General features: G+C 59.7%; 99 protein-coding genes, 2 tRNA genes and 1 pseudogene (2 of these 102 only partly in view). 49 read left to right on the plus strand and 53 right to left on the minus strand.

The annotated features are described in order from the left end of the window. The 3 genes from GSQ77_RS19705 to GSQ77_RS19715 form a co-directional block, all read left to right on the plus strand. Window positions 1-392, plus strand: the final stretch of a protein-coding gene (locus GSQ77_RS19705) for a tripartite tricarboxylate transporter permease (RefSeq protein WP_158904462.1). 1,162 nt of this gene lie to the left of the window's left edge; only the last 392 of its 1,554 coding nucleotides appear in the window; its start codon lies off the left edge, out of view; it ends in the stop codon at window positions 390-392. A 133-nt stretch (window positions 393-525) separates the two neighbouring features. Then, window positions 526-1,440, plus strand: coding sequence for an alpha/beta hydrolase (locus tag GSQ77_RS19710; RefSeq protein ID WP_158904463.1), 915 nt, complete (start codon window positions 526-528; stop codon window positions 1,438-1,440). Window positions 1,441-1,756: 316 nt separating this feature from the next. Then, window positions 1,757-2,635 carry a tripartite tricarboxylate transporter substrate binding protein gene (locus tag GSQ77_RS19715; protein WP_254067711.1) on the plus strand — a complete coding sequence of 293 codons (879 nt, stop codon included), beginning with the start codon at window positions 1,757-1,759 and terminating at the stop codon, window positions 2,633-2,635. A 90-nt stretch (window positions 2,636-2,725) separates the two neighbouring features. Here the strand turns inward: GSQ77_RS19715 and GSQ77_RS19720 are convergent, their stop codons facing one another. Together GSQ77_RS19720 and GSQ77_RS19725 are read right to left on the minus strand one after the other, a co-directional pair. After that, window positions 2,726-3,421: a substrate-binding domain-containing protein gene (locus GSQ77_RS19720; RefSeq protein WP_254067712.1), complete on the minus strand. Its 696-nt coding sequence runs from the start codon at window positions 3,419-3,421 to the stop codon at window positions 2,726-2,728. Window positions 3,422-3,558: 137 nt separating this feature from the next. Then, the gene (locus GSQ77_RS19725) at window positions 3,559-4,569 is read right to left on the minus strand and encodes a tripartite tricarboxylate transporter substrate binding protein (protein WP_158904464.1); all 1,011 of its coding nucleotides are present in this window, start codon (window positions 4,567-4,569) and stop codon (window positions 3,559-3,561) included. A 497-nt stretch (window positions 4,570-5,066) separates the two neighbouring features. Between GSQ77_RS19725 and GSQ77_RS19730 the strand changes: the two genes are divergently transcribed. The 6 genes and pseudogenes from GSQ77_RS19730 to GSQ77_RS19755 all read left to right on the plus strand — a co-directional run. After that, window positions 5,067-5,933 (plus strand): STAS domain-containing protein, encoded by an 867-nt coding sequence (locus GSQ77_RS19730; protein WP_158904465.1) that lies wholly within the window; start codon window positions 5,067-5,069, stop codon window positions 5,931-5,933. Between the two features lie 6 nt (window positions 5,934-5,939). Beyond that, window positions 5,940-6,299: an STAS domain-containing protein gene (locus GSQ77_RS19735; protein WP_158904466.1), complete on the plus strand. Its 360-nt coding sequence runs from the start codon at window positions 5,940-5,942 to the stop codon at window positions 6,297-6,299. Between the two features lie 159 nt (window positions 6,300-6,458). Next, window positions 6,459-6,890 (plus strand): anti-sigma regulatory factor, encoded by a 432-nt coding sequence (locus GSQ77_RS19740; RefSeq protein WP_158904467.1) that lies wholly within the window; start codon window positions 6,459-6,461, stop codon window positions 6,888-6,890. Continuing rightward, the gene (locus tag GSQ77_RS19745; protein ID WP_158904468.1) at window positions 6,875-7,966 is read left to right on the plus strand and encodes an ATP-binding protein; all 1,092 of its coding nucleotides are present in this window, start codon (window positions 6,875-6,877) and stop codon (window positions 7,964-7,966) included. Before GSQ77_RS19740 ends, GSQ77_RS19745 begins: the two co-directional genes overlap by 16 nt. Continuing rightward, on the plus strand, window positions 7,963-9,822 hold the full coding sequence (locus GSQ77_RS19750) for an ATP-binding protein (protein ID WP_158904469.1): 1,860 nt from the start codon (window positions 7,963-7,965) through the stop codon (window positions 9,820-9,822). The genes GSQ77_RS19745 and GSQ77_RS19750 overlap by 4 nt, the downstream gene beginning before the upstream one ends. Continuing rightward, window positions 9,815-11,791: pseudogene (locus tag GSQ77_RS19755) on the plus strand (response regulator); the annotation flags it as partial. The gene GSQ77_RS19750 and the pseudogene GSQ77_RS19755, both read left to right, overlap by 8 nt. Here the strand turns inward: GSQ77_RS19755 and GSQ77_RS29615 are convergent. Beyond that, the gene (locus GSQ77_RS29615; protein ID WP_158904471.1) at window positions 11,748-12,899 is read right to left on the minus strand and encodes an alpha/beta hydrolase; all 1,152 of its coding nucleotides are present in this window, start codon (window positions 12,897-12,899) and stop codon (window positions 11,748-11,750) included. The pseudogene GSQ77_RS19755 and the gene GSQ77_RS29615 sit on opposite strands and share 44 nt — an antisense overlap. A gap of 257 nt (window positions 12,900-13,156) precedes the next feature. Between GSQ77_RS29615 and GSQ77_RS19765 the strand changes: the two genes are divergently transcribed. Beyond that, complete coding sequence (locus GSQ77_RS19765; RefSeq protein ID WP_158904472.1) at window positions 13,157-14,146, plus strand: aldo/keto reductase; 990 nt, start codon at window positions 13,157-13,159, stop codon at window positions 14,144-14,146. A gap of 45 nt (window positions 14,147-14,191) precedes the next feature. Here GSQ77_RS19765 and GSQ77_RS19770 read toward each other — a convergent pair whose 3' ends face one another. The 3 genes from GSQ77_RS19770 to GSQ77_RS19780 all read right to left on the minus strand — a co-directional run bounded on the left by GSQ77_RS19770 (window position 14,192) and on the right by GSQ77_RS19780 (window position 17,252). Continuing rightward, a complete protein-coding gene (locus GSQ77_RS19770) occupies window positions 14,192-15,343 on the minus strand; it encodes a CaiB/BaiF CoA-transferase family protein (RefSeq protein ID WP_216854921.1) in 1,152 nt (383 codons plus the stop codon). Window positions 15,344-15,432: 89 nt separating this feature from the next. Then, window positions 15,433-16,068 carry a TetR/AcrR family transcriptional regulator gene (locus GSQ77_RS19775; protein WP_158904473.1) on the minus strand — a complete coding sequence of 212 codons (636 nt, stop codon included), beginning with the start codon at window positions 16,066-16,068 and terminating at the stop codon, window positions 15,433-15,435. A 5-nt stretch (window positions 16,069-16,073) separates the two neighbouring features. Beyond that, entirely contained in the window at window positions 16,074-17,252 is a 1,179-nt protein-coding gene (locus tag GSQ77_RS19780; RefSeq protein WP_158904474.1) for a long-chain specific acyl-CoA dehydrogenase, read from the minus strand. 289 nt (window positions 17,253-17,541) lie between these two features. On the opposite strand from GSQ77_RS19780, the gene GSQ77_RS19785 reads away from it, so the two are divergent. Both GSQ77_RS19785 and GSQ77_RS19790 read left to right on the plus strand, forming a co-directional pair. Further along, the gene (locus GSQ77_RS19785) at window positions 17,542-19,512 is read left to right on the plus strand and encodes an AMP-binding protein (RefSeq protein WP_158904475.1); all 1,971 of its coding nucleotides are present in this window, start codon (window positions 17,542-17,544) and stop codon (window positions 19,510-19,512) included. A 359-nt stretch (window positions 19,513-19,871) separates the two neighbouring features. Next, window positions 19,872-21,095, plus strand: coding sequence for an MFS transporter (locus GSQ77_RS19790; RefSeq protein WP_158904476.1), 1,224 nt, complete (start codon window positions 19,872-19,874; stop codon window positions 21,093-21,095). A 120-nt stretch (window positions 21,096-21,215) separates the two neighbouring features. Here GSQ77_RS19790 and GSQ77_RS19795 read toward each other — a convergent pair whose 3' ends face one another. After that, on the minus strand, window positions 21,216-21,680 hold the full coding sequence (locus GSQ77_RS19795; RefSeq protein WP_158904477.1) for a cupin domain-containing protein: 465 nt from the start codon (window positions 21,678-21,680) through the stop codon (window positions 21,216-21,218). A 421-nt stretch (window positions 21,681-22,101) separates the two neighbouring features. Between GSQ77_RS19795 and GSQ77_RS19800 the strand changes: the two genes are divergently transcribed. Beyond that, complete coding sequence (locus tag GSQ77_RS19800; protein ID WP_158904478.1) at window positions 22,102-22,305, plus strand: hypothetical protein; 204 nt, start codon at window positions 22,102-22,104, stop codon at window positions 22,303-22,305. A 177-nt stretch (window positions 22,306-22,482) separates the two neighbouring features. Here the strand turns inward: GSQ77_RS19800 and GSQ77_RS19805 are convergent, their stop codons facing one another. Next, entirely contained in the window at window positions 22,483-22,815 is a 333-nt protein-coding gene (locus GSQ77_RS19805) for a hypothetical protein (protein ID WP_158904479.1), read from the minus strand. 346 nt (window positions 22,816-23,161) lie between these two features. Here GSQ77_RS19805 and GSQ77_RS19810 point away from each other — a divergent pair, with 346 nt between their 5' ends. From GSQ77_RS19810 to GSQ77_RS19825, 6 genes are all read left to right on the plus strand, one after another. Next, window positions 23,162-23,986, plus strand: coding sequence for an EAL domain-containing protein (locus tag GSQ77_RS19810; RefSeq protein WP_158904480.1), 825 nt, complete (start codon window positions 23,162-23,164; stop codon window positions 23,984-23,986). A gap of 130 nt (window positions 23,987-24,116) precedes the next feature. Further along, entirely contained in the window at window positions 24,117-24,290 is a 174-nt protein-coding gene (locus GSQ77_RS29195) for a hypothetical protein (protein ID WP_174246471.1), read from the plus strand. Between the two features lie 319 nt (window positions 24,291-24,609). Continuing rightward, a complete protein-coding gene (locus tag GSQ77_RS19815) occupies window positions 24,610-24,927 on the plus strand; it encodes a hypothetical protein (protein ID WP_254067806.1) in 318 nt (105 codons plus the stop codon). A 121-nt stretch (window positions 24,928-25,048) separates the two neighbouring features. After that, complete coding sequence (locus tag GSQ77_RS19820) at window positions 25,049-25,879, plus strand: hypothetical protein (RefSeq protein WP_158904481.1); 831 nt, start codon at window positions 25,049-25,051, stop codon at window positions 25,877-25,879. A gap of 161 nt (window positions 25,880-26,040) precedes the next feature. After that, window positions 26,041-26,193, plus strand: coding sequence for a hypothetical protein (locus tag GSQ77_RS29200; RefSeq protein WP_174246472.1), 153 nt, complete (start codon window positions 26,041-26,043; stop codon window positions 26,191-26,193). Window positions 26,194-26,544: 351 nt separating this feature from the next. Beyond that, entirely contained in the window at window positions 26,545-27,111 is a 567-nt protein-coding gene (locus tag GSQ77_RS19825) for a chorismate mutase (protein ID WP_254067807.1), read from the plus strand. Window positions 27,112-27,241: 130 nt separating this feature from the next. Here GSQ77_RS19825 and GSQ77_RS19830 read toward each other — a convergent pair whose 3' ends face one another. From GSQ77_RS19830 to GSQ77_RS19840, 3 genes are all read right to left on the minus strand, one after another. Beyond that, a complete protein-coding gene (locus GSQ77_RS19830) occupies window positions 27,242-28,726 on the minus strand; it encodes an exonuclease domain-containing protein (protein WP_254067713.1) in 1,485 nt (494 codons plus the stop codon). 253 nt (window positions 28,727-28,979) lie between these two features. Next, the gene (locus tag GSQ77_RS19835) at window positions 28,980-29,183 is read right to left on the minus strand and encodes a cold-shock protein (protein WP_158904484.1); all 204 of its coding nucleotides are present in this window, start codon (window positions 29,181-29,183) and stop codon (window positions 28,980-28,982) included. 299 nt (window positions 29,184-29,482) lie between these two features. Beyond that, the gene (locus tag GSQ77_RS19840; RefSeq protein WP_158904485.1) at window positions 29,483-30,922 is read right to left on the minus strand and encodes a RimK family alpha-L-glutamate ligase; all 1,440 of its coding nucleotides are present in this window, start codon (window positions 30,920-30,922) and stop codon (window positions 29,483-29,485) included. Window positions 30,923-31,306: 384 nt separating this feature from the next. Between GSQ77_RS19840 and GSQ77_RS19845 the strand changes: the two genes are divergently transcribed. From GSQ77_RS19845 to GSQ77_RS19865, 5 genes are all read left to right on the plus strand, one after another. After that, complete coding sequence (locus tag GSQ77_RS19845; protein ID WP_158904486.1) at window positions 31,307-32,347, plus strand: ABC transporter ATP-binding protein; 1,041 nt, start codon at window positions 31,307-31,309, stop codon at window positions 32,345-32,347. A 5-nt stretch (window positions 32,348-32,352) separates the two neighbouring features. Beyond that, window positions 32,353-33,426: an ABC transporter ATP-binding protein gene (locus tag GSQ77_RS19850; protein ID WP_158906384.1), complete on the plus strand. Its 1,074-nt coding sequence runs from the start codon at window positions 32,353-32,355 to the stop codon at window positions 33,424-33,426. A 208-nt stretch (window positions 33,427-33,634) separates the two neighbouring features. Continuing rightward, window positions 33,635-35,215 (plus strand): ABC transporter substrate-binding protein, encoded by a 1,581-nt coding sequence (locus tag GSQ77_RS19855; protein ID WP_158904487.1) that lies wholly within the window; start codon window positions 33,635-33,637, stop codon window positions 35,213-35,215. A gap of 67 nt (window positions 35,216-35,282) precedes the next feature. Then, window positions 35,283-36,224: an ABC transporter permease gene (locus GSQ77_RS19860; RefSeq protein WP_158904488.1), complete on the plus strand. Its 942-nt coding sequence runs from the start codon at window positions 35,283-35,285 to the stop codon at window positions 36,222-36,224. Window positions 36,225-36,227: 3 nt separating this feature from the next. Then, window positions 36,228-37,109, plus strand: coding sequence for an ABC transporter permease (locus GSQ77_RS19865; protein ID WP_158904489.1), 882 nt, complete (start codon window positions 36,228-36,230; stop codon window positions 37,107-37,109). Window positions 37,110-37,174: 65 nt separating this feature from the next. Here the strand turns inward: GSQ77_RS19865 and uvrA are convergent, their stop codons facing one another. From uvrA to GSQ77_RS19890, 5 genes are all read right to left on the minus strand, one after another. Then, window positions 37,175-43,162, minus strand: a complete 5,988-nt coding sequence (gene uvrA, locus GSQ77_RS19870; RefSeq protein ID WP_158904490.1) for an excinuclease ABC subunit UvrA — start codon at window positions 43,160-43,162, stop codon at window positions 37,175-37,177. A 199-nt stretch (window positions 43,163-43,361) separates the two neighbouring features. Then, window positions 43,362-45,581 carry a glycogen debranching protein GlgX gene (gene glgX / locus GSQ77_RS19875; RefSeq protein WP_158904491.1) on the minus strand — a complete coding sequence of 740 codons (2,220 nt, stop codon included), beginning with the start codon at window positions 45,579-45,581 and terminating at the stop codon, window positions 43,362-43,364. 307 nt (window positions 45,582-45,888) lie between these two features. After that, window positions 45,889-46,692 (minus strand): transglutaminase family protein, encoded by an 804-nt coding sequence (locus GSQ77_RS19880; protein WP_158904492.1) that lies wholly within the window; start codon window positions 46,690-46,692, stop codon window positions 45,889-45,891. 28 nt (window positions 46,693-46,720) lie between these two features. Beyond that, window positions 46,721-47,593 (minus strand): transglutaminase family protein, encoded by an 873-nt coding sequence (locus GSQ77_RS19885; protein ID WP_158904493.1) that lies wholly within the window; start codon window positions 47,591-47,593, stop codon window positions 46,721-46,723. 359 nt (window positions 47,594-47,952) lie between these two features. After that, window positions 47,953-48,204, minus strand: a complete 252-nt coding sequence (locus tag GSQ77_RS19890) for a hypothetical protein (RefSeq protein WP_158904494.1) — start codon at window positions 48,202-48,204, stop codon at window positions 47,953-47,955. A 185-nt stretch (window positions 48,205-48,389) separates the two neighbouring features. On the opposite strand from GSQ77_RS19890, the gene GSQ77_RS19895 reads away from it, so the two are divergent. Together GSQ77_RS19895 and GSQ77_RS29205 are read left to right on the plus strand one after the other, a co-directional pair. Beyond that, a complete protein-coding gene (locus GSQ77_RS19895) occupies window positions 48,390-48,599 on the plus strand; it encodes a hypothetical protein (protein ID WP_158904495.1) in 210 nt (69 codons plus the stop codon). Window positions 48,600-48,697: 98 nt separating this feature from the next. Next, window positions 48,698-48,853 carry a hypothetical protein gene (locus tag GSQ77_RS29205; protein WP_174246473.1) on the plus strand — a complete coding sequence of 52 codons (156 nt, stop codon included), beginning with the start codon at window positions 48,698-48,700 and terminating at the stop codon, window positions 48,851-48,853. Window positions 48,854-49,032: 179 nt separating this feature from the next. Here the strand turns inward: GSQ77_RS29205 and GSQ77_RS19900 are convergent. Further along, a tRNA-Arg gene (locus tag GSQ77_RS19900) sits at window positions 49,033-49,109 on the minus strand. Window positions 49,110-49,309: 200 nt separating this feature from the next. On the opposite strand from GSQ77_RS19900, the gene greB reads away from it, so the two are divergent. Then, on the plus strand, window positions 49,310-49,870 hold the full coding sequence (gene greB, locus GSQ77_RS19905) for a transcription elongation factor GreB (protein ID WP_158904496.1): 561 nt from the start codon (window positions 49,310-49,312) through the stop codon (window positions 49,868-49,870). A gap of 113 nt (window positions 49,871-49,983) precedes the next feature. On the opposite strand, the gene GSQ77_RS19910 is transcribed toward greB, so the two are convergent. The 4 genes from GSQ77_RS19910 to GSQ77_RS19925 all read right to left on the minus strand — a co-directional run bounded on the left by GSQ77_RS19910 (window position 49,984) and on the right by GSQ77_RS19925 (window position 54,466). After that, window positions 49,984-52,368, minus strand: a complete 2,385-nt coding sequence (locus tag GSQ77_RS19910; protein WP_158904497.1) for a bifunctional (p)ppGpp synthetase/guanosine-3',5'-bis(diphosphate) 3'-pyrophosphohydrolase — start codon at window positions 52,366-52,368, stop codon at window positions 49,984-49,986. A gap of 143 nt (window positions 52,369-52,511) precedes the next feature. Beyond that, complete coding sequence (gene rpoZ, locus GSQ77_RS19915) at window positions 52,512-52,715, minus strand: DNA-directed RNA polymerase subunit omega (RefSeq protein WP_158904498.1); 204 nt, start codon at window positions 52,713-52,715, stop codon at window positions 52,512-52,514. A 47-nt stretch (window positions 52,716-52,762) separates the two neighbouring features. Further along, the gene (gene gmk / locus GSQ77_RS19920) at window positions 52,763-53,374 is read right to left on the minus strand and encodes a guanylate kinase (RefSeq protein WP_254067808.1); all 612 of its coding nucleotides are present in this window, start codon (window positions 53,372-53,374) and stop codon (window positions 52,763-52,765) included. Window positions 53,375-53,515: 141 nt separating this feature from the next. After that, window positions 53,516-54,466 carry a YicC/YloC family endoribonuclease gene (locus GSQ77_RS19925; RefSeq protein WP_158904500.1) on the minus strand — a complete coding sequence of 317 codons (951 nt, stop codon included), beginning with the start codon at window positions 54,464-54,466 and terminating at the stop codon, window positions 53,516-53,518. A 314-nt stretch (window positions 54,467-54,780) separates the two neighbouring features. Here GSQ77_RS19925 and rph point away from each other — a divergent pair, with 314 nt between their 5' ends. The 6 genes from rph (at window position 54,781) to GSQ77_RS19955 (ending at window position 59,649) form a co-directional block, all read left to right on the plus strand. Further along, on the plus strand, window positions 54,781-55,533 hold the full coding sequence (gene rph / locus GSQ77_RS19930; protein ID WP_158904501.1) for a ribonuclease PH: 753 nt from the start codon (window positions 54,781-54,783) through the stop codon (window positions 55,531-55,533). Between the two features lie 10 nt (window positions 55,534-55,543). Next, entirely contained in the window at window positions 55,544-56,146 is a 603-nt protein-coding gene (gene rdgB / locus GSQ77_RS19935) for an RdgB/HAM1 family non-canonical purine NTP pyrophosphatase (protein WP_254067715.1), read from the plus strand. After that, window positions 56,143-57,507 (plus strand): radical SAM family heme chaperone HemW, encoded by a 1,365-nt coding sequence (gene hemW / locus GSQ77_RS19940; protein ID WP_158904503.1) that lies wholly within the window; start codon window positions 56,143-56,145, stop codon window positions 57,505-57,507. Before rdgB ends, hemW begins: the two co-directional genes overlap by 4 nt. 132 nt (window positions 57,508-57,639) lie before the next feature. Continuing rightward, the gene (locus GSQ77_RS19945) at window positions 57,640-58,857 is read left to right on the plus strand and encodes an MFS transporter (RefSeq protein WP_158906386.1); all 1,218 of its coding nucleotides are present in this window, start codon (window positions 57,640-57,642) and stop codon (window positions 58,855-58,857) included. A 136-nt stretch (window positions 58,858-58,993) separates the two neighbouring features. Further along, window positions 58,994-59,083, plus strand: a tRNA-Ser gene (locus tag GSQ77_RS19950). Between the two features lie 122 nt (window positions 59,084-59,205). Continuing rightward, a complete protein-coding gene (locus tag GSQ77_RS19955; protein WP_158904504.1) occupies window positions 59,206-59,649 on the plus strand; it encodes a hypothetical protein in 444 nt (147 codons plus the stop codon). A gap of 76 nt (window positions 59,650-59,725) precedes the next feature. On the opposite strand, the gene chrA is transcribed toward GSQ77_RS19955, so the two are convergent. From chrA to GSQ77_RS19975, 4 genes are all read right to left on the minus strand, one after another. Next, window positions 59,726-60,952, minus strand: coding sequence for a chromate efflux transporter (gene chrA / locus GSQ77_RS19960; protein WP_158906388.1), 1,227 nt, complete (start codon window positions 60,950-60,952; stop codon window positions 59,726-59,728). A gap of 116 nt (window positions 60,953-61,068) precedes the next feature. Further along, on the minus strand, window positions 61,069-62,061 hold the full coding sequence (gene dmeF, locus GSQ77_RS19965; RefSeq protein WP_158904505.1) for a CDF family Co(II)/Ni(II) efflux transporter DmeF: 993 nt from the start codon (window positions 62,059-62,061) through the stop codon (window positions 61,069-61,071). 12 nt (window positions 62,062-62,073) lie between these two features. Then, window positions 62,074-62,349, minus strand: coding sequence for a metal/formaldehyde-sensitive transcriptional repressor (locus tag GSQ77_RS19970; protein WP_158904506.1), 276 nt, complete (start codon window positions 62,347-62,349; stop codon window positions 62,074-62,076). 232 nt (window positions 62,350-62,581) lie between these two features. Beyond that, window positions 62,582-63,706, minus strand: coding sequence for an NADH:flavin oxidoreductase (locus tag GSQ77_RS19975; RefSeq protein WP_158904507.1), 1,125 nt, complete (start codon window positions 63,704-63,706; stop codon window positions 62,582-62,584). Window positions 63,707-63,811: 105 nt separating this feature from the next. On the opposite strand from GSQ77_RS19975, the gene GSQ77_RS19980 reads away from it, so the two are divergent. Then, entirely contained in the window at window positions 63,812-64,708 is an 897-nt protein-coding gene (locus GSQ77_RS19980; RefSeq protein ID WP_158904508.1) for a LysR family transcriptional regulator, read from the plus strand. A 4-nt stretch (window positions 64,709-64,712) separates the two neighbouring features. Here the strand turns inward: GSQ77_RS19980 and GSQ77_RS19985 are convergent, their stop codons facing one another. The 16 genes from GSQ77_RS19985 to GSQ77_RS20060 form a co-directional block, all read right to left on the minus strand. After that, window positions 64,713-66,206 (minus strand): CHASE2 domain-containing protein, encoded by a 1,494-nt coding sequence (locus tag GSQ77_RS19985; protein WP_158904509.1) that lies wholly within the window; start codon window positions 66,204-66,206, stop codon window positions 64,713-64,715. Window positions 66,207-66,259: 53 nt separating this feature from the next. Then, complete coding sequence (locus GSQ77_RS19990) at window positions 66,260-66,868, minus strand: OmpA family protein (RefSeq protein WP_254067809.1); 609 nt, start codon at window positions 66,866-66,868, stop codon at window positions 66,260-66,262. A 5-nt stretch (window positions 66,869-66,873) separates the two neighbouring features. Next, entirely contained in the window at window positions 66,874-67,341 is a 468-nt protein-coding gene (locus GSQ77_RS19995) for a FecR domain-containing protein (RefSeq protein ID WP_158904510.1), read from the minus strand. Window positions 67,342-67,442: 101 nt separating this feature from the next. After that, complete coding sequence (locus GSQ77_RS20000) at window positions 67,443-68,162, minus strand: SDR family oxidoreductase (RefSeq protein ID WP_158904511.1); 720 nt, start codon at window positions 68,160-68,162, stop codon at window positions 67,443-67,445. Window positions 68,163-68,527: 365 nt separating this feature from the next. After that, window positions 68,528-70,042, minus strand: a complete 1,515-nt coding sequence (locus GSQ77_RS20005) for an aldehyde dehydrogenase family protein (protein ID WP_158904512.1) — start codon at window positions 70,040-70,042, stop codon at window positions 68,528-68,530. A gap of 178 nt (window positions 70,043-70,220) precedes the next feature. Next, the gene (locus GSQ77_RS20010) at window positions 70,221-70,943 is read right to left on the minus strand and encodes a hypothetical protein (protein ID WP_158904513.1); all 723 of its coding nucleotides are present in this window, start codon (window positions 70,941-70,943) and stop codon (window positions 70,221-70,223) included. Window positions 70,944-71,034: 91 nt separating this feature from the next. Then, window positions 71,035-72,105 carry a T6SS immunity protein Tli4 family protein gene (locus GSQ77_RS20015; RefSeq protein WP_158904514.1) on the minus strand — a complete coding sequence of 357 codons (1,071 nt, stop codon included), beginning with the start codon at window positions 72,103-72,105 and terminating at the stop codon, window positions 71,035-71,037. Continuing rightward, window positions 72,102-73,763: a triacylglycerol lipase gene (locus tag GSQ77_RS20020; protein WP_158904515.1), complete on the minus strand. Its 1,662-nt coding sequence runs from the start codon at window positions 73,761-73,763 to the stop codon at window positions 72,102-72,104. The genes GSQ77_RS20015 and GSQ77_RS20020 overlap by 4 nt, the downstream gene beginning before the upstream one ends. A gap of 587 nt (window positions 73,764-74,350) precedes the next feature. After that, window positions 74,351-75,769: an alginate export family protein gene (locus GSQ77_RS20025; protein WP_158906392.1), complete on the minus strand. Its 1,419-nt coding sequence runs from the start codon at window positions 75,767-75,769 to the stop codon at window positions 74,351-74,353. A gap of 87 nt (window positions 75,770-75,856) precedes the next feature. Continuing rightward, the gene (locus GSQ77_RS20030) at window positions 75,857-76,789 is read right to left on the minus strand and encodes a glyoxalase (RefSeq protein WP_158904516.1); all 933 of its coding nucleotides are present in this window, start codon (window positions 76,787-76,789) and stop codon (window positions 75,857-75,859) included. 40 nt (window positions 76,790-76,829) lie between these two features. Then, window positions 76,830-77,507 (minus strand): YoaK family protein, encoded by a 678-nt coding sequence (locus GSQ77_RS20035; protein ID WP_158904517.1) that lies wholly within the window; start codon window positions 77,505-77,507, stop codon window positions 76,830-76,832. A 107-nt stretch (window positions 77,508-77,614) separates the two neighbouring features. Then, entirely contained in the window at window positions 77,615-78,310 is a 696-nt protein-coding gene (locus GSQ77_RS20040; RefSeq protein ID WP_158904518.1) for a hydrolase, read from the minus strand. A 49-nt stretch (window positions 78,311-78,359) separates the two neighbouring features. Beyond that, on the minus strand, window positions 78,360-80,255 hold the full coding sequence (locus GSQ77_RS20045) for an amidohydrolase (protein ID WP_158904519.1): 1,896 nt from the start codon (window positions 80,253-80,255) through the stop codon (window positions 78,360-78,362). 36 nt (window positions 80,256-80,291) lie between these two features. Further along, window positions 80,292-80,570 (minus strand): XapX domain-containing protein, encoded by a 279-nt coding sequence (locus tag GSQ77_RS20050; RefSeq protein WP_158904520.1) that lies wholly within the window; start codon window positions 80,568-80,570, stop codon window positions 80,292-80,294. Between the two features lie 271 nt (window positions 80,571-80,841). Further along, complete coding sequence (locus GSQ77_RS20055; RefSeq protein ID WP_158904521.1) at window positions 80,842-81,687, minus strand: alpha/beta fold hydrolase; 846 nt, start codon at window positions 81,685-81,687, stop codon at window positions 80,842-80,844. Window positions 81,688-81,837: 150 nt separating this feature from the next. Beyond that, entirely contained in the window at window positions 81,838-84,726 is a 2,889-nt protein-coding gene (locus GSQ77_RS20060) for a winged helix-turn-helix domain-containing protein (RefSeq protein ID WP_158904522.1), read from the minus strand. A gap of 184 nt (window positions 84,727-84,910) precedes the next feature. Between GSQ77_RS20060 and GSQ77_RS20065 the strand changes: the two genes are divergently transcribed. The 3 genes from GSQ77_RS20065 (at window position 84,911) to GSQ77_RS20075 (ending at window position 88,441) form a co-directional block, all read left to right on the plus strand. Then, complete coding sequence (locus GSQ77_RS20065) at window positions 84,911-85,861, plus strand: LysR substrate-binding domain-containing protein (protein WP_158904523.1); 951 nt, start codon at window positions 84,911-84,913, stop codon at window positions 85,859-85,861. An 84-nt stretch (window positions 85,862-85,945) separates the two neighbouring features. Beyond that, window positions 85,946-87,421, plus strand: coding sequence for a lyase family protein (locus tag GSQ77_RS20070; protein WP_158904524.1), 1,476 nt, complete (start codon window positions 85,946-85,948; stop codon window positions 87,419-87,421). Window positions 87,422-87,484: 63 nt separating this feature from the next. After that, a complete protein-coding gene (locus GSQ77_RS20075; protein ID WP_158904525.1) occupies window positions 87,485-88,441 on the plus strand; it encodes a tripartite tricarboxylate transporter substrate binding protein in 957 nt (318 codons plus the stop codon). Between the two features lie 4 nt (window positions 88,442-88,445). On the opposite strand, the gene GSQ77_RS20080 is transcribed toward GSQ77_RS20075, so the two are convergent. Continuing rightward, window positions 88,446-88,724 (minus strand): hypothetical protein, encoded by a 279-nt coding sequence (locus GSQ77_RS20080; RefSeq protein WP_158904526.1) that lies wholly within the window; start codon window positions 88,722-88,724, stop codon window positions 88,446-88,448. Window positions 88,725-89,420: 696 nt separating this feature from the next. Between GSQ77_RS20080 and GSQ77_RS20085 the strand changes: the two genes are divergently transcribed. Next, on the plus strand, window positions 89,421-89,570 hold the full coding sequence (locus GSQ77_RS20085) for a hypothetical protein (RefSeq protein ID WP_158904527.1): 150 nt from the start codon (window positions 89,421-89,423) through the stop codon (window positions 89,568-89,570). Between the two features lie 293 nt (window positions 89,571-89,863). Here GSQ77_RS20085 and GSQ77_RS20090 read toward each other — a convergent pair whose 3' ends face one another. From GSQ77_RS20090 to GSQ77_RS20100, 3 genes are all read right to left on the minus strand, one after another. After that, a complete protein-coding gene (locus tag GSQ77_RS20090) occupies window positions 89,864-91,435 on the minus strand; it encodes a sigma 54-interacting transcriptional regulator (RefSeq protein ID WP_158904528.1) in 1,572 nt (523 codons plus the stop codon). 582 nt (window positions 91,436-92,017) lie between these two features. Then, the gene (locus GSQ77_RS20095) at window positions 92,018-94,867 is read right to left on the minus strand and encodes an EAL domain-containing protein (protein WP_158904529.1); all 2,850 of its coding nucleotides are present in this window, start codon (window positions 94,865-94,867) and stop codon (window positions 92,018-92,020) included. A 139-nt stretch (window positions 94,868-95,006) separates the two neighbouring features. After that, complete coding sequence (locus tag GSQ77_RS20100) at window positions 95,007-95,684, minus strand: hypothetical protein (protein ID WP_158904530.1); 678 nt, start codon at window positions 95,682-95,684, stop codon at window positions 95,007-95,009. Between the two features lie 172 nt (window positions 95,685-95,856). Between GSQ77_RS20100 and GSQ77_RS20105 the strand changes: the two genes are divergently transcribed. The 3 genes from GSQ77_RS20105 to GSQ77_RS20115 all read left to right on the plus strand — a co-directional run bounded on the left by GSQ77_RS20105 (window position 95,857) and on the right by GSQ77_RS20115 (window position 98,593). After that, window positions 95,857-96,516 carry a surface-adhesin E family protein gene (locus tag GSQ77_RS20105; protein ID WP_158904531.1) on the plus strand — a complete coding sequence of 220 codons (660 nt, stop codon included), beginning with the start codon at window positions 95,857-95,859 and terminating at the stop codon, window positions 96,514-96,516. A gap of 239 nt (window positions 96,517-96,755) precedes the next feature. Next, window positions 96,756-96,944 (plus strand): hypothetical protein, encoded by a 189-nt coding sequence (locus GSQ77_RS20110; RefSeq protein WP_158904532.1) that lies wholly within the window; start codon window positions 96,756-96,758, stop codon window positions 96,942-96,944. Between the two features lie 257 nt (window positions 96,945-97,201). Further along, entirely contained in the window at window positions 97,202-98,593 is a 1,392-nt protein-coding gene (locus tag GSQ77_RS20115; protein ID WP_158904533.1) for a chloride channel protein, read from the plus strand. A gap of 135 nt (window positions 98,594-98,728) precedes the next feature. On the opposite strand, the gene GSQ77_RS20120 is transcribed toward GSQ77_RS20115, so the two are convergent. Then, the gene (locus tag GSQ77_RS20120; protein ID WP_158904534.1) at window positions 98,729-98,911 is read right to left on the minus strand and encodes a hypothetical protein; all 183 of its coding nucleotides are present in this window, start codon (window positions 98,909-98,911) and stop codon (window positions 98,729-98,731) included. A gap of 206 nt (window positions 98,912-99,117) precedes the next feature. On the opposite strand from GSQ77_RS20120, the gene GSQ77_RS20125 reads away from it, so the two are divergent. Genes GSQ77_RS20125 through GSQ77_RS20150 form a run of 6 tightly spaced genes read left to right on the plus strand, consistent with a single transcriptional unit; the run spans window position 99,118 to window position 106,533 of the window. Continuing rightward, the gene (locus GSQ77_RS20125) at window positions 99,118-100,251 is read left to right on the plus strand and encodes a phosphotransferase family protein (RefSeq protein WP_158904535.1); all 1,134 of its coding nucleotides are present in this window, start codon (window positions 99,118-99,120) and stop codon (window positions 100,249-100,251) included. Continuing rightward, window positions 100,248-101,573 (plus strand): hypothetical protein, encoded by a 1,326-nt coding sequence (locus GSQ77_RS20130; protein WP_158904536.1) that lies wholly within the window; start codon window positions 100,248-100,250, stop codon window positions 101,571-101,573. The genes GSQ77_RS20125 and GSQ77_RS20130 overlap by 4 nt, the downstream gene beginning before the upstream one ends. Continuing rightward, on the plus strand, window positions 101,570-102,802 hold the full coding sequence (locus GSQ77_RS20135; protein WP_158904537.1) for an MFS transporter: 1,233 nt from the start codon (window positions 101,570-101,572) through the stop codon (window positions 102,800-102,802). Before GSQ77_RS20130 ends, GSQ77_RS20135 begins: the two co-directional genes overlap by 4 nt. Continuing rightward, window positions 102,792-104,051 (plus strand): acetyl-CoA carboxylase biotin carboxylase subunit family protein, encoded by a 1,260-nt coding sequence (locus GSQ77_RS20140; RefSeq protein ID WP_158904538.1) that lies wholly within the window; start codon window positions 102,792-102,794, stop codon window positions 104,049-104,051. Before GSQ77_RS20135 ends, GSQ77_RS20140 begins: the two co-directional genes overlap by 11 nt. Beyond that, the gene (locus GSQ77_RS20145; protein WP_158904539.1) at window positions 104,048-105,160 is read left to right on the plus strand and encodes a histidine decarboxylase; all 1,113 of its coding nucleotides are present in this window, start codon (window positions 104,048-104,050) and stop codon (window positions 105,158-105,160) included. Before GSQ77_RS20140 ends, GSQ77_RS20145 begins: the two co-directional genes overlap by 4 nt. A 2-nt stretch (window positions 105,161-105,162) precedes the next feature. Continuing rightward, window positions 105,163-106,533: a glutamine synthetase family protein gene (locus GSQ77_RS20150; protein ID WP_158904540.1), complete on the plus strand. Its 1,371-nt coding sequence runs from the start codon at window positions 105,163-105,165 to the stop codon at window positions 106,531-106,533. Window positions 106,534-106,767: 234 nt separating this feature from the next. Here the strand turns inward: GSQ77_RS20150 and minE are convergent, their stop codons facing one another. From minE to GSQ77_RS20175, 5 genes are all read right to left on the minus strand, one after another. Further along, window positions 106,768-107,019, minus strand: coding sequence for a cell division topological specificity factor MinE (gene minE / locus GSQ77_RS20155; RefSeq protein ID WP_158904541.1), 252 nt, complete (start codon window positions 107,017-107,019; stop codon window positions 106,768-106,770). A gap of 9 nt (window positions 107,020-107,028) precedes the next feature. Next, the gene (minD, locus tag GSQ77_RS20160; protein ID WP_158904542.1) at window positions 107,029-107,844 is read right to left on the minus strand and encodes a septum site-determining protein MinD; all 816 of its coding nucleotides are present in this window, start codon (window positions 107,842-107,844) and stop codon (window positions 107,029-107,031) included. 80 nt (window positions 107,845-107,924) lie between these two features. Continuing rightward, complete coding sequence (gene minC / locus GSQ77_RS20165; protein ID WP_158904543.1) at window positions 107,925-108,722, minus strand: septum site-determining protein MinC; 798 nt, start codon at window positions 108,720-108,722, stop codon at window positions 107,925-107,927. Between the two features lie 286 nt (window positions 108,723-109,008). Then, the gene (locus tag GSQ77_RS20170; RefSeq protein ID WP_216854922.1) at window positions 109,009-110,649 is read right to left on the minus strand and encodes a methyl-accepting chemotaxis protein; all 1,641 of its coding nucleotides are present in this window, start codon (window positions 110,647-110,649) and stop codon (window positions 109,009-109,011) included. Between the two features lie 325 nt (window positions 110,650-110,974). Further along, a complete protein-coding gene (locus GSQ77_RS20175) occupies window positions 110,975-112,780 on the minus strand; it encodes a diguanylate cyclase (protein ID WP_158904544.1) in 1,806 nt (601 codons plus the stop codon). A 279-nt stretch (window positions 112,781-113,059) separates the two neighbouring features. Between GSQ77_RS20175 and GSQ77_RS20180 the strand changes: the two genes are divergently transcribed. Next, window positions 113,060-113,278 carry a (2Fe-2S)-binding protein gene (locus GSQ77_RS20180; RefSeq protein ID WP_158904545.1) on the plus strand — a complete coding sequence of 73 codons (219 nt, stop codon included), beginning with the start codon at window positions 113,060-113,062 and terminating at the stop codon, window positions 113,276-113,278. 238 nt (window positions 113,279-113,516) lie between these two features. Continuing rightward, complete coding sequence (gene bfr / locus GSQ77_RS20185) at window positions 113,517-113,999, plus strand: bacterioferritin (protein WP_158904546.1); 483 nt, start codon at window positions 113,517-113,519, stop codon at window positions 113,997-113,999. 57 nt (window positions 114,000-114,056) lie between these two features. Here the strand turns inward: bfr and GSQ77_RS20190 are convergent, their stop codons facing one another. Together GSQ77_RS20190 and GSQ77_RS20195 are read right to left on the minus strand one after the other, a co-directional pair. After that, window positions 114,057-115,133: an ABC transporter ATP-binding protein gene (locus GSQ77_RS20190; protein ID WP_158904547.1), complete on the minus strand. Its 1,077-nt coding sequence runs from the start codon at window positions 115,131-115,133 to the stop codon at window positions 114,057-114,059. A gap of 8 nt (window positions 115,134-115,141) precedes the next feature. Beyond that, window positions 115,142-115,343: the 3' end of an iron ABC transporter permease gene (locus tag GSQ77_RS20195; RefSeq protein ID WP_158904548.1), read on the minus strand. 1,415 nt of this gene lie beyond the right edge of the window; only the last 202 of its 1,617 coding nucleotides appear in the window; its start codon lies off the right edge, out of view; it ends in the stop codon at window positions 115,142-115,144.

Genomic DNA, 115,343 nt, shown 5'->3' on the forward strand with positions numbered 1-115,343 from the left:
GGGTGCCTTATCGTTATCTGTACCCGTCGGCATTGTTTTTTATCGCGGTCGGAGTCTACAGCACCAACAACAGTTTGTTCGAGGTGGGCGAGGTTCTGGTATTCGGCATCGCCGGGGCCATCTTCGCGGCGCTGGATTTCCATGTCGCACCGATTCTGCTCGGCTATGTGCTTGGGCCGATGGTGGAGGAATATTTCCGGCGCGCGCTGCTGCTCTCGCACGGCAACATGATGGTGTTCGTCACCCGTCCGATCAGCGCGACCTTCGTCGCGTGCAGCGCGCTGCTGGTTTTGCTCCAGGTGTTTTTCTGGGCACGCGGCTCGTTTGCGAAACGCAATACCGAGCGGCGTCTGCGTGAACAGCGGGCGAGCAGCGAACGTCTGCCTCAATAAGAAAAACGCGAAGAAAAACGCGATAAGAAAATGTAATGGGTGCAGCCGCGGCCGAAGCCATCACACGCGCCGCGGCGAGCTCCGTAACCAGCAATGGACCGCCCGCCACGGGCGGGTCCTACCAGGAGATAGCATGGCGGATGTGAAGTGGACCGGTGGCCGCGAACACTGGATCAAGAAAGGCGACATCAATCTGTTTATGTGGGAAAAGCCGGCCAAGACTGGCGTTAAACCGGCGGGCACGATCCTGTTCGTGCACGGCTCGTCGATGGCATCGCAGCCGACCTTCGACCTGCAGGTGCCAGGTCGGCCCTATTCTTCGGCGATGGACTGGTTTGCCGAACAGGGCTACAACACATGGTGTATGGATAACGAAGGCTACGGGCGCTCGGACAAAGATCGCCCGATCAACTTCGACATCAGCAACGGGGCCGACGATCTCGCGGCCGGCAGCGAATACATCGCGAAACAAAGCGGCGCCGACAAGCTGCTGGTCTACGGCATTTCATCGGGCGCGCTGAAGGCGGCGCTGTTCGCCCAACGCCATCCGGAGCGCGTCGCGCGGCTCGCTCTCGACGCGTTCGTGTGGACCGGCGACGGCAGCCCGACCCTGCATGAGCGCAAGAAAAAACTGGCCGACTTCCTCGCGAACAATCGCCGGCCTATCGATCGCGCCTTCGTACAGAGCATATTCAGTCGCGATCACGCCGACTGCGCGGACGCTACGACAGTGGGTGCATTCGCCGATGCGATCCTCACACTGGATGACTCGATGCCCACCGGCACCTATGTCGATATGTGCTCGAAACTGCCGCTGGTCGATCCGCAAAAAATAACCGTGCCTTCGCTGGTCCTGCGCGGTCAATACGACGGTATCGCCAGCATCGAAGACCTGCTCGCGTTCTTCAACCATCTGCCCAATATGGACAAGCAGTTCAGCGTGATGGCGGGAATTTCGCACGCCAGCTTCCAGCAGAAGAACTACATGATGGTCTATCACATCCTGAATGCGTTCTTCACGTTGCCCAAACCCGTCTACCAAGGCTGACCTTTCAGTGATGCTGCGATCCATCGTCGTGGGACTGCGCTTGGGCGCAGGATTGACTAAGGGGTTGAATAAGGGGTTGAGCGCGGCCGGGGTAGCCTCATTATCAAGCTCAGGCTCAGGCTCAGGCTCAGGCTCAGGCTCAGGCTCAGGCTCAGGCTCAGGCTCAGGCTCAGGCTCAAGCTCAAGCTCAAGCTCAAGCTCACGCGCACGCGCACGGTCAAGCGCAACATTAAGCGCGGGACTGATCGCAGCGCTCGCCCTCGTCGCGGGAAACGCATATGCGGCCACGGGTACGGCCACCTACCCCGCGCATCCGGTGAAAATTGTCGTCCCGTTCGGTCCAGGCGGCTACACCGACGTCGTAGCCCGGGTCCTGGCGCAAAATCTCACGCTAGGCACCGGGCAATCGTTCATCGTCGAGAATCGGCCTGGCGCCGGTTCGACGATCGGTACCGATTACGTTGCGAAGTCCAAACCCGATGGCTATACGTTGGTGATGATTTCGACCACTCACGTGATCAGTCCTTCGCTGTACAAGGATCTGCCGTACGACCCGCTGGCGAGCTTCGCCCCAGTGTCGAAACTCGCCCAAGCCTCGTACGTCCTGGTGGTCAACAACAAGGTCAAGGCTAACAACGTAAAAGAGTTCGTGGCGCTTGCCAAGGCTCAACCGGATTCGATCCGCTACGCGTCGTCGGGCAACGGCAGTTCGCAGCAATTGATGGGGGGCTTGTTTATTTCACTGACCGGCGCACCGCTCAAGCATGTGCCCTATCGCAGCAGCGCAATGGCCACGACGGACGTGCTGGGAGGTTTTGTCGAAAGCAGTTTCGCCGGCATCCCGAATGTCCTGTCGCTGATACAGTCCGGGCAAGTGCGTGCGCTCGGCGTATCCACCGCGCAGCGCAACCCGGAATTGCCTAATGTGCCCACGCTCGAAGAAGCCGGCGTACCCGGCTACGATGCGTCGATCTGGTTGGCATTGCTCGCGCCGGCCGGCACGCCTGACGATGTGGTGACGCAACTCAATGCCGAAGTGGCGCGCGCCCTGACGCGCCCTGATGCTGTGAAGGCGCTCGCCAACGCGGGCGTCGACGTCTCGTTGTCGACCCCGGCCGGTTTGAAGCAATACATGAGCACCGAACAGGTGAAGTGGAGCAAGGTCGCTAAAGACGCCGGCATCACGATCAATTAAGGCCAGTGCCGCGCCGGCCTCAGAAAGACGCGGCACACCGGCCTCAGAACAACTCGGCACGCCCGCCTCGACCGGGCTACCGCATCCGCCTCAGACGTTGAACCCGCCGTCGACTCGCAACTGCTGCGTCTGGTCGCTGGTCAGTTCTTCGATGAACTTGCGCGCCAATTCGGGGTGGGCCGCATTGCTGCTGATCCCAGCAGCATACAAGGTCGACAATTCGAATTCTTTGGGCAACAAGCCGACCAGCGTCACACCCTTCGTGTAGAGAATTTCGGTAACCTGGGTGCAGCCGATCACGTCGCCTTCCGTGTTCTGCGCCATGTGCGCCATGGCGGTGGCCCCGTTCGGATAGGGCTGCAATTTGGCTTGCACATCGTCGTAGATACCGAGCTTTTTCAGCACTTCGACGAAGTGGATGCCGGCCGTGGATCGGACCGGATCGGGCAAGTAGATCGCCGTGGCCTTTCTCAGGCTCGCGCCCAACGCATCGCGCTCGGCAATCGCGGGGGTAGCCGCGCCCGTGCGTACAGCGAGCCCGGTTCCGACACGGCCCAGCGGCACAACGCTGCCCGCTATCAGCTCACCTTTCGCTTCCAGTTCGGCAAGTATCTTTGCGGTCAAAATAACGACGTCGCACGGCGCACCGGTGTCGAACTGTTCCTTGATCGTCCATACCGCACCGAAACTGCCGCTGATCGCGGCGCCCTCGCTCGACTGAAAACCGGCTTGCAATCCCTGGACCAAGCCTTTTGCCGCGCCCGCACTTAATATGCTCAATTGCATGATCGTTCTACTTTTGTTGTTGGTTGATTAAAATTAGACCCATCAATTGGATCCGTAAATTAGTCCCGCAAATTTCGACCCGCGACTTTCCACTCGCGAATACTACCCCTCGGATCTCGCCCATCCAACGCCGCTCATCACTGGTCGACCTTGGCACCGGAAACCTTGACGACGTCGGCCCACTTCTTGATGTCGCCGTTCAGGAATTGCGCGAACTGCGAGGGGCTCATCGTCATAGGCAGCGCGCCCTGCGTTTCCCATGCCGCGCGGATCTCCGGCTTGGCGACGATCTTGGCCAGCTCCGCGTTGAGCTTGTCGACCACCGCCGGCGGCGTATTCTTCGGCGCCACCAGGCCCAGCCAGATCACCGCGTTGTACTTGGGCACGCCGGCTTCGCTCACGGTCGGCAGGTTAGGCAACACATGCGAGCGCGCATCGCCGGTCGTGGCGAGCGCCTTGACTTGGCCGCCGCGAATGAAACCTTCCATGGTGGTGGTCGCATCGAACATCATGTCGACCTGGCCGCCGATCAGATCGGTGCGAGCCTGCGAGCTGTCCTTGTAGGGCACGTGCAGAAGCGAAATGCCCGCCATTTCAGCGAACAATTCGCCCGCCATATGGTATGGAGTGCCATAGCCGGAGGACGCGAAGCTCACCGCACCCGGTTTGCTCTTGGCCAGCTTGATCAGGTCGGCCACGTTGTTGACGCCCAGCTTCGGGTTCACCACCAACACCAGGTCCGACGAATTGATCGGCGCCACCGGCACAAAGTCGCTCATCAGCTTGAATGGCTTCTTCGGGAACAGCGTCTCGTTGACCGCGTGAGTATTCGAAATCAGCAACAGCGTGTAGCCGTCAGCGCGACTTTGCGCAACGAACTGGCTGCCGATAATCGCGCCGGCGCCGGGCCGGTCTTCGACGATGAACGATTGCTTGAGCGCGAGCTGAAGCTGCTGTGCGATAACACGTCCATACACGTCTGCCGATCCACCGGCACCGTACGGTACGACGATGGTGACGGGCCGGGTCGGGTATTCCTGCGCATAACTACGCATCGCGAACGAGGCCAGTAAGCCGGCCGTCAAACCAACGACCAGAACCTTGCAGATTCGACGCAGATGGGAGCGCGCTCCCGACCGTTTGTTCATTCAAAAGTCTCCGAGACCATTCTGTGCGACTTGCGATGCGTCCGCCGCCGACAATCCGCTGCGCGGCTGGCGAATGCCGTGCGCAGTGCAGATTCTCAATGCGAGGAATGACGCGAGGATGCCGCCGATGGAAAATTGGTTTTGTTTGGTTTTTTAATAAACCAAGTCTACCCATACTAACAATGGTCAAAAGGTTCGTCAATTGGGGACTTCTTGAAAGAACGGGCTCCTTGCGGCCTCAAACTTCGCGCGCCAAAGGCTGACCAATTCGTACCATTGCGATTCACGGCTTTAAATCAATATTTGCCAGCACGGTCTGAACCATTTACCTGAAACGAGAGTCTTTAACACTGTCAATCGCCGACTTTATAAGTCCGCGTAAAAATATCGGCGCAGAAACCCGCGTAGAAAATCGACACGAAAACCGATGTCGCACCGGTTTTCGATTTGCGTCGCAACAAGCCAGTCACTTCAAAGATTCCACCAGGGGATAGGACATGTCGGTATCGGATGAAAGCATACTTTCGCAAATCATCAGCAAGTTCGGGCCAGAACTGCTCCAGGAATGGTTGAACTCATTGCTCACCTACGCGATGAAACGGGAAGCCTCCGCCGAACGAGAGCTCGAGCGTCAATGCGAAGTCTTTCTGCGAGGCATGCAAGCGGCAGCCGCAAACGGACAATCGCAGGATATCGAAAGCCGGCAATGGGAAGACGTGCGCCAGCTATTGATGGAAATTTCGCAACTGCGCGCCAGGCAGGGCTTTTCGCCCATCGATACCGCGAACTTTGTGTTTTCCCTCAAGCAACCGCTGTTTTCAAAATTGCGTGTGCACCTAGCCGACCGGCCGCTCGTGCTCGCGGAGGAAACCTGGACCGTCAGCACGCTGCTCGATAAGTTGGGACTCTTCACCATCGAGTGCTATCAGAAAAGCCGCGAACAAATCATCTTGCGTCAGCAACAGGAGCTGCTCGAGCTTTCGACGCCGGTCGTGCAGCTGTGGAAAAATGTTTTGGCCCTGCCGCTGATCGGCACGCTGGACAGTGCCCGCACGCAGGTGGTCATGGAAAACCTGCTGCAGAAGATCGTCGAAACCGGCGCGTCGATTGCCATTATCGACATCACCGGCGTGCCCACGGTCGACACGCTCGTGGCTCAGCATTTGCTCAAGACCGTCGCCGCTGCCCGGTTGATGGGCGCCGACTGCATCATCAGCGGCATCCGGCCGCAGATCGCTCAGACGATCGTCCATCTCGGCGTGAACCTCGAGGATGTCGTCACCAAGGCAACGCTTGCCGACGCGTTTGTCATTGCCCTTCAACGAACCGGCTCGACCATTTCCTACTCGACTGCGAGTCATTGAGCGTCTATGGAACGAATCCCTATTCTGCGAATGGGCCGCTTGTTACTGGTCACCATTCAAGTCGACATGCACGACAAGCTGGCGATGACGCTGCAGGACGATCTCACCATGCGGATCGTGCAGGACAACGCCAAAGGTGTGCTGATCGATATCTCGGCGCTCGATATCGTCGACTCTTTCATCGGTCGAATGATAGGCAACACCGCGGCGATGGCTCGGATCCTGGACGCTCAGACCGTGGTGGTCGGCATGCAGCCTGCGGTCGCCATTACCCTGGTGGAACTGGGCCTGCGCCTGGACGGCGTTCGCACGGCGCTTAACGTGGAGCGCGGCATGGCGTTGTTCGACAACGTATTGTTGAAGTGAGCGTGGCTGGCGCCCAGCTTGCCAGCGCTTTTAGTCATGCCCCGATGGCTCACTCCTGCCCGACTGCCCGTTTAGCCCCGCTTCTAGCTGCGCGTCTAGCTGCCTGCGCGGTTGCCCGCTTGGATGCCCTTGTTGCCTGCTTGGTTGTATTGACGATCTATGACGACATTTCAGAGTAACCCCGCCACGGCCCCACCCGATATCCTGCCGCTGCGCTCGAGCGAGGATGTCGTGCGTCTGCGTCAGCAGGTCAGGGAGCGCGTGCTGTCGATCCGTTTAAGCCTCGTCGACCAGACGAAATTTGTCACTGCCGCCAGCGAACTCGCACGCAACACGCTGGACTACGGCGGCGGCGGGGAAGCGCACATCGAAATGATCGCAAATGGCGGGCGCAACGGTGTGCGAATCGCCTTTATCGATCGTGGCCCCGGCATTGCCGATCTTGACCAAGCGTTAAGCGACGGCTTTACCAGCGGCAACGGTATGGGCCTTGGGTTGGGCGGCGCAAAACGGCTCTCGGATGAGTTCTCTGTCGAAACGAAGGTCGGCGAAGGCACCACCGTCACCATAACCAAATGGAAATCGTTTTGATCGAACTCTTGCCGCAATTGGTTTTCCCGATCGGCGAATCGAGTCACGTCGCCGCCGCCAGGCGGGGCGCGAGCGAAATGGCGCGCGCGCTTTCGTTCGACGCAACGCGCATCGGCCGCGTGGCGATTATCGTCACCGAGGCCGCGACCAATATTCTGAAGCACGCGAGCCATGGTTCACTGATAGTGCGCGATGTCAGTCAGGACGGCCCGGTTGGAATCCATGCGGGAATCAATGCGGGAATCAATGCGGGAATTGACGCGGGAATTGAAATTATTGCGCTCGATTCGGGCCCCGGCATCGCCAACCTGAATGCGAGCTTGCGTGACGGCGTGTCGACCGCGGGCAGCCCCGGCACCGGCCTCGGGGCAATGCAACGGCTCTCGGAACACTTCGACGCGTACACGGTGCCGGGCCTCGGCAGTGCGTTCTGCATGACCGTGCGGGCCGGCACCAACGCAGCGCCCGCCACCGCGGCACTGCTGGGGGCGGTGTGTTTGCCGATCGCGAGCGAAGAAGTGTGCGGCGACTCATGGCACGCCGAGATGAGCGGGCGGGCACTTTCCGTCATGGTGGCCGATGGGCTCGGCCATGGCCCCGATGCGCGCGTCGCATCGCAGGCCGCACTGCTCGCACTGAAAGGGCGCGGTGCGCTGTTGTCGCCCACCCGTTTGCTGGAACTGGCTCACGCGGCGGCACGGTCGACCCGTGGCGCCGCGGTTGCGGCGGCCCGCATCGATTTCGATCAAGGGCTGGTTTCGTTTGCGGGAGTGGGCAACATCGCCGCGTCCATCCATGGCCCCGATGGGCGGCGGCAAATGATGTCGCATAACGGCATCGTCGGTCATAATGTCCGCAAGATCCAGGAGTTCAGTTTCGCCTGGACGCCGGATTCGATATTGATCCTTCACTCCGACGGCCTCGGGACCCACTGGGACTTGCAAAGCTATTTGGGCCTGGCACATCGGCACCCCGCGCTGAGCGCGGCGATCCTCTACCGGGACCACGTCCGGCCACGCGACGACGCTTGCATCGTGGTGATCAAGAACGACCTCTCTACCCTAGGCCAGCCATGACTTTGCGCATCCTGACGGTAGGCATCACGCACGAGCACGATGTGGTCGCGGCGCGTCAGCGTGCCCGGCAGATCGCCGCCTTGCTTGGTTTCGCCCGGCAGGACCAGACCCGCATCGCGACCGCGGTATCCGAGCTGGCCCGCAATGCGCACGAGTACGCTCGCGGCGGCCGGGTGGAGTTCTCGATCGAAGGCGAATCCAAGCCGCAGGTCCTGACGATGGAAATCTCGGATCGAGGCGACGGGATCAAGGATCTCGATCTCATCTTGAAGGGCGGCTACCGTTCCGAGACCGGCCTGGGCGTGGGGCTGCTCGGCGCCACCCGCTTACTCGACCAGTTCGATATCCAGACGCAACCCGGTGTGGGCACCCGCATCACGCTCAAGAAGCTTTTGCCGCCCGGCACCGAGCTTATCTCGGCGAAAAAACTGGGCACGCTCAGCTCGCAGTTGGCCGCGTTGCCGGCCAATATCGGGCTGCTCGAAGTGCAAGCGCAAAACCAGGAACTGCTCAGCACACTGGCCGAGCTGCGCGCGCGCCAGGAAGAACTGCTGCAGTTGACGCGCGAGCTTGAGGACACCAATCGCGGCGTGGTCGCGCTGTACGCAGAGCTCGACGAAAAAGCGAATCATCTGCGGCGCGCCGACGAGATGAAATCGCGATTCCTGTCGAACATGAGCCACGAATTCCGCACCCCGCTCAGTTCGATCCGGGCCTTGTCGAAATTACTGCTCGACCACACGGATGGTCCGCTAACGTCCGAGCAGGAAACGCAAGTGGCCTTCATCCTGAAAGGCGCCGAAGGGCTTTCGGAACTCGTCAACGATCTTCTCGATCTGGCCAAGATCGAAGCGGGCAAAACAGAAATCCGGATTGCCGAGTTCGAAGTGCAAGCGCTGTTCGGCGCGCTGCGCGGCATGCTGCGACCCTTGCTGCTGACTGAGTCGGTGAATCTACAATTTCATGTCCACGGCCACATTCCACGCATGCATACGGACGAGGCCAAGGTATCGCAGATCCTGCGTAACTTTATCTCCAATGCGCTCAAGTTCACCGAGCGCGGCAGCGTCGAAGTGAGTGCCGCCCTGACACCGGACGCACAGGCCGTCACGTTCGCCGTGCGCGATACCGGTCTTGGCATCGATCCGGAGAGCCAGGGAATAATTTTCGAAGAGTTCAGCCAGGTTCAAAATCACCTGCAGCAACGGGTCAAGGGCACCGGCCTGGGCCTGCCCTTGTGCCGCAAACTGGTGAATTTGCTCGGCGGTACGATAGCACTCGAAAGCACGCCGGGAAAAGGCTCGGTCTTTTCCGCGAGCATCCCGATCACTTATCCGGGCGACAGCGATGCGCTTCGCTCCGACCTGCTGTTGAGCGGGACACCCGAAGGGCAGTTGCCGGTCTTGATCATCGAAGATCAGCAAGAAACGCGCTTGCTTTACGAAAAATTCCTGCGTAACTCCGCCTATCATCCGATCGCAGTCAAGAATCTGCGCGAAGCCGATGAAGTCTTGAAAGCGACAACGCCGTCGGCCATCGTGCTCGACATCATATTGAACGGACAGGATTCGTGGCAGTGGCTGGCGGAACTGAAGAACAACGGGGCTATGTCGCAGATTCCGTTGATCATTGCAACCGAGGTGGACGACCGGCGCAAGGGCGTCGTGCTTGGCGCCGATGCGTTCTTTCTCAAGCCGTTGTTTCGCGAGGAGTTACTCGCAACGTTGGGGCGACTCACCGGTCTTCAGCCCGATGCAAGCGCAGCATACCCGTACCGCGATGTCGGCGCCGCCAGCGCCGACGCACGCATCGCACCCTCGGACCCGACCTGGCGAGAGAGCGTGAGTGATGACTAATCCTGTCACGCCTACCCCCGATCAGCTCCTGATCCTCAACGTCGACGACAACGACGGCGCGCGCTATGCGAAAAGCCGTATCCTGCGCCTGGCTGGCTTCGCGATTGTCGAAGCCAGCAATGGCGCGGATGCGCTACGCGTCGTCAGAGAATCGTCGCCGGTGCTGGTTTTGCTTGATACCAAACTGCCGGATCTGAGCGGCTTCGATGTATGTAAAAACATCAAGGCCGATCCTCAAACCGAGGACGTGCTCGTCCTGCAAACCTCGGCGTCGTTTCTCAATAGCGCCGACAAAATTCGCGCATTGGATGGAGGCGCCGACAACTACCTGGTCGAGCCCATCGAGGCCGATGAATTGATCGCGAACGTCAATGCGCTGTTGCGGCTGCGCAAGGTCAAGCAAAACCTCAGCGAAAGCGAAATGCGGTTTCGGCAGATTGCCGAGAATATTGCCGATGTGTTCTGGATATTCACGCCGCAAGATAGCCATCTGCTCTACGTGAGCCCCGCCTACGAGGCCTTGTGGCAGCGCGATAGCGAGCGGCTCAAGACCGATCCGGGCGACTGGATCAACTCGGTGCATCCCGATGACAGGCAGCGGGTGAAGGAAGCGTTTTCGGATTTCCGCTCCTCGGAACCGTTCGAGCTGACCTATCGATTGCTGTTAGCCGGCGGCAGCGTGCGCTGGATTCGCGACCGCGGTTATCCGGTCAAGGACAAAAGCGGAAGGCTGTTTAGAATCGCCCGGATTTCGCAGGATGTCTCCGATCGCAAAATGGCGGAAGACCTGCTCAATGCGGCCAATCGGCGCAAGGACGAGTTTCTGGCGACGCTCGCCCATGAACTGCGTAACCCTTTGGGGCCTATCCTGCATTCGGTCGAGTTACTGAAGACAGACCCCTCGCTCGAACGTGTCTCCCAAAGCGGGCCGATGATAGAACGTCACACGCGCCATTTGATGCGCCTGGTCGATGATCTGCTCGATATTTCTCGCGTGACGCAAGGCAAGGTCACCATCAAGCGCGATCGGGTCGAGTTGAAGAGCTTTCTTTCGACGGCAGTCGAAGCTGTCGAACCGTTTCTGCAAAGCCGCCGGCATCAATTGCAGGTCGACGTGCCCGACGAGGACATCTGGCTGGACGGAGACGCGGTCCGATTGGCGCAGATCGTCGGCAACGTTTTGCACAACGCAGGCAAGTATACGGCTCAGGGTGGCCTGATCCGCTTGCAGGCACAGCGCATCGATACGAACGTGCGCATTTCGGTGAGCGATAATGGCATCGGAATAGAACCGGAAAAGCAACTCGATATTTTCGAGCTTTTCGTACAAGCCGATCATTCTTCGGACAGGGCGCAGGATGGACTGGGGATAGGTCTTTCGCTGGTCAAGACCCTGGCGTTGCTTCACAACGCGACAATACGCGTGGTGAGCCCCGGGAAGGACTGCGGAAGTACGTTTGAAATCGACTTTCCGATCGCGCCGGTGATTGCCGATGCGGCGGGTGGTACGGTGAGCGAGACGGCGGCCCAGACGGGTACAAGTGCGGCCACGAACGTGGGCACAAAGGCGGGTACGGCTGCGGGTACGGCCGCGGCCGCGCATGCTCCAACGAGCAAGGCGGCCAACACAACAGGCATCAAGCCCGACCCGAACGCCGACGCCCCACGATCGCTGCGCCAAGCGCGTGGTCGGATTTTGATCGTCGACGACAACTCCGACTCTGCCGAAGCGCTGTCCCAGCTCCTGCAGTTGGACGGCTTCGAAGTCGATACCGAGGCCGATGGCCCTGCGGCGCTTAGATACATGGAACGGCACGACCCCTGCGTCATTTTTCTCGACATCGGCCTACCCGGCATGAACGGCTACGAGCTCGCGCAGAAGCTGCGCCAGTTGCCGGCCACGCGCCACGCCGTGCTAGTCGCCCTCACTGGCTACGGGCAGGAGAAGGATAAGAATCAGGCGTTCGAGGCTGGGTTCGATCATCACCTTGTGAAGCCCGCCGATATTGCGCAGGTTCGCGCAATATTGGCGAGTTGGTGCGGCTAGGCCAGAACAGCTCTGTATTGCTATCGAAGCAACGGCGCTGCGTTCCCGCCACGAACGCTTGGGCATCACGCGCCGCGGCCACCGCATCCGCCATACCAAAGAACTCGTGTGTCGCGCCATCGTAGTTGCGATGTTCCACCGCAACGCCCACCTTGCGCAATTCCGTGACCAGCTTTTCACCATCCGAGCGCAAAGGATCGATCCCGGCCGTGATCACCGTGGTCGGCGGCAAGTTCGACAGCTCTGCGCTCACCACATCGATCAAGGGGTTCTTCAAGTCCGACTTTTCGTTGATGATCTGCTCGAAGAACCACAACATCATGGCCTTGTTCAGCGGCTTCGCGTTGCGATTTTCCTCGTACGACAGCGAGAAGGTATTGTTACTCGCGACCGGGTAGATCAACGCCTGGTGCACGGGCGCCTGCAAGCCGTAATCGCGTGCATGGATGGCGACATTGATGGCAAGGTTGGCGCCGGCGCTCTCGCCCATCACGGCAATGCGCGCGGGATCGCCACCGAGGGCGGCCGCATTGTCGAGCACCCAGCGCCATGCCGCGAACGCGTCTTTGTGCGCGGCCGGAAACTTGAATTCGGGGGCGCGCCGATAGTCAGCCGATACGACGATGGCATCGGCTTGTGCCGCAATCGCACGCGGCGACGCATCGTACACATCGAGATCGGCGATCACCCAACCGCCGCCATGAAAATAAAGTATGACGGGGAACGGCCCGTCGCCCGCCGGGGTGTACACGCGAGCCGGGTTGGTGCCGTCGGCGCCCGTGATCGTGATGTCCTGGCTGCGTACCGACTGGACTGCCGCCGGCACTTCGTCACTGCGGCCCCGCTGTTCTACCAGACGCTTGACGGCGTCGGCCGGTGTGGGTTGTTGGCGCGCTTGCGCGGGCGTGCAGTCTTCTATCGGCTTGGGATTCAGGCTCTGCAGTGCGTCGAGCACGGCTTTCATGTCGGCGTCGGCGTGCTCGGTCGGGTCCAGGCCGATGACGCCTTTGATGGTTTCGGTTAAGTTCATGAGGTCGCTCCGCAATAGGATGTTATGCGAGTCACGCGTAAAGCGTAATCCAACCATCAGGTAGCAAGCGGCGTTCCCGGCTCAAGCAGCGGCGCGCGAGACGTGGACCCTGGTGCTGTAAGGGACCGCCTTCCGCGATAGGGGTCGGCCTGCCGTGATTGCACGCATGGCGTCGAAACGTGTAAAACTATCTGTCCGACCCCGCCGATGCGCCCGGAACGTGGACGCACTTTTAGAAGCCGACAGGAGGCTTATCGATGCAGTACAAGAATCTCGGTCACACAGGTCTGAACGTATCCCGGCTTTGTCTGGGCACGATGACCTTTGGCCTGCAAACCGAACAACGTGTGGCGTTTGAAATCGTCGACAAGGCGGTCGAAGCCGGCGTGAATTTCATCGACACCGCAGACGTGTATCCACTCGGGGGCGACCTCAAGAGCGTCGGGCGCACCGAGGAAATCCTCGGTGCCTGGCTCAAGGGCCGGCGCAGCCAATTCATCGTGGCCACCAAAGCCGTCGGCCAGATGGGCCCGCACCCATGGAATCAGGGCGCTTCGCGCAAACACCTGCTCGATGCCATCGACGCATCGCTGCAGCGCCTCGGTACCGATTATGTCGACCTGTACCAATTGCACACCGACGACTCCACCACGCCGCTGGACGAAACCCTGGAAGCGCTGGACGTGATCGTGCGCTCAGGCCGCGCACGCTATATCGGCGTCTCTAATTTTCTGGCCTACCGGCTCGCCAAGGCGCTCGGCCGTGCCGACACCCTGCGCCTGACCCGTATGGTCTCGGTACAGCCGCGCTACAGCCTGCTGTTTCGCGAGATCGAACGCGAACTGTTGCCGTTGGCCAAGGAAGAACATCTGGGCGTGATTTCCTACAATCCGCTGGCCGGTGGTTTGCTGACCGGCAAGCACAAGCTTACGGCAACGCCGCCCGAAGGCCGTTTCACGCTGGGTAGCGCGGGTAGCCGGTATCAAAGCCGCTACTGGCACGAGCGCGAATTCGCCACCATCGAAGCGTTGCGCGGCGCGGCGCAAGAAGCCGGCGTGTCGCTCACCACGGCCTCGGTTGCCTGGGTGCTTGCCAACCCGGTAGTGACGTCGGCCATTCTCGGCGCGAGCCGTCCCGAGCAACTGACCGATACGCTTGCCGCCATCGATCTGCAATTGGACGCAGGGTTCAAATCGAAACTCGACGAACTCACGGCCGAATACCGCATGGGTGATGCGGTGCGCTAAGCGCCGCGGTTAGCCGCCTCAGTTAGCCGCATCAGGCAGTAGCATTCAGGCGCGGCTCTGGGCACAGTACGCCGCGCCCGATGCGATCAGCGCGGAGGCGCTCTCCCCCGTATAACCCGCATCGCGCAGCACACGCACGGTATCGTTGCCCGGCACGGGCAACGGCAGTTGCGACGCACGCAAGTGGGCAATGCCCGGGCCCGGCATCGGGCCGGCCGCTGTCGCGACGTACACGCCTTGCTCAAGGTTGTGCGCGTCGCGGCCCGCTTCCTCCATCGTCAGCACCGGCGTGCAGCACGCATCCGACGCACCGAACACATTCGCCCAATGGCTTTGCGGATGCGCCTTGAACAAGCGCGCAATCGTCTCGGCAGTCGCGGGCCAGGTCGCGCGGTCCAACTGCGACGCCGGATCGACTGCCGCGCCGGCCCCGAGTTGGGTCAGGAAGATCGCGTAGAACGCGGGCTCGATCGCACCGACCGCCATAAAGCGGCCGTCGGACGTCGCGTACGTGCGATAGTACGGCGCCGCGCCGTCCAGGACATTATCGCCACGCTGTGCCGACCACTGCCCCGACGCCAACAGGCTATACGGAAACGCCATCAAGCTCGCAGCACCACGCAGGATGCTGGTTTCGATCACGGTGCCGCGACCCGTGGCGCGCGCGTGCAGGCACCCTGCCAGCACACCGCTGACCAGTTGCAGGGCTGAGCCGTAATCGCCGACCAGGTTCAATGGCGGCAACGGCTGCTCTCGCGTACCGACCGTGCCGAGCACGCCTGCTGCGGCCAGGAAATTGATGTCGTGTCCGGCCCGCACGGATTGTTCGCCCGTAGCACCCCAACCGCTGACGCGCCCATAGACCAATGCGGGCTGGCGAGCCATGCATTGCGCAGGCCCCAGGCCGAGCCGTTCCATCACGCCGGGACGAAAGCCCTCCAGCAGGATGTCGCTGCGCTCGATCAATTGCTGAGCAGCGGCCAAGCCGTCCGGATGTTTAAGATCCAGCACGATAGATCGCTTGCCGCGCGCGAGGAAATCGCATTCGGGCGGCACAGGCAGACCGAGATCGGACGCGGCCGGACGATCGATGCGTATCACTTCCGCGCCCAGATCGGCGAGCGTCATGGCGCAAAAAGGAATGGGGCCGATGGCGGGCATTTCGACGACTCTCACGCCGCTCAGTAGGTCGGTCATGCGCACCTCCTTGGTAGGTACAGACAGCGGGGTACAGGCGATGAGGTACAGACGGGACGATGACGGGATCGAGACGCCCCCCGTCATCGTCAGGTCTGACCGCCTAGTAGACCACGAAGCACCAGCGTTGAGTAGCGTTCGGCCACCTCGTCCACCGAGGCTTGTCCCTTGTGAAACCACTCCAAGGTGCCGTTCATCGCGCCGATCAAAAAGAAGCGCGTGAGCCGCAACTCGTCGACGCTCACCGTCGTCCTCGGCACCAGACGGCTCAGTATCTCACCCCAAGCGCGTTCATATTCGTCGCGCACTTGCAGGTGGCCAGAACGCACTTCATGAGGCACTTGCCCAAAGATCCGTATGTTGGCCGAAGTGTAATCCTGTGACTCCAGCAACGCGCGTAAATGCGCTTTGACCGCCGTGCGAAAAACCCATTCGGGGTTGGCGTCCGGTCCGAGCGCCTCGATGGCCACGCGAACCTCGTGATACACGCGCTCGACACCAATACGCAGCACTTCAGCCACGATGGCGTCCTTGGAGGCGAAGTGATAATAGAGGCTGCCCGCCTTCATGCCACAGGCGGCAGCGATGTCACGCAGCGATACGGCGGCGTAACCGTCGACCCGGAACAGCCGAGCCGCCGTATCTAGAATGGCGCGGCGCGACGCATTCGCGGGGCTGTCGGGAGCGTCGGCTGGCGACGCCGCATCGGTAGGAACACGAACCATAGTGATCACACCATCCGCTTGGCAATTTCTTCGAGCATCACCTCGGTTGCGCCGCCCCCGATCGACTGCACGCGCGCGTCGCGCACCATGCGCTCGATAGGGGCTTCGCGCATATAGCCAAAGCCACCGTGGAACTGCTGACACGCATACATCACTTCGTTGACCAGTTCACCGCACAACGCTTTGACCATCGACACCTCCGCCACCACCGAGTGCCCCTGCGTATCGCGCCAAGCTGTGTTGTAGAGCAACTGCCGCGCCGCCTCCACCTTGGCGAGCAGCATCGCGAGCTTTTGCCGGATCGCCTGCTTCTCCCAAAGCGTTTGACCGAAGGCCGTGCGTTGCGTGACATAGTCGAGCGTAATCTCGATGGCTTTGGAGGCTTCGCCTAAAGCCTGCGCGCCCAGCGTCAAGCGCTCGTTTTGCAAATTCCTGACCAGCGAATAGAAGCCCTTGTTTTCTTCGCCGAGCAGGTTTTCGACAGGCACGCGACAGTCTTCGAAAACCAGCTCCGCGGTGTCGGACGACAACCACCCCTGCTTGTGCAAAGGCCGCGCCACCGAAAAGCCGGGCATGCCTTTTTCGACAATGAACATCGAGATCGCGTGGTGCCCGCGGCCCGCGCCGCCGGTCTTGGCCGCAACGAAATAAACATCGCCATGCACTCCATTGGTAATGAACATCTTCGCGCCGTTCAATACGTAATGGTCGCCGTCAAGGCGGGCCGTGGTACGCATGCCGGCCAAGTCGGAGCCCGCCCCCGCTTCGGTCATGGCCACGGCGGCAATCTTGCGTCCGGCCACCAGATCGGGCATCAGCCGATCCAACTGGGCGCGGCTGCCGGCGTGCTGCAAATGCGGCGACGCCATATCGGTATGCACCAGCACCGTAATCGCAAAGCCGCCGAACGACGACCTGCCGAGTTCCTCGGCCAGCACGACGGTGCCCAGTACATTCATCGCGGCTCCACCGTATTGTTCGGCTTGCCGTATCCCAAGGAAACCTTGATCGCCCATCTTGCGCAGCACCTCGCGCGGCACGAAACCGTCGCTCTCCCATTGCTGGGCAAACGGCTCGATTTCCTTCTCGACGAAACGTCGCAGCGCATCGCGCAGCATCGCGTGCTCTTCGCCGAAATATGGCGACGCTTGCACCAGTGGTGACGAAAACTGACCTGCGCCCATCGGCTTTCTCCCTGACTTGACGATCTAACGAACGTTAGGTAGATTCTTCCACAGCATGGCTCCCGGTGCAATAACAAGACGAGCTCGCTGATGCAGCGCCACGCAGCGGCCTGCGTGCAGAGCTGCCCTGCAGAGCGCCCGGGTGAACATGTCCCCGCAGTACCACCCGGCACCGCCCTCGGGTAATGACGCATTCGGCGCAGGCAAGCGGTGGTGTACGCTGCATGCTCAATGCCTGCTTTGGGGCATCCCGATCGATCTGTCCTTGAAGTCAGACGTAGGAGACAAGATGTCAGCTACCGATACGCTTAGCGCTTTGCTGATGGAAGCCGTCGTCCCGCTGCCCGAACGTTGGCGGGTTCCCGAACAGGCAGCGTTGCTCGCGCAAGCGCGTCGAATCGAACAAGCGGGTGGCCCCGACGCCTACTGGGAATGGGTAGCCAATAAATTTCGCTGGACCCGCAAATGGGACAGCGTGCGCAGCGGCGACTTTCCCGCGTTCAAATATTTCTCGGGCGGTACGCTCAATGTCTGCGACAACTGCGTAGACCGCCACGCCGAAGACCCCGAACGCGCCGACAAGCCGGCCATCATCTGGGAAGGCGAGCCTGGCGACACCGTCACGCTGACCTATGCGCAGTTGCGCACCGCGGTGGCCCGCTTCGCCAATGGCTTGCGCTCGCTGGGTGTTGTACAGGGCGACGTGGTCGCCATCTATCTGCCTAACCTGCCCGAAGCATTCATCGCCATACAGGCGTGCAACCGGATCGGCGCGATTTACACCGTGCTGTTCGCCGGATTCTCCGCCGACGCTGCGGCGCTCAGGCTGCAGACCTCGCGCGCCAAGGTGCTGGTCACGGCCGATGCGAGCTATCGTCGCGGCAAGCGCGTCCCCTTGCTGGACAACGCGCGCCGCGCCCGCGCCAACGCCGCTAGTTTGGAGGCCGTGGTGGTGGTCGACCGTACCGGATCCGCGCCGACGCTGCAGGCCGGTGAGTTCGGTTATACCGAACTGGTGGCAGCGCAATCGGACGATAGTCCGTGCGTGCCGCTCGAGGCTAATGCCGAGTCGTTCCTGATCTTTACCAGCGGCACGGAGTCCAAGCCCAAAGGCGTGGTGCATAGCGTCGCCGGGTTCCTGTTGGGCACCTGGGCCAACGTGCAATGGCAGGTCGGCCCAACCCGCGACGACGTGTACTGGTGCGCAGCCGATGTCGGCTGGCTCACGTTTCCGATCCAGGCCGTGATCGGCGGCCTCGCCCACGGCGCCACGCTGGTCTGTTTCGAAGGTGCGCTCGACACGCCGAGCAAGGAGCGCTTCTATCAGATCGCCAATAAACACAAGGTCACGAAAATCCTGATCGCCCCGACTGCGCTGCGTATGTTGCGCTCGCTGGGCGACGATGTCGCGCGCGACCATCGTATCGAAAGCCTGCGCTTGATCACCACGCAAGGCGAGCCGCTCGACCCCGAGACCTTCCACTGGACTTCGGCCCATCTCGGCGACCAGTTGCCCATCGTCAACGCGTATGGGCAGACCGAAACCGGGTCGACCTGGACGTATCCGGTGTACGGCGTCGACGACGTGAAGGCCGGCTCGTGCGGCACGCCCGTGCCGGGCCACGCGTACCAGATCCTCATGGAGGACGGCTCGGTCGCGCCGGTCGGCGTAAAAGGCGCGTTGGTGTTGAGCTCACCGTTCCCGACACTGGCGCGCACCGTGTGGGATAACCACGAGCGTTATCTCACTACCTACTTCGAGCGCTTTCCGGGTTTCTACAACACCTCGGACGAGGCCGTGGTCGATAACGACGGACATTTGTGGGTATTGGGCCGCGGCGACGACGTCATCAACGTGGCCGCACACCGCCTGAGCACCATGGAGATCGAATCGGTGGTGGCCTCGCAACCGGGCGTGGCCGATGCTGCCGTGGTCGGCATTAACGACGCGATCAAGGGCACCGTGCCGGTCGCCTTCATCACCTTGATGGCGGGTGCCAACGCCGACGAAATCGCGACACGCGTATGCGACGCCGTGAGCCACGCGATCGGCTCAATTGCGCGGCTCGAACAAGTATTCGTGTGCACCGCTTTGCCGAAAACCCGAGCGGGAAAAACCGTACGCCGGCTACTGCGGGAGATCGCCGAAACGGGCACGGCCAACGGCGACCTGACCGGACTCGAGGACGTCGACATTGTCGGGAATCTGATTCGGGAGGTGGTCAAGACCAAGGCGCAATCCAACGCGCGGCGTATGTAGCGCTGCTTATGTAGCCGCTTTTGTAGCGGCCTGCCCGGATAGGCTATGCAGCATTGGTCGCAGGGTGTGGCTAAAATGGGCTCCTCGGCATGCCGCCTAGGCCGCTCCCGTCTGCTCTCGTCGGCATGTCGAGCGCATCACGCAAACATTACACTTTGCCTTCATTTACTCGGGCAAACGCGTGACGCCGTCCGTTTTTTTGCAAAAGTGTCGGCGCGGGAGCACGTTTTAACAACGAGCGCTTTACCTGACGTACACTCGCGGCTAGATGCCAATCGGCACTAGAAAAATATCCGACGAACCGGACACGACCAGACGCTAACAGACACTTAATGTGCAGCGCAGTACTAGGAGAGAAAATGAAGTGGACCAGTGAACAAAAACACGCGACGCTTGCCGCCTACTTAGGGTGGACACTCGACGCCTTCGATTTCTTCTTGATGGTGTTCATTTTCAAGGACATCGCCAATGAGTTTGGCGTCAAGATCTCCGACGTCAGCGTTGCGGTGGTGCTAACGCTGGCCATGCGGCCAGTTGGCGCATTGATCTTCGGGCGGCTTGCCGACAAGTTCGGGCGCCGGCCGACCATGATGGTCAACATCCTGCTGTATTCGGTCCTCGAACTGGCTTCCGGCTTCGCCCCCAGCTTGATGGCCTTGCTGATTCTGCGCGCGCTGTTCGGCATCGCGATGGGCGGCGAATGGGGTGTGGGGTCCGCACTGGTCATGGAAACCATTCCGCCGAAATCGCGGGGCCTCGTATCCGGTCTGCTGCAGGCCGGCTACCCGAGCGGCTTTTTGCTCGCCTCGGTGGTGTTCGGGCTGTTCTACCAATACATCGGCTGGCGTGGCATGTTCATGGTCGGCGTGCTGCCGGCCTTGCTGGTGCTGTACATCCGCCGCAACGTGACCGAGTCGCCGGCCTGGAAGGAAATGTCCAAGCGCCCCCGCCCCGGCCTGATCAAGACCCTGGGCGCCAACCTCAAGTTGTCGATCTACGCGATCGTGCTGATGACCGCGTTCAACTTCTTCAGCCACGGCACCCAGGATATCTACCCGACGTTCCTGCGTGAGCAACACCACTTCGACCCGCATACCGTATCGCTGATCGCTATCGTGCTCAATATCGGCGCGATCATTGGCGGGCTGGCTTTCGGTGCGTTTTCGGAGCGTATCGGCCGCAGGAAAGCCATCATGATTGCGGCTCTCATCGCGCTGCCGGTGCTGCCGCTGTGGGCCTTCTCGTCGGGCGCCGTAGCGCTTGCAGCAGGCGCGTTCCTGATGCAGATTTCGGTGCAAGGTGCATGGGGCATTATCCCGGTCCACCTGAACGAAATTTCTCCCGATGAAATTCGTGCGACCTTCCCCGGTCTCGTTTATCAATTGGGTAACCTGTTTGCCGCCGTCAATCTTTATATGCAGACGAAGATTGCCGCTGCCAACGGCGACAACTACGGCCTGGCAATGGCCTTGGTTGCGGGCGTGGTCGCGATCGTCATCGCAGTCTTGATCATGTTCGGGCGCGAACGACGCGGCATCGACATGACGCAATCGGCTCGCGAGGTGGCGGCCTCCAGCAGCTAACACGCTGCCAGTCGGTCAAGCAAAACGGCGCTCGATGAGCGCCGTTTTTTTTATCCTTTTGTCAGCGGCCGGACGGTAGAAGCCAGACCGGCGTAGCCCTATCAAGCAAACATTCGCCTATCAGGGCACCATTTGCATATCGCCCGGGCCTTGCGGCGGCAGCTTGATCGAGAGCACTTTGAATTCGCCGCTGGTCGGTACCGAACCCGCATGCGCGGTCCCCTTGGGAATAATGATCAGGTCGCCGGGATGAATCTGGCGTTGCTGGTTACCGAGCCAGAAGGTGCCGGTGCCCGAGATCACATATTGGATTTCGTCCGAGCCCATGTGCGTGTGCTTGGGCACATTGCCCGACTGCACCGCCACGGTGCCGCTGGGCGTCACGACCAGGCCTTTGGAGCGCAGCGTGCCCATGTTCGGAACCTGCGCGCCGATGTCGGCGTCGGTCAATGCAGCGAGGTCGATGATCTGGGCCGTCAGTGCAGTGGCAGGTGCCTGCGCTTGAGCGGGCGTGCTCAGATGAGAGGCAAACAGACCGGCCGCGAAGGCGGCGGGAATGGCGGCAAGATACACATAGCGGTTCATGTTGTTTTCCTTTTAGTTGAGATACCGGTGCGGCTTGATCCAGCAGGGATAGACCCAAGGTGGATAGTCACAGCGCATCGATAGCCCGATTTTGTCCCCGCTCGATTGTCGCACTATTCGCCACCCCCAAAGATCGGGGGAACACCTGAGTAAACATCGGTAACCGTCTCCCGCCCACTGCTACACGCTGCCCGTATTGGTCGATAGCGCCCGGCTCTGCTGGAGGTCTGCTGTCCGGGAAGCTTCGGGGAAGCTTTTGCACGAGCCATAGCGGCGATGGCGGCGCGAAGCTTAAGCCGTGTTTAAGTGTTCGAATGCGATACTCCACGCAATGTTTTTCGCATGCGGCTCCAAGCTAGCCCACAGTCCCGCGATACGTCGAACGATCGCATCGTATTTGGCATAACCGGTAGAGGTATCGATGAAAAAATTCTTTTCGCCTCACGAACTGGCCACGCTTGTTTTATTGTTGTCCGCGCCTACCCAGGTCTCGCTCAACAGCCCCGATTTAATCGCTTTGCAACAGGATCAATTGGTGGAAATGGTGGCCGTTGGCGACAGCAACATTGCGCGCGTGACACCGGATGGCGTCAGAGTATTGCGGCAACTGGGTATGGTGGGTTGATCGGTTTATCGACAGCATTGTGTCGCGACCGATCGGCGGCAGTTGCTAACACCGGGTGATGACACCCGGCGATGACGCCGGGTGGTTGACTGGCAGATGATCAGATCAGCGGTGATGACATAAAACCGGCCGAGCACGCTCGGCGACGGCGTCGCGCAATCACCGCTCAGCGGTCAATCAAGCGATGGTATTGAGCAGCGAGCCCACTGCGCCACCTGCCGACGTGACCGCGGCAGCCGCGGCTTGCGAGGTCGACGACGAGGCGTTGAGCAATGAACTGAGCGCGCTATCGGCGCTATGTTTGTGGTGGGGATGCAAATGCTTGGTCACATCGGTCGACGGAGTCGAAGACGTTGACTGGCCGCCGGGCTGCGTTGCAGCGCTAAGCAGCGAAGCGAAGCTCGGCTGGCTCGATTGATTGGCGCTATTGCTTTGGCCGGTCAGGCTCGACACGCCGGCGTTCACTGCCGTGCCCAATAACGAAGCCGCTGCTGCTGCAATTGGAATCAAGATTTATCCCCATCAGTTGATGCGTAGGCACCGGAATATCCGACTACCGCGCTGACTATACGGGCTTTTTCTCGCGGCTGCCACCCCCGCTGGCGATATAACAACGCTACCTGATTGATATGAGCGCGCAGGTTTCTTCTAGCGCGTTCGCCCTCGGGGTTCTTCCTGGCGTCTTCCTCTCGCCCCGCCGTTCCTGCGCGCACTTTCCGCACATCGGCCGGCTTTATATCGTCATTCCGATTGCTTGTTTTGCGGTTGCGCCGCCGCGTGAGAAGATTTGGCACACCGGAACCAATAAAGAGTATCGTTGAAACCAGAATCCGGCCCGCCCTCTCTAAGCTGCCGCATGCAACCACCCACCATCGCTCAACTCGTCGACATGTTGCCCGGCTTCGTGCCCGGTGAAGATCGCTTATTTCTGGCCGCAGACGGCGCTGCGCGAGCTCGTCTCGACGGCATCGAGTACGACAGCGTCTACCAGCCGATCTTCGATGCCGGCCACGCCGGCATTACCCAATCGCTGTCCGCCTCGCCTCATGATGTCGCGCACTTTGGCGACGAAATCGGCTTCCAGGGAATGCTGCGGCGCGTCGACGATCCCAACTCGCCGACCGATCCACTGTCGTACATCGACGACGCCTCGCATCTGGTCGGGATGGACCGCCTCTCGCGCATGCTGCATGCGATCAATTTCTTCGGCGCAGGCCGCCCCAGCATGCTGTTTCTGAGCGTGCACGAGCACTTGCTCAAGAGCGTCAAGTACGATCATGGCCGCCATTTTTCCGAATTGCTGCTTAGCCTCGGGCTGAATCCGGCGCGCATCGTCATCGAATTGCCCGAAAGTGCGGTCGCGCACCGAACCTTCGTCGGCTATCTGATCAAGAGCTATCAAAGCTTCGGCTTCAAGGTCGCCGGTAACCTGCCCAACGCCGGGCAAATCCTGTCGGTGCCCGAGATGGGCCGGCTCGATTTCATCAAGATCAGCGCGACCAATGCGCTGCGCGACGGCATGGTCAAGCCCTTGGTGAGCTATGCCGCGCGCCTGAAAACCCCGCTGATATTCAAACACGTCGACGACGCGACTCAGTTCGAAATGCTGCTGCAGTTCGATGTGCGCTTCGTGCAGGGCGCCCTTTTTTCGCCCGTCCCGGAACCCGCGCTAAAAAACTGAACGCCGCCCCCCTCCCGCGCTTTGCCCGCTCGACACCCGATACAGGGTGTTTTTTGCGTTTCGCCCAACCGCGTGGCCACCGCCATCGCGCCGCACAGTGCTACGATCCGGGTTTTGCGAGGAAGTCACTATGTATACCTGTCGGAACCAGCCTTGCGGCGCGCAGTGGGAAGCGTCGGACCTTGAATTCAAGAACGAAGGCCAGGGGGTTTTCTTCCGCTGCCCACTTTGCGGCTCGCGCAACAAGGTTGTCGAACATACCGCCGAAGACGGTACTCGCACGTATGAGCAGGAGCGTCGCTAGTTCATTATCGCCAGAGGGCCAGGCACGCAGATTGCAACCGTTTGCAACAGCGCTTTGCTGCGCGGACGGCTCGCTTTAATCTGAACCCGATTACCTGAAGTGGGGTATCTGAGCGCGAGTATCTCAACTTCGGTGTCTAAATCTGCGGTATCTAAATCTGCGGTATCTAATTCCGCGTAATTAGATCGCGTACTGAGCCGATTAACTCGCCGCCCTGGATCATTTTGTGAACAAAGCACTTCAATGCACTATCGCGGCCGCGGCCACGCTAATTCTCGCAGGCTGCGTCGTGGCCCCGCCGCCACCGCAGCAGGTGCAAATGCAGCAGCCACCGCAGATGCAGCAGCAGCCACAGATGCAGATGCAGCCACCGCCGCAGCAAGATCCTCACGCAGCAGCGCTGCGCCGTGCCGAACAAGTCGAAAGACGCATCGAGCACGAGTCGCACAGCATCGACGCGCACGTCAACCAAGGTTATTACCCGCCGCCTCAAGGCAATGCATTGCACCAGCGGCTCGACGGCATCCACCGACAAGCGCGCGATATGGAGGCACAATTCGGTGGTGGTTTGACCGGTGACGGACAACGCGTACTGAATCAAGAGTTGAACGACACCCACCGCATGATCGGCGAGTAGCGTTCGAGCAGGGAAATTAGCGATAAGCCAAGCCAGAAAACAAGCCGCGAGTGAAGCTCACGAGTTAAACTCAATTAGCAACGGCTTGGCGTCCAATAGAATTGTATTACTGTTATTTGCCATGAATCGAATATCCACAGTGCGCACTCGACTGGCCTTTAGCCGCCTCTGCGTATTCGCGTTCAGCTTCTTTGTGTTGGCCTGCGGTGCCAGGGCGTCGGAACAGGTGGTTTCGGTCGATCTGAACGCGGGCAATTCGATCCGCTATCTGCTCACCGAACGCGATGGGACCACACCCCGCTATGTGCTGGTGATGTTCCCGGGCAGCGAAGGCCGACTGGCTCTCGCCACGCAGGACGGCACGATTTCGATGCAGGAGCGCGGCAATTTTCTGGTGCGCTCGCGCGATCTGTTCGTCGACGATACCTTCGCCACAGCCATCGTCGACTCACCGTCCGACCAGCCCGGCGGCTATAGCGATGCGTTTCGCGCAAGCGTGCGGCACGGCGAAGATATCACTCGCGTGCTCGACGACCTCAAGAAAAGGCTAGGTGACGTCAAGTTCGTATTGGTGGGCACCAGCCGCGGCACGATATCGTCGTCCTTTCTCGGCCTGGAACTCGGCGAGCGTTGGGATGCCGTGGTTCATACCTCATTGATCAGTCGGCCGACGATAGGCGCCGGCGCGCAGCTCGCCAACTTCGATTACAACGCGATCAAACCACGCCAGCTATTCGTCCAGCACATCCATGACGGTTGCCGCCTATGCCCGTTCGACGCCGCGCAGTCGCTCGCCAAAGGCCATAGTTTGATTGCAGTCGACGGTGGAAGCAGCCGCGGCAATCCGTGCGAAGCCATGGCCTACCATGGGTTTAACGGCCGAGAGGCACCCGTGGTCCAGGCCATCAAAGGTTGGATCGTCGGCGGCGCAGTACCCGCCCGCATCGACTAAATGGCACGGGTCCTGCGGCGGGAAGTAGTAAGCAAAAGTAATTCGCGAAACCTTGATTTGCATTGTATTTTTTATGCAACAGTCGGCAGTAAAGTCTTAACCCGTGCTGGCATAAGCTTCACAGCCAGACGGATAATGAAACTCAGATTCGGAGAAACACCATGGACGCCAAACCTACCCGTATTCCCGCCCCCGATAAAGTCGACAGGGCAGATCCGGAACCGGTCGCGGTGGAGTTTCTTGCCAGCGAGTTGCCGGAACATGTGCGCGCGTTCCTAGCTGAACAGCAAGACGGTCCCAGCTCGCAGGACTAAACACGCGAATGCGCCGGTGCACGGCGCTCGCTTTCATCCTCGCCGCAATCCGCAAGTCCGGCTGGCCCAGAGCATGGCCGGATCTCGAGATTCATCAGCGCGCTGTATGATAGGGATTCGGCTCAATCCGAGTCGCCGTCTGGGTCACGATCCGGGTCACAATTCCATTCACTGCCGCGCTACCACTCCATGCGTTTATCCGCCTTTGCTGCATTTTTTATAACGCCATTGCTCCTCGTTATTAAATCGCAACCTCCCCGTGTTTCAAGCGTTTTCCGAATTCCCTGCGTTTCGATTCCCCGCACAACCCGGCCTCGTGGGCTTCGCGCGCGCGTCCTCACCGGGCTCGGCCTGGCCTGTGCGCTCGCGAGCACTACGCTGAGCGCACCGGCTTGGGCTCAGGCAAGCGACAGCGACGACACCGCCCTGATGAATTTAATCGCCCAGGCATCCGAGCGCGTGATGTTGGCCGATACGGTGGCGCGCTACAAGTGGGCCAAAAAGGAATCGATAACCGACCCGGTCCGGGAAAAAGCATTGCTTGCGTCGGTGGCGCGGCAAGCGCCCAACTATGGCGTCGAGCCGCAACTGGCTCAAACGTTCTTTAGAGACCAAATCGAAGCGAACAAAGTGGTGCAGCAAGGGCTTATCGACGGCTGGCGTGTGGCCCCGCCGCCGCCCGGGCCCGTGCCCGATCTGGCATCCAGCACCCGTCCGCAATACGACAGGCTGACTGTTACGCTGCTCACCGGCTTGGCTCGGGTGGAAAGCGTGCGCCGCGCCGACGATTGCTCGACGCGTTTGTCTCGCAGCCTGAGGGCCTGGAAAGAGCTACGCACCGTCGACACCCTGCATGCGCAAGCGCTGAACCGCGCGTTCGAGCATCTGTGTGCCGGCGGCGTAGGCGCGGTCGGCTGAGCGCCCACTCAAGGGCAGATTTAGCGGCCGGCTGAGTCCTGCTGAGCCCCTGCTGAGTCTCGGCTCATGCAGACTTAGCGGCCGGCCAAAGCGTTTGACCGCTCAAATCGATCGATGCCCAGCGTCGTGTTCAATCCGCACTCGCCAGAATCTCGATATCCAGCGATCCATCGTTCAGACGACTCTGCAACACCTGATAGGTGTGCGGTTCGAAACGCGGCGGCTCGCTGCGCTTGGCCAGCACAGCGGCCACGTCCTCACGCGCAGCAGCGCTTCCCAAGTAGCACCAGCGGTCGATCACGTGCCATACGGGCGCAGGCGCCACGCTATCGCGCACCGGGTAGCGAGCCTGCTCACTGCGCTCACGCCTCTCACTCAACGCAACCGGTCCAGCGTAAGGCCAAGGCAGCAACCGCAAGTCTTCCAACGCCACACGGGCGCGCAAAGCATGTTCGCGGATCGACTCGCGCCCTTCGGCGATACAGCTTCCCCGACAGAGATCGAGTGCATACGCGCCACAGGGCGCGCCGCTGAGCGCTGCCTTCTCCACTCCAAGCCGGACCCGACACAAGCCATGCTGGTCCGCCAGGGCATGCAATGCCACTTCTGCTTCGCGCCGCGACGAGAATAGTCCGAACAAAGCGGGCTCAGTGGCGAAATCGTAGTCGCGGGCATGCACCAGACGCGGTGCATCGGCGCCGTCGACAAATCGCCACGCGCACAAGCTCAATGCGCGCTTACCTTGCTTGCTATTCAGTGGCTGCAAGGTCTGCACCAAATGCGCCTCGCGTAGTAACGCCCCCAGCTCTCCGCCGGTCTCGTACGTCTCGATCCGACGCACCTGCGCCGCCAGTTTCAAATCGCGCGCCGAACGCGATTCGCGCAAGAAATGCGCCCCGACCCGTTGTTTTAGATTGGTGCTCTTGCCGACATAGAGCGCGCTGTCCTGCTCGCCAAAAAAGACGTAGACACCCGGCGTTTCGGGCAGGCTGTCGAGCATCGCTTCATCGACGGCCGGCGGCAAGCTAAAGCCCTGGACCAGTCGCGCCACCGCCGTATCGATCGCATCGCGCGAGTGCAAATCGGCAAGCTTTTGCCAGAACTGCCACAGCAAGTCGGCGTCCGACAACGCGCGATGACGCCCGGACGGTAACAGAGCGTGGCGCTCTATCAACGCGTCTAGCCCGTGGCGCTTTTCGCCAGGAAAAAGTGCACGCGACAGGCGCACGGTACACAGCACGTCGGCGCTAAAGGTCAGGCCGGCCCGCCGGAACGCGCTTTTCAGGAACCCGTAGTCGAAGCGCGCATTATGTGCGGCGAACAATTTGCCGTTCAAGCGTTGCGCCAGTGGCTCGGCAAGCGATTCGAAGGTGGGTGCGCCGCTCACCATGGCGTCTGTGATGCCGGTCAGGCGCTCGATAAATGCAGGGATGGGCTGCTCGGGATCGACCAGTGTGCTCCATGTCGAGACGCCATCGCGGCCGATCTCCACGACGCCGATCTCGGTGATGCGGTCATGCGTCGCGTTTCCACCGGTGGTTTCCAGATCGACAAACACCATGGGGCGGTCGAGCCCCGCGAGCAACGCTTCGATCTCAGGCGTTAACAAAGGCATAAGACCCGACGACGTAACACCGGAAGGCATAAAGCGGGAGTGCATAAAGCGCGCATATCAACAGCATAACAAGGCAAGGGGCAACTCCGACTTCGATCCGACAAAAAAAAACCCCTGCTTCAGGCAGGGGCCAGATTCCGTACTACTACGGACAGGCGGCGGCTCATCATCTACCCGCCCGCCTTGTTGGTATTTTATCGCGCAAACTCGCGAGCCGCCTACGGCTTATCCCGGCGGCGCCTCGCGCGCAAGCTTAGACCGGCTTGATATTCGCGGCTTGCTTGCCCTTGGGGCCCATCTTGACTTCGAACGAAACGCGTTGCGTTTCCTTCAGGGTCTTGAAGCCTTCGACACGGACTTCCGAGAAGTGCGCGAACAAATCTTCGCCGCCCGCATCCGGAGTAATGAAGCCAAAGCCCTTAGCATCGTTGAACCATTTGACGATACCGGTTTCCATAAAGTCTATTTCCTAAAAGTTGAACAAAAGGGCCGCGCCCCATGACCCGTTCCCCGCGCATCACGCTGTCTCGAGCCCTGCCCGAAACAAGAAGCGAATAGCCATGATGGAACGCATCGCCCCTGTTTATAAGGATAGGCTCGCGGCCCGTCAAGTAAATATTTAATCAGCAACAACCCTGGCATGATGATTAAAAATTGTTTTAAATCAACGTCCTAACATCATTTTCACGAGTAGCGCTCGCGCCGCTTCTGCAGCATTTGGACGACGCTCAGTGTTTACGATGCTTGCGCGTTTTATTATATTTGCGGGGGCGCCTGCGACCGCCGCCGCTGAACCATCGCCCGAAAAGCGTCTTCCAAGCTCGCAATATACGCGTTCTTATAGGCCAGCTCCGACCCCGGCGGCTCGCGGCGCACGAGCATCGTTGCGTTGGCCTCGAATACCAGGATCCGCCCGTCGGCGAGCAACGCAAAATCGATCCCCGCATAATCGAGTTCGAGCCGCGCGCCCACGGCTTCGAGCGCCTGCCAGGCCCGAGCGCCCAATACAGCTTCAGCGTCGGACAAGAACCGCGCTTCTTCGGCCTGCTTCTCCGCTTGCCCCAGCATATCGGCAGAAAAATAATGCACCAGCCAGTGGCTGGAAATAGCGAGGTGGTACGGATACGGCCGGCCGTCGATGAAGATCGCCCGATATTTACGGAAATAGCCGTCCGCCGAACGGTAGTCGTAATAAGGCGCGACAAAAAATGCCGGCGCGCTTTGCCAATCGATCTCGGCAAGCGCTGCCTCGGTGGCGGCGTCGACCAGCACCAAGCCCTCGCCCCCATGCGTGGCGATCGGACGGATCAGGATCGCTTGCCCGGCCTGCGTCAGATAGGCGCGCGCCTCCTGCTCGTCGGTAATGCGCGTCACGGGCGGCGTGACCAGCCCGTCTATTCCGTCCAGCAGTTGCGGCAGGCAATCGCGTGCAGTGCGCGCCACGGCACGCGGCGAATTCAGCACCGGCACCTGCGCCGCATCGACAAACGCCAGCAACGGTGCCAGCACCGGAGCCGCGACATCGGGGTCGCCGATCGCGTTGAAAATCAGATCGGGCGGCGGGCAGCCATGCATGCTCAACACTTGCGCCGGGGTGGTCGGGCCGCCGTCCGGTATGTACTCGACAAAGTATTCGATGCGGCGCGTGCTGGCGTGATCGAACCAGAGCTCCAGCGGTACGTTGCCGCGTCCGCCCGCGCAGATCAGCCAGACCGTAAGTTGCGCTGTGGCGCACTCGTTATCGAACACGAACTGCCGCCCATACGCGAAATCCGTATGGTGCTGCGCTTCGCTAGCGCGGCCCGTATCGCGCAACAAGGTGGCGAGGTTGCGGTGCGCCACCACCAGTTCCGGATCAAGTTGCAGGGTCAGCCGGTACCACGACTCGGCCGAGTCGCTATGCCCGGCCATCAGGTAAGCGGTGGCGATGTTGTATAAATCCAGCGCCGAGCGGCTGCCGAGCGCCATCGCGGCCATCCGGTGCGCCAGCGCTTCGCGGCCCTGGCCTTGCGCATCGAGCACCGCGGCCAGGCCGACATACACCTTCGGATGCAGCGGCGAGCGGCGCCGCGCTTCACCGTAGGCGTGCAGGGCCGCCGCCTGATCGCCCATCGCCAAAGCGGCCGCGCCAACTTCCAGCCAACCGCCAGGCTCGGGCGGCAGCTTTACTTTTACCGCCTTTGTCTTGCTTGCCATTGCCTCAAACCCTGTGAATTCATGCTGCATGCTACAGATTTGCGCGCCTCGGGTAAAACGCCATCGACATGGCGTTGGCACGCCGCCATAGTCGAAAACTAAATTGACCAGTATTCAAATATATTGGATTTCACTACTCTATATGGTTTGCCGCTAGTCCGACGCAGCGAGTACTATGCGCCTCCGGCAACACGTGGGCGTAATGACGCATGAGCAGGTATGAGCCGGCGTGAGCGTCAAGAGACATGAGAGATCTGCGATGAAAAGTGTGCTGGACAACCATGTGCTGTATAGACATGTGCCGAAAGTCTTGCGAAGCGTTGGCTTCGCCGTTTGAGGTTATGACATGAGCTGGTTTCGTATGAGCGGCGATGGGGTCGCCACATGACCGCATTACTCGAGGTGCAGGGCCTGAAAACCTGCTTCAAGGTCGAGGGTGGCGAATTCGCCGCCATCGAAGGTGTCAGCTTTTCGATCGAGGCCGGCCGCACGTTGGGCATCGTCGGTGAATCTGGCTGTGGCAAAAGCGTCACGTCGCTTTCCATCATGGGCTTGCTGCCCAAGGGTATCGGCCGTGTTGCCGCCGGCTCCATCACCTTTGACGGCATCGATCTACTCAAGCTCACGCCGGCCGAATTGCGCGGCCTGCGCGGCGAACGCATCGCGATGATCTTCCAGGAGCCGATGACGTCGCTCAATCCCGCGTTCACGATCGGCAACCAGCTGATCGAAGCGATCCGGTGCCACCGCGACATGACTCCTGCGCAGGCGCGCGAGCACGCGATCGAGATGCTGCGGCGCGTGCGTATTCCGGCGCCCGAGCGCCGTATCGACGAATACCCGCATAAGCTCTCCGGTGGCATGCGCCAGCGCGTCATGATCGCCATGGCGCTGGCCTGCGAGCCTAGCCTCTTGATTGCCGACGAGCCAACCACCGCGCTCGATGTCACGATCCAGGCGCAGGTGCTGGAGCTGATGCGCAATTTACGCGAGCAGACCGGCACGGCCATCATGCTGATCACGCATGACCTGGGCGTCATCGCCGAACTCGCCGACGAAGTGGTCGTGATGTATGCCGGCCGCGTGGTCGAACGCGCCAGTGTCGCGGCGCTGTTTGCGCAACCGCAGCACCCTTACACGATCGGTTTGCTCGGCTCGATTCCCAAGCTGCATCTGGATCAGGACCGGCTTGCCGCAATCGAAGGCCAAGTGCCTACCCCCATGACGCGCCTGGAGGGTTGCCGGTTCGCGGCGCGCTGCCCGTTCGCCGAAGAACGATGCCGCCTTGCCGAACCGCCGCTCGTCGATCTCGGCGGCGGCCATCTGGCAGCCTGTTGGAAAGCGCCGCTGGACCCGGACCGGGAGCCGATGGTCAGCTCACGCGTGGGCCTGCCCTCTCACTCATTGCCGGAGCATACCGCGTGACTTCGATGGTTACTGCCGCGGCATCCGCGCAGCCGCTTTTGCGCGTCAATCAACTGGTCAAACATTTCCCGGTGCAGCGTGGCTTCTTCAGCCGCGACCGTGCCGTCGTGCATGCCGTCGATGGCATCAGCTTCGAACTCACTGCCGGCCAGACCATGGCGCTGGTGGGCGAATCGGGTTGCGGCAAGTCGACGCTGGGCCGGCTGGTGCTGCGGCTGTTCGATGCCAGCTCGGGCGAAGTGTGGTTCAAGGGCACCGATTTGATGCGCCTGGACGCCGCCGCGCTGCGCGCGCAACGCAGCAAGCTGCAAATGATTTTTCAAGACCCTTACGCCTCGCTCAATCCGCGCATGACTGTCGCGCAGACGCTGACCGAGCCGCTCACGCTACACGGCCTGGCGCCCGGGCGGCATCGTGAGCGCGCCGCCGAGTTGCTGGAGCTGGTCGGGCTGTCGTCGCAATATCTGCAGCGCTACCCGCATGAATTTTCCGGCGGACAGCGCCAGCGGATCGGCATCGCCCGGGCGCTCGCCGTGGAACCGGACCTGATTGTTTGCGATGAACCCGTCTCGGCGCTCGATGTGTCGATCCAGGCACAGGTGGTGAACTTGCTGCAGGATCTGCAGCGGCGGCTTGGCCTGTCGTACATTTTTATCGCGCACGATCTGGCCGTCGTCAAACATATCGCGACGCACGTGGCCGTGATGTATCTGGGCCAGTTCGTCGAATACGCGGAAAAGTCGCAGTTATTTGCGCAGCCGCGGCACCCCTATACCCAAGCCCTGCTGGCGGCGATTCCCGAGCCGGAACCGTCGATCAAGCCCGTGCGTGTGTTGCTCGAGGGCGATGTGCCTAATCCGATCGAGCCGCCATCAGGCTGCCGGTTTCGCACACGCTGCCCTTACGCCCAAGTGCGTTGTGCCGAAGAAGTGCCGCAGCTCAGCGGCGACGCGGGGCATCTCGTGGCCTGTCACTTCTGGCGCGACATTCCCGCGCCGCCGAAGATCGCGACGCCAGCGCCCAACCTGCGGCTGGAAAAATTGCAGGCGGCGTTCCGGAATATGGCGCTCACGCCATGAGGTGAAAGCGGCCTGAGACGCGCTGAAATTTGGTTGAGCTCGGTTTGAAGTTTGGTAAGCGCCGTCATGGCCGCCGCGACGCACAGTGACATTTTCAAACGTAATGGCTTCGTAGTGACGCGCAGTGACGTTTTTCTGTAGTGACGGTTTCGATAAAAACGATCCCCTGTCGGGTCGACCCGGCAGCCCCTGAAGGAGAAGTTCAAGCATGCGCACCTTTTCATTATTCCGACGCTCGTTGTTCCAGCGCCCATCGTTCACTCGCTCATTGTTCACGCGCTCATTTGTCAAAAGGCTAGGCACAGTCCTCGTGCTCGCGACTACGCTGTGCGCGGCCGGGGCCCACGCCCAGACCCTGCGCATCGGCTTGGCCGAAGACCCCGACGTGCTGGACCCCACGCTCGCCCGCAGTTTCGTCGGGCGCATCGTGTTCGCGTCGCTGTGTGACAAGCTGTTCGATATCGACGAGAAGCTCAATATCGTGCCGCAACTGGCGACCTCGTATCAATGGACGCCCGACAACAAAGGCCTGATCCTGAAGCTGCGCAGCGGCGTGACCTTCCAGGACGGCGAGAAATTCGACGCGGCTGCCGTCAAATTCAATATCGAACGCCACAAGAACCTGCCGGGCTCCAACCGTCGCGGCGAACTCAGCCCCGTGACCACCGTCGACGTGATCGACCCGTTGACCGTGCGGATCAATTTGTCGGCGCCGTTCGCACCGCTGTTATCGGTGCTGGCCGACCGCGCCGGCATGATGGTCTCACCGAAAGCGGCCCAGGCTAACCCAAGTAACTTCGGCAGCAACCCGGTGTGCTCGGGGCCGTTCCGCTTTACCGAACGGGTTGCGCAGGATCACATCACGCTGTCGCGCTTTGCTAACTACTGGAACAAGGACGCGATCCATTTCGACAAGATCATATTCGTGCCGATTCCCGACGGCACCGTACGCTTGGCGAATTTGCGCTCGGGCCAGCTCGACCTCATCGAGCGCGTTGCGCCTTCGGACATTGCCGGACTGAAGAGCGACGACCGCTTCAAGATCGCGCGTACGACCGAAATCGGTTATGAAGGCATCACGATCAACCTCGGCAAGAGCGACCTCGCGCAGAAAAATCCGCTGGGCCGCGATCCGCGTGTGCGCGAGGCATTCGAGCTGTCGCTGGATCGCCAAGGCATCGTGCAGGTAGCCATGGACGGCGAGGCCGACCCGGGCAACCAATGGGTTGCACCGAGCAACCCCTACTACGCGAAGAACGTGCCGATTCCCCAACGCAACATCGCGCGCGCCAAAGCCTTGCTCAAGGAAGCCGGCGTGACCAACCCGACCTTCACGCTGATGACGCCCACCACCTCCGACGCGCAGCGCACGGCGCAAGTGGTGCAAGCGATGGCCAAGGAGGCCGGCTTCAACGTCAAGATCCTCTCGACCGAATTTGCCACTTCGCTCACGCTCGCCGACCAAGGCCAGTTCGACGCCTACGTGCTGAACTGGAGCGGCCGCGCCGATCCGGACGGCAACCTGTTCAGCTTCTACGGCTGCAAGCAACCGCTCAACTATTCGGGCTATTGCAAGCCGGAACTCGACGATCTGCTGAATCACTCACGCAGCGCACTGGATCCGGTCGAGCGTCAGAAATACTTCAACCAGATCGCCGCGATGACGACGCAAGACCGGCCTATCTTGTATCTGTTCCATCGGCACTGGCTGTGGGCCTATAACAAGAAGCTCACCGGCTTTCGCGTCGTACCCGACGGGCTGATCCGGGTTCAAGGTTTGAAGATGTAATCGCGGGTGCGGGCGCGCTGCTGAACCCAGGTTCACGTAGTTCGCCCGCCGCGCATTGGGAAACACTATGCTGCAATTTCTACTCAAGCGACTGGCCGCGATCGTTCCAACGATCTTCTTCGTCACGTTGATTATCTTCGGGCTGCAACAACTGCTGCCGGGCGACCCGGCCGTGGTGCTCGCGGGCGAAGACCAGGACCCGACGGTGATCGCGTATCTGCACAAGAAGATGCATCTCGACGAGCCGGTGCCGGTGCGCTATGCGTACTGGGTCGGCGGCGTCCTCAAGGGCGACCTCGGCGACTCCTTGCGCATCCAGCAACCGGTCTCGGCGCTCATTGCACAGAAACTTCCGGTCACGATAGAGCTCGCCGCGCTGGCCATGGTGATCGCGCTGGCGATCGGCATTCCGGCCGGCATTGTCTCGGCTGTCGCCAAGAACACCGCCTGGGATTACGCGGCCAATCTGTTTGCGCTGTGGGGACTATCGACGCCCAATTTCTGGCTGGGTATTTTGATGATCATGCTGTTCTCGGTATCGCTGGGCTGGTTGCCCGCCTCCGGCTATGTCAGCCCATTCGAGGATCTCAAAGCCAACCTCGCCGCGATGATCATGCCGGCCTTCGTGCTGGGCAATGCAATCGCGGCGGTACTGATGCGCCATACCCGCAGCGCGATGTTGCAAGTGCTCAACGCCGATTACGTCAGGACTGCGCGTGCCAAGGGGCTCAACGAGCGCAGCGTGATCCTCAAGCATGCCTTGCGTAATGCACTCATGCCCATCATCACGCTAGGCGCGCTCGAATTCGGCACGCTGCTGTCCGGCGCGGTGCTGACCGAGCAAGTGTTTTCGATTCCCGGTTTCGGCAAACTGATCGTGGACGCCGTGTTCAACCGTGACTACGCCGTCGTACAGGGCGTGGTGCTGTTTACCGCCAGCGTGTACATCGTGCTGAATCTGCTGGCGGACCTCGCCTATTTCTATGTCAATCCGCGTCTTCGGGGTTAAGCCATGAGCACTGTGATGCCCTCTCCCGCCGCTGCGGTGCCGCGCGAACTGAGCCCAGGCAGGCGCGCCATGTTGCGCCTGGTGCGCCGGCGCGGCGCAATGCTGGGTTTGGCAATTGTGTTGTTGTTTATTGCAATTGCATTATTCGCGCCGCTCATTGCGCCTTACGATCCGGTTCAAACCAGTTGGACCGCGGTGCGTAAAGCACCCAGCGCGGCCTACTGGTTCGGCACCGACGAGCTCGGCCGCGACGTGATGTCGCGTGTTATCTGGGGCGCACGCGCGTCGCTGATGGCGGGGCTCGTGTCCGTGTTCATCTCGATGGCGTTGGGCGTGCCGATCGGGCTGCTCGCCGGTTACATGGGCGGTTGGGTCGATGGCGTGATCTCGCGTTTCACCGATGCGATGCTGGCAGTGCCGTTTCTGATCCTGGCGATTGCGCTGGCCGCCTTCCTCGGACCGAGCCTGACCAATGCGATGGTCGCGATTGGCGTGTCCGCGATGCCGGTGTTTATCCGGCTCACACGCGCTCAAGTGTTGTCGGTAAAGGTCGAGGATTATGTCGAAGCCGCGCGTGCGGTGGGCAACCCGCACTGGCGCATCGCGCTGCGCCATATTCTGCCGAATACGCTGCCGCCGCTGATCGTGCAAGCAACGTTGACGATCGCAACGGCGATCATTGCCGAGGCCAGCCTGTCGTTTTTGGGTCTAGGCCAGCAGCCGCCCGCGCCTAGTTGGGGCAGCATGTTGAATACCGCGAAGGACTACATCGATAACGCACCGTGGATGGCGATCTGGCCGGGCTTGTCGATCTTCCTGCTGGTGCTGTCGTTCAATTTGCTGGGCGACGGCTTGCGCGACGCGTTGGACCCGCGACATAAATAGCGCGCGGTAGCTACGCAGAAATCGTGTGCGCAAATCGTCCAGATTTGCGCACACTGCAAGCCCTTTCAGTTTCCAGCCACCTGCGCCACACGCATCCCCTGGACGGGTTCCGCTGACGGCTGACGCGCCAGCACCGGACCGAGCGCTGCTCCCGTATGACTGGCGACGACCTTGACCAACTGCTCGGGCGTGGTTTGCGCCACGATACTGCCGCCGCCCGCGCCGCCTTCCGGACCCAGATCAATGACCCAGTCGGCCTCGGCAATGACGTCCAGGTCGTGCTCGATCACCAGCACGCTATGCCCGGCGTCGACCAGCCTGTGGAGTACCTCGATGAGTCGCGCGACGTCGGCCATATGCAGGCCGACAGTGGGCTCATCCAGTACATACAGCGTATGCGCCGCCTTCTGTCCGCGCCGGGCAATATCGTCGCGTACCTTGGAGAGCTCGGTCACGAGCTTGATACGCTGCGCCTCGCCACCGGACAGCGTAGGCGATGGCTGCCCCAGCGTCAGATAGCCCAACCCGACATCCTTCATCAATTGCAGCGGGTGCGCAATCTGCGTGATCGGGCCGAAAAATTCGACGGCCTCGTCCACTTCCATGGTCAGCACCTCACCGATATTGCGGCCGCGCCACGTCACCGCCAGCGTCTCGGGATTGAAGCGCTGCCCGTGACACACGTCGCACGGCACTTTCACATCGGGCAGGAAGCTCATGCCGATGGTGCGTACCCCTTGGCCTTCGCACGCAGGGCAACGTCCGTCGCCCGCGTTGAACGAAAAGCGCGACGCCGTGTAGCCGCGTGCACGCGCTTCGAGCGTCTGGGAAAACAATTTTCGGATGGCATCCCACACCCCGACGTACGTCGCCGGACACGAGCGTGGCGTCTTGCCGATCGGCGTCTGATCCACCTCAAGCACCCGGTCTATGCTCTCCCATCCGCTGACCGATTCGCAACCGTGCCAGTGGTGCGTCACCTTCAACTCCGGACGCGGTGCTTCGCGTGCCAGCACGCTGGAACGCCAGGCCTTTTGCTCGGCCGCTTGCGGCACAGACTTGCGAGCACGGCGGGTCGCCGGCGACGACATCACCGAGCGGCCCACTGCATCGAGCAGGTTGGTCATGAGCACATCGCGCGCCAGCGTCGATTTGCCCGAGCCGCTCACACCCGTGAGCGCGACCAGCCGCGCCAGCGGAATGCTGGCCGTCACACGGCGCAGGTTATGGAGCGTGCCGCCATGCACGGTCAGCCAGTTTTCAGGTACGGCCGGCGCGCTGCGTTGTGCGCGCGCTGATGCTGATGCTGATGCTGATGCTGATGCTGATGCCGATGCCGATGCCGATGCCGATGCCGGCTTGGACACCGACGCAGGCACCACCGGCCGCCGCGGTTGCAACGGATGCAGCAGCGGGTGCGCGAGATATCGCCCGGTCAGCGAATCGGGTTGCGCGGACAGGTCTGCCACGCTGCCCTGCGCCACAACCCGGCCGCCGCGTTTGCCCGCGCTCGGGCCGATGTCGATAATGTGATCGGCACGCCTAATCGTATCTTCATCATGCTCGACCACCACCAGCGTGTTGCCCTTCTCACCCAGCTTGCGCAGCGCACCCAGCAGGATCTGGTTATCGCGCGGATGCAAGCCTATGGTCGGTTCGTCCAGCACATAGCACACGCCCTGCAAGTTGCTGCCCAGTTGCGCTGCGAGCCGAATGCGTTGCGCTTCGCCGCCCGACAGCGTGGGCGCAGCGCGCTCCAGGCTCAAGTAGCCCAGGCCGACTTCCTCCAGGAATTCCAATCGCGCCTTGATTTCGCTGACGAGATCGCGCGCGATTTCGGCGTCGCGCCCGACCAAGCGCAATTGCGCGACCCACTGCCGCGCCTCGATCACGGTCCATTGCGCGACTTCCACAATGGGGTGCCCGTGGAAGTTGACCGCGCGCGCCACCGCATTGAGGCGCGTACCACCGCAGTCGGTACACGGTTGATCGGTCACGCCCTCGACCTCCTGCTCCTCTGCGGGTATGGTTTGCTCGCGGCCGCGGCCATCCTCGGCGACGAGTGTGTCGTCGTAGGCTTCGCGTTGCTCGCGCGTGAGCGCAAGACCAGTGCCCACGCATGTGGTACACCAACCGTGCTTGCTGTTGTACGAGAACATGCGCGGGTCCAGCTCCGGATAACTGGTGCCGCACACCGGGCAGGCGCGCTTGGTCGAGAACACCTTGACCGTTCCAATCTGCGCGCTAGGCTTGCCCGTGCGCATCGCCGCACCCAGGCCGTCCAGCGGCGCCAGCAGATGCATCACGCCTTTGCCCGCATCGAGCGCCTGCGCGAGCAACTCGCGCAGCGCCGCCTCGCGCTCAGGCAACACGACGAGGTCACCCACGGGCAGCTCGATGGTGTGCTCCTTGAAGCGATCGAGCTTGGGCCACGGGTTGACCGTGACAAATTCGCCATCGACGCGCAAGTGCGTGTGACCGCGAGCCTTGGCCCATTTGGCGAGATCGGTGTAGACGCCCTTGCGGTTCACCACCAGCGGCGCGAGCAAACCCACATGCTGATTGCGATGCTCGCGCAGCAATTGTGCTGCGATCGAGTCGGCGCTTTGCGAAGTCACCGCGGCGCCATCGTGGATGCAGTGCTGTATACCCAGCTTCACATAGAGCAAGCGCAGGAAGTGCCATACCTCCGTGGTGGTAGCCACGGTACTCTTGCGCCCGCCGCGCGACAAACGCTGCTCGATCGCGACGCTGGGCGGAATGCCATAGACGGCATCGACTTCGGGGCGCCCGGCCGGTTGCACGATGGAGCGCGCATAGGCGTTGAGCGATTCCAGATAGCGGCGCTGCCCTTCATGAAACAGGATATCGAAGGCCAAGGTCGATTTGCCCGAACCGGACACGCCAGTGATCACGTTGAACTTGCCGTGCGGAATATCGACGCCCAGCGATTTCAGATTGTGCTCGCGCGCGTTGACGATGCGGATGACGTTTTCGCCTTCGAGTTCGCGACGCGCCCGCGCGGCTTTCAACGCCGCTTGCAGCGGCACGCCGTCTTGCTCGACGCGCTCCGCGCTCATGCCGACCGAGCGCGTGTAGGCACGCAGTGCGTGGCCGGTATGCGACGGCGCGCAATCCTGGATTGCGTCGGGCGTGCCCGCGAACAGCACCTCGCCGCCCGCTTCGCCGCCTTCCGGTCCGAGATCGATCAGCCAGTCGGCCGCGCGAATCACGTCGAGGTTGTGCTCGATGACGATCAGCGAATGACCGCCGTCGAGCAGTTTGCCGAACGCGCGCATCAGCTTGGCGATGTCGTCGAAGTGCAAGCCGGTTGTCGGTTCGTCGAACATGAAGAGCTTGCTGCCCGTGTTGCTCGTCTTCGACGCTTTCGTGGCCGCTTTTGCGTTCTTACCCGGCCGCTGTGCTGTCTCTGCCAGATAGCCGGCCAGCTTCAGACGTTGCGCTTCGCCGCCCGATAGGGTCGGCACCGGCTGCCCGAGCTTGACGTACTCCAGACCGACATCGACGATCGGTTGCAGCACGCGCAGCACCTCGGCGTCGCTCGCGAACAGCGCCACCGCTTCGCTCACGGTGAGCTCCAGCACATCGGCAACGCTGAGGTCGCGCATGCGTTTGCCCGGTGCGCCACGTGCAATTTTCACTTCGAGAATCTCGGCGCGATAACGACGGCCATCGCAATCGGGGCAGCGCAAATAGACGTCGCTCAAGAACTGCATTTCGACGTGTTCGAAACCCGAACCGCCGCAAGTCGGACAACGCCCGTCGCCCGCATTGAAGCTGAACGTCGAGGCGCCGTACCCGCGTTGCTGCGCGAGCGGCGCCTTCGCAAACAACAGCCGGATTTCATCGAACGCGCCGACATAGCTCGCAGGGTTAGAACGTGCGGTCCTGCCGATCGGCGACTGGTCGACGAAGATCACGTCGTCGATCCGGTCGGCTCCGCTGAGGCTATCGTAGACACCGGGCGACTCGGTCGCCTTGCCAAAGTGACGCGCCAACGCCGGGTACAGCACATCCTGCAACAACGTCGATTTGCCCGAACCCGACACGCCGGTGACGCACACCAGCCGCTGCAACGGAATTTCCACGGTGACGTTGCGCAGATTGTGTTCGCGCACGCCGGCCAGCGTCAGTCTCGGCGTATTCGCGTCGACCGTGCGGCGTGACCAGCTCGCGGCATCCGCCACCTGCTTGCGCCCGCCCAGATAAACACCAGTCAGCGTATTGACCTCGCGAATCCCATCGGGCGTGCCGTCATAAACGATCTTGCCGCCACGCTCGCCGGGGCCGGGTCCCATGTCGATCAGGCGATCGGCGGCCAGCATCACCGCGGGGTCGTGCTCCACCACCACCAGCGTGTTGCCGGCGTCGCGCAAGCGGTGCATGGCTTCGACGATGCGGCCCATGTCGCGTGGGTGCAGCCCGATGCTGGGCTCATCCAATACGAACAAGGTATTGACGAGCGAAGTCCCGAGCGCGGTGGTCAGGTTGATACGCTGCACTTCGCCGCCCGACAACGTACGGCTTTGGCGATCGAGCGTGAGATAGCCGAGGCCGACATCGCATAGATATTTAAGCCGCGTGCGTACCTCGTCGCTCAAGAGTTTCAGCGCGTCGTCGAGCAAGGTGCTCGGTAGCGTGAGCGTGTCGAAAAAGCGTCGGACCCGCTCGATAGGCATCAGCATCAAGTCGTGCAAGGTCAGCCCGGGTAGCGCTTCGAGCTGGTCGCGCCGCCAGGCGACGCCCATCGGCATGAAGCGCTGCGACGGCGGCAATACCGCATCCGCATCGTCCTTGCTGCCCAGGCGCCACAACAGCGACTCGGTCTTCAGCCGCGCGCCGCCGCAGGTGCCGCACGGCGTGTAGCTGCGGTATTTCGACAGCAGCACGCGGATGTGCATCTTGTAGGCCTTCGATTCCAGATACTCGAAGAATCGCTTGATGCCGTACCACTGACCGCTGCCCCGGCCGGTCCAATCGGGTGAGCCGTTGACAACCCAGTCGCGCTGCGCGTCGGTGAGTTGGGCCCATGAGCTGTCGCGTGGAATGCCGGCCTTGGCGGCATATTTCATCAGGTCGTCCTGGTTCTCTTTCCAGGCCGGCGTCTGCAGGGTTTTAACGGCGCCGGCGCGCAAGCTCTTGCGCGCGTCCGGAATCACCAGGCCAAGATCGACGCCGATGACGCGACCGAAACCGCGGCAGGTTTCGCAAGCGCCGTAGGCGGAGTTGAACGAGAACAGTGCTGGCTGCGGGTCGGCATAGCTGATGTCGCTATCGGGGCTGTGCAGCCCGGTGGAGAAGCGCCAGATCTGCGGCGCCTGCTCGTCGGCCAGCACATAGATGTTGACTCGGCCCGCGCCGCGCCGCAGCGCGCTTTCCAGTGCATCGAGCACGCGCGTCTTGTCCACGCGCGGCAAGCGGAAGCGGTCGGCCACCACGTCGAGCACCTTGCGCGGACCGGTGGCGGTCGCGACTTCGCGCTCGGCCTGGACGTGCGTATAACCGCTCGCAGAAAGCCACTGCTGTACTTCGTCGACGCTGGTAGTGCTCGGCAATTCGACCGGGAACGTGATCGCCATGCGCGCGTCGCTGTCGCCTGCACGCGAGAGCAGCTCGGCATAGATCGTCTCGGGGCTGTCGTGGCGCACCGCATGCGCCGTCTCGCGGTCGAATAGCTGGGCCGCGCGCGCAAACAGCAACTTGAGGTGATCGTTGAGCTCGGTCATGGTGCCGACCGTCGAGCGCGAACTGCGCACCGGATTGGTCTGGTCGATCGCGATGGCCGGCGGCACGCCGTCTACGCGATCCACCTGCGGGCGGTCCATGCGGTCGAGGAACTGGCGCGCGTAAGCGCTGAACGTTTCGACGTAGCGGCGCTGACCCTCGGCGTAAAGGGTGTCGAACACCAGGCTCGACTTGCCCGAACCCGAGGGGCCGGTAACCACCGTCATTTCGCCGGTGCGTATGTCGAGGTCCAAATTTTTGAGATTGTGCTGACGGGCGCCGCGAATGCGGATAACACCGGATGTCATAGATACGGTCCTTCGTAACGATGAGTTGCGTGGCGCCTGCGCTGTATACGCACTACATGATCGCACTACATAGTCGACTAACGCGGATCTCGACACGCGTTTAGCACTACGCTTTGCGTACAGCAAGGCAGCCAAACGCCCATCATAACGTGTCTCGTGCGAGCGAGTCAGTAATGCCCATTTCCCGCACGAGACACGCTCAGGCCACCTGCCCTCCACCCTGCGTTTCTTCCTCAGCCCCATTACTCTCGACCAGCGTTTCGGCAAGTTTGTCGAAAATCCTCTGCGTGGCGCCGCGGGCTTGCAATGCAAACAGCAGCAAGGAGCGGCCGGTCACCTGATAGGTGTCGCCCGAACCGAAATCGGGCAATTCGGCGCGCACAGGCATATTCGTGTCGATCAAACAGGTCCATTGATTGCTGCCAGGTATTTCCGGCAAGGTGAGCTCGACCATATCGTGGTGCGCATTCATGACGATGAGCAAGGTTGCGTCAGAACCCGGCTTGCGAATGCCGGTCGCCTGCGCGCGCCCATCGATCAACATGCCGAAACACCGCATCGCCGGATCGTCCCACTGCTCCGGGGTCAAGTCGACGCCGGCAGGACTGATCCACTTGAGGTCGGTCACATCGAGTTCTTCGTTGTAAGCGCCGATCAAGAAGCGTCCGCGACGCAACCCCGGCAGCGTGTGCCTGAGTGTGGTCAGGTTGTTGACGAATTCGGCCAGTGCCCGGCCTTGTTCGTCGATACCTTCCCAGTCGACCCAGCTGATTTCGTTATCCTGGCAGTAGGCATTGTTGTTGCCCTGCTGCGTCCTGCCGAATTCATCGCCGGCCAGCAGCATGGGCGTGCCTTGCGATAACAGCAAGGTAGCCAGCAGGTTGCGCTTTTGTCGTTCGCGCAATTCGCGGATTTCGACGTCGTCGGTCGGACCTTCGACACCGCAATTCCACGAGCCGTTGTTGGAACTGCCGTCCTGGCTGTCCTCGCCGTTTGCCTCGTTATGCTTCTCGTTGTACGAAACAAGATCGTTAAGCGTGAATCCGTCGTGGGCCGTAATAAAGTTCACGCTAGCCCAGGGGCGGCGGCCGCGCTGATTGAATTTGTCGCCCGACGCGCACAGCCGCGTCGCCAGATCCGCAACGATGCCTTCGTCGCCTTTCCAGAAGGCGCGCGCGGTATCGCGAAAGCGATCGTTCCACTCCGCCCAACCGGGCGGGAAGCCGCCCACCTGGTAACCGCCAGGGCCGCAGTCCCAGGGCTCGGCAATCAGCTTCACTGTGGCCAGAATCGGGTCTTGCCGGCAACTGTCGAGAAAGCCGCCGCCCTCGTCGAACCCGTGCGGCTCGCGCCCCAGGATCGTGGCCAGATCGAAGCGGAAGCCGTCCACGTTCATCTCGGTCACCCAGTATCGCAAGCTGTCGGTGACCATCTGCAGTACGCGCGGATGCGAGAGATTGAGCGTATTCCCCGTGCCGGTATCGTTGATGTAGTAGCGCGGCTCGTCCGGCATCAAGCGGTAGTAGGACGCATTGTCGATGCCACGAAACGACAGCGTGGCGCCCCGCTCGTTGCCTTCTGCCGTGTGGTTGTACACGACGTCCAGGATGACCTCGAGCCCGGCTTCGTGCAGCCGGTCGACCATCTCCTTGAACTCGGCAATGTGCCCGCTTCCCCGCGAGAAAAAGCGCGGATCGGCGGCGAAGAAACCGATCGTGTTGTAGCCCCAGTAGTTGGTCAGGCCTTTGTCGAGCAGATAGCTGTCGTTGACGAACGACTGGATCGGCAGCAGCTCGACCGAGGTCACGCCCAGGCGTTTGATATGTTCGATCACTTCCTTTTGCCCGAGGCCTGCGAACTTGCCGCGTGCATTTTCGGGCACGGCGGGGTGACGCTTCGTGTAACCGCCTACATGGGTTTCGTAGAAAATCGTACGCTCCCAGGGCAGGCGCAAACGCATGGGGTGTTCCCAGGTAAAGCTCTGGTCCACGACCTGGCACTTCTGCATGAAGGGTGCGCTGTCGCGTTCGTCGAAGCTCAGGTCTTCCTCTGCCGAATCCAGCGTGTAGCCGAACATGGCGGGATCCCATTTCAGTTCACCCACGTGGGCTTTCGCATAGGGGTCAAGCAGCAGCTTGTTCGGGTTGAAGCGATGGCCTGCTAACGGATCGTACGGCCCGTGCACACGGTAGCCGTATACCGCGCCGGGTTTCAGGTCGGGCAGATAGACGTGCCAGATTTCGTCGGTGTACTCGGGCAGTTCGATGCGTTCATATTCCTGCTCGCCACGTTCGTCGAAAAGACACAATTCGACTTTGGTGGCGTGCGCCGAAAACAGCGCGAAGTTGACGCCCTTGCCGTCCCACGTTGCACCGAGCGGAAACGGCGAGCCTTCTGCTATGCGGGTTTTGTTGGCCATGAGGAGAGTGCGTCCAAAAAAATGATGTAACGATGTGGTGTAAGAGCGTGACGTACAGCGCGTGATATGCAACGCGTGACGAGCAGCGCGTACCCGAGGCGGGTGAGGTCAAATGGCGACGTCGGGTAGCGCGCGCGAACGCGCGTCGTGCATGCGGGCGAAATCGCGCGCGGACGAAGTTACTGCAAAAGCAATTAGCATGCCGTAGACCTCAAGCCGCGTGGGCTTGGCTTGGCTCGCACGCTTGCGCTCGAGGAGCGCCCGATGCGTATAAAGATCGGCTCGATGTGTAAAAGCTACGCGTGCATCATTCCGGCTCGCAACGGACGTCGAATTGGATCAGCTTGGTCGGCCCGAACGCGTTGCTGATTGCCACATCGGCCGCGTCTCGCCCACGCGCCATCAACACCCTGCCCGTGCGCGCCACGTTGTTGCGGGGATCGAAGGTCTGCCAGCACCCGCCGACATAGGCTTCGAACCAGGCCGCGAAATCCATCGTACTGTAGGGCGGCGGCGTGCCGACATCGCTGATATAGCCGGTGCAGTACCGAGCGGGGATATTCATCGCGCGGCACAGGGTCACGGCCAGATGGGCGAAATCGCGGCACACCCCCCGGCGCTCCTGATAAACCTGCCAGGCGGTCTTGGTCGGGCGGGCGTAGCCATAGCCGAAGGTGATGTGGCCATGAACGAAATCGCAGATCGCCTGCACCCGGTCGCGACCGGGTGCCGACGTTTCGAACAGTTTCCAAGCGACATCGGAGAGCAGGTCTGTTTCGCAATAACGACTGCCGAGCAGGAACGTCAGGCATTCATCGGGCAGGTCCTCGACGGGATGCTGATAGCCATAGGGTTCGCGCGTTTCGGGCTGGTCCGAGATGTCGAGCAAGGCCGTTGTCGAGAGCAGGATCCGCCCTTGTGGCGCCACGATCCGGCTGCAGAGATTGCCGAAGCCATCGCGATATTGCCTGATGGGAGTGGGCGGATCGACCACCAGCAGATCGGCGACCAGCACGTCCTGCACACGGGAAAAATGCGTGTTCAACATCAGCATCATCGGTGTCGGTTGCGCACACTCGTAGATCAGATCATAGCCAACGCGGAGTTTCATCGCAGCGACCTTTGTGTGGATGATGCCTTTAGCATTGCTCGGTAACGCTGACTTCGACCTCTAGCCCATTGAACGAATGCGGTGCACCGTTCCATGTTCCCCAGAGCGGCAGAGCCTGCTGATGATCCCAGGCAACCGCGACGCGGATCAGATGGCGATTGCCGACGATGCTGTTGGTCGGATCGAAATCGACCCAGCCCGCGCCAGGAAGATAAATCTGCAGCCACGCGTGCGTGGCACCCCCGCCGCGCGTCGTGTCGTGATCGGGCACGAAGATATAGCCGCTGACGAAGCGTGCGGCCAGGCCGAGCGAGCGTACCGCGTCCATCATCAATACCGCGAAATCGCGGCAACTGCCACTACGCGCGTACAGCGTTTCGGCCGGACGTTGGACGCCTTTTTCCGTGCGCCTCACGTACATGAAATCCCGCTTGATGGCCTGCGTCATGGCGCGCAACAGCGATAGCGTGCCGCTCGAACTACCCGGTTCAAGGAAACCCTGTGCCCAGGCATCGACATCGGGGTCGGGATATTGACGGTTGCGAGCATTCACGAGATCGGACGCTTCGTCGTTCGTGTAGGCGAACGGATAGGTGCACGCGTACCGTTCGAGCGAATAGTCGGGCAGCGGTGCCTCGAAATGCTCGAGCGTCACTTCGCTTTCGAAGCGCAGCTCGGTTGCCGCATCCGAAAACGTCGCGACCGCGACGGAATTGTCGAACACGTCGTGCAGCCAATACAGTCGCGCGGGCGTGGGTGTGATGCGAAGCTGCGTCGTGACCAGGCGCAGATCGTGACTGGCCCGAGGTCGGAACATCATCCGGTGCTCGCCGAAATTCACCGGCTCCGAATACCGGTAAACGCTGACGTGCCGAACAGTGAAGCGCTGCGGCCCGGTCATCGCGCTCGGTCCGCGATGCTTGCTGGGTCGGGGATTCTTGCCGGGTCGGAGATTACGGTGCTCGAAATCATGGCGTCGCCAAGGGAAGCTTGATGCGGGAGCGCCGATGTGGCGATGCTCGCGATCTGCATTAGTAAGCCGTTCTAATTTCAGATCGGTCGATGGGGCTGATGCGTAAGATTGCACACGGCGATTGCTCAATGCAGTTGGACACCGCCTGCAGTTTGGACACAGCCGAGTCGCTACAGTTCTGCCGAGAATACACGAGCCAAATAGTTATCAAATACTTGTTTGCTCGCGGGCAACGCCTTGATGATGACTAGCAAAACGCGCTCCCGAAAAGCGGGCTTCGTGTTGGACTACTTCGACTGGGTGACCAGCTTCTTCGTCGCCCGATAGCCCTTGCGTGCGCCGCTAGCAACTTCATGGGCTGCGCTTTTGGCGGCGTGCGCGGTGGCATGCGCGGCTTCCCGCGTGACCTCTCCGGTTTTCCGGCCGACATGCACCGCCGTGTCCTTGACGTCATCGGCGGCTTGCTTCACGTCGGCTTGCGCAGCCGAGCAGAGCATCAAGCCCATAAGGAGGGCCAAAGCCGATTTATGCTTTTTCACAGAACTGCTCCTAAAGATTCAAATTCAGAGAAAACGTGCAACTCACTATTGCCGAATGGGCCATTGCTCCCGTGGCGGGTTTACCCCTAAGCTAGCCACGCAGACGAATCGGTTGTTCCCGGTTCGCGGGTGCGTTGAACACCGAGCGCGCCCTATTTTCCTATGAAAGAAGGGTAGAAACTACGATGACAAAAATTACGTTGCAGGTTTTCGATCGCATGGGCCACAAGCTCAATACGTACTTGGATCAAGTTGCGACGGAAGCGGCCATTGGCCAGCCAGGCAAACTTTATTTTTTTAATCGGCGCGGCTACACCATCAAGCGTAAAGCCCAGGCAAACAAGGAGCATTGGGTATTGGATGTGCTCGTGGACTGTCCGCTGCCGGGGTATTGACGCTTTTTTTCCGGCTAGGTCGTATCTCTGAAGTCGCATCGCTGGCCGGTGCATGTTCTACAATATAAACATGGTTGCTACCCAGTAAGGAGGCTGCCATGACTCAGTCAACGATAGGCTTTGTTGTCGCCCTTGTGGCTCTGTTGATCGTCGCGATGATGCTGGCACGGCGTTATCGGCGCGATCACCCGGGAGAGGGAATCGATCAGTGGCTCGACACGCATCACATGAGCTGGATGCATCGTCGGCATTGACGCCACGAATACCGCCAGAGTGCGTCAGTAGGAGGTAAAAAAACCTGCTCGGGCGGCCTTGCCCTCCAATCCCTAGCTCGAAACTCGCAAATTACAATTCCACTGAGCAAAGAAAAAGCCGCTTAGTGCGTAAACACATAAGCGGCTTAATGAAACGTACTGCGGTACTGCATATTTTTTGGTGCGGCTGGAGCGATTCGAACGCCCGACCCCTTGGTTCGTAGCCAAGTACTCTATCCATCTGAGCTACAGCCGCACATCGAGAACGAGATTATAGCGAACTCTCAGAAAAATGGAAGAGGCGCGTACGCATTTCTTTCAATCGCGTGCGCCGGGGGCAATTTGAGCCCGCGGCCGGGCATCCATCGCGCGGGCTCCCGCCTGAGCATCGATGGGTGTACCCTGAAGGATCAGCCTTAACACGCAGCATTCAAATACAGCAGCAATGATCCCAGCATGAACAAAGCCTTTGTCAAAGAATCCGAAGATCAGGACGACGACGACCTCGAAGCAGGTTTGCCCGCACTGCCTCCCGGCTCCAAAAATTACATCACGCCAACCGGCTACAAGCGGCTCAAGGATGAGTTGCTGCATCTGCTCGATGAAGCACGCCCGGAAGTCGTGCGCATGGTCTCCTGGGCCGCCTCCAACGGCGACCGATCGGAGAACGGCGACTACATCTACGGCAAGCGCAAGCTGCGGGAAATCGACAGGCGCATACGCTTCTTGACGAAGCGGCTCGATCTGGCCGAAGTGGTCGACAGCAGTCGGCCCAATGGCGACGAGCAGGTGTTCTTCGGCGCTACGGTGACTTATTCCGACCCCGACGGCGTGGAACAAACGATCACCATCGTCGGGATCGACGAAGTCGATCTGGATATCGGTCATGTGAGCTGGATTTCGCCGGTTGCCCGAGCACTCGTCAAAGCACGGCTCGGCGATGTCGTGCCGCTGCATACGCCCGGCGGCGTCGTACCGATCGAAATCCTGGATGTGAACTACCCGAAACAGCTTTGACAGCGCGCCGCCGCTCATGCAACGAGTGAAACGCAGCGAGATGAAACGCAGCGGGCCAAGCCGCACACAACACAACTAGCAACGGTTAAGAGATACGAACAGCGCCCAGCCGACTAGATATCGTCGCGCTCGCGCGTGATACGCATGCCCAGATGGGCATCTGGACGGCCCTGCCCGTCTTCGCTGGGCTTGTCGCGCGTGATCCGCATGACATCCGGGTTGGTGCGTACCCGGCGCATCACATTGGCTAGGTGGATACGGTCCTTGACCTGCAACAGGAAGCGCAACTGCGTCGACTCGGCGGGCAGGTTCTCGTCCATCGCGATATGCGCGATGTTCGCATCGGCCGAGGTGATGTCGCCAGCCACACGGGCGATCGTGCCGCGGTGGTTAAGCACCAGCACGCGAATCCCCACGTCGAACAAACGGCCTGGCTGCGGCGCCCAGGCCACGTCGATCCAGCGGCCCGGATCGCGTTTATGGATGCGCTGCGCGACGCGGCAATCGGCCGTATGGATCGCCATACCCAAGCCGATGCCGATGTAACCCATGATGTTGTCGCCCGGAATCGGATGGCAGCATGCCGACAACTGCACCGACATGCCTTCGGTACCGGTAATGACCACCGAAGCGCCGCCGTGGCCCGAGCTGGTGAGCATGCCTTCGTGAACACGCGGCGTGCCCTCTGCATCGGCTTCGCGTCCGCTGACCAGTACCTCGATGCGTTTGGCCATTACCGCCGCAACGCGCCGGCCCAGGCCGATGTCCGCAAAAATTTCCTGACGATTCTTATTGCCCGTCCACTGCACGAGCTTTTCCCAGTTCTCGGGGCTCACATCCGACAAACACAGCGAATATGCCTTGAGCGCCTGCTCGACCAAACGTTCACCCAACTGCACCGATTCGGTCAGGCGCATGGTCTTTAGATAGTGGCGAATCGCCGAACGGGCCTTGCCGGTGCGCACAAAACCGAGCCACGCGGGATTGGGCTTGGAATACGGCGCAGTGATCACTTCGACGATATCACCGCTTTTAAGCTCGGTGCGCAGCGGTAGCAATTCGTTGTTGATCTTGACCGCGACGCACTGGTTGCCCAAGTCGCTGTGCACCGCGTAGGCGAAATCGAGCGCTGTGGCGCCGCGCGAGAGCGGCATGATCTTGGACTTCGGCGTAAACACATAGACCGCGTCCGGGAACAGATCGATCTTCACATGTTCGAGAAACTCGCTCGAATCGCCCGCTTCCGACTGTATCTCCAGCAGCGACTTGAGCCACTGGTGAGCGCGCTTTTGCACGTCGTTCAAATCGGCGCTACCGTTCTTGTAGAGCCAGTGCGCGGCAACGCCGGATTCGGCGATCTCGTGCATATTGCCGGTGCGGATCTGAAACTCGATCGGCGTGCCGAACGGGCCGACCAGCGTGGTGTGCAGCGACTGATAGCCGTTCACCTTCGGGATCGCGATGTAGTCCTTGAACTTGCCCGGCACCGGTTTGTACAGCGCATGCAGCACGCCGATACACGTATAGCACTCGAGCGCCGAGCCCACCACCACGCGAAAACCGTACACGTCCAGCACCTGCGAGAACGACAATTGCTTGTCGCGCATCTTGCGGTAAATGCTGAAGATGGTTTTTTCGCGGCCGGTCACCTCGGCCTTGACCTTGGCGTCGGTGAGCGAACGCTCGACCGCATCGAGAATCTTGCCGACCACTTCACGGCGATTACCACGCGCGGCCTTGACCGCTTTTTCCAGCGTCGCGTAACGACGCGGGTTGAAATTCGCAAAGCTCAGTTCCTGCAGCTCGCGATAGGTGTTGTTCAGCCCCAGCCGGTGCGCGATCGGTGCATAGATATCGATGGTTTCGCGCGCCACGCGGCGGCGTTTTTCCATCGGAACCGCGCCCAGCGTACGCATATTGTGCAAACGGTCGGCCAGCTTGACGAGAATCACGCGCACGTCGCGCGCCATCGCGAGCAGCATCTTGCGGAAATTCTCCGCCTGCGCTTCCTCGCGATTGCGAAACTCCATCTTGTCGAGCTTGGACAGCCCGTCGACCAGTTCCGCCACCTTGGGACCGAAACGCTCGGCCAATTCGGTTTTGGAAACGCCCTGGTCTTCCATCACATCGTGCAGTAACGCAGCCATGATCGACTGTGCGTCGAGCTTCCAGTCGGCGCAAATTTCCGCCACCGCAACCGGATGCGTGATGTAAGGCTGGCCGCTCTGGCGGTATTGGCCGAGATGAGCCTCGTCGCTGAAGTGGAAAGCCGACTTGATATCTTTGAGCTCAGCCTTGCTCAGGTAGCCGGACAGCGCTGCCGTGAGATTGGCGATCGAGACGACCTCGGCCTTGCGCGGCTGCTCCGGCGTGGCAGTAGGCCCGAACAGGTGCCTGAACGATTGTTCGAGCACCGCGTCGATATACTTGCGCGCGGCCGAGCTTTTGGTTGTCGCTGGCGGGGATGTCTCCGTCAAGGAGGCGGGGGGATGAGTCATATGCGCCTCCTTGCGGTCATGATCTAGCGTTGGGCGGATAGAGCACCGGTCAAGCAGGCACCGGCACGCGGAAAGTCAAGAAGCTCAATCCTGGCAGCAGGCTTGAAACCCGCATGCGCATGCGTTGCGAAAACTGTCTGACTTTAAACCGGTACTTTCTTCAGCATTTCGATGCCGATCTTGCCCTCGGCGATTTCGCGCAACGCGACAACGGTCGGTTTGTCGCGACTTTCGACTTTGGGCGTGTGACCTTGCGCGAGCTGACGCGCACGGTACGTTGCTGCGAGCGCGAGCTCGAAGCGGTTCGGAATCTGCTTGAGACAATCTTCGACGGTGATGCGAGCCATATTCTGTGTCCTTCGTAATATAGTGCTTATTCTACCTTATCGCGGCCTCACTCTGCCTGCGGCGAGTGAATCCCTAGCTGCACGAACAGGTCGGTGTGACGCGCGCGCTGCGAAGCGAAGCGCAAACGCGTGGCCGTAACGATGGTTTGCAGCTCGTTGAGCGCCCGTGTGAACGCCTCGTTGATCACCACGTAATCGGACTCCGGGGCATGCGCCATCTCACTTCCGGCGGCCAACAGCCGGCGCGTGATGACGTTGGGTTCGTCCTGCCCGCGCTTGGTCAAACGCTCGGCCAACGCCTCCAACGAAGGCGGCAAAATAAAAATGCCGACGACGTTGCGAAATTGCCGACGCACCTGCTGCGCACCTTGCCAATCGATTTCCAGCAACACGTCACGGCCGCTTTTCATCTGCTCTTCGATCCAGACGCGCGAGGTTGCATAGTAGTTGCCATGCACTTCGGCGCTCTCGATGAACTCACCCTGCGCACGCCGATCGAGGAATTCGTCGACGCTCACGAAATGATATTGCACGCCGTCGGTTTCTTTCGGGCGCGGCGCGCGCGTGGTGTACGAAATCGATAGGCAGATCGCCTCGTCTTTTTCGAGCAGTGCATTCACCAGCGTCGATTTGCCGGCCCCCGACGGGGCGATCACCATGAACAGGTTGCCCGGGTATTCGCCGAGATAAGGATCGCGCCCGCCGTGGCTGCTGTGAGTGCGGTGGCCTGCAGCTGCGGGAGCGTCCGCACGCTCCGGTGACTGAGGGGGCTGATGGGCTTGAGTGTTGGGCATGCCGTGTTACTCCAGATTTTGTACCTGTTCGCGCATCTGTTCGATCAGCAGCTTGAGTGTCATCGACGCGTCGGCCAACTCCTTGGTCGCCGCTTTCGAGCCCAGGGTGTTCGCTTCGCGGTTGAGCTCCTGCATCATGAAATCGAGCCGCTTGCCGACCCGGCCGCCCTTGTCGATCACATGGCGGGTTTCGCCCAGATGCGCGACCAGGCGCGTGAGCTCTTCAGCGATATCGATGCGTATGCCGTATATCGTCACTTCCTGGCGAATTCGCTCTGACACTTCATCGCGGCTCAATGCGGCGTTGGACGCGCTCGCGCCCTCCTGCGGCACGGCGACGCCGAGCGCCTCCTGCAACCGCTCGACAATTTTCTGCTGCTGGCGCGCGATCAGCTCCGGCACCAGTGGCGTGATGCGCGCCACGATCGCTTCCATTTCGCTGACGTTGGTCAACAGCATCTTCGCCATTTGCGCGCCCTCGCGCTGACGCACCTCGAGCAATTCGCCCAGGGCCTGTTTGCCGCAGCCCAGCACCACATCGCGCAGAACCTCGGCCGAGACCGAACTCTCGGCGAGCACGCCGGGCCAGCGCAGAATTTCGCCGGTGCGCATGCGTTCGGCACTGTGGAACACGCTGACTACAGCATGTTCGAGCGCAGCCAATTGTTCGAGCGCCGCGTGGTTCAATGCACTGGCGGACGTGACGTTCTCGCCGCGCTGGATATTCACGCGAATCTCGACCTTGCCGCGCGAGAGCTTGTTCATGAGCATTTCGCGCAACGTCGATTCGCAGCCGCGAACATCTTCGGGCATACGGAAGTTGAGATCGAGGAAGCGGGAATTCACCGTGCGCAACTCAACCGAGACGCTCGCGCCGCCGGCCGCGCTCGCGTCCGGGTGGCCGTCGGCCGCCAACTCTCGCGTCACGCTTGCATAGCCTGTCATGCTGTAAATCATTTGCATCTCGCGGTTGTGGGACGGCTCGCAGGCGCGCCCAGAGGGTTCAGGTAAGCAGACCATCATGAATCGTCATGACGGGTGATACCCCAATTATCGCATTTATACCTGCTGGAATCCTGCTTAGCTGCCTGCGTGGCTCCCGTGTCACGCAGGGCTCCCTGGTTGGGCCAGAGCGCCGGCCACAGCACGGTCGCCCAAGCCTGCGGCACGGGACTGTGCCGCACAGCACCGTCGATGCGGGCGTTTCCGCGTTAAAATCGCGGTTTACACCGCAGCCCACTCCACCGCCGTTTAACCGATTAGCGAGCCCCATGAGCCAACCGAACCTCCACGCAGGTGCGCGTCCCAGCGGACGAGCTGCCGATGCTTTGCGCGAAATTCGCCTGACACGCCATTACACCAAACACGCCGAGGGCTCTGTTCTGGTCGAATTCGGCGACACCAAAGTGATCTGCACCGCCAGCATCTCCGAATCGGTACCGCCGTTCCTGCGCGACAAGGGTCAAGGCTGGCTGACGGCCGAATACGGCATGCTGCCGCGTGCCACCAATACCCGCAACGATCGCGAGGCCGCGCGCGGCAAGCAAACCGGGCGCACCCAGGAAATCCAGCGTCTGATCGGGCGGGCATTGCGCGCCGTGGTCGATCTCGAGAAGCTCGGTGTACGCACGCTGCACATCGACTGCGACGTGATCCAGGCCGATGGCGGCACACGCACGGCCAGCATCACCGGCGCGTTCGTGGCGGCCTACGACGCGGTCGCCAAGTTGCTCGCTACGGGCCGCATCGAAGTGTCGCCGATCAACGACTTCATCGCGGCCATTTCGGTCGGCGTGTATCACGGCCATCCGGTGCTCGATCTTGACTACGCCGAAGACTCGCAGTGCGATACCGACATGAACGTGGTGATGACCGGCGCCGGCGGCTTTGTCGAAATTCAGGGTACGGCGGAAGGGGCGGCGTTCTCGCGCGAAGAAATGAATCGTCTGCTCGATTTGGCGCAGAAGGGCATCGCCGATTTGATCGGTCATCAAAAAGCGGCACTGGGGTTAAATGGTGGCTGATCTGCCTCGAATGCACCAACGCGTGGTGCTGGCGTCGAATAACGCCGGCAAGCTGCGCGAATTTTCAGCCTTGCTGGCGCCGCTGGCGATGACTGTGATCGCTCAAGGCGAGTTGGGCGTGCCCGAAGCGCCCGAGCCTCATCCCACCTTTGTCGAAAACGCGTTGGCCAAAGCGCGCCACGCTGCAAGCCTCACGGGGCTACCCGCGCTCGCCGACGATTCCGGTTTATGCGTGCGGGCATTGAACGGCGCGCCCGGTGTGTATTCGGCGCGTTACGCGCAACTTGCCGGCGGTGAAAAGTCCGACGCTGCCAACAACGCGCATTTGCTCAAAACCCTCGCGCTGCACGCCGACCGGCGCGCGTATTTTTATTGCGCGCTCGCCTATGTACGCTCGGCCGACGATCCGCAGCCCTTACTTGCCGACGGTCGCTGGGACGGCGAGATCGTTGCCGCACCACGCGGCGCGCATGGCTTTGGCTACGACCCGTTGTTCTTTGTGCCGCAATATCAATTGACGGCCGCCGAACTGGACGTGGTCGTCAAAAACCAAATCAGCCACCGGACGCAGGCGCTCAAGCAATTGCTGCTCAAGCTGGCCAACGAAGCATGAGCGACGACACGAGCGACGTGAACGCGAACGGTAGTTCCGGAAAAAACGAAACCGACGGCAATGCCTTGGGCGCCGGCACTGCGGCGAGTAGCAACAAAGGCAAAGGCACGGGGACTTTCATCCCGATCAAGCAGGCGGGCAGCGCGCCCGATCTGCGACCTGGCATCGCAGCCACGGGCACGGTCCAGGCATTTCTAGCCCCAGGCAAGATCCGCTTACCGGCGATGCCCCCGCTCGCGCTCTACATTCACTTCCCATGGTGCGTGCGCAAGTGCCCGTATTGCGATTTCAACTCGCACGAGCCGAAGGGCGGCAGCTTTCCGGAAGCGACGTATCTCGATGCGTTACGCACCGATATCGAGCTTGCGCTACCGTTGATCTGGGGACGCAAGATTCATTCGATTTTCATCGGTGGGGGCACGCCGAGCCTGATGTCAGCCGCCGGAGTCGATGCGCTGATGGCCACGGTGCGCGCGCTCTTGCCGTTGGACGCCGATGTGGAAATTACCCTGGAAGCCAATCCGGGCACCTTCGAAGCCGAGAAATTCAAGGCATTCAGAACGAGCGGCATCAACCGGTTGTCGATTGGCATCCAAAGCTTCAATGAAGCGCATCTGAGCGCGCTGGGTCGCATACACGATGGCGGCCAAGCGCGACGCGCAATCGAAATTGCCCAAGAATCATTCGAGAACTTCAACCTCGACCTGATGTATGCGCTGCCGGGCCAAACGCTGGCAGAGTGCCAAGCGGATCTCGAGACGGCGCTGTCTTACACCCCGCCTCACCTGTCGCTCTACCATTTGACGCTTGAACCCAATACGCTGTTTCACAAGTTCCCGCCGGCGCTGCCCGACGACGACGCGGCGGCCGACATGCAGGACTGGCTTTATCAGCGTACCGCCGATGCCGGCTACGGTCGCTATGAAATCTCGGCGTATGCGCGGCCGCACCGCCAAAGCCGACACAATCTGAACTATTGGCGCTTCGGCGATTACTTGGGGATAGGCGCAGGCGCCCATACGAAGCTGTCGTTTCCCGAACGGATCATCCGGCAGGTGCGCTATAAAAGCCCGGACGCTTATCTGGCCCAGATCCAAGCTGGCACGCCGGTGCAGGAAGAACATGAAGTGTCGACCGCGGACCTGCCGTTCGAATTCATGCTCAATGCGCTGCGGCTAGCCGAAGGGTTTCCTGTGTATCGGTTCAGCGAGCGCACCGGCATGACGCTGACCTCGATCGAGCCGGCCTTACGCGAAGCCCAGGCACGCGGACTGATTACGCGCGATCACGAAACGATTGCGCCGACGCCGCTGGGTCAGCGCTTTTTGAACGATCTGCAGGAGCTGTTTTTGCGAGATTAAAGTCTGCTTATAAAGCCTGGGTAATGCTTTGGCTTTGGCTTTGGCTTTGGTTTTATCCATCGATGTCTCTGTCCACCTGCCGGGGATGCGTTGCACCTCGGCCTAGAGCGATTTTAATCCGTGAGTACTGGCCTGGCTGCTGAACCTCAAGAGCTTCTGAAGCATCGCGTATTTTTCCATTTCTGGGGCGCACGCATCCTTTCGTCGGTGTCGTTCCAGATGATAGGTGTGGCGCTGGGCTGGCAGATGTATGCGCTCACGCACAGCGCTTACGCGCTCGGGCTGGTTGGTCTGGCGCAATTCGTGCCGATGTTCGCACTGACTTTGGTGGTGGGCCATGTTGCCGATCGCTATGACCGACGCGTGGTGGTGGCCGTGTGCCAGAGCGTGAATGGTTTGGCTGCGCTGGTGCTCGCGTTGGGTTCGTGGCAAGGCTGGCTCGATACGCATGCGATCTATGCGCTGGCGGCTTGCGTGGGCGCGACGCGCTCGTTTGAGCAGCCTACGCTCTCTGCGCTGCTGCCGGGTCTGGTGCCGCGCAGCGTGCTGCCTCGTGCGATGGCTTTGTCTACGTCGGCTGCGCAGACCGCGCAGATTCTCGGGCCCGCGATGGGCGGTCTGCTTTATGGCTTCGGGCCGACTACGGTTTATACCTGTGCTGGGGTCGCTTATTGCGCGGCGGCTACGTTGGTGGCGACGATACGGGTGCGGCCACAGGTTCGCCCCCGTGAGCCGGTTACGCTGCGCTCGGTGCTGTCGGGGATTGCGTTTATTCGTAGCCAGCCGACTATTCTTGGGGCTATCTCGCTCGATCTGTTTGCGGTGTTGCTTGGGGGGGCTACTGCCCTGCTGCCCATTTATGCGCGCGATATTTTGCAGACCGGGCCGCAGGGGCTGGGGTTGTTGCGTTCGGCGCCGGCTATTGGAGCGTTGCTTGGGGCGTTGGTGCTGGCTCGGCATCCGCTGAAGAAGGCTCAGGGGCATGCGATGTTTACGGCAGTGGTGATTTTTGGGTTGGCGACGATGGTGTTTGGTGTGTCACGCAGTTTTTATCTTTCGCTTGCAGCGCTTTTTGTGACGGGTGTGGCGGATGTGATCAGTGTGGTTGTGCGGCAGTCGTTGGTGCAATTGGGTACGCCGGATGAAATGCGTGGGCGAGTTGGGGCGGTGAATTCGATGTTTATAGGAACGTCGAATCAGCTTGGCGAGTTTGAATCGGGTGTGGCGGCGGGTTTGCTTGGGACCGTTCCTGCTGTGCTGGTCGGCGGGTTGGGGACTATCGTCGTCGCGCTGGTGTGGATGAAGTTGTTTCCGAAATTGCGCAAGATCGATCGGCTTGACGCGCATTGAATGATGTGTGCGCTGCCGGCTTCAACGCCGGGTTACGAAAGTTCGGCGCGATGCAGTATAATTTCGGCCTGGTGACGTGGGGGCGCAACCCGCTCAGATTGTCTACGTCGCGATCAATTATCGTTTTACCTGTAACGGAAGCGTGGCCGAGTGGTTTAAGGCAGCGGTCTTGAAAACCGCCGTGTATGAAAGTGCACCGTGAGTTCGAATCTCACCGCTTCCGCCACGACACCTCTCCGAATCGAAATAAACCTCTCCAATCAATCGGTAGACATTGTCTCTAGCGACATAAAGAATTCGTTTTACTGACCGATACTATGTAAGTAATCAAAATAGACAGGGTTAAATATGGTTAATGCGAACGTAAGCCCACTCGCCGCAAGCACGGAGAACGCCTCATCCGGTGTCCCCACGAATAGTGCAGGCACCACCTCCACGTCCGCCTCCGGCCCGACCGGCGCCGACAAGGCCGCTCCCACTGCGGTCAGCGGAGCGGGTGCCGCAAGCGGCTCCGGCGGTACTCCCTCGAGCTCGAGCTCTGCCTTGCAGCAGGAAATCGCCAAGGAAATCGCCCAACTGGAAAAACAATTGCAGCAGGAAGAGGCCCAGCTCAAACTCGCGACGGCACAGGGCAAGGCCGGCAATTTCAGTAGCGAAGCCTCTGTTATGGCGGCGCAAGGGGCAATCGCCACTACCGAGGGGCAATTGGAATCGTTGATGAGCAAGTTGACCGATGCTTTAAAGGCGCAAAATTCGAACACCAGCGGTTCGATGGTCAATACTTCGGCTTGAACACCCGCCGGTTTTAAAAATCTCCTCGAAGCGCGCCGTTTGACGCGGCTCATTCTCTGCTCAGGGAATCATCGATTCAGTGCCAAGTCGCCTCGGCAATGCCGGCCAACGCGCAGAGCACGACGACGGCGAGCGGTGGAATCTTCCAGCGTGTCAGCAGAAAAAAGGCGATGACCGCGATGGCAAAATCGAGCTCAGAGCGAACCGCGCTGGTCCAGACCGGCGAGTACAGCGCGGTGGCCAGCAGCCCAACGACCGCCGCATTCACCCCTGCAAGTAGTGCAGCCATCGACGCTCGGCTACGCAGCGCTTGCCAGTAAGGCAACGCCGCAAGCACGAGTAGAAGACCTGGCAAGAAAATGCCTGCGGTGGCGAGCAACGCGCCGGTCCAGTGATTCGGCGCTTCGGCCATCATCCATCCGAGAAATGCAGCGAACGTGAACAAGGGGCCGGGCACGGCCTGCGCGGCACCGTAGCCGGCGAGAAAATCGTTCGAAGAGACCCAACCGGTCGCGACGGTTTGCTGCTGCAGAAGCGGCAGCACGACGTGCCCGCCGCCGAAGACAAGCGCCCCTGACCGATAGAACGCTTCGAAGACCTTGATCGCCTGGCCTCCGTGCAGCCCGATCAACGCGGGAAGCCCGAAAAGCCCGACGCAGAAGAGGATCAACGCAGCGGCACCCATTGCACGGGAAATGGGGAATTCGTGTGTGTGTTGAGATACGCGACCGGTATCTGACGATGCCGTCGTCTGGCACAACGCGAGTCCGAGCACAGCACCGAGGCCGATAACGATGAGCTGCGCATAAACGGTCGTCAGAATACTAAGTACCGCGATAGCAATAAGCGCGATGGCAGCACGGCGTTGATCCGCACACAGGCGCCGTGCCATATCCCAAACCGCTTGAGCAACGACCGCGACAGCGACGAGCTTCAATCCATGGATCAAGCCACCACCGACTGGGCCACCAAGACTCGGGGCAATGGCCGCAAAGCCTAGCAACAGCAGGACTGAAGGCAGCGTGAATCCGCACCAAGCCGCGAGCCCCCCAAGCCACCCAGCTCGCAAGAGACCGATCGAGAACCCCACCTGGCTGCTGGCTGGCCCGGGAAGGAACTGACAGAGTCCGACCAAATCGGTGAAGGCTTCGTCGTCAAGCCAGCGGCGTCGCTCGACGAACTCTCGGCGAAAGTATCCCAGATGGGCAATGGGACCACCGAAGCATGTCAGCCCCAACTTGAGAAACACCGCGAGAACCTCCGGCGCTCGGGCCGAGTGCGGGGAGGTGGTACCCGTTTCCATCATTACCGGTTCCAGATTGAGGAGATCAGCATGTCCGTATAAACCGGCCGGTTACTCGCTTTCGACCAGCTCGCCAAATGTTCAAGAGCCTTGCGCTTCGTCGCAGTCAAGGCCCGTTAGCCCACCACGTGTGAAGGTTGTACCTCAACAGTGACGTGCGACAGGCCCTTGAAGCGCTCAAATATCGCGTGATAAAAACGCGAGTCTCGTTGCGGCTCGTTTGTCGCCACCGACACAACAGCGCTCATATGACCGGGACCTACGCGCCACACATGCAGGTCGACGACCTTGTCGCCACGATCCTCAACGGCGTGGCGTACATTCTCTGCCATGCGTGGGTCGGGATTAACGTCGAGAAGAATCGCGCCAGTATCGCGCAGCAAACCATAAGACCAGTTCGCGATCACCAGTGCTCCGATGACGCCCGCGAGAGGGTCCATCCAGAGCCAGCCAAAGGTCCGTGCCAACACCAAGCCAATGATGGCCAGCACGGAGACCGCTGTGTCGGCCATTACGTGGATATAGGCTGAGTGGATGTTGTGGTCCGGGGTGACTGCGTCATGCGCGTCGTGCTCGTGCTCTTCGAGTGCCTTCTGCACTTCTTCTTCGTGAGCGTGGTCATCATGGCTATGACTGTGGCCGTGACTGTGGCCGCTGAGAAGCCACACACTTGCCAGATTGACGAGCAGGCCGACTACAGCAATGGGAATCGCTTCGCCGAAACGGATGGGCACCGGTGACAGGAAACGCGAGATCGCCTCGTAGCCGATTAGCAGTGCAATCATCGCAAGCACGATGGCACTGGTGAATCCTGCGAGATCACCCAGCTTGCCAGTACCGAACACGAAGCGGGAATCGGTGGCGTGTTTGCGCGCGTAAGTATAGGCGAGCGCCGCAATCAGCATTGCACCCGCATGCGTCGACATGTGCATCCCGTCCGCAACAAGTGCCAGCGATCCGAACATACTGCCGCCGACGATTTCAATCAGCATCATCGCACTGCACAGCGCAATCACGGCCCATGTCTTGCGCTCGTTCTGCTCGTGTCCAGCACCCAGAAAGATGTGGTCATGCCCCGCGCCGATTGCGGCGTCTTTGAAATCATTCATTTCCAGCCCTAATCACTTGAAATAGCTGTGAACAACTTCGATAAGTTGTTCCGTCGCGCTGTCACCATGCTCCTCGCCGTTGTCCACATCGACAAGATGGTTCCGGATGTGATCCTCCAGCACGACGGCAAGCAAACCGTTCATCGCTCCTCGACAGCTCGTAATCCGCTGCAGGACGTCGGAGCACCTGTGCTCTTCCTCAAGCGCCCGTTCGATGGCTTCTACCTGCCCCTTGATACGGCGAACCCTGTTGAGAAGTTTCTGCTTCTCTCTGATCGTGTGTGCCACCGGAGGCTCCTTGAATACCCGGGGGGAGTATAACTGGTTCGAAGCATCCGTATAGGGGATGGGGGTATTGAGGCGGGTGAGTAGGCCGGTCAAGCGCCCCGCCGATATCGAGTTCCCGCTTCGTTACCTTCATGAGCTTACGAGGCAACGGAGAAACTTGGCGGGTAGATCACGCGTGAACACACGTGAGACTGCAATCGTCTTCGGTATCGGAGTGGGGCAGGACTGCTCGTCATCGCGTCAAGGCATCTAGCCGCATCGCGAGTTCTCCCTCTTTGATGTTGGCGATCGGTTGAAGGATAGAACCATCGAATGTCCTGGGTTCGCGCTTGCTCTCGAGTATCTTTGGCAGATTGGGGTTGGCCAACGCACCACGTCCAAGGGTCACCAGGTCCGCGCCGGTCGCCAGCGCATTTGCCATTCGCTCTGCGGGATGCAAGCCGCCATTTGCAATAAGCGTTACGTTCGGTGCATAGCGACGTGCCAGTGTCACAAGGCTATCCTGCGTGCCTTCAAACGCAGGCTGCCAGGCTTCGAACTCCGTGACATGAATGAAGTCAGCGCCCGCATCGGCGAGTGTACCGAAGATCACTTCGGCATCCGCCTCCCCACCCAGCCACTTCGAGTTGAAATCGTTGACCTTGCCTTGAGAAATTCGAATGCCGACTGGAGCAACATGACCAACGTTGGTCTTGACTGCATTCACCACGTCTGCAAGCAGCTGGACTCGTGCCTTCGTGGCACCGCCCCAGCGGTCGGTTCTACGGTTGGTCTCCGCCGTCAAGAACTGGTCCAGCAAGTAGCCGTTGGCGCCGTGGATTTCCACGCCATTGAACCCGGCGAGGTTCACAGCTCTTTGCGCGGCATCCACGAAGCCCCGCACGGCGTCATCGATTTCGGCGTCGGTTATCTGTCTCGGTTCCGGGAATGGGCCTTGGCCATAGTAGAGCTCCATCTGTTTGCCTTTTGGGCGAATGGCTGACGGCGCCACTGTGTGCGTTTGATAAAAATTGCCTTGACTCAACGCGCCAGCGTGCATGAGCTGTGCAAACACAAGTGCACCGTGAGCCTGCATTTCCCGATTGAATGCGGTCCAGCCCCGCGCTTGTTCGTCGTCGGCTAAACCTGGCTGAAACCGGTATCCTTGCGAAAATGCCTTATCGGTATAGATCCCCTCTGTTGTCACCAGCCCGAAGCCGCCCTTCGCAAAGCGCATGTAGTAGTCGAACATAGTTTGTGTCGGGTGCCCGTTTTCCGTGGCTGTGATACGCGACATGGGGGCTACCGCAATGCGGTTACGCACTGCGATGCCGTTGCGATCGTACGGGGATAGGATTTGGGAGTTCGTGTCGGTCATTTTGTTACTCGTCTCGAAAAGAAGGTGACTTCATAGTAGGCATCGCGAAGCGCGGTGAACAGCCATCGGGACGTGAAGCCGCTCTAACACTTTTGGATATAAACCATGCTTCTTCCAGACGTTCGAACATTCCTGGCGGTCGCGTCGGCGGGGAGTTTGTCCGCTGCGGCACGCCAGCTCGACGTAGTTCCCATGCAGGTATCACGGCGGATAGCGGCGTTGGAAGAAGATCTTGGCTCGCGCCTCTTCCACCGCACGACCCGATCCCTGACCCTGACCGCGGAAGGTGAAGCTTTTGTCCCGTATGCCAGAGCGATGGCGGATGCGGAAGCCGGCGCACGAGCCGAACTGAGCCCGTTGCCAGGGACCGCGTCAGGAGTCCTGCGTATGACAGCCCCAAGCGGTTTCGGACAATCCATCCTGTTACCGATGCTTCCGCGACTATTGGAAGCGAATCCTGACCTTCGTATTGACCTGGATCTTTCCGATCGTCAGGTCGATATTGTCGGGCAGGGGCTGGACTTGGCGTTGCGGATCGCGCCGTTAGAAGATTCGGAACTGGTGGCGAAGAAGATCGCGCCTAATCCACGCCTTATCTGTGCCGCGCCCTCTTATCTGAAAAAGCGTGGACATCCCGCGACGCTATCCGAGCTGAACGACCATGCCTGCATCAGCTTGGGCGCGGTAAGGCGTTGGCCGCTCATTGTCGATGGGGAGTTGATACGCAAACGTGTGGAAGCGTACGTCACCACGACCAGTGTCGAAGCGGCACGTACCGCCGCCATGCAAGGCCTAGGGCTCGCCATGTTGACCTACTGGGACGTATTCAGGCAGTTGGCCGACAACTCGCTGGTCCAGGTGTACCTGCAGGACGCGTCGATGGAGAATCTATCGGTCTGGGCCCTCATTCCAAGCCGGCGCTATGTGCCTCACCGCGTGAATGTGTTCCTTGCTGCACTTGAAAGTGAGATGGCGCAGCTCGATAAGAAGCATGGCCAGTAATCTTCTATGCGACCCCAGCGCCGGGCGCGTTGCCAGCCCCGCCGCCGCCTTCTTCACGCGCCGCCGCCTTCGCGGCTTCCCGCACGGTATGTGCGTCGTCGTGGAGCAACGCAGTTGAAAAGAAGCATCCCATGACTGCGGACACGATAATGAAAATCGAGGCCGCATCAACCAGCAGCCCAAAATACCTGAAAAAGAAAAGGCCACTCGAAAGAATCAGCAGATTCAGAAGTACGCCCAAAACAGCGGAAGCCTTAGGCACGGCTCTCATGAACACCGCAAGGCGCGAATCGGTGCGTGGCACATACCAGATGATCAGCAGACCGAGCGCCATGATGAACGCGCTTTCAGCCCATATCAACCAGACGGGGCGACGCAGGAAACTTCCCTCGAAAATCGTCTCGATGACCTGGGCCTGAATTTCGATACCTGGCACCAGTTCGCCCAGCGGGGTCGTGCGCATGTCAGTCAGGCCGGAGCCGGTTAGCCCAACCAACACCAACTTGTTCCGAATACGGCTAGCGTCGACCTTTCCTTGCAGAATGTCACGTGCGGACACATAGCGGTTCTGCGTCGACTCAATAGGCGCGAAATGCAACCAGATCTCGCCGTCGGATTGCGTAGGCACCCGCACATCCGCGACACCCACCGCTTGCACGCCCGATGCGTCGGCAAAAACGTCGACGAACGGCGACCCCGTCGCGACACGGAGCATCTCTATTGGCAGGCTAGGCACCACCTTCTCGCCCAAGCCCATAATGAGGGGAATACGCCGCACCACGCCTTGTTCAAGCGGTACGTTCAGCATCGCCTGCCCGTGCGCCGCCGCTTGCAATTCCGGCAGGCTGGCCAGCACATAATTGAACCGCTGCACGCTGCGCAGAGGGTCGGCGCCATGCACGAGAATCGGAGCGCTTCTCAGATCGGTGCTGGTGGTGTAGGCCGCCTGATCGAACGCCGCGGCACCCAGTATGGTCGGTGCCGCCCGCAACGATTTGGCGAGAATGGCTTCGTGACTGGGAAGGGCCCGCAAGCCGGCCGCCAAGGCCGCAGCCTCTTTCGGCAGATTGTCGGCCACTTTGTCGGGAGACGTTTGATCCGGCTCCGGCATGTAGATGTCGAGACCGATAGCCAGTGGTTTCTGCGCCGCAATGGCATCGACCAGGCCCGCGAGTCGATTGCGCGGCCACGGCCATTGACCGAAGGCGGCCAGCGTCTTCTCATCAATTTGGACGATGGTCACGGGCTGTGTCGTCGGAGTTCGTGGAAATCGGCGTTGATAGTGGTCGAACAAAATTCGCCGGGCCGTTCCGAAGGAGTTCGGGGCCACCTTGTCAATCGCGTCCACGACCGCCGGACGTACTATGTCGTTCGGCCATTCGCTGCATAGGTTGAGCAGGCTCAAGCTAAACAAGACCACGAGCGCCACCGGACGCCCCTTGCGCGCCCTCAGCAGGGTTCTTACAAAGGCGAGTAATCGTTTGCTATGGCGTTTCATGAAGGCAAAAGCCTGTCAACGTCGATGATAGGCGCGGTAGCGGATAGCGAGTGTCATTGAATGGTGATGACTACGCGCCGGTTCACGGGATTGGCAATGCCATCTGCCGTTCGTACCAGTGGCTCACGCTTGCCGCGGCCGGCGGTCTCGATTTGTTGGACAGGAATCCCTTCCTTGATCAGGAACGCTGCAACGGTCTGCGCCCGCCGCATGGATAGTCTGTCGTTAAACGCTTGAGAACCTGCCAGATCGGTGTGACCCACGACCACGAGGTGAGGCGCAGGCCAAGTCGCCAGGTCGGCTTTTAGCTTTGTAACCGTGGCAATTGACTCCGGCGCCAACTGGGTGGCGGAGTCAAACAGAAAATTGATGGTAAATGTCTCGGGGCGCGGAGGCCGAGCAGCCAATAGCTCGCCATAGCGAGCCTGCACACTGGCTTGGCTATCCGTCGTCTTTTGCATGGCGCCGCCCTTGGCGACGTCAACCCCGGCATAAGCCTTGTTTATCAGTTGCTGTTCAGTGCCGCTGCGGACAATGACCGCTCCGACTTTGCCGTCCGGGTCCGGCAATAGAACAATTTTGTCCGGGGTCGCGCTACACCCGGACAGAAAAGCCAGCATGGCGAATGCCGCACCCAATACCAGCCGATGCTTTCGGATCACAGTATTCAAGGTGCACTCCCCCCCTTACCGCCGACTTCAATGATGAATTCAGTGCCGCGCACGCCCAGCGTGGTGGTCGGCGTGCTGTAACGCACGGAATCCGGATTTGCCTGCGCCAGCTTTCCGTCAATCACTGACAAGGAGCCGCGTTTGATGGTGGCGTCGAGCGCCCCCTCATAGGTCGTCGTGTTGAATGCAAACTTGTTGAGCTCGAGGACGGAATCGGAGCCCTCGGAAAGCAGGGTATTGTCACGCAGGGTGATGCCTACGGAGGATTGCGGCCCGGTCACAATGCGATCGCTGCTGTAAACTTCGCTACCGATGGCCACGCTTGGGCTTCCTCCAGGCCGCTCGATGCGCACCGTCCCCTTCAGGGTCTTGACGACGCCGGCAGCATCGGCGGCACATGCATCGGCGATAGCCATGCACCCGCACGCGAGAATCAAGGCATATTTGATGGCTTGGCTATACATAGGGGGTACCGGATGACGATCGGGGACTTCCGCGCCGTAGAGAATATGACCCCCGACCCTAATTAGTCAAGCGATGCCGCGCAGATCGGTACTCCCAAAACTCAAACCAGTACGCCGCCGCCATCCACGACAATGGTCTGCCCGGTGCTGAACCGTTCGCGCATCAGGTAGAGATAAGCCTGTGCGATATCGTCAGGTTCGCCGATGCAGCCTGTCGGCAGTGCTGTCACGAAATGTTCATACATTGCGGTGCGGTCCGCCTCACTCATGTTGTCCCATAACGGCGTGCGAACAATGCCGGGTGACACAGTATTGACACGCAGTGGTGCTAGCTCGACGGCAAGCGCGCGGGTGAGCGATTCCATCGCGCCCAGCGAACTCGACGGAACGGTCCACCCTTTGTTGGGGCGCAAGCTTGCGATGCCGCTGGTCAGCACAATCGAGCCGCCCTTGCGAATCGAGCCATGGCCGTATTTGACCGCTTTGAAAGCGCCCCAGTAGCGCACTTCGAATGCCCGTCGCGCGTCCTCGACATCGGTATCCACCAGCAAGCCCAGTTGCAAGCTTTCCCCGGCTGTATAGACAAGATGGTCGAACGCACCCAGGCGTGCGAACCAGGATTTGACTTGCGCTTCCTCGGTAAAGTCGACGACCTCACCTTGGGTTCCAGCGGGCAATCCGGCAACAGCCGCGGCCACCCGCTCAGCGCTGCGCGATGCGACGATGACTTGAGCGCCTTCTTTCGCTGCCGCTGCGGCAACGGCGAAACCAATGCCGGAAGTGCCGCCGGCAACGACGATCCGTTTTCCTTCGAAGTTCATGAGAATTTCCTGACTATGTGATGTGGGTCTGTGCGCGTGACGAAGCCCGCGCATTGCGCGACAAAGACCGGTCCGCTGAATTGATTATGGGTCTGTTCAAACCGCACATGTTTTGCCGCGCTGCGCTATCGCTACCGCAACATCGACGCGCCAGGCCGCAGGGACAGGCGGCGCGGCGCATCCTCAAACGGCGCAGGCACCTTGCGCGCCATGCGTCGATCACCCAGTGCGACAAAATAACGCATGCGCCTAAGCGTAGCCGTTCAAACTCAGGCCGCAAGCCTCGCGAGACGGGCGGCCCTTGCCGCGCCAGGTCCGCGAGTGCGCCACGCAGCCCGCGACCAGCGCCTCCTCGCAATCGAGCCTCAGATGTCGAACTTGACGCCCTGCGCGAGCGGCAACGAACGGCTGTAGTTGATTGTGTTGGTGGCACGCCGCATATAGTTCTTCCACGCATCGGAGCCCGATTCACGGCCACCGCCCGTTTCCTTCTCGCCCCCAAAGGCGCCGCCGATCTCCGCACCGCTCGTGCCGATGTTCACATTGGCGATGCCGCAATCGCTGCCGTCCGCGGACATGAACCGTTCGGCCTCGCGCACGTCGTTGGTAAAGATCGCCGAGGACAAACCCTGCGGCACGGCGTTGTGCATGGCCAGCGCCTCGTCGAACGTGTCGTAGGTCATGACGTAGAGGATAGGCGCGAACGTCTCGCGCTCGACCACGGCGCTTTGCGCCGGCATGCGCACGAGCGCCGGGCGTACATAGAAAGCGTCGGGCGCGTCGAGCACCGGCACGCGTTCGCCGCCGCTCACACTGCCGCCTTCGTCGCGTGCTTGCTGCAAGGCGGACTGCATGTGGTCGAAGGCGAGTTTGTCGATCAACGGACCGACCAAGGTGTCGGCCTCAAGCGGGTCGCCGACCTTGACCGAAGCGAACGCCGCCTCAAGGCGCGCGATCAGCCCTGGCGCGACATCGCGTTGCACGATCAGACGGCGCAGCGTCGTGCAGCGCTGACCAGCGGTGCCGACCGCGGCGAACGTCACTGCGCGCACCACCATGTCGAGGTCGGCCGTGGGCGCCACGATCATGCCGTTGTTGCCGCCCAATTCGAGGATGCTGCGCCCAAGCCGTCCGGCGAGCACGCCTGCTACCTCGACACCCATACGCACGCTGCCGGTCGCGCTGACGAGCGGCACCTTGCGCGACGCGCTCAGCGTGGCGCCGACCTCACGTCCGCCCAACACGAGTTGATGCAGCCCCGTGGGCGCCACGCCCGGATGGGCAGCGTCGAATTCGCGCAGCGCCGTGGCGAATAGCGCGTCGCAGGCGATGGCGGTTAGCGGCGTCTTCTCCGACGGCTTCCAGATCACCGGGTCGCCGCAGACCAGCGCCAACGCCGTATTCCACGACCAGACGGCAACCGGGAAATTGAACGCCGAGATCACGGCGCACACGCCCAGCGGATGCCACGTCTCCATCATGCGATGGCCCGGCCGCTCCGACGCGATCGTCAGACCGTATAACTGGCGCGACAGGCCCACCGCGAAGTCGCAGATGTCGATCATTTCCTGCACTTCACCCTGCCCTTCGGAGGCGATCTTGCCGGCTTCGAGCGTGACAAGCCGGCCCAACTCCGCCTTGTGCCGGCGCAACACGTTGCCGAACAGGCGCACGAGTTCACCGCGCAGTGGCGCAGGCACGGTACGCCATTGGAGGAAGGCTGAGTGGGCCGCGTCGATCTTGCGTGCCACTTCAGCGGGCGTGTCGACGGCGAGTTGCGCCAGTGTCGCGCCGTCGCGCGGCGAGCGCGCTACCAGGTCGCTGCCCTTTCTTGCGCCGAGGTCCACACCCAGCGCGGCAAAAATATCATCGGACGGCATTTGCATTGGATTCCCTTTAATCGTTCATAGTCCCCGCCGCCAGCGGCTTTACTGGAGGATCCTAGCATGACGATTGTCTCTCCACTTTATCGGCTGCGAAGCATAGGAGGCGTGTGAGCGGACCGTCAATAAACGGCTTCGGCTCAGGGGCATGGATGGAGTTTCGGTGCTGCAGGCGTTACCTAATAAGGAATGCCCTCGGCACCGTCGACAAAATGTGCTCTTGTCGAGGTCGTCGTACCCAGCAAACATGCGCCCATACTGTGGGAGCGATCCAGGATTGGTAAGTCGGCCTGCCTGGCAGAGGTACAAAGTCCAGCGGTATCGACTCAATCCCATCGAATAGCGATGGCTGGCGCTCGACCATCGCTGCAGCGCGATCTACCCTTGCTCCGAGTGTACGGGCGGCGATAGATAGGTGACTCGCGATGCGCTGCTTGTCACTATCAAAGTGATCGAGTGTCCTCAGGTACGCGATCGCTTCGGCGTATCGCTCTTCGAGCACGCGCCTTCGCTCCGCTTGCATCTCGGTTAGCTCAAGGGCCTCAAGTGGTTGATAGTGAGTCGGAGCGGTTAGGCGGCCACCTACCGAATTTGGGAGAGAGTCGCCGTCGTCGTTTTGCTCTTCCTTGTCTAGCCTGAAAGCAAAGTGCATTGCTGCATCGGCATACATCCCAAAGCCTTTCCACAGTCGGGACACGATGGCGTCTTGGAAACTGCGGTCTTCCGGTTGGAAGTCCGCAGCTTGCTCAGCGTTGATGTCCTGTGCGGCCAACCATGCTTCGGTCTTGAGGTCGTCTAACGTGTGAAGGCCACGGGAGGAATTGGCGATCTTTTTCAGGCGATCCAATATGGGTGCGATCAGCCTGGAGAGAAACGAGTTGCCTTGATTAAAACTCATGCAGGGTAAGAAATTGAGGGCTGAGGAACCGTCTGCAATTGACTCGATGCGCCAACAAAATCGACAGCCATGTTTCCTCAGCGGTAGCCGATCAGAAGCCGTTCGGGCGCGGGCGCAAGGTACGGGACACGGCGTCCCATAACGCAACGGCTTCAGCTTCGGTGAGCGAGGCTTTTTCTGGAGAATCCTCACCTCTAAGACGGAGTCCGCCATTGTCCATATTTAAAGTCAAAAATGGCGTTTGTGCGCTGCCTATCTTCGAATTAGCCTCCAATGTCAAATCTTGACCTTGGATATTGGCGAAGGTCAATCCGGCCGATAACCACTCTTCTGCTTGCATGCCTGGCAAAGCTACTGCGCCCTTCCGAATCGTTCGGTCACCGCTTTGTGCAAAAGAGGCATTAATAGCCGCACTCCGGTCGAGAAGTGTCGTAGTCTCCTGAATAGCCGAATTCGTTAGCAATTCGAAGCTCACGTCGTGCTTATCGGGCAGCACAAATTGGACCGTAACATTTTCTTGATCGGTCGCTCTGCCTGGCATAAACCCCCCTGCAAAGCAGAAGCCCGGCTCGGTCGGAATCTCGTCCTCCATGCGGCCACGAATTTTATCCAACAGATAGCCGACAGCGCGCGCTTTGTTAGGAACGTCGTTCTTGTTCGGAAGTAGCTTGACGACCGGATCGTTGGTTTGGTCGGGGTGCGTGAAATCGCTACCCTCGATCTGCAACTTAATTTGATAGCCTCGATCCCACTTGTAACTTTCGATGACCCGCGTAGCGGGACTAAGGACATCGGGGTCACCCTGCGAAATGAAAAACCGTGATCCTGGGACCCCACCTACCGTAGTGTCGGCATACAGAAACTGATGGCCGAAACGGCTTTTAGTCGAGTTCAGTTCTTTGCTACGCGCATCCATTGCCGCTTGATAGTCTTTTAGTGTCATAGCCGTAGCTTCGACGTCCACCCCGTCAAGCGTCGCAGGAATCCCGAATATCAGTACATCGCTCGGCATGTCGATTACGTAGCGCCCCACACAGCGCGGTTTTAGGTTTGTGGTCAATTCAGTCACTATCTTTTGCTCCTGTTGCGTCAAGGGTGCTGGCCGATTACAGGCGCTCAGACCCAATACACAGCCTGCAACCAAGGCCGTGCGCCATTTCATTTAAAGTCCTTGTAAGCCATGCTGGTATGTCTGACGCTGAAGGCAATCTTGGTAATGGCCCAGAGCGCAAAGCGCCGCTGCGCTTCGTTCTTATAGGCACCTTCATGGTCGACGCCCGCGTAGGGCACGCACACCTTGGCATGTCGGCTAGGGGCCGCGCCGGAGCGTCTCGGCACCGTGCCGTCTCCGTTCTCGTCAGCATCCTGCAACACGAATTCGTTGCGACTCGGCCAGACATTCAGCGGCCCCGCGCCCCGACTTGGACCGCCATTCGAGGGCACCTCGACTATTTGGCTCCCCATCCCCGAGTCGTCAGCAGCGCCTTTATTCAACTCGTCGTCGATCGGTATAGGCGGGACATTCCAAAATCCGGGATGTAATGGCCTAGCTCGCCTCCACGCGACATTGCCCCAGGTTTTAAGCTGGGGATCGTCGCCATAGAAAGCATAGGTATTGGCGTGATATTTACCCGCTATACCGGTATTATCGTTTTTACCATCCGCACCGATATTGCCCATATGAAAGGGCTGAACCTTTTCCCGAATAATCGCTGCAAATGCGGCCCAATCCTGAGCAACCTTCGATTTCTTGGCATCAAGCGGGTTGAGCAGCTCATCGCTCACTAAGCCCCACCATCTCTTCTGCTGCAAATAGATCTCGCTGTATGGCTCGGTCTCCGGCAGACTTTTGAACTGATCGCCGTCCCGAATATTGAGCCAGCCTTTTCCATACTCAGTGGTGGGCAGCAGTTGCAGTGCGCCAGGTGACTGTGCGAAGACGGTGGTTACCTCGGGCGCATCAATCCCGAGCACATGCCTCGTTCCCCAATCACCGTCCGTTCCGGCCTTGACACGCTTGTACGCTGTCGCGGCCCCCGTGGCCGGCATCACGCCATGCACGATGCCCAACACCTTGCCTCGATAATTGAGTATCTCTGAGTAATGTCGAGCGACCAAGCCGCCCATCGAGTGCGTCACCAGAATTACTTTCTCGCACATGTAACCGGAGCGGCTGCGGTAATAGCCCATAAAATATTCGATGCGCTCGTGCAGACGCTTAGCGGACTCGGCGTTGTCTTGCAACCAGTTGTAGCCGACGGCATGAACCGGGAACCGATAGCGGTAGGACAGGCGCACTTCGTTATAAGTCAGCACATCAATATTTAATGGATCGGTCACGGCTTTCTTCATCAACTCAGCGCGTAGCCCGTTGCGACCATGATCGGTGCCAGGATGAACATCGTTGAGCGCGTTTTCGAGCCACGCCAAGAATTCGCCATAGCTCATGTTGGCGACCTCGCCCCAGCCACGACGTTTCAATTCAGCGTCACTCTGAACGGTGCCCTGCGGGATGGCTCCGCCGTCAAACACCATCGTTTTTTTGGGGTCGAGGATCATCTTGCGCTTCGATGCGCCTTGCTTAATCCACTCTGCCATACGCAGTTTACTGTCGGCCAACCATACGGGCTCCGGTTTGAGTGCCATATCGCTCAAATTCGACCCCATGACCCCTGGCACAAAGATCACCGGGATGATCCTCGTAGGAACCTTGAAGCAAACGGCAACACTTTTCTCGCATGACGGTGACATAACAGTGGAGTAGTGCACCGAACCGTCTTCCGCAATCACGGGCTCAACAACGTGCTCATTCGAGGCCATAGGGAAGCTCCTGCTTTGTGACGGTTACGAACAGTAAATGCCTTACTGCCCGTGCTTGGGGACGCAATCCCCGGGCAGTCTGGCTCTCCCATCTTCTCAACCTCTTCGAATGAGATAAGCGACAGCGCAACCCATTGCCCGCCCCCATCACCTCCGGTAAATAGTGCTGCTGCCCCATCAATGCCTGGTACCCAGACTCAACCGCCCCGTACCTATCCAGCCACTTTGCCATCGCTCAGTCTCGTTATCCACGTGAAAAAGTGTGAAGACCATCCGATTTCTACTTCGTGGATAGAATCGAACACCTCACCCGCGGGTCAGAGAATAAACATATCCGAATCGAATTTTAATTATTTAATCAGTAAAACGATGTATTTTTTTTGAGAACGAAAAATCGAGAATCGTCTTATATCAAAGCGCGATCAGACATGATATTTTTTAGAGGCGCGTCGATATGTTATGAATGGCGACGCAACGGCGCTGGACCATGGTCAGCTCACCGCTCGCCATCGCGACGAAGCTTCGTAGACAATGCGGAGAATATGGCTTGATTTAGGGAACGGCAGGGACGGCAAGAGGTGTTCCCACTACCATCCGTACTTAAGTTCGACGCCAACGTAATCGGCGTTGCTCCCACCGACCGAACGCAAAGCATTTCCCACCTGAAAATGCACTGCTTCAATCGAGCTCACCAAGTTCGCGGAGACCGCCCAATCTGCCCGTAGCTGCACATAGGCGCCGGTCCACAAATTGCCATGGCCGGCAGTATTCGGAACAACCGCCGACCCTTGCGCATACACCGCATCGGCAGTCGTTTCACGCCATTGCAACCCCAACGCCGCGAGCAACGTAAGCTTGTTCGTAGGCTTGAACGTAATCGACGGCTTGATATGAATCAGGTTCGAGTAGCCGGTATAGCCCGCCAACGTAAAATAATATCCATTCGGAAACAACGGATTAAACGTCCCGAGCCGACCATCCCCCGGATGACTGTCACCCGACGCAGCATCGATTTGCACACCGACGCGCGGTGTCCATGGAAGCCCCGCGAACGTGTAGCCCCCGAGCGATCCAAATGCCCACGCCGAAATCACGCTGCTGCCCACATGCCCCGACTGATACATCCCTTCGACATCCCAGTCGAAATGGTTGATGTTGCCGGCGTAACGGGAATCGAAGACGTCCCGATGCTCAGCTCCGGTCGCATCGATGAATACCGCACCGTCGCGGTTGTATCGGGAGTAGTACGCTGACAGGTCGCCCGGCCCGACATTATGGCGTTCGATGCGCACACCACTGAACGTCAGATTGCGATTGGACGTATCGTCAAACGTCCCTGTATCAACATATTGCACCGGCTGCGTCGCATAGGCGATCAACCTCCATGGCTCGTTTTCCCAATCCGCCCACAGACCGTCATACGCTTGCCGCACATTGGGACCATCGCGCACCGACACGAATCGCTGCAAGTCGAACGCCATCTCCTGACGCCCCACCCTGGCCTTGAAAACACCTGCTCCCACCGGCTCCGTCACCGCGATAAAAGCCTGGCGCAAATCGAGCGGATTCTTGTCGACAGGGGTGATGACGTTTTTGTCGAAAGCGCGGACATCTTCCAGTTGCGTAAAGATCTGCACATGCTCGCCGAGATGGATATCGACATGCACTTGCGTGCGCTGCAATAGATAGGTGTCGCTGTGAATGGGGCCCAGGCCAAACAACGGCGCGTCGTTGATTTCCAGCCGTTCACGCAGATTCACGCCAAGCGAAATGTACGAGTCGGTGCTACCGAACAGCGGCACGTATTTGAGCGCGTCTAACGGCGCACGCGGCACGCACGGGTTCGCAAGCACGGACCAGTCCTCCTGCCACCGGTTGAACATGATGGCCGGACGTTTTGCCTGACACGTTGGAGCCGATGTTGGAATCGCTGCAGGCGCCGATGCCGCGCTCGACGCCTGCGTGCCGTCAGCCGACTCCGCTGCATGCACGCCGTCGGCCATCATCAAAGCCAATCCTATGCCGGACAATAAGGTCGCCAGTCCGCGGATTCCCACTAAGAGGCCAGCCATCGTCTCGCTTGCCGCTTGAGCTTACGGTGCGAGGTCATGAATTTCCGCTACATAGCCCCCGGGGAACTCCACGATCGCGGTATTCCTGCCGTCCGCTTTATAAGGCGGGCTCAATACCTTAACGCCCGCGGCCTGCGCCTTGGAAAGCGTGTCCGTGAGATTCGTCACTTCATAGCCCGTTATTTCGCGGCCGAACGGATAGGGAATCTTTCCATCTGTGACGAAAACGACCATCTTGCCGAAAGTCGATTCGATACGAATCCGACGCACCTTCTCGCCATTCAAACCGATCAGCCCACCGTCAGCGCTGTGATCGTCCGAGGTGACCTTCCCATGAGAAAACCGTAGGAAGCGACGGATGAATCCACTCACCGCGCCGCGCGATATATAGACGCGATTCTCCGGCACACTTTGCAGCGGCTCATACACGGGAGCCTTGGTATGCCAGTAAAGCTGCATCATGAGACCGCCGGGCCACTGTATCAGCGCATCTTTGCCTATCGGATCATCGAAGGACTCGACCACCACGTTAGCGCCGGCAGCTCGGGCCGCACGAACCGCTTTGTCCATGTCAGTGACCAGATAGCCGGTACGCTCACTGCCGAACGGATAGGGAATGGGCGTCTGGAACGCAAACACCGACACCATGCCCACCGGCGTTTGAATATATTGCGACGCGGTTTTACTGGGCGTCGGAGTCACCGTGAACACGGCGCGCGTCGACGCCTTGCCGCCAAACGTGGCGATGAAGCTATTGACGAATGCATCGATATCGGCAGACGAAACATAGATGTGCGTCGTGTCGTATTGCGGCCCTACAGCAACATTCACGCCCTCGTTTGTCGAGCCTTCATTGGCGGCCGCGCTTGCGGGCCCCGCGAATACGAACCCACCGGCCAACGCCATGACCAGGGCCCAAGGGGCGGCGATACGGGTCAACGATAAACGAAACATGGATAACCCCCAAAGTAGATAATCAAGCCCAGATAGATATTCAAGCAGAGGCGACCGCACCAGATCCACGCGCGAGCACAAGCAACAGACCCAGCGGAAGCAACAACGCCCAAAACGAAATCCACGCATACCCCAGCGCGCCCAAGATCGCGCCGATGCCGAACGTAACGATGGTGGGAAGCGTGCGCACCAGCCGCGCTCGAATCGCGTCGCGCGCTGCCATGTCAGGCCCGGTCAACATCAGGTCGAGCAGGTCCAGCACTGCCTGGGTCACGTTGCCAGTCATCACGGTGTTGGGTACGCCCGAATGCACGACAAGCCTCGAATGAGCGTTCTGTCCACCCATGGCCATGGCACCGAGCATGCCGCAGACGGCGACCGAAATCGCTTGCGCATCTTTCACCGGTGCCGCATACAACCCCGCGACGAGAAAGCCTGCGAGCAATAGCGCTTGCACCAAAAACAGCGCTCGCGACGGGTTGCCTAGCGCATGCATGCGCACAGTCCTTACGACGATGCTGCTCAAAGCAACGCCGGCGATAAATGCCGGAAAGGCCAGCAGCTTCAAGACGATCCCCTGCCCCGACCCGGCCAACTGCGCACCGATCAATACGAAATTGCCCGTCACATGCGCCGTGAATAATCCGAACAACGCGACGAATCCCAGCGTGTCGACGTAACCGGCAATGAATGCGAGCAGCGTGTCTTCGTTTTTCATCTTCTAATATCCGAGCGGACGCGCAAGATAGACGGGCAACCGGCGACCGAGGCAAATCGTCTTATTCGCCTCGGTCGCCGCATACACCCGCTCACCGGAAGATGTCTTTAATGCCCTTTCGGTACCGAGTATTCGGGGTACTTGGATTCCGGTGCGCCATGAATCATCGTATAAGCGTATTCAACACCTACGCCATAGGCGCCGCAATGGGTTTTCGCGACGTCCATGACTGCATCATAGGTTTCTTTCAAAGCCCAGTCGCGTTGCCATTCGAGCATGACCGACAAGGCCGTGACCGGCTTCGCTCCGGCCTGTACCACGCGCTTCATCGCGTTCTCGTGAGACAGCACGCTGACGTCGCCACAACAATCTTCCACAACGTAGACGTCGTACCCATCATCGATCGCCTGAACCGTCGGCAGTGCCACGCAGGTTTCTGTCCACAGTCCAGCCAGCACGATTTTCTTTCGCCCGGTCTTTTGGACAGCGGCGACAAAATTCGCATCGTCCCAGCTATTCATGGACGAGCGTTCAACCGGCGCCTGCCCCGGGAATATCGCCTGGATCTGCGGCCACATGTTGCCGCTGAACGCCTTGGTCTCCACGGTCGAAAGCACCACGGGAATGTTGAAGATGCGCGCGGCCTTGGCCAGGATCAGATTGTTGTTGATCACCGTCTGACGATCGAAGTTCGAAACGCCGAATAGCATTTGCGGTTGCAAGTCGATGATGGTGACAACGCAGTTGTCCGGGGTCAGCAAGCCCTTCTCGCTGCGTTTGGTCAAGTTTGATGTTTGAGACATAGCCTACTCCTGAGTGATGTGATCAAAGACGTTCTTTCCAACAACGCAATCAAAACGCGAAGCAACTGCAGCCGAGCGTCCCCCAAAAGCCCGCGTAATCCGAGACTGGGACCGACGACTTGCGCGCCACATCGTGTGCGTGTACATGTACGCCGCAGGCTCCCGCGCATTGATGCGGGAGTGCCATGCGCGGCTTGGATGGCGCCGTCTGCCGGTAATGCCCGGGTACTGTTCGCACAGGCGACCAGTCCGGCAGCACCGGCAGTGGCGGCGGCGCCATCGGGCCAAACTCAGCCGCGCCATAGACGATCTTGCCGCCCACGACGGTGAGTACCGACTCCAAGGCCTTGATGGCATCTTCGGGAACACTGAAGAAGTCCCCCGACAACACCACCAGATCGGCAAGCTGCCCTTCCCTGATGCTCCCCTTCTTGCCCTGTTCGCTTGAAAACCAGGAGCTGCCGACGGTCCACAGTTCCAGCGCCGTTTCACGCGACAAGCGGCTGCTGGTTTCGTACAACTGCAGGCCGCCCACCGTACGTCCGGAGACCAGCCAATACAATGCCGTCCACGGGTTGTAGCTGGCGACGCGCGTCGCATCGGTGCCGGCGCCCACAGGGATGCCGGCGTCGAGCATGCGTTTGATCGGTGGGGTATGCGTAGCTGCCTGAGCGCCGTAACGCTCGACAAAGTATTCACCCTGGAAGGCCATGCGGTGCTGAATGGCGATGCCGCCGCCGAGTGCGCGCACGCGGTCGATATTGCGCGGCGTGATGGTCTCCGCGTGGTCGAAGATCCAGTGCAGCCCGTCGAACGGAATGTCTCGATTGACCTTTTCGAACACGTTGAGCATGCGTTCGATCGACTCGTTGTAGGTCGCATGCAGGCGGAAGGGCCAGCGCTGGGAGACCAGGTGGCGCACCACTTTCTCCAGCTCGTCTTCCATGCCGGCGGCCAGATCCGGGCGGGGCTCGAGGAAATCCTCGAAATCGGCCGCGGAAAATACCAGCATTTCACCCGCGCCGTTATGACGGTAGAAATCGTCGCCTTGCCCTGGGGTGACCATGTCGGTCCACTTCTGGAAATCTTCGAGCTCACGACCTTTGTTTTGCGTGAACAGGTTATAGGCGATACGAACCGTCAACTGATTTTCGCGCGCCAACTGGTCGATGATGGCGTAGTCCTCCGGGTAGTTCTGGAAACCGCCGCCGGCATCGATCGCGCTGGTGATGCCCAATCGGTTGAGCTCGCGCATGAACTGACGCGTCGAATTGACTTGTAGTTCACGCGGCAACGCAGGCCCCTTGGCGAGCGTTGCGTACAGGATCATCGCGTTCGGCTTTGCGATCAGCATGCCGGTAGGGTTGCCTGCGGCGTCGCGCTGAATCTCGCCGCCCGGCGGGTTCGGCGTGTCCTTGTTATAGCCCACAGCGCGCAGCGCCGCCCGGTTGAGCAAGGCGCGATCGTAGAGATGCAAAATGAAGACCGGCGTGTCCGGTGCGGCGGCGTTGATTTCTTCGAGCGTAGGCATACGTTTTTCGGCGAACTGAAATTCCGTCCAGCCGCCCACCACCCTCACCCACTGCGGATTGGGCGTACGCAGTGCCTGCTCCTTCAACATGCGCAATGCATCGGCTAGCGACGGCACGCCTTCCCATCGCAATTCGAGGTTGTAGTTCAGGCCGCCACGAATCAGGTGCAGGTGCGAATCGTTGAGACCGGGAATCGCGGTACGGCCGTTTAGATCGATGACTTGGCTGTCTGCGGTGCGATGGCGCATCACATCTTCCGTATCGCCAACGGCGAGAAACTTGCCGTCCTTGATCGCCACGGCGCTGGCCACTGGATGGCTTTTATCGACCGTATGGAAACGGCCATTCAGCAAGATCAACGTAGGCGCACTGCCAGCGGTAGATTCAGTAGCGTCTGTTTGCTTGGTGTTCATATTTCGACTCCGCATCGTGATGTGGGGATAGCGCGTTCATGCGCTCGGGGGCGGGGCATCGTTGCCGACCGCAGCCCCTTTGGTACGAGCCTGCAAGCCGGTTATCTTGGGCGCGCACTCGCTGGAGAACCACGAAACCGAGACCGGCTCGCGGCTGATCAATCGTTTCGCCACCGGCACCAGCTGTTCGCCTATCAGCATGCCCAGCAAACCGATCAACGCGATTGCGGGAGGCGCTGGAGAACGCACGTTGATGACCGCATAGATGAGGCCCATCAGCATGCCGGCCGCGAGCGAAATCAAATATATTTTCATGCCAGCTCCTTATGACTCAACTGCGCGCTCATCGGCGACTGCACTGGGGGCGATCTATCGCCGGATATGTTCTATGGAGTCGACGGCTACACCATTGGCGAATGCACAATTCCCCATTTTGCGAACGGCGACTCTTCTCGACAAGTAAAGCGATATAAATTCTCGTAAAGCGGTTCAGATGGATTCAGATCGATTCAGACCGATTAAATGATCAATGAAACTAAGCAGGCGAATCCGAGTAGAGAACTGACACACGTTTCTGCACAGTCCCTTAAGAGTCGCGGCAGAAATCGCGCAACGCTTTGTTGACTAGCTCGGCGTGGCTCCAGATCAAACCGTGCGGCGCGGAGTCGACCCGTACGGCGTTAGCGCAGGAAAACTGCTCCATAACAGCAGCTCGATCGATCGGTAAAACCTTATCCTCGCTGCCGTGTATCACCAGCACAGGCATGGCAATTCGGCGTAGGTCATCACGGAAGTCGGTTTGCAATTGCTCGACGCAAGCGTTCATGGTCAATGGGTACACGGCTAAAGCGGCCAGCCACTGCGCCTGTAACGGGGCATCGTCGACAGGGCTGCCTGACCAGACATTGAGGTTGTAAGCGTTGTGCAGAAAATCCGGCGGCATTCCCACGCGCGGGGTGCCGCTGCGACCCTCCACAGGCGAGAAGGTGCCGGCGTCGCGGGTATCCGGATCGTTGACCGTTGCCAGCAAAAACGGCAGTAACGGACTGATGAGCGCGGCCTTGCTGACGCGATCGTCGCCGTAGGTGCCCAGATAACGCAGCACGTCGCCCGCGCCCGAACCGAACCCGACCAACATCGCGCGATTGACCGAGCAGGCGCGTAATAAGCGATGCAGGTCTTGCGCCAACGTGTCGAAATCGTAGCCGGCATCAGGCTTGCTGGACTTGCCGAAGCCGCGCCGGTCGTAGACCAGCACTCGATGCCCGCTCTCCACCAGCGCGGCGATCTGCCGCTCCCAAACGCAACTGTCGAGCGGTCCTCCGTGAATCAATACGATAGTTTCGGCGTCGCCATGATGCCCATGTCCATGATCTTCGTAGTACAGATTGATGGACATGCTTCCTTCACGGCCAGCGTTCATATAAGCCATGCCGGCCACTCCCGAAATTCAGCCAACTATCCAGCCAATTCGGCACGCTATTTGGCCCATCAAAAGCGCGCTTTTTTTCTAGATGTTATGGAGTCATTTTGGGAGTTACCGGCGGATACGCAAGTAAATTGATATAAATCCGAATAAACCTTAGCCGGTCGCCAGCGTCGCGAGTAACGACTTTGCCAGGCGCATATCGGCCGTGCCCTCGCCTTCGGCAAACTGGAGATAGGTGGCGTTGAGCAGGGCTCTTGCCTCCGCGGCGCGGCCCTGGTCGCTCATCAACTTTGCGAGCGAGCACGCTATGCGCAATTCCCAGGAGAGCGCTCCCTGGCGACGAGCCAAGTTCATTGCATCGAGCAGAACCTGCTCTCCCGTTCCGGCGGCGCCCCCTGGGTACGCTTTCATTGTCGCCTCGATCTCGACGCGTAGCTGCTCGGCAGCAGACCAACGCGCATCGCTATGTATGGATTTTTGACTAAAGCGATGGGTGCCGAAGGTCGATAGCGTTTCGCGTTGTATCGGGGTCAGCAGCTCCGATCCCGCACAGTCGGCCACATCCACAGCACCCTCAGCATCCAGCGAACCGTTGCCGGTCAAAACCAATTCGTAGGTGTTGGCCCACCCGACCCAGTGCAGGAGGCGACACTTTCCCGCATGTTCAAGCAACAGTGCCTTGTAGCGCCGCGCGGCTTCGATATCGCCGACCCAAAGCGCCACAGGGCAGGCGCCCAGCGCCAACGCGTGACACAGCGAAATAGTATGCCCTGTTGCCAGCGCGGCTTCCACGGCTTGCGCTGCGCGCAGCATGGCTTGCTCGGGGAACCCTTGCATCCATAAAATTCGGGCGAGCATGGTCAACGCGGCCGAGCGTTGGTTGAGCAAAAAGCCGACACTTTGCGCTTCTGTTTTCGGGCCCGAAGGCGCATCTAAAACACGCTCGATGTGCCGTCGAGCAGCCGCCTGATCCCCGAGAAAATGCAGCGATGTTGCAAGCAATCGGTCCGCCAGTACGCCTGCCCCATGGGCCGAATTTTTTCGTGAAACAGCGCCGAACCGATGCGCGAGCTGGACGGCGGTTTCATAGTTCGCGTGGATATAGTGGGCGTGAAATAGTCCATGCACGGCCCGCAGTTCATTGGTCCAATCCCCCATTTTTTCGGCGATCGCGAGACATCGGGCAAATGCGTTTTCCATGCTGGCGAGCGGTTGCGTGCCATGCAACAGCGCGTTACCCAGCGCCAGCAACAGCTTCATTTCGGTCTGGCCATCCGGCTCTTCGATGCGCGCGATGGCATCGAGGGCGCGTTGCGCGTAGCGTCGATACTCGTTCATCAACGACAGTTCGAACCATAATGGCGCCGACACTGCCGAGAGCGCAATGCCGCACGACAAATCGTTGCCAGGCAGAAAGCACCATTCGAGAGCGGCCCGTATGTCATCGACAACGCGTCGATACAGTGCGACCACATCCCCCGCGGTTTGACGCTCGATTTGCCGATCCGTTTTTGGGTCCCCTCCGGCGAGCAGCCCGCAAAAATGGGCCGCATGCCTGCTGCACACTAGGTCGCTTTCCGACGCTTCATCGAGCTTTACGACTGCATAGCAACGCGCGGTATCCAAGAGCCGAAACATCGGCACTTCCGCGCTCACCGATACAGTAACCAGCGACTTCGCGACCAAAGCGACCAGGATTTCGAAGATATCACTTCCGCCGACATCCTCGAACGCCAACACCGCCCTCGCCGATTCGAACGTAAACGCGCCTTGGAATATCCCCAGCCGACGCAATGCGATCTGCTCGTTACCGGGAAGAAAGTTGTAGCTCCAGTCGAGCGCCGCCTTGAGCGTTTTATGGCGTGCCAGTGCCGTGCGACGCCCCTGATTCATCAGGAAGAGACCGTCAAGCTGGGTGGACAGGCAGGCGATGCTAAACAAGCCCACGCGAGCCGCGACCAGTTCGATGGCCAAGGGAATGCCGTCGAGACGGCGGCAGATATCCGCCACCAGGGCCAAGTCTGTCTCGGTCAGACGGAAATCGGCCCGACTGGCCCTTGCCCGTTCATCGAATAGCTCTATCGCCGAAAAACGCAATGCCGACGCCACGCTCATCCGAGCAGGCGCGGGTGGAATCTCCAACGGGGGCAAGCGGTAGACGCACTCATAAGCGGCTCGCAGCGATTCACGGCTCGTCGCCAAAATACGTACCTGCGTTGCCCCGTCGTAGATCGATTCGACGAGAACGGCAGCCGCTTCGATCACGTGCTCGCAATTGTCCAGCAGGATCAACATTCGCTTGTCGGCGAGATGAGCAATAAGGTCGGGGATAGCATCTTGCGATAGCACCGGTAGCCCTAGCGCCGACGCGAGCGCTGTCGGTACCAATCCTGGATCGGTGAGCGAGGCCAAATCGACTAGACAAAGACCGTCCGCATATTCGGATGCCGTGCCGGCTGCGACCGCATGGGCTACCGTCGTCTTGCCCATTCCCCCAGGGCCGACGATTGTGACAAGACGATGTCGCGTAAGGATTTCGACGATACTGCCTACCTGCTCGTCACGCCCGAGCATGCGTCGCGAGGCCATCCCGGATCTGCCCGAGACCAGTGAGGATTCCAGGACGATTACGTCGCGGCTGTCGGGGGTGTCGCGGCTGTCGGGGCTACCGTTCCCGCTATTGACGTCGCTCGCGGGCGCCGCCTCCTGCGAAACCGGAGCGACGAAACAGTAACCTCGCCCCACGACACTTTCGATAAACCGGGTGCCGCCTCGCGCATCGCCGAGTGCCTTGCGCAGGGCCCCAATATGGACTCTTAGGTTGGCCTCTTCGACGACCGTGTCGGGCCAAGCCGTTGCGATCAACTCTTCCTTCGTGACCAAAACCCCGGCCCGTTCCACGAGCGTCGAGAGGATGTCGAACGCGCGGCCACCCAGGTGCAAGCGCTTTCCCGCCCCATAAAGCGCTCGTTCATGAGGTATGAGCTTGAACGAGCCAAAGCTCAAGATCTGCGCTGTCGGTGATCGCTGCGCATGTGTCATGGAGTGGACATCTGGAGATTGAGGCGCAAGAATAGGCGGCCTCGATGACGCAAGAGTAACAGAAAGCTCGCTGAAAGCCTGGGTCCTTCGCCGCCTTTTTTGTCGATCAGCCGACGCTTATTTCAACCTTACACCCGTCACCCTTACACCGTTGCCCCCTCCCACCCTACTTGAGCGCTAACGCATGGCACTGACTTTCCAACAGCTCAACTGCATCAGGCAGGTCGTCGTCAACGGCTTCAGTGTTTCGCGAACCGCGGAGGCATTATTCAGCACCCAGCCGGGCGTGAGCAAAATGATCCGCGCGCTCGAAGAGGAACTCGGCATCGACATATTCGTGCGCCGCGGCAATCGGTTGATCGGTCTGACCGATGTCGGAAAGGAGGCCTACGCGTTGGCCGGTCGCGTGCTTCAGGATGCGAAGTCGCTGCAGCAATTGAAGTCGTCCAACAGTGGTCCCGAAGTCGAGGGCATCATCCGCGTCGGCACGACCCATCTTCACGCCCGCTACCGTTTGCTTTCGGTCACCGAGCGCTTCTTGAAGATCTATCCCAGGGTCCAACTCGAATATTCGGTCGGCACGCCGCCAGAGATCTATTTGGGCGTGCGAGACGGCACCATGGATATCGGACTCAGTACGCTGCCGCAAGCCACGCCGTCCGGCATTTTCGCGATCAAGGCCTACGACTTGGAACGTTGCCTCGTCGTGCCAGCCGGTCACCCATTGCTGGCACTCGGCAGCGTTACCATCGAAGAGTTGACGCAGTGGCCCTGGATCGTTCATGACGATCGATTCACCTCGGGCGCCGTAGTCCAGCGCACATTTCAGATGTACGGCATGCAGCCGCACATCGTCATGCGGGCCATGGATGTGGATGTCGTAAAAGCCTACGTCGCAAGGGGAATCGGCATCGCCGTATTGCCGAAAATGGCGGTGGAACATGAGAGCGACGAGACCTTGCGGAAAATCAATGTCGATCATTTGTTCCCGTCGTCCGCCGCGATGCTGACGCTGCGTGCGGACCACGTGCTGAAGACGTTTGCCTTCGACTTTATCCAGATGCTGTTGCCGCACTTCACACCGGAAGCGCTGAAGGCCGAGTTGGCTCGCGCACAGCAAAACCATGCACTGTAGAGCATGATTTATTCCAAAAAAGTCATTTGACCGCATGATCTTGGCCGCTCAAAGTGCTAGCACTCTAGTCAGATTGGAAAGCCAATGTCTGAAAAGCACGATGCCGGACCCAACAGCGCGTACGCAGCAAAAGACGTCAACGAAGCCTTCCGAGGCGGTGCGCGCGCGGTAGCGTTTCTGAGTCAAATCAATAAAGCATCGATCGTGATGCTCGCTGACACCGCGATCTTGTCGGACGCCGACGCAAGCGTAATCGCACACGGCATCCTGGCCCTGGATCCGACATCGAGTGAGCAAACGTCGGGCGACTATCTCGACTACGAGAAAAGACTGGTGGACCTGATCGGTCCGCAAGCGTCCCTGGTCCATGCCGGGCGTAGCCGGCAAGACATCGCTTCCACTCTCTCGCGGATGAATCTGCGGGAGGATCTTCTCGACGCCTACGAGGCCCTGGCGCAGGCGCGCTTATGCCTCGTCGAGCTCGCGCCACGGCATCGCGACACGATCATCCCCGCGTACACGCATGGCGTTCAAGCACAGCCCACGACGTTTGCCCACTACCTGCTCGCCTTCTCGAGCGCGCTGGGACGTCAGCTCGAACGACTCGCGCAAGCCTATGGCCGGCTTAATGTCAGCCCGCTCGGCACGGCCGCGCTGTCGACTTCCAGCTTTCCCATCGATCGCATGTTGTTGGCTCACCTGCTTGGCTTCGCGGGCGTGGTGGAAAACGCCTACGACGCGAACCACCTCGCTCCGGTCGATAGCTGCCTCGAATTCGCCGGCGCGCTCGCAATTTGCGCGGTGCAGATCGGGCAGTTCGCGCAGGATCTGCATGCGCAATATGCTTCGCCCACACCCTGGCTGACGCTGCAACCGGGGGAACTGATGGGTATCAGCAGCTTGATGCCGCAAAAGCGCAACCCCGCTGCGCTCGAACAACTGCGCGCACAGAGCAGTTTGCTGCTTAGCGACATGCAAGGGCCGTTCCTGCTGGCACATAACGTGCGCACGGGGATGTTCGACTACCGGTCCTATGACCCGCTGCCGGCGAAACGCCCCGTCGCGCTCTTCGCGTTGCTGGCGAAAATCGTCAAAGGGTTGGTGGTGGATGAGCAGCAAGCCCGCGATGAAGTCGATGCGGACTATTCGACAGTCACCGAAATTGCCGACGTCCTGATGCAGAAGGCGAACGTGCCGTTTCGTATCGGCCATCACTTCGCCTCGGTACTCACCGACCATGGCCGCGCGCAAAAGAAGCGTTTGGGACAAATCGGTTACAACGAGGCCGCGCAGCTTTACCAGCAACAAAATGGCGTGCCGTTCCCGCTCAATGAAAACGCTTACGAACAATGTACCGACCCGCGACGGATGATCTTCAACCGCAGAGGTTTGGGCGGCCCGCAACGCGCGGAGGTCGACCGCATGCTCGACGTGGAGAGCCGCTCGGCGCGCGCAGCACTGGATTGGAATCGTGCCGCGCGGCAGCAACTCGATGAGGCACATGAACATCTCGTCGGCCTGACCCGGGAACTGGCCGCCCGTCGCGGCAAATCGTCGTAAAGCTCGGTCGTAAAGCCGGGGTCGTAAAGCGAACAACACAAATAACGATTCAGGAGACAACGCATGAGAGTTTTGACGCTTTTCTTCGTCGCCATGACATTCTGCATGTCCGCGATGGCCGAGTATCCGGATAAACCGATCCGCATCATTCTTCCCTATGCGCCCGGCGGCGGTGCGGACACCGTAGGACGGCCGCTTGCCGTCGCGTTGTCGAAGGTGCTGGGGGTGTCGGTCTACGTCGAAAATAAGGGCGGCGCCAGCGGCAATATCGCCATGCAGTATGTGGCGAACTCCTCGCCGAACGGCTATACCGTGGTGCTGCCGCTAACGGCGCAAGTCGCGGTCAATCAAAGCCTGTTCAAACACCTACCCTATGACCCGCAAAAGGACTTTGCCCCGATCTCGGTGATCGGCGAGGCACCGTATTTTCTGGCGGTTAATCCATCCTTCCCTGCGAAGAACCTTCAGGAGTTCATCGACGTAGTGAAAAAGAACCCGGGGAAATATTCGTATGCATCGACCGGCCTGGGTAGCGGCCTGCATTTGTCTATGGAATTACTCGAGTCGATGGCCAAGATCAATATGGTGCACGTGCCGTATACCGGCGCCGGCGCCGCGTACACCGATGTCCTCGCGGGGCGAGTGCAGGCGACATTTGCAGGCGTAGGCAGCGCCAAGGGCTTTCTAGACGCGGGGCTATTGCGGCCACTCGCTGTCACCACACCGCAGCGCTCAGCTGCACTGCCCAACGTACCCACCATGTCCGAAGCCGGTCTGCCGGGCTATGAATCGTATGTCTGGTATGCGTTGCTAGCGCCGAAAGGCACGCCCGCGCCGGTGATTCAAAAGTTGCACGATGCGGTCGTCGCCGCGCTGAAAACGCCTGAAGTGCAGAAGGAGTTCGCCGCCGACGGGATCCAGCCGATCGGATCCACGCCGGAACAGTTGACCTCGTTCATCACATCGGAGACCGTGAAGTGGAGTGCGCTGATGAAACGGGCAGGCGTCGCACCGGAGTAAGCCGCTATTGAAGCGCAGTCAGTTTGTTGGGGCCTGTGGGCAAGGCCTGGGGACTGTTTTCTCGGGAGCCGTTGCGCTGGTCAGATACACGCTCGATGCCTAGCCGTGCCACATTTTCGAAAAATGCCAGCCGAGCCCGGTAATAGTCAACTTGCATCTGCGCGTCGAGAACGCGCTGCTCTGCCTGGAACAATTGCAGACGCAGTTCATCCATCGCTTTTTTCGCATGCTTTTCCGGAGTGTGCGCGTAACGCACAGGCCAGTTCAGAATCCAGTGCTGCATGATGAAGCCCTCCCGGTAGATCGTTACCAATCCCTACTCTGATCATGGGGTCCTATTCGAGTCGAGAAACGACACGACCCAGCCTCAAAACGCCAACATCTCGAAATTGCGCTACGGATAGACACGCACGAGCGCTGAAAGTTTATTTGTTGCAAAAACGACGCACCTTGAACCCTAAGGTTGCGACTCTTGAAATCGGCCCATTCTCATGCTCGCGAACATCGGCCCAGGGCACAGCCGCGTGGAGCAACGGAACCCGGCGATGCGAGGGAAAAAAAGGAATCTGCGGGACGTCCGAGCTGAAAGCCTAAGATAAATGTATGGGAACTTTAGCGGGTAAAAACGGGTCGCACCATTTAATATGTACGAGTATGCTAATCATCAAGTAGTAGTAAGAAAGGTAATAATTACGCGACTCGAAGTGTAAATCGGTCGATATTTCTTTTGTTATATAATAGCTCGTCGCGTAACGACTACTTGACCGCCGTATAGGCAGAAAAAATTCTCGAAATACGCTATTCCTGAGTCGATTTAGTAAGGTCAAGGATAGGTTGGGCAAAGGTTTTCCAACGCGCGCACGTATGTTTTAGAGGAGAAACTGGAAAGAGCGCACAAACCCCGTGTACTTGGCGGTCCTCCGGACGCAGCTCACGCCGTCGATAACCACTTCACGCATACTTACAGCAGAGAATCCCTATGATTATTGCAACGAGCCACTTATCCGACACGGCGCTGATGTTCTTTGTCCTCGGCGTTTTCCTGTCCTGCGTGCTTTTTTGCGGCTTTATACGCACTCGGAACGTCGGCGATATTTGGGATGTCACGCCACGCGGACTGGAAGAGTGATTGCGCTTGTGATTACGTCACACGCGGTCGCTTAAGGTCTACGCTGGAAAAATAGTTCGCGCAGGCGAACCCGGTTTGAGCGGGCTGCCGTCGAACTTGATCAAAACAAACCACTGCTGAGCGTGGGGCCTAGCCGTCACCGGTCCATCAGCCCTCCCTGTCCAGCCAGCGTTTCTGCCAGAACACACGCGCCAGAAGCGAAAATAACTCACTTCCCCTGCACGATCGGATAAAAACGGTAGCAATTGGCCGCATTGCAGATGCGTTGCTCTTCGACGATGTGATCGGCTCGACTAAGCGAGTTCTCGTCGAATACCGTACTTGCGCAGTTTGTTCGCCACGGTCGTGTGCGAGGTCTTCAGGCGCACGGCCAACTGCCGGCTAGAGGGATAACGCGCGTACAAATCTTCGAGCAGATTCTTCTCGAAGGCGGCGAGCGCTTCGTCCAGGCTGTCAGGCCCTTCGGCAGGCGCAGGCTGCACGCGTTCGTGCCCCCGCTCTTGCCCCGACACGCTGCCCAGTTCGAGATCGTCGACATCGATCGCCGGTTTATCGGTCATCGCAACCGCGCGGAAAATCACATTCTGCAACTGCCGGACATTGCCCGGCCACGGATTGGCGCGCAGCGCGAGGTGCGCCGCAGGCGTGACCCGGCAGCGCGGCCGTTCGATTTTCAGGCAAGCCTGATCGGCAAAATACTGGGCCAGCAGGCCGATGTCGCCGGCGCGGTCACGCAGCGCGGGCAGGCGCAAGTTCAGCACGTTGAGCCGATAAAACAAATCTTCGCGGAACACCTTCTCGGCCACCATGTGTTCGAGATCGCGGTGCGTGGCGCTGATGATGCGCACATCCACCCGCATTTCGCGATCGCCGCCAACGCGCCAGAATGTGCCGTCGTTCAAAAAGCGCAGCAGCTTGGCCTGCAGATACGGTGACATCTCGCCGATTTCGTCGAGGAAAACCGTGCCGTGGTTGGCCAGTTCGAGCAAGCCCGGTTTGCCGCCTCGATGTGCCCCGCTGAACGCGCCCGGCGCATAACCGAACAACTCGCTTTCCGCGAGACTCTCCGGCATCGCGGCACAGTTCAAGGCCAGGAACGGTGCGCAATTGCGTTTGCTGGCGGCATGGCAAGCACGCGCAACCAGTTCCTTGCCAGTCCCCGTTTCGCCGAGTATCAGCAAGGGCGCGTCCAATCCAGCCAAGCGTGCAGTGCGGGTCTTCAGCGAGACCATCGGCCCGCATTCGCCCAATATCACCGCAAAGCCCGCTTCATCCAGTTCTGGAATCGCGCGCCGGTGGGCCGGCAAAGGCCCAAGCGCACGCAGAGTGAGCACGCCGCCGGCAACAATGCGGCCATCGCCGGCCGGCTCCATCTTGACCGGATGCACTTGCACCAAAAATCGCGTATCGCCGATACCGGCTTCGAATTGGGGGACGCCGAAACGTTTTTCCAGCAAGGTGGCTTGTAATTCGGGATCGGATAACAACTCGCCTAGCGCGAACTGGCATAGTTCGTCCTCGCTTTGGCCCGTCACGGACTCAGCCGCTTTATTTGCGGAGATGATTGCACCGTTGCCGTCGACCACAAATACCGGGTCTACCACGGCCGTAAGCAGTGCATTGAAATGCAGATGTTCGCGTTCGCCGGGCAGGATATCGAGCGCCGTGACTTCGAGCACGTCCCGTACTTGTAACAGCGCGGTGCGCAATTCGGCGAACGACGTCGACAGCAAGGTCTGCGCGTCGATATACAAATGCGGCGGCGACATTTCGACCGCGAGCAGATTGATATGCCGGCTGCGTAATACGGCCAGCAGATCATGGGTGATGCCTACCCGGTCCACAAAGCAGACGTCAATGCGCATGAAAATCTTCTCGTTCGTTTACCGTGAGTTCGGCTGACGGTTAGGGTCCGGGTGGATCTCCGGGGTTAGCTCTCCGGGTTAGATTGCAGATCGCCGCACTTGTGGCCGTCGCGATTGCGTATCTAACATGGCTCTACTGACCGCTTCTGATAGTCATTTTTTCGGCAAGTCGTGACTTTAAGAAATGTCAAAATACAAAGCTAATGCCTATTGTGCATCGCGGTATGCATTTTATGCATGATGCCATGGGTCACTGCGCCCGATGCTTGTTCTTGTTAGTGTTGTCCCACTAAAGCCAGGGCCTATCCCAAGATCGAAAGGCCTGCTACACATCGTCATAAGGGAATGTACTTAGGCCACGACGACGTTTTACCCTCGTTCATAGCGTGCTGCGTGCGGCCATCCAAGTGTACGTGCGCCCGCGCATGGAATGTTAGCGCTGGCCTACCCGCGTGGGTTCTAAACGACAGAAAGCCGTTTGAAAGCCCAGTGCATGCTAAGCCCAACTCAATCGAACGATAGCCCGCCAACGTAGGTTCAAGCCTGCTTCACGAAATAAGGACTTCTTTTCAATCGCGGCCGTCAGAGCGCCGGATGGCGAGTGGCACGGGGCCACTGCGGCACGAACTCGGCCGTGAACGGTTCCGGCTTCGCTAGGATGAAGCCTTGCACATAATCGACGCCTATCGTGCGCAAGATCTCGAGCGTTTCCTGGTTCTCGACAAACTCGGCAATGGTGAGTTTCTTCATTAGGTGACCGATCGTGTTGATCGCCTGAACCATCGCAAAATCGGTCGGGTCGTTCGCGATGTCCTGGATAAAACCGCCGTCGATTTTTAGATAATCGACAGGCAGGTGTTTGAGGTATGCAAATGACGACATGCCCGCGCCGAAGTCGTCCAGCGAAAATCGACAGCCCCGCGCACGCAAGGCTTCGATGAAATGCAAGGCATCGGTCAGGTTCGCGACCGCGGCAGTTTCGGTGATCTCAAAGCAGATCAGCTCGAATGGCACCTTATGCCGCAACTGCTGTTCGAACACAAACGCGAGAAATTCCGGATCGCCGATCGACGATCCGGACAGGTTGATCGCACACGTTTTGATCGGCACGCCGTTGCTGAAAACTTGGCGCTTGGCCAGCGTCGCGAACGTCTCGTTGACGACCCAACGGTCGATCGACGGCATCAGGTTATAGCGTTCCGCCGAGGGCAGAAACGCGGTGGGCAGAATCAGCGTATTCGGTTCGCCCTGCAAGCGCACCAGGATTTCGATGTGAGCACCCGGTAACTGGTCGCTACGCAGATCGACGATCGGTTGCGCATACAGGCAGAACTGCTGCTGATCGAGCGCATCGCGCAGGCGTGTGACCCATTTCATTTCCCCTTGGCGCACCGACAGCTCGAGGTCGTCGCCGGCATGCTGGTGGACCCGGTTGCGGCCCTTCTCCTTGGCCACGTAACAGGCCATGTCGGCCAAGCTCATCAGCTCGGCCAATGAAAACTGCCGTGCGGTGAAATTGATCAGCCCGATGCTGACGCCGACAGAGAAGAACTTGGTGCGCCAGACGAAGCGGAATTCGCAGACCGTACGGCGGATCTCCTCGGCCCTTTGCCATGCTTGCGGCGGCGGGCAATCGGCCAGGAAGATACCGAACTCGTCGCCACCCAGCCGCGCGAAGCAATCGCCGGGCCGCAAGCGGGCTTTCAAGATCGTACCGATCTGCCGGATCAGCTCATCGCCGGCCTGGTGTCCACAGGTATCGTTGACGATCTTGAACTGATCCAGATCCAGATAGAGCAATGCGTGTTGCGCCGACGTTTCGTGCAGGGCGCTCAAATGATTGAGCAATTGCGCCTGGAACGCGCGCCGGTTGAGCAAGCCGGTCAATTCGTCATGCGTGGCCTGATGCAGCAGTTGCTCGGCGTGTTCACGCTCGCGGCTGATGTCGTGCAGCACCAGCACGGTGCCGACGGTCGCGCCCGTATGGTCGCGGATCGGCGCGATGGATTGGTCGATGGCCACTTCGCTGCCGTCGGCGCGCACGAGCAGGATGCTTTGCGCGGCGCCGGCCACGCTGGGCCGCCCCCCCACAATCTGCGCGACCGGGTCTTTGATCGGCTGGCCATTCGTGTCGGACACGCCGTGCAGAATTTCCATGAGCGGCCGGCCACGGATTTGATGCGCTTCGCATTTCAGCAGTTTTTCGGCCGCCTTATTGAGGTAGCTGATCGTGCCGTCCATCTCGGTGCGGATCACCGCATCGGCAATCGATGCCAACGTAACCTGGGCGCGCTCCTTCTCGGCAAAGAGCGCCATGTCCTGTTCCCGGCGCTCGGTAATGTCGGACATCGAACCGACCATACGGGTTGGAACGCCGAGCGCGTCGCGGCTGGCCGTGGCGAGCACGCGGCACCATCGCACGCTGCCGTCCTTCGCACACATGCGCAACTCGATATCGTAGGGCGCCGCGGCCGACAGATGCGCCTCGAGCGCAAGCCGGTTACGCAAGCGATCCGCCGGGTAGACCAACTGCACGAATTGGGTGGCGCTATATCTGACGTCTTGGTCGCCGTACCCCAACAAACGCTGGATCCACCGCGAACAGTAGATCTCATCGCTGACAATATCCCAATCCCATAAACCCGCGTTGCTGCCCTCCAGGGCGAGATTGAAGCGCTCGGTATTTTTCCTGAGCATGTCCTGATATTGCAGGTTCTTCGCGAGAACCCACCGCATATACAGTATTCCGAGCACAAACAAGCTGAACCCGGCGCCCAATATGGCCAGCTTCAGCGCCCATTGCGTGACCGCGGCGGCACGGCCCAGCGCGTCCGAGAATCCCTCCTCGAGCTGGGTGAACGTGTCGTCGAGCCGATTGATGCGCGCGAGCAGCGCGTCGATGCTGGCGCGATCGCTGGGATCAGTTTGGATTTGTTGCTGCAGTTGTCCTGCCAGCACGCGCAATTTGTCGAGTTCGATGTCGGACTCGACCCAGATCGCAATGGCACGCTGCAGATCGGGGACGAACCCGAAGTTGCGGTACAGCCAGATCATGCCATCGGTGTCGCCGCGCCTGAGGCCGCCCCTGACCATGTTTGCGCCAATTGCCGCGTAATCCGGCACAGCTTGATCCATACCGAGGCGGGCCTCATGGTCGGCCAGCGTGACATCGAGAAAGCGCTGCGCCTGCTGATAATCTTCGTCACGACCCGTCGCCGCGTACACATTGAGCGAGCGCACCGACGCCTTCTGGGCTTTCGACCAGCGGCTCTCGCCTTGGGTATAAGCGCGGATATCGGTCATCACTTCCAGGCTGAAAATACCCAGAAAAATCTGCAGCGTGATGATCAACAGAAACGGCAGGATCACCGCTTTTGATACCGAAGCGGCTCGATTCAGATCAAGACGGGTGATTCCTTTCGGACTCTTCATAACTCGATCCACTGCCGTGGCCCCGACGTGATGACGGGCTGAGAACGGCCCACCCGAACGACTTTACTTAGAATTTCGGGTCATAACAAGCGCGCTGGGACAATTTTTAGCGATTATCCCCACTGTTGCGTCGCTCCTATCATTTTGAGGGCACGGCCGGCAAGTGCAGGGCTCGTGCAATGCCATCCGTGTTCAGCCCTGCGCTGTAGCCCGCCATGCCCGGTACCCCCGGCACTCCCGGCACGGAAGTGTCGTCTGCATTAGAACTATCCCCCAGGTGGCGCTGCGCATCCAGTGTGGCCTGCTGGGCAGCCAACGCTTGCGCGGCGCGATCGTCCAACATTTTTTGCGCGGTGCTCGACGCCTGCTCGGCGTGCTTGTCGTAGATGTCTTGCCGAGCCCGATTGAAATCGCCGTAACTGAGCTCTCCGGCGTAGAGCTTGCCCAGCAAATCTTCCAGATCGTTTTGCTGGCTTTGGAGTATCGCTTGCGATTCGGGCGTCAGAACGTGCGCGCGAAAATCGCGACCTAGCTCGAAGCAATGCTGCAGCGCTTGGGTCCATGCCGACACCAGCGGTTTGTCGTCGTCGTCGACCTTGCGCGGGTCCGATTGCATGGCTAGCGTCAGCGTACGCCGCCGAGGGCTCGGAAAGGCCAGCGGCGTTTTTTGTGCGAGCGGCTGCAGCTCGGGATCCGCGTCGAGTGCCCGGACACATGCGGCCCCCGGGTCCGGCGGCACGGCATGGGCTTGCGTGACCACGGCGAGCAAGCACAGCAGGCTGGCGACGCGTCGAAGCGAGTGAGGAGTAGCGTTCATCGAGTCAAAGTGGGGTATTGCATGCGTGAAATCTTCGTGTATGCCGCGGCGCTGGGCTCAAGCTGATGCGTCAATGCCTCAGTTAGTCGACCCAGTTAGCCGATTCAAATTGCGCGGGGCCCGAAAAACGGCAAAAATGAGGCTTCTTTTTTTGCGAACCTCCGACCATATCATGACATTCCGGCTCCCCCGCTTCGCCTCGATTTCCAAAGCGGCCTGCATAGCGGGTCTCGCCGCAGGTTTATCGAGCACTGCCGCCTGGGCCGATAGCTGGACAACCATCGGTGCGATGCCCAACACCGCCGTCCAGGTCTCCATCGACTTCACGTCGATTATCCGGCCGGATAGCGCTGTGACTTCATGGCTGCACGATCTGATTTCCGACCAACCGAAGGAAAATCTCACGCACGCCTGGTTTCTTTTCGACTTCCCGGCCCCGGTGACGACGGCCGAATCGTTTGTTTATCGCTCTTACAAACGCCGCGAAATAATTGACTGCGAACGGCGCGCCTCCGCGATGGAATCCTACGTCGCGTATTCGGATCCGCGTGCGGACGGGCGCGTCATCTACACCTGGACGGGCCCCAACGCAGTCGTCCCGCAACTCGTGCAGCCCGCTCCCGGCAGCATCGCGGCCATCATGATAGACGCGGCCTGCACACCGCCGGCCGCACCGCTGCATGCCGCAGCGACCACCAATGGCGCGGCCGAGCCAGCAAACACGCCGATCAACGATACCGGACTCTCGGGAGCCTACTCGGCGAGCCCTGGCTCGGCCGCACCGGCGCGGGGGATCGATACGACGCACCGGCCAACACAGGAACTGCCGTAACACGCGATCGGCGCAAAACGGGTATTGGCGCGTCGGATGATGGGTGCGGCTCGGAATATTTGGCCCGGGCATGCAATCGGGACGCGTCTCGGGCGTGTCTCCGTTGCATGCCCGGGCCCGTCCCGATTGCATGCCCAGGGCATTTTTAGGGTAAGCACCTAGATTCGGATTATTTTGACGCGACGCTGGCGTATCTATACTTAATTCAAGGTATATCGCCACCTGCCCGGGAGCGCGCCATGATTTTTCATTTGCAAAATGCCGATGTCATCATGATGATTAGCGTTGCCCTGCTAGCCACGCTAATCATTGCCCTGCGATTCCAGCCGCGCAGCTTACTCGGCCTTGTCATCGAAGCGATATGCGTCAACGTGCTGGCGGTGCTCGCCGTGCTCACCTTTGAACTCCTGCCGGCGCTGCTCGCCTGATCCGCTTGCGCTTACCCTGCACCGTTTGTCACTCCGCGAAAATCTTTCGGAACTTCGCCCACAACCCTCAGTCTATTTCTATGCTGTGTGCGCGTGTGCGCTGCGGCATTTCCTCTGCGCCCGCGCCTCCCCGACGTGGGCGTTTTTTTGTTCTTTGTGCAGCGAAAAGCGTCGCCGGGCCGTAATCGATGGCCTCATACCTCACGCTGTGATATGACTGGTTATAATTCAGGCCAGCCATCTCCCAGCAGCAGACCATGATCGACGCCCTACATAAACTCCCCGACCGAACGTTGCGGCACTTGCGACGCATGTGGCACGATTACGGCGTATTTTGGCTCGGAGCGATTTTGGTCGGACTGATCGCGGTGCTTTATGCGCGGCTGATCGATTTCGGTTTCTCCTACTTCCAATCCATACAGCAGGCTCATTTCTGGGCGCCGCTCATCATTACGCCCGCTGCAAGCGCGTTATGTGCGTGGCTCACGCGACGGTACTTCCAGGGCTCGGAAGGCAGCGGGATCCCGCAGGTCATTGCAACCTTGCATGAAAACCCGACTGAACTCGGCAAGCGCCTGCTCACGCTCAAACTCGCAGCCGGCAAGGTCGGCATCTCGTTTCTGGCCATCCTCGGCGGTTTCACGATCGGTCGCGAAGGACCGACCGTGCAGGTCGGCGCAGCCGTCATGTTCGCGATGCGGCGCTTCTACAAGCGCTCGCATGTGATGATAGAGCGGCAGTTGATCCTGGCGGGGGCGGCGGCGGGCTTGTCGGCGGCATTCAATACGCCGCTGGCCGGCATCGTCTTCGCCATCGAGGAATTGACCCGCAGCTTCGAGCAGCGTACGAGCGGCGTGCTGATCACCGCGATCATTTTCGCCGGTGTCGTGGCGCTGGGGTTGAACGGCAACTACACCTATTTCGGCACCATCATGATCGTGCCGTCCGATTTCGACCGTTCGCTGATTGTGGCCGTGATCGTGACCGGTGTCGTAACCGGCTTGGCCGGGGGCGGCTTTTGCTGGTTGTTGCTCAACACCGCACGCTGGCTGCCTGCCGGCGTCCAGCACTTGCGCCACGTGCGCCCAGTGGTATTCAGCGCGTGTTGCGGGCTGGGGGTAGCGGTGATCGGCGTCGTGGCCGGTGGCAGCACCTTCGGCAGCGGTTACGCCGAGGCGCGCGGGCTACTCGACGGCACCCAGCATCTCAGCGCACTGTATCCGCTGCTGAAAATGGCTTCGATGGTGGGTTCGTATTTGCCCGGCATTCCAGGCGGCATTTTCGCGCCATCGCTGGCCATCGGCGCGGGCTTTGGCAATGTGCTGCATATGATCTTCGGCCACATCTCGCTGCCCTTGCTGATTGCGTTGGCCATGGTGGGCTATCTCGCCGCGGTGACCCAATCGCCGATTACCGCCTTCGTGATTGTGATGGAGATGATCAACGGCCACGCGCTGGTGATTTCATTGATGGCCGCGGCGCTCATTTCGAGCCGTGTCTCGCGCTTGCTGGCGCCGCCGCTTTATGAAGCGCTGTCCGAGCGTTACATTACTCCGACCGCGTCGTCGACTGTCGCGCCCGAGGTGCCAGGGGTGGGGCCGGACGAGGCGGTGGCCACTGACGTGGCTGCCGAAACACCCGAGATCTGAGTCGAGTCCTATTCAGGACTCTGAGGCGCCGGATTTCTCTCCGGTCGCGCGCTGGTTGTGCGTTGCGATTCGCACTCGCCGTCGGTCCATCTCACTTTAATTTCGTTTCAAGAAATTAATCATATCGAGAGGGAGTCACGACGAAAATCGTGCCCCCCCTTTACCGTCGGCCCAGGCTTGCGGAATGTTGATCTTGATTTCCAGTAATTCGAGATCAGCCTGACGCTCAAGGCTAACCTCGAAATCGTCGCCGGAAACCCTCACGTGCGTTGAGAGCGCTGCGCCCCGCACGTACCGCAAGCGCGGAATTTCAGACACGAGCCCAGACGGATTCATCCACACTAAAAAAGTACGAATAAGACCGACCGAGATTGATACGAGATGGAAGCTCCCATATTCTTCATATGTGAATTGACTATATAAGATTAGCACTGCAAAACTTAACATTTGATTTTTTTCTGCGTAACACTCGCAACCTGTCAAATATGCCAGTGAGCCGGTCGACCACGCCCAACAGATAACCATTGGATTCCCAAAACTATGCGATCAACGGTCCTTACCGTTTTCTGGTCGGCGCAATGAAAAGCTGCTTAGAGTTGTTACAGCCCAAACTAGCGGCGACACTTTGCCAAAAGCTCCCCGAACTGGGCGCATTAGCATTGGAGGTACTGCCGAGTGGCGCAGAGGCAATGTCCGTTGTGAAGCTTAGTGCAAATTGCAGCATGGTTGCGAAGACCATTGCACCGCAGGCCGCCGAAGAAGAAGTGGCACAGATTCGAAGAATTAACTCAGTCCTTCCAGGCACATGTCCCCGCATTCTGCATGTGGAGCGCGAGTCAGGACTCTACGTTACCGAGTTTTTGCCGGGCGAAACGCTCGAGCAGAAATTGCGACGACACGTCTGTGGATTCGGAGCCCAACTAGTCGAAGAAATACTCGGTCCGAGCCTGCTGATATTGCGAACGTTGCACAACGTATCCCGCCGCCCATATGGATCGACGTACCACAGAATCATCGTTGAGAAGCGTCTAGCCGAGATACTAAATTGCCACGCAACAACCAAGAATTTGCGAGATCAGTCACCACTCGACATAGAGAGATTTTACCTGACTGCGGGCCATGAGCCTTTGGCTAGGGCAGGCGCGAGGCATCTGTCAGAAGCCCTCTCTCGGTTAGTTGATGTGTACCTGGCAAACCTACCCAATTCGGAATCTCTTATTCATGGGGACCCGCATCTGGGAAACATTATTTGCCAAGGTGATTCCATCAAGTTCATCGATCCGCGAGTCACGTGGGATCAAGTAAAAAACGGCGCCGAGGGTCATTTTGATCCCTTGTATGACATCGCATGCTTGGCCCATTCAGCTATAGCAAACGTAATTTTAGAAACCTTCGATGAACTGTTTGAACAACACGAAAAACGGCAGAAGTTGATTGATTGTGCACTTGACGTGCTGGGCATGTACCTGCAACGCGAAGCGACAACTGGGGAGCATGTCCGCTTTGTCGTTTACTTAATCTGCTGTCTCTCAGGGAATCTCAAATATTCGAAATGGGCCCCAAACAAAATTACGTTTTGGCTAACGCTGAACATGATTGACAGACTTCAACGCGGTATTCCCACCATGACCCAACAACCAGGAGCACTAGCAAGATGACCCCGACCATTCTGCTATCCAATTCCAAAGACAACGCTCCATTCTTTGAAGGCTTCGCTAACACTGCTATGCGTTGCGTAAAGGACAAGCTCCTCGCAGCGAACGAGCGGCTAATTGCAAGCCCCGTGCTCGTGCCTCGCCAATCCGCTCTTTCGGCAGGGCTTGCCACCGCCCGGCTTGTCGACTTGATTTACTCCCTTCCACAACGCTTATTCGAAGGTGATGTCAGAACGTTCGCCAGGGCATGTGGCCTCGAACTAGGTGCTGTTGAGACGATAATATCAACGCCCAACGCATCATCCGCTCGTTTCGCTCGCAGTGATGCTTACTTCACGACTTCCGGCTGGAAGTTCACCGAGTTCAATATCGGCAGCTCGATCGGCTGCTATCACCTCGACTGGGCCTTCCAGGAGTTGGAGCGTCAGGCTCAGGTTCAGCATGTGCTCGATACGCATAATGCAAAGCGGATAGATACCGCTACGCTCTGGACCCAAATGGTCCTTCAGGAAGCACAACTACGCTATAGCGGCGTAGACGAGCCCAACATTTGCATTGTCGACTCCACGGATCATTTCAACAAACATGCCGACTGGAATAGGGCTATGGCACACGCCTTGCGTGACACGGCACGCGCCCAGGCAAGCGCTTGCACCATCGCCGACCTTCAAATCGCACCGAACGGTGTCTTTTTTCAAGGTCAGCGGGTGCACTACGTCTATCGTTTATTCGGCGTAAGCGATATTCGCAAGCAGCCGTGCCTCTATGAACCCCTACTACGCTGCGTCCGCGAGGAACAGGTCGGCATGGGCATGCCATTGGACTCACGCCTATATGGCAACAAGGCGGTGCTGGCGCTTCTATCGGATCCAGCTTATGCGACACACTACTCTGCCAACGAGTTAAGTGACATTCACCAATACATCCCTCCGACGCGATTGCTTTCCAAATCAAACATTGCCTTTGGTTTGGAAAATCAGAGAACATTGGTGGCGAAACCAGTGGATGGACAAGGTGGCGTAGGTGTCATCTTTGGTCAGGATTTTTCTGCGGCAGCGTGGGTTGAACGACTGAACCATCTAGCGACCGGCGGCGTAGCGCATGTGTTGCAGGAACGAATCCACCCACAGCCGTGCAGCATAACAGGCTGGTCAGTGCGCGAGGGTTGCGTTAGCAGGGAGGTCAACCTGATATTCGGTCTATTCGCGATCAACTCGGCCTACGCAGGTATGACTGTTCGAGCGACGCAATCGGCGCAGAAGATCGTGTCTTATTCGGAAGATGGCTATATGGCGCCGGTCTATGTCGGCACGAGCCTGCAATGAGATTGAGTGCACGTCCGCACACTCCTCATACCGAGCACCCACCGCGTGACGCACGAGTACTTCAGGATCCGTCAGCCGTTGCGCATTTGGGCAGCGTTTTGCTGTTCAGTCTGGGCAGTTCGATTATTACCCCGTTTTTCGCCATCTATGTCGCGAAAACATTAGGGTACGGGCTGACATTTTCCGCACTCTTGATTTCCGTCAAGGTTATCGGCCAACGCGCGCTTTCCTTGGCAGGCGGAATGCTTGCCGACTCCTATGGCGCCAAGTCAATGGCGATCGCCGGCGTAGTGATTCGCACAGCCTCTTTTACGCTGCTCCTCTTGGCGCCTTCGCGTCATACGTTGTTGGCGTCCGCGCTGCTCAACGGTCTTGGCGCCGCTATTTATCATCCCGCGTTGCGTAAATTGCTCTATACCCGATATCGCGCGCTACCAACACTACTCGCTCGCGTCATTGGTCTGAGAAATGCCTTCCTGAACTTGGGAGCAGCGCTTGGTCCATTGTTGGGTCTGATATTGGTGGCGCATCACTTTGTCATTGCCTGTCAAATAATCGTATTTGTCTACGTGGCGAACGCGGCACTCCTCGCGCTCTTTCGCGAGGAGGCACCGCACCAGCCCGCACAGCGTGCGGCCTTCCAATGGTCAGACTTGCGATCACTTCCGTTTCTCCACGTCCTAGTACTTCAGTTCGGATTTTTCGCAGCGTACTCCCATTTTGAGTTCCTCATCCCTGTCTTCTTCCAAGGACAACTAGGAAACGAGTACGTCGCGCTTGCATTCATCGTAAACACGGGAGTCGTGCTGTTGGTCCAGGGATTTCTGACGGCTGTAGTTCACCGGGTTCCTTCGTGGCTCGGATTCGGTTCGTTTTTGGCGTTCTTCTCGGCCTGTGCTGTAGCAACCGTGGAGGGGCCCGCTTTCTTCCAACAACGCGCTTATGCAAGTGTCTTGTTGGTCATCGTCGCGATGGTGTTCTTCACATTGGGGGAGGTTGTTCTTAGCAATCGGGTGGACCACCTCACTACCCGCCATGTGAACTCCCGCTCCGCTGGCACGGCGTTTGGCATGGTCGCTCTAGTTGGTGCCCTATCGCTATCGCTGATGAATTGGTTAAACGCACTCTTATTGAACCACGGCGCTCTCTTGGCCGTGTGGCTTTGCAGCGCTGCGGTAGCTGCCTTGTTTTTAACATATGAGATGAGGAGAAAGAAGCATGAAACATGACAAGCGCGATGCCATCGTGGTTGTTTCGCGTGTCGGCTTTGACACGCTGCTAAAAGACGGCTCGCTAATCGAACCCTTGCGAGGCCATCAGTTGATCTTCATCAATTCGCTCAGGACCTCGCCTCTTCCTCCTCAAGGAGCCTATGCCGAACTGCACCTTATTGAGCTTCGGCAATGCGACGATTACCTGACTGACCTTATCCGTACTCTGATGACACGTCATCGTGTCGCGCAGGTGTTAACCATTTCCGAACAAGATCTGACACCGGTTGTGTTTGCCAGGAACACACTGGGATTCCCTGGTCTTGATACGGCCACCGCGACCTTATTTCGCGACAAGATCGCCATGAAATCTGCACTGCGAAACAGCAGTATTGGCCTGCCAGCGTACTGCGAAGGCGCGAATGATACGAGTGTGCGCGACTTATTTCTGCAGTACAAGAAGCTGGTCGCCAAGCCACGCGACGGCTACGGGTCACAAGACACCACCGTACTCGAATCCTCCTCGGACGTGGACACCTTCCTGGCAACACCGTCGCAACAGCGCTCCGGGTACTTGGTTGAAGCTTTCGTCAAAGGGGACGTGTATCACCTCGATGCCGTGGTACGCCGCGGCGAAATCTTGTTCTCCTCGCTGGGCAAGTATGAAGTCCCGCCCCTGGACTTTGTTGGGCGTCGCTGGGCCGGAACTCGATTTAGCAACGCAAACACCTCGCTTCACGAAGAAGCAAAGCGTCAGCTACTTGTGGTTCTACAAGCATTTCACTCATGCGACGGCGTATTTCACTTTGAATTTTTTCATGATGATCACAACCTCACCTTCGGCGAAGTTGCCATTCGCCCGGTGGGTGGCGGCGTGGCCGACGCCATCTATGACACGTTCGGTGTTCACCTTATGGAAGAGCACGTTCGCATTCAGCTCGGCATGCCGACTGCCATTGGAGAACCATTGAATGCAATACGGTACGGGGCCTCTCTTCTGCTGCTGTCAGAGGCCGCGGGCGTCGTGGCAGGCTATAAAGGCCTCGAGGGAACTGAACGGCAAACACTACGACGAATCAATTACCACTACACCAAGGGGGACCTGGTCGCACCGACACGCTATAGCGCCGATAGCCTGCTAACTTGCTCTCTGGCATCCAGCGATGCGCAACACCTCGATTTCGATATCCAGGGGATATGCGAAACGGCGGGCGTCGTGCTGAAAAGTACCGCCAAAGAGGATAACTCCACAAGGGGATACGCGTGAGCTATCAACCTTATCTCGAACAACTTAAGCGGCTGCATGCAAAGCATCTGGGATATCCATACAACCTGCGCTTTGACATGCGCTCAGTGGCAGACGCACTCGGATTGCTCATCAACAACCTCGGCGATCCCTATATTGCCTCGAATTACGCGAGCGATAGTCGAAAGTATGAACAGGACGTAATCGACTTCTTTCTGGAGTTGTGGGAATTCAGCGACGCCTGGGGCTATGTGACCTCAAGCGGGACAGAGGGTAATCTGGCCGGCATCCTCTATGGCAAGTGCTCGCAACCACAGGGGCATCTTGTCTATTCCGAGGCGGCTCACTACTCAGTGCCCAAGGCAGCGATAGCATATAGCCTGCCGTCGATCCGAGTTGCGACGCAGCCCAGCGGAGAGATTGACTATAACGCACTCTCGGAAGCTATTAAGCGCAGTGGTGCGAAATCCTTGATCATGGTCTCAAACATTTCCAGTACCTTTTCGGGAGCTTATGATTCGGCAGCGATGATGCTCGATGCTGCCACAAGCTGCGGTATCGCCAGAGAGCACATTTACTTGCATGGCGATGGGGCGCTCGGCGGCATGATTCTGCCCTTCATCGAAAAGGTCTCTGCGCCGTATGCCATCAGCGGAACGCTCCATGACAGCGTTTCAGCGTCTGGCCACAAGATGCCTGGAAGCCCGATCCCATGCGGAGTGGTCGTCACGAAGCGAGAGCATATGGCGCGCTTCGCGAAAAGAATCGAATACCTTAACTCCGTGGATTCCACGCTGAGCGGTTCCCGCAGTGGGTTGGCCGTCATCGCGCTCTATGATGCGCTAATCGCCAAGCACACGTCATATTGGCCGAAAACGATCAGGGATTGCATCGATAACGCCGAGGGCCTAACCACTACCTTACGCTCAAACGGCGTCCCAGCCACACGCAACCTTTATTCCAACACAGTGGTCTTCCCGCGCCCGTCCGAAGCTCTAGTAAAAGAGTGGCAGTTAGCCTGTCAGGGCGAGAGAGCACACGCGGTCGTCATGCCAAACAACGACCAGCGGATGCTCAACATTTTTGCAGAGCAGTACTGCGCAGAACAACTCGATTGCGAAGTGGACTAGATATGGCCTACAACGATGCTGCCGGCAACGCGGCAAGCGAAACTGAACCTTGGCAAGCGCTTCATGATGACAGATCTCCCTTCATCAAGGTGGCGATCACAGATCTCGACGGGGTACTGCGCGGCAAATACTTGAGTAAAGACAAGGCGCAGAGCAGTGCGCGTGCAGGCTTAGGTTTTTGCAATGTTGTCCTTGGTTGGGATGTGTGTGATTCGCCGTTTACCAACACTGAGCAAACCGGCTGGCACACGGGGTTTCCGGACGCAGGCGTGCATCTCGATTGGTCATCGCTTCGACACGTGCCCTGGGATAACAACACTCCTTTCGTGCTTGGGGAATTTGTTGAAAAGGACGGCACACCTCATTCGCTGTGCCCACGTCAAGTGCTCAAACGCGTGCTGTCTCGCGTTAAGGAGCGAGGCTATGAGGTCCTCTGCGGCGTAGAGTTCGAGTGGTACAACTTCGCCGAATCTCCGAAGTCTTGGAATGACAAGAATGGTGTCGCTCCGGAACCCATTACTCCTGGAATGTTCGGCTACTCCCTACTCCGCACCAATGCAAACGGGGCATTCGTCCGTACCCTGCTCGACGAATTGCGAGCATATGGCATCCCTGTAGAAGGGCTGCATACCGAGACCGGCCCCGGCGTATACGAGGTTGCGCTGGCCTACACAACGGCGCTGCGTGCAGCGGATCATGCGGTCTTGTTCAAGGCTGCCACCAAAGAAATCGGCCATCGCTTCGGAATCATGCCTTCGTTCATCGCGAAGTGGAATCCTCAACTGCCAGGCTGCTCCGGCCATGTGCATCAAAGCCTTACGGACGGCAATAGCAACCTATTTTTTGACGGCTCTCGGCCTCATGGAATAAGTCGACTACTGGAGAGCTACATCGCGGGACAACTCAAATACGTGGCCGAGTTTGGCCCCTTGTTCTGGCCAAACGTCAACAGCTACAAGCGACTTGTGGATGGCTTTTGGGCACCTCTTAATGCAGACTGGGGTGTCGACAATCGAACCGCCAGCCTGCGCGTGATCCCTGGAGGCAAGCATTCAACACGACTCGAGACACGCTGTCCCGGTGCCGACGCAAATCCATACTTGTCGATTGCCGCCTCCATCGCTGCCGGCATGGCAGGCATTGAACAGGGACTGGCGATCAATGACGTCACTACGCGGGATCGCGGGCAAAGCCAGCGCAACCCGCGGACTCTCGATGAGGCAACCCAACGCTTCGCGGCGTCTGCTACGGCCTGCGATTGGTTGGGAGAACGCTTCGTGCAGCACTTTTCAGCGACACGTCGCTGGGAATGGGAACAGTATCAGATGGCAGTAACGGATTGGGAGTTGAAGCGTTATCTAGAAATCATCTGACGCATGGCTGGAAAAACCGGCCGCACCGACTGCTATCACGGCCAAGATTTCGACGAGGGCGCCAGCTAACGCGGTGGCCACGCCTGCGGCCATGAAAGTACCCAAGCGCCCAGTCGCTCAATCCGGCCTCGGCCGTGCGTCCCCGGTCTAGGCGATTTACGATAATTTCGCATAACTTAATAAATAAATCAGAGAAAGAACCACGCAGAAATCGCGTGCCCTTTTACCGCCGGCTCAGGCTTGCGGAATCTCGATCTTGACTTCCAGAACTTCGAGATTGTCCTGACGCTCAAGGCTGACCTTGATATCGTCGTCGGAAATCTTTACGTACTTGGAAATCACCGCGACCAGCTCGCGCTGCAGTGCCGGAAGATAATCGGCCGGGGCTGCACCGGCGCGCTCGTGTGCAATGATGAGTTGCAAGCGCTCCTTCGCAACCGAAGCGGACTTCTTCTTTTCACCCAGCAAAAACGAAAGGATAGACATGCCGGCCTCTCACTTATTGCCGAACAAACGCGAAAACAACCCCGGCTTCTGATAGTCCGTAAAGCGCAGCGGTTTGTCTTCGCCGAGAAAACGAGCCACCACATCTTGATAAGCCTGCGCGACATCGCTGTCGTTAAGATGAATGGCGGGGATGCCCTGGTTCGATGCATGCAGGACCGATTCCGACTCCGGCACCACACCGATCAGCGATATGCGCAGGATTTCCTGTATATCGTCGATCGACAGCATTTCTCCATCGTTGACCCGCTTGGGGTTGTAGCGCGTAATCAGCAGATGTTCACGCACCGGATCGCGCCCTTCGATGGCGCGCTTGGTCTTCGACGACAAGATCCCGAGGATGCGGTCCGAATCGCGCACCGACGACACTTCGGGATTGGTGACGATCAGCGCCTCATCAGCGAAATGCATCGCCAACAATGCGCCGGATTCGATCCCGGCGGGCGAGTCGCAGACGATATATTCGAAGTCCATCGCGATCAGATCGTTGATGACCTTCTCGACGCCCTCCTGCGTCAGCGCGTCTTTATCGCGCGTTTGCGAGGCCGGAACGATATAAAGGTTTTCGCACTTTTTATCTTTGATCAATGCCTGATTCAGCTTGGCCTCGCCCTGAATCACGTTGATCAGGTCATACACCACACGCCGTTCGCAGCCCATGATCAGATCGAGATTACGCAAACCCACGTCGAAATCGATCACTGCCGTCTTATGACCCCGCAACGCCAGCCCGGATGCGAAACTCGCGCTGGTGGTGGTCTTGCCGACGCCGCCTTTGCCCGAGGTCACCACAATAATTTTTGCCATGCGTTTTTACCTTGCGTATAAATTTTTATGAATATCTGCTGTAAAAGACCCTAGACCGCTTACCGGCGGCGTAGTTGCGTTCAGGTCAGTTTCAGCGGTTCGAAAATCAATTTCTCCTGGTCCAAAGTGATCTGCACGGGCTTGCCCAGCAATTCGGGCGCGAGCGGGTTTTCTGTAGTGCGATAAATCCCGGCGATGGAAATCAGCTCGGGTTCCAGGCAAGTGCAGAAAATGCGCGCCTCATGATTGCCATGCACGCCTGCCAGCGCTCGTCCGCGCAGAGGCGCATAAATATGGATATTGCCTGCTGCGATCACCTCGGCGCCGTTGCTGACCAAGCCCAGCACGACCAGATCCCCGGGCGCGTAGATTTGCTGCCCGGAGCGCAACGGCCGATCGATCACCATCGTGGGCGGCGCGGCGGCCACGACCCGTGCGGCGGGCTCGGCTGCAGGCCCCGGGCTCCCCGCGCCCTGGGCACTGCCGCCGCTCGCGGGAGCCGCCTGGATGCTATCGGCGCTCTCGGCAGCATGATCGGCGCTGGCGCGCGTGGCGCCGCGCTTGTCGCGGGCGTCCAGCAGCGACAAGCCGCTGGCTTGCACCCAGCCGTGTTGCGCAGGATTGGCAACCACGCCCATCGGGCGCAGCCGTACGCCACTGAGCAGAGCCGCAAGCTCGTCGAGCGCGATCTGCTCATCGGCCTCGAGCCGTCGCACATCGATCACTACGACATCGTTGGCGAAAAACTCGGGGGTCGCTTCAAAGCGCCGGATCAGTTCTTCTCGCAACGCGGCCAGGTCGGTAGTTTTGACAACGCACAGAAGGGTATCGACGGAACCGCTGCGAATTTCGAAGAATGGCGATTTTTTTAGCGACATAGGGTTTGGTTAAGGATTTTCTCTATTTTACAGTGCTGCACGACCAGATCGGCGTAGCGCGTGCTCCAGACACGCTAATTTTCCATTCGGGCGATGCTCGGGGCCCGCAGCCGCCTGTTCGCTATCTTACCGATGACGGCGCGACATCAAAAAAAACCCCGCCGCAGCGGGGTGGAGTTCACGGGGTGGGGTTCACGAGCGGAGGTCATCGTGCTGGGCGCGAACCGGGCGATTGTAGCGAGCCCAGCGGTCGAAGCTTTGCAGCCATGCGAAGCGAACAAACCGCTCAAACCACCACCCGCAAACGCTGCGGCGAACGCTGGCGCGGCATCTCGACGCTGCGCAGGGCTTCGGTGTGTCGCGCGTCGCCCGCGATCAAACCCGGCTTGAGCTTGAAATTGGCAGCCAATTCCTCCATGCGCGCCGCCTGCTCCTGTAACGAGGAAGCCGCGGCGGCGGCCTGTTCGACCAGCGATGCATTTTGTTGAGTCACGTCGTCCATCTGCGCCACCGCGCGGTTGACCTGCTCGATCCCGTCCGTCTGCTCGGCGGACGCGATGGCGACCTCTTCCATCACGTCGGCCACGCGCTTCACGGCCAGCGAAACCTCGCTCATCGTCGAGCCGGCACTGGCCACCAGTCCGGCACCGTCGTTCACAGCCGTCACCGAACTACCGATCAGGCCTTTGATTTCCTTGGCGGCGGCAGCCGATCGCTGGGCCAGACTGCGCACCTCGCTGGCGACCACCGCGAAGCCGCGCCCCTGCTCACCCGCGCGCGCCGCCTCCACGGCGGCATTGAGCGCCAGGATATTGGTCTGGAACGCAATGCCGTCGATCACCGAAGTAATTTCTTCGATCTTGGTCGAGCTCGCCTTGATCCGATCCATGGTCGCGACAACCTGCGTCACCACTTCGCTGCCGCGCCGCGCGATCGATGCGGCGCTATCGGTCAAACTGCGCGCGTTCTGCACATTGCCGGCGTTTTGTTTGACGGTAATCGTCAACGTATCCATGTTTGCAGCGGTACGCTCGAGCGAGGACGCTTGCGCCTCGGTGCGTGCCGACAGATCCTGATTGCCCGCAGCGATCTCGCGTGCAGCCGCTGCGATCGACTCACTGCTGGAGCGAACGGTGGTCACGGTGCCCGATAGCTGTTGCTGCATTTCGGTCAGGCCGCTTAACAATTGCCCCATTTCATCACGCGAACGAATGTCTATCGTGCCCGACAAGTCGCCGCTGGCGATCGCCTTGAAATGCGTCATCGCAACGCCAATCGGCCTGGAAATCGAGCGCTGCAAGAAATACCCGCACAGGATGGCGCATAGGACGCCCGCGATAACTCCCGCTGTAGCGATCGCGATAATCTCGTGATAGCGCGTTTGCGCGTCGGCGAATTGGGACGCGGTGTATTGCTTCTTGAAATCGAGCAGGGCGTTGCTGGCGGTTACGTATTGATCCATCAGACCGGCCATCTTGGTGAGCGCCACATCGTTGATGGTGTCATGGTCGCCCGCGGCGATTGCGGTGAACAGCTTTTCGAACCCCGCGTGCACAAACTGGTCATGCTTGGCCACCACGATATCCGCCAGAGCCTTTTCATCCGGCTGGGCCGGCAGCGCAAGATAGGCCTTCCAGGTGACATCGGCCTCGTTGAGGAACAGCTTCGTGCGCGTGATTATCGCGGGCGCGCCGCTCAGATCGGGGGTCATCATCGCTTTGTCGAGAATTGCGCGCGCGTGCTCCATATGGATGACCGACATGCCGATGGTCTGCACGGCTGTGATTTCCGTCGAGTAAGCATCGCCCAGCGACTGATTGGCTGAGCGCAATCCAACGAGGCCGATCACACCACCGGCAATGAGCAGGCCACTGAGAAAAACCATCGTGAGCCAAAGTTTGGCGCGAATCGACAGGTGTAGAAACATGGCGCGGCCCCGATCGTGTTGATTTATTTTAATAAGATTTTTTGGCTATCCATGGTCGCCCGACGACCCGCCGGGGAGTATCGGCGTATACGCGCATTAAGTGACATCAATGAGTGACATCGACGTGTACGGTTGATGAGGGCGGCTGCTGAATGACGCTGATGGGTGCCGCCAACGCATGATGCTGATGACCGTTGCCGATAGCCGGCACCGCTGCATGAGACGAACGAATGAATGGGGTGCAAGAGTGAGCCGGAAGAGCGATCGCGAATCGCGGCCGGTCAGCGATCACCGCTTATGCAGTCGACTCGCAGTCAATTCGCGATCAGTCGCGCGACCAATCGCGCGCCACCGTCTCGCGCTCCGGCGCGGCTTGCACGCCTATCGCAGCGCTTTCGACAAACGGAAGCTCCAGTCCATCGGAAAGTCGTGCCGCGATGCTGACTTGGTTGCGGCCACGGCGTTTGGCCTCATACAGCGCCCGGTCAGCCGCGCGCAAGAGATCGGCCGGCGACGACATGCCCGGTTGGGTCAACACCGTGACGCCGATCGATATCGACACCGACGCAACTTCATTGGTGCCGGTGCTCAAGCTGATATGTTCGACTGCATGCCGCAATTGCTCCGCAAGCGCCACGGCGCCGGCGCGATCGATATCGGGCAGCACCACCGAAAATTCCTCGCCACCGAACCGCGCCACCAGATCGCTCTCGCGAACACGTTCGCGCAACACGCGTGCGACCTCCTTGAGCACCAGATCGCCGGTTTGATGGCCGAAGCGGTCGTTGAACAATTTGAAGTGATCGACATCGAGCATCAGCAGCGCCAACGACGCGTTCGGATCGTCCATGCGTTGGCGCTCGAAACGCGCCACCTCGCGTTGCAGCGACTCTTCCAGAAAGCGCCGGTTATAAAGCCCCGTCAGCGCGTCATGAATAGACTGCTGCCGCAAGCTCTCGCGTAGCTTCAAATTGCCGATGGCCAGCGAAATCTGCTCGACCGCCGCGTGCAAATAGCGGTCGTTGAGTTCCACTTCCTGAAGCGCGTTATCGCGATGCATGAACAGCAAGCCTAGCTGCTCGCCCTGGGAAGCAAGCGGGATGCAGATGGCGCCCGGCGTGGCGCGATATTCGTCCAGATGACGGCACGATTGCGGCCCATGCTCGCGCGGCTGTCGGTGTATATAGCCTTTGCGCAGCGCCCAACATTCGTCAAGCGTCACGGTCCGGCGGTAGCGTGTGTTGCCCCATGAGCCCGCAAGCTGCAAGTGGGTCCGGCTCTCGGTTATCAGGTAGACGGCGCCATCGGCAGCCTCCAGGATCACCGGTAGATAAATACTCAGCAGCCGGGTTGCCTCGTCGAGATCCGCGCTCGATTGCAGATATTGACTCAGTTCGGTGAGTTCGAAAATTTGCTTGTTGCGACGCGCCGCCTCGGTCAGCAAGCTGACCAGGCCTTCGCTCTGTTCCAGCGCCTGCTGCTCGGCTCGCGCGTGTTTGCTTCGGGTGCGCCGCACCAGCATCGCGAAGATGAATAGCAAACCCAGGTTGACCACACACGAAAACGCGAAAATCAGCCGCGAGCGGTCCTGCGCGCTAGCCTCGGCGCGGGCTTGCTCGCCGACCATGTCGCGATAGACGGCGATCTGACGGTCCGCCATCTCGTTCAGGCGCGCGCGAATCTCATCCGTGCGGCTCTCGGCGGCCCCAGCGCGCAACTGCGCCGATGTCTCGAGCCTGCGCTTGGCGGAGAAATCCGACACGGTATCGGCCATCGCGGTCAGTTTTTGCGTGATCGCTTGATGCAGCTCCGCCAGTCGTTGCTTCTCTTGCGGCAACGAACCGAGCTCCTTATCGAGCTTCGCACTGGCGGCGCCCAGGGCGTCCACCGAATTGGAATACGACTTCAAAAATCCGCTCTGGCCGGTGAGCAGATAGCCGCGCTGCGCGGTTTCGGCGCTCAGCAGCTGCACCTGGACGTCCTGCAGCGTGCTTTGCGCGTCGCGTATGTCGAGCGCGGGCCGGTGCAAGCCTATCAGTTCCGAGTCGTTGCGCAGCATCAGGCCTGCGTTCGCCAAGACGCATACGAGCAGCACGATTCCGACCGTTGTCGATTTGGAAACCCGATTCACCTTAGTTCCTCGCACTTCGCCCCATCTTCTGAAAACGATGGGCTGGTATTCCACTGCACCTATCCGCGTGCGCGGAGCACTACTGTAGCAGACGCTTAGTTAAGACCCCTTATGGAAAATGCCTGATTATGTTGGTTTTTTAGCAAAAAGCGACTCATAAATAAGGATGACGGTCAGTACGGTCTGTCGCTCAAATTCGGTTACAAATCGGTTGCCCGGAACAATTGACTACACCCAAGGTATGAATGATAATGATTCGTGTTTACTGCGAGGTGAATCATGATTGTGTGTGTGTGCAAGGCAGTTTCCGAGCGTAGTGTTAGGCAATGCATCGAAGCGGGCGCCAGCTCGTTCGAAGAATTGCAGATCGAACTCGGGGTTGCCACCTGCTGCGGCTGCTGTGAAGATGCCGTACGCGGAATCCTGTACGAATGTACCGACGCGAACGACTCGCAAGTCGCCCCGCTGGTATTCGTGCGCGAGGCCGTGCCGGCCTGATCTGCCGCTCCTGACCTCAAGCCGCAAGCGCTCTTGAAGAGTCCTTGAGCGGATCCCAACCGCGCCCTGCGGCATTTTTACCGCCCTTCCCCCGCCTGCTCCTGCCCGCTTTGTTTTGATGTGTCGGGCTGCCTTTGATACTATCGATTATCTAGGGCCCAGCGCTTGTGCCTTCCCATGCCCGCTTCCGACGCATACCCCCCCGATTTGCGGCGCTCACCTGCCAGGACACATAAAAATGAAAGCCGATCCGAAAGTCATCGAACACCTCAACGCCCAGCTTAAGAACGAACTCACGGCGATCAACCAGTATTTCCTTCATGCGCGCATGTACCAGCACTGGGGACTGGAGGTACTCGGCAAGCACGAATACGATGAGTCGATCGGCGAAATGAAGCACGCTGACCTGATCATGAAGCGTGTGTTCATGCTGGACGGCCTGCCCAATCTGCAGGACCTGCACAAGCTGCTGATCGGCGAAAACACCGAAGAAGTGCTGGCCTGCGATTTGAAGCTGGAACACATTTCCCAGGCGACTTGCAAGGAAGCGATCGCTTATTGCGAGTCGGTTCGCGATTTCATCTCCCGCGAAATCTTCGTCACCATCCTCGACGACACCGAGGCACACATCGACTGGCTGGAAACCCAGATCGAACTGGTCGCCAAGCTCGGTATCCAGAACTATCTGCAATCGGCGATGGGTCCGCTCGAGGGTGCCTGATGGTCTGGCACGCTCATTAGGCGTAGTTGGCAGGCTCAGTGAGCGAGCGTAATTAGCTTAGCGTGCATAAGTGACAGCGTCGCCCTCGACGCTGCAATACACCGTGGCGCCAGGCGCGGGACATCGGTACCCCGGTACCCGCGCGTTCAACATGACGTTATTGGCCAGGCGAATCCGCACGCTGGCGTCGTGGCCGTAATACGTCACATCCTGCACCACACCCGGCACCGCATCCGAAACCAAAGCTGCGACAGATCCTGCAGCTTCGGCTGCCGGCATGTCAGCGGCCGATTGCAACCGGATCTGCTCTGGCCGCAACAACACTTCGACCACGCCGTCACGCGTACCCGGTTCGACATTGAGCCGCCCCAGCGCGCATTTCAATTGCCCCTGCTCCACGATGCCGGCCAGCAGCACCGCCTCGCCGACAAAACTGGCCAGCTCGGGATTAACCGGGTGCCGATAAAGCGTGGCCGGGCTGGCTACCTGGATCAATTGCCCGTTCCAGAGCACCGCCACTTCGCTCCCCATCGATAAGGCCTCGGACTGATCGTGCGTCACCAGCAGCGCCGTCGCGCCGGCGAACGTAAGTGCCTGCGCCACGGCCTGCCGCGTCTCGATGCGCAATGCGGCATCGAGGGAAGAGAACGGCTCATCGAGCAGTACCAGCGCTGGCGCTGGCGCCAGCGCGCGAGCCAGTGCCACGCGTTGCTGCTGGCCACCCGAGAGCTCCTGCGGTGGACGCGCGGCATACGACTGCGGCAGCCCGACCAGCTCGAGCAATTCGGCGACCCGATGACGTTTTTGACGCAAAGCGCGCGGCAAACCAAACACGATATTGTCGGCAACCGAAAGATGCGGAAACAGCGCGCCTTCCTGCGGCACGTAGCCGATGCGACGACGCTCGGAAGGCATGTGGACGGACGGCCCCGACATCAGCGTGTCGCCGATCCAGATCTCGCCCTCGTCCTGGCGCTCGAAGCCGCACAACAGGCGCAGCAAGGTGGTCTTGCCGCTGCCGGACGGCCCGAGAATCGCAACCAGGCGACCCGAGGCGACGCTCAGGTTGACGCCGCGCAACACCTGATGCGTGCCGAAACGCTTGCTCAACCGCTCGATTCTGACTTCCGACATGATGCCAACTATCCTTGATGCGAGCCGAGTACGGCGGATTTTCCGAGCAGTGACATCAACAGCCACGTCGAGGCCAGCGAGATCGCCACCAGCAGCGCGGCAAACGGCGCGGCGGCGGCAAACGCAAGGGCCGAGGTATCGACCCAGATCTGGGTCGCGAGAGTACGGGTGCCGATCGGCGACAGCAACAGCGTGGTGGTCAGCTCGGTC

The sequence above is a fragment of the Burkholderia sp. L27(2015) genome (assembly GCF_009765705.1).
In the GTDB taxonomy this organism is placed as follows: Bacteria; Pseudomonadota; Gammaproteobacteria; order Burkholderiales; family Burkholderiaceae; genus LMUX01.

Coding starts and splice junctions, on each gene's coding strand:
- GSQ77_RS19710 (WP_158904463.1), top strand. CDS start 526: ATGGCGGATGTGAAGTGGACCGGTGGCCGCGAACACTGGATCAAGAAA.
- GSQ77_RS19720 (WP_254067712.1), bottom strand. CDS start 3,421: ATGCAATTGAGCATATTAAGTGCGGGCGCGGCAAAAGGCTTGGTCCAG.
- GSQ77_RS19725 (WP_158904464.1), bottom strand. CDS start 4,569: ATGAACAAACGGTCGGGAGCGCGCTCCCATCTGCGTCGAATCTGCAAG.
- GSQ77_RS19730 (WP_158904465.1), top strand. CDS start 5,067: ATGTCGGTATCGGATGAAAGCATACTTTCGCAAATCATCAGCAAGTTC.
- GSQ77_RS19735 (WP_158904466.1), top strand. CDS start 5,940: ATGGAACGAATCCCTATTCTGCGAATGGGCCGCTTGTTACTGGTCACC.
- GSQ77_RS19740 (WP_158904467.1), top strand. CDS start 6,459: ATGACGACATTTCAGAGTAACCCCGCCACGGCCCCACCCGATATCCTG.
- GSQ77_RS19745 (WP_158904468.1), top strand. CDS start 6,875: ATGGAAATCGTTTTGATCGAACTCTTGCCGCAATTGGTTTTCCCGATC.
- GSQ77_RS19750 (WP_158904469.1), top strand. CDS start 7,963: ATGACTTTGCGCATCCTGACGGTAGGCATCACGCACGAGCACGATGTG.
- GSQ77_RS29615 (WP_158904471.1), bottom strand. CDS start 12,899: ATGAACTTAACCGAAACCATCAAAGGCGTCATCGGCCTGGACCCGACC.
- GSQ77_RS19765 (WP_158904472.1), top strand. CDS start 13,157: ATGCAGTACAAGAATCTCGGTCACACAGGTCTGAACGTATCCCGGCTT.
- GSQ77_RS19770 (WP_216854921.1), bottom strand. CDS start 15,343: ATGACCGACCTACTGAGCGGCGTGAGAGTCGTCGAAATGCCCGCCATC.
- GSQ77_RS19775 (WP_158904473.1), bottom strand. CDS start 16,068: ATGGTTCGTGTTCCTACCGATGCGGCGTCGCCAGCCGACGCTCCCGAC.
- GSQ77_RS19780 (WP_158904474.1), bottom strand. CDS start 17,252: ATGGGCGCAGGTCAGTTTTCGTCACCACTGGTGCAAGCGTCGCCATAT.
- GSQ77_RS19785 (WP_158904475.1), top strand. CDS start 17,542: ATGTCAGCTACCGATACGCTTAGCGCTTTGCTGATGGAAGCCGTCGTC.
- GSQ77_RS19790 (WP_158904476.1), top strand. CDS start 19,872: ATGAAGTGGACCAGTGAACAAAAACACGCGACGCTTGCCGCCTACTTA.
- GSQ77_RS19795 (WP_158904477.1), bottom strand. CDS start 21,680: ATGAACCGCTATGTGTATCTTGCCGCCATTCCCGCCGCCTTCGCGGCC.
- GSQ77_RS19800 (WP_158904478.1), top strand. CDS start 22,102: ATGAAAAAATTCTTTTCGCCTCACGAACTGGCCACGCTTGTTTTATTG.
- GSQ77_RS19810 (WP_158904480.1), top strand. CDS start 23,162: ATGCAACCACCCACCATCGCTCAACTCGTCGACATGTTGCCCGGCTTC.
- GSQ77_RS29195 (WP_174246471.1), top strand. CDS start 24,117: ATGTATACCTGTCGGAACCAGCCTTGCGGCGCGCAGTGGGAAGCGTCG.
- GSQ77_RS19815 (WP_254067806.1), top strand. CDS start 24,610: ATGCAGCAGCCACCGCAGATGCAGCAGCAGCCACAGATGCAGATGCAG.
- GSQ77_RS19820 (WP_158904481.1), top strand. CDS start 25,049: ATGAATCGAATATCCACAGTGCGCACTCGACTGGCCTTTAGCCGCCTC.
- GSQ77_RS29200 (WP_174246472.1), top strand. CDS start 26,041: ATGGACGCCAAACCTACCCGTATTCCCGCCCCCGATAAAGTCGACAGG.
- GSQ77_RS19830 (WP_254067713.1), bottom strand. CDS start 28,726: ATGCCTTTGTTAACGCCTGAGATCGAAGCGTTGCTCGCGGGGCTCGAC.
- GSQ77_RS19835 (WP_158904484.1), bottom strand. CDS start 29,183: ATGGAAACCGGTATCGTCAAATGGTTCAACGATGCTAAGGGCTTTGGC.
- GSQ77_RS19840 (WP_158904485.1), bottom strand. CDS start 30,922: ATGGCAAGCAAGACAAAGGCGGTAAAAGTAAAGCTGCCGCCCGAGCCT.
- GSQ77_RS19845 (WP_158904486.1), top strand. CDS start 31,307: ATGACCGCATTACTCGAGGTGCAGGGCCTGAAAACCTGCTTCAAGGTC.
- GSQ77_RS19850 (WP_158906384.1), top strand. CDS start 32,353: ATGGTTACTGCCGCGGCATCCGCGCAGCCGCTTTTGCGCGTCAATCAA.
- GSQ77_RS19855 (WP_158904487.1), top strand. CDS start 33,635: ATGCGCACCTTTTCATTATTCCGACGCTCGTTGTTCCAGCGCCCATCG.
- GSQ77_RS19860 (WP_158904488.1), top strand. CDS start 35,283: ATGCTGCAATTTCTACTCAAGCGACTGGCCGCGATCGTTCCAACGATC.
- GSQ77_RS19865 (WP_158904489.1), top strand. CDS start 36,228: ATGAGCACTGTGATGCCCTCTCCCGCCGCTGCGGTGCCGCGCGAACTG.
- uvrA (WP_158904490.1), bottom strand. CDS start 43,162: ATGACATCCGGTGTTATCCGCATTCGCGGCGCCCGTCAGCACAATCTC.
- glgX (WP_158904491.1), bottom strand. CDS start 45,581: ATGGCCAACAAAACCCGCATAGCAGAAGGCTCGCCGTTTCCGCTCGGT.
- GSQ77_RS19880 (WP_158904492.1), bottom strand. CDS start 46,692: ATGAAACTCCGCGTTGGCTATGATCTGATCTACGAGTGTGCGCAACCG.
- GSQ77_RS19885 (WP_158904493.1), bottom strand. CDS start 47,593: ATGACCGGGCCGCAGCGCTTCACTGTTCGGCACGTCAGCGTTTACCGG.
- GSQ77_RS19895 (WP_158904495.1), top strand. CDS start 48,390: ATGACAAAAATTACGTTGCAGGTTTTCGATCGCATGGGCCACAAGCTC.
- GSQ77_RS29205 (WP_174246473.1), top strand. CDS start 48,698: ATGACTCAGTCAACGATAGGCTTTGTTGTCGCCCTTGTGGCTCTGTTG.
- greB (WP_158904496.1), top strand. CDS start 49,310: ATGAACAAAGCCTTTGTCAAAGAATCCGAAGATCAGGACGACGACGAC.
- GSQ77_RS19910 (WP_158904497.1), bottom strand. CDS start 52,368: ATGACTCATCCCCCCGCCTCCTTGACGGAGACATCCCCGCCAGCGACA.
- rpoZ (WP_158904498.1), bottom strand. CDS start 52,715: ATGGCTCGCATCACCGTCGAAGATTGTCTCAAGCAGATTCCGAACCGC.
- gmk (WP_254067808.1), bottom strand. CDS start 53,374: ATGGTGATCGCCCCGTCGGGGGCCGGCAAATCGACGCTGGTGAATGCA.
- GSQ77_RS19925 (WP_158904500.1), bottom strand. CDS start 54,466: ATGATTTACAGCATGACAGGCTATGCAAGCGTGACGCGAGAGTTGGCG.
- rph (WP_158904501.1), top strand. CDS start 54,781: ATGAGCCAACCGAACCTCCACGCAGGTGCGCGTCCCAGCGGACGAGCT.
- rdgB (WP_254067715.1), top strand. CDS start 55,544: ATGCACCAACGCGTGGTGCTGGCGTCGAATAACGCCGGCAAGCTGCGC.
- hemW (WP_158904503.1), top strand. CDS start 56,143: ATGAGCGACGACACGAGCGACGTGAACGCGAACGGTAGTTCCGGAAAA.
- GSQ77_RS19955 (WP_158904504.1), top strand. CDS start 59,206: ATGGTTAATGCGAACGTAAGCCCACTCGCCGCAAGCACGGAGAACGCC.
- chrA (WP_158906388.1), bottom strand. CDS start 60,952: ATGGAAACGGGTACCACCTCCCCGCACTCGGCCCGAGCGCCGGAGGTT.
- dmeF (WP_158904505.1), bottom strand. CDS start 62,061: ATGAATGATTTCAAAGACGCCGCAATCGGCGCGGGGCATGACCACATC.
- GSQ77_RS19975 (WP_158904507.1), bottom strand. CDS start 63,706: ATGACCGACACGAACTCCCAAATCCTATCCCCGTACGATCGCAACGGC.
- GSQ77_RS19980 (WP_158904508.1), top strand. CDS start 63,812: ATGCTTCTTCCAGACGTTCGAACATTCCTGGCGGTCGCGTCGGCGGGG.
- GSQ77_RS19985 (WP_158904509.1), bottom strand. CDS start 66,206: ATGAAACGCCATAGCAAACGATTACTCGCCTTTGTAAGAACCCTGCTG.
- GSQ77_RS19995 (WP_158904510.1), bottom strand. CDS start 67,341: ATGTATAGCCAAGCCATCAAATATGCCTTGATTCTCGCGTGCGGGTGC.
- GSQ77_RS20000 (WP_158904511.1), bottom strand. CDS start 68,162: ATGAACTTCGAAGGAAAACGGATCGTCGTTGCCGGCGGCACTTCCGGC.
- GSQ77_RS20005 (WP_158904512.1), bottom strand. CDS start 70,042: ATGCCGTCCGATGATATTTTTGCCGCGCTGGGTGTGGACCTCGGCGCA.
- GSQ77_RS20010 (WP_158904513.1), bottom strand. CDS start 70,943: ATGAGTTTTAATCAAGGCAACTCGTTTCTCTCCAGGCTGATCGCACCC.
- GSQ77_RS20015 (WP_158904514.1), bottom strand. CDS start 72,105: ATGAAATGGCGCACGGCCTTGGTTGCAGGCTGTGTATTGGGTCTGAGC.
- GSQ77_RS20020 (WP_158904515.1), bottom strand. CDS start 73,763: ATGGCCTCGAATGAGCACGTTGTTGAGCCCGTGATTGCGGAAGACGGT.
- GSQ77_RS20025 (WP_158906392.1), bottom strand. CDS start 75,769: ATGATGGCCGACGGCGTGCATGCAGCGGAGTCGGCTGACGGCACGCAG.
- GSQ77_RS20030 (WP_158904516.1), bottom strand. CDS start 76,789: ATGTTTCGTTTATCGTTGACCCGTATCGCCGCCCCTTGGGCCCTGGTC.
- GSQ77_RS20035 (WP_158904517.1), bottom strand. CDS start 77,507: ATGAAAAACGAAGACACGCTGCTCGCATTCATTGCCGGTTACGTCGAC.
- GSQ77_RS20040 (WP_158904518.1), bottom strand. CDS start 78,310: ATGTCTCAAACATCAAACTTGACCAAACGCAGCGAGAAGGGCTTGCTG.
- GSQ77_RS20045 (WP_158904519.1), bottom strand. CDS start 80,255: ATGAACACCAAGCAAACAGACGCTACTGAATCTACCGCTGGCAGTGCG.
- GSQ77_RS20050 (WP_158904520.1), bottom strand. CDS start 80,570: ATGAAAATATATTTGATTTCGCTCGCGGCCGGCATGCTGATGGGCCTC.
- GSQ77_RS20055 (WP_158904521.1), bottom strand. CDS start 81,687: ATGGCTTATATGAACGCTGGCCGTGAAGGAAGCATGTCCATCAATCTG.
- GSQ77_RS20060 (WP_158904522.1), bottom strand. CDS start 84,726: ATGACACATGCGCAGCGATCACCGACAGCGCAGATCTTGAGCTTTGGC.
- GSQ77_RS20065 (WP_158904523.1), top strand. CDS start 84,911: ATGGCACTGACTTTCCAACAGCTCAACTGCATCAGGCAGGTCGTCGTC.
- GSQ77_RS20070 (WP_158904524.1), top strand. CDS start 85,946: ATGTCTGAAAAGCACGATGCCGGACCCAACAGCGCGTACGCAGCAAAA.
- GSQ77_RS20075 (WP_158904525.1), top strand. CDS start 87,485: ATGAGAGTTTTGACGCTTTTCTTCGTCGCCATGACATTCTGCATGTCC.
- GSQ77_RS20080 (WP_158904526.1), bottom strand. CDS start 88,724: ATGCAGCACTGGATTCTGAACTGGCCTGTGCGTTACGCGCACACTCCG.
- GSQ77_RS20085 (WP_158904527.1), top strand. CDS start 89,421: ATGATTATTGCAACGAGCCACTTATCCGACACGGCGCTGATGTTCTTT.
- GSQ77_RS20090 (WP_158904528.1), bottom strand. CDS start 91,435: ATGCGCATTGACGTCTGCTTTGTGGACCGGGTAGGCATCACCCATGAT.
- GSQ77_RS20095 (WP_158904529.1), bottom strand. CDS start 94,867: ATGAAGAGTCCGAAAGGAATCACCCGTCTTGATCTGAATCGAGCCGCT.
- GSQ77_RS20100 (WP_158904530.1), bottom strand. CDS start 95,684: ATGAACGCTACTCCTCACTCGCTTCGACGCGTCGCCAGCCTGCTGTGC.
- GSQ77_RS20105 (WP_158904531.1), top strand. CDS start 95,857: ATGACATTCCGGCTCCCCCGCTTCGCCTCGATTTCCAAAGCGGCCTGC.
- GSQ77_RS20110 (WP_158904532.1), top strand. CDS start 96,756: ATGATTTTTCATTTGCAAAATGCCGATGTCATCATGATGATTAGCGTT.
- GSQ77_RS20115 (WP_158904533.1), top strand. CDS start 97,202: ATGATCGACGCCCTACATAAACTCCCCGACCGAACGTTGCGGCACTTG.
- GSQ77_RS20130 (WP_158904536.1), top strand. CDS start 100,248: ATGACCCCGACCATTCTGCTATCCAATTCCAAAGACAACGCTCCATTC.
- GSQ77_RS20135 (WP_158904537.1), top strand. CDS start 101,570: ATGAGATTGAGTGCACGTCCGCACACTCCTCATACCGAGCACCCACCG.
- GSQ77_RS20140 (WP_158904538.1), top strand. CDS start 102,792: ATGAAACATGACAAGCGCGATGCCATCGTGGTTGTTTCGCGTGTCGGC.
- GSQ77_RS20150 (WP_158904540.1), top strand. CDS start 105,163: ATGGCCTACAACGATGCTGCCGGCAACGCGGCAAGCGAAACTGAACCT.
- minE (WP_158904541.1), bottom strand. CDS start 107,019: ATGTCTATCCTTTCGTTTTTGCTGGGTGAAAAGAAGAAGTCCGCTTCG.
- minD (WP_158904542.1), bottom strand. CDS start 107,844: ATGGCAAAAATTATTGTGGTGACCTCGGGCAAAGGCGGCGTCGGCAAG.
- minC (WP_158904543.1), bottom strand. CDS start 108,722: ATGTCGCTAAAAAAATCGCCATTCTTCGAAATTCGCAGCGGTTCCGTC.
- GSQ77_RS20170 (WP_216854922.1), bottom strand. CDS start 110,649: ATGTTTCTACACCTGTCGATTCGCGCCAAACTTTGGCTCACGATGGTT.
- GSQ77_RS20180 (WP_158904545.1), top strand. CDS start 113,060: ATGATTGTGTGTGTGTGCAAGGCAGTTTCCGAGCGTAGTGTTAGGCAA.
- bfr (WP_158904546.1), top strand. CDS start 113,517: ATGAAAGCCGATCCGAAAGTCATCGAACACCTCAACGCCCAGCTTAAG.
- GSQ77_RS20190 (WP_158904547.1), bottom strand. CDS start 115,133: ATGTCGGAAGTCAGAATCGAGCGGTTGAGCAAGCGTTTCGGCACGCAT.